110 protein-coding genes and 2 pseudogenes (1 of these 112 running past the window's edge) are annotated in these 115,343 nt (G+C 55.2%); 30 read left to right on the top strand and 82 right to left on the bottom strand.

Annotated elements, in window-relative coordinates; genetic code table 11:
• The 5 genes from KIH86_RS13135 to ilvB form a co-directional block, all read right to left on the bottom strand.
• A protein-coding gene (locus KIH86_RS13135; RefSeq protein WP_223085602.1) for an LPXTG cell wall anchor domain-containing protein crosses the window boundary here: on the bottom strand, positions 1-752 show its beginning. The gene continues 3,145 nt to the left of window position 1, outside the view; only the first 752 of its 3,897 coding nucleotides appear in the window; the start codon lies at positions 750-752; the stop codon falls past the left edge of the window.
• Between the two features lie 251 nt (positions 753-1,003).
• Entirely contained in the window at positions 1,004-2,545 is a 1,542-nt protein-coding gene (locus KIH86_RS13130; protein ID WP_223085603.1) for a 2-isopropylmalate synthase, read from the bottom strand.
• Between the two features lie 147 nt (positions 2,546-2,692).
• Positions 2,693-3,685 (bottom strand): ketol-acid reductoisomerase, encoded by a 993-nt coding sequence (gene ilvC / locus KIH86_RS13125; protein WP_038694425.1) that lies wholly within the window; start codon positions 3,683-3,685, stop codon positions 2,693-2,695.
• Positions 3,686-3,946: 261 nt separating this feature from the next.
• Positions 3,947-4,432: an acetolactate synthase small subunit gene (ilvN, locus tag KIH86_RS13120; protein ID WP_038694424.1), complete on the bottom strand. Its 486-nt coding sequence runs from the start codon at positions 4,430-4,432 to the stop codon at positions 3,947-3,949.
• On the bottom strand, positions 4,429-6,174 hold the full coding sequence (gene ilvB, locus KIH86_RS13115) for a biosynthetic-type acetolactate synthase large subunit (protein WP_223085604.1): 1,746 nt from the start codon (positions 6,172-6,174) through the stop codon (positions 4,429-4,431). The genes ilvN and ilvB overlap by 4 nt, the downstream gene beginning before the upstream one ends.
• Before the next feature lie 537 nt (positions 6,175-6,711).
• On the opposite strand from ilvB, the gene KIH86_RS13110 reads away from it, so the two are divergent.
• Positions 6,712-7,197, top strand: a complete 486-nt coding sequence (locus tag KIH86_RS13110) for a GNAT family N-acetyltransferase (RefSeq protein WP_262416527.1) — start codon at positions 6,712-6,714, stop codon at positions 7,195-7,197.
• A gap of 24 nt (positions 7,198-7,221) precedes the next feature.
• Here KIH86_RS13110 and KIH86_RS13105 read toward each other — a convergent pair whose 3' ends face one another.
• The 5 genes from KIH86_RS13105 to KIH86_RS13085 form a co-directional block, all read right to left on the bottom strand.
• Positions 7,222-7,554 carry a hypothetical protein gene (locus KIH86_RS13105; RefSeq protein ID WP_223085606.1) on the bottom strand — a complete coding sequence of 111 codons (333 nt, stop codon included), beginning with the start codon at positions 7,552-7,554 and terminating at the stop codon, positions 7,222-7,224.
• A 295-nt stretch (positions 7,555-7,849) separates the two neighbouring features.
• On the bottom strand, positions 7,850-8,806 hold the full coding sequence (locus KIH86_RS13100) for an ABC transporter permease (RefSeq protein ID WP_223085607.1): 957 nt from the start codon (positions 8,804-8,806) through the stop codon (positions 7,850-7,852).
• Positions 8,807-9,880: an ABC transporter permease gene (locus tag KIH86_RS13095; protein WP_223085608.1), complete on the bottom strand. Its 1,074-nt coding sequence runs from the start codon at positions 9,878-9,880 to the stop codon at positions 8,807-8,809.
• Complete coding sequence (locus KIH86_RS13090) at positions 9,867-11,411, bottom strand: ABC transporter ATP-binding protein (protein WP_223085609.1); 1,545 nt, start codon at positions 11,409-11,411, stop codon at positions 9,867-9,869. Before KIH86_RS13090 ends, KIH86_RS13095 begins: the two co-directional genes overlap by 14 nt.
• A gap of 226 nt (positions 11,412-11,637) precedes the next feature.
• Positions 11,638-12,726: a BMP family lipoprotein gene (locus KIH86_RS13085; protein ID WP_223085610.1), complete on the bottom strand. Its 1,089-nt coding sequence runs from the start codon at positions 12,724-12,726 to the stop codon at positions 11,638-11,640.
• 305 nt (positions 12,727-13,031) lie between these two features.
• Here KIH86_RS13085 and KIH86_RS13080 point away from each other — a divergent pair, with 305 nt between their 5' ends.
• On the top strand, positions 13,032-13,571 hold the full coding sequence (locus KIH86_RS13080) for an acyl-CoA thioesterase (RefSeq protein ID WP_223085611.1): 540 nt from the start codon (positions 13,032-13,034) through the stop codon (positions 13,569-13,571).
• Positions 13,572-13,728: 157 nt separating this feature from the next.
• Here the strand turns inward: KIH86_RS13080 and rplT are convergent, their stop codons facing one another.
• From rplT to KIH86_RS13060, 4 genes are all read right to left on the bottom strand, one after another.
• Positions 13,729-14,088: a 50S ribosomal protein L20 gene (gene rplT / locus KIH86_RS13075; protein ID WP_038694415.1), complete on the bottom strand. Its 360-nt coding sequence runs from the start codon at positions 14,086-14,088 to the stop codon at positions 13,729-13,731.
• A gap of 164 nt (positions 14,089-14,252) precedes the next feature.
• Complete coding sequence (rpmI, locus tag KIH86_RS13070; protein WP_042205713.1) at positions 14,253-14,453, bottom strand: 50S ribosomal protein L35; 201 nt, start codon at positions 14,451-14,453, stop codon at positions 14,253-14,255.
• Between the two features lie 29 nt (positions 14,454-14,482).
• Positions 14,483-14,980: a translation initiation factor IF-3 gene (gene infC / locus KIH86_RS13065; protein ID WP_223085612.1), complete on the bottom strand. Its 498-nt coding sequence runs from the start codon at positions 14,978-14,980 to the stop codon at positions 14,483-14,485.
• Between the two features lie 301 nt (positions 14,981-15,281).
• Positions 15,282-16,520: a glycosyltransferase family 2 protein gene (locus KIH86_RS13060; RefSeq protein ID WP_223085613.1), complete on the bottom strand. Its 1,239-nt coding sequence runs from the start codon at positions 16,518-16,520 to the stop codon at positions 15,282-15,284.
• A 413-nt stretch (positions 16,521-16,933) separates the two neighbouring features.
• Here KIH86_RS13060 and KIH86_RS13055 point away from each other — a divergent pair, with 413 nt between their 5' ends.
• Together KIH86_RS13055 and KIH86_RS13050 are read left to right on the top strand one after the other, a co-directional pair.
• A complete protein-coding gene (locus KIH86_RS13055; protein ID WP_223085614.1) occupies positions 16,934-17,461 on the top strand; it encodes a phosphatase PAP2 family protein in 528 nt (175 codons plus the stop codon).
• A gap of 103 nt (positions 17,462-17,564) precedes the next feature.
• On the top strand, positions 17,565-18,683 hold the full coding sequence (locus KIH86_RS13050; RefSeq protein WP_223085615.1) for an MGDG synthase family glycosyltransferase: 1,119 nt from the start codon (positions 17,565-17,567) through the stop codon (positions 18,681-18,683).
• Positions 18,684-18,778: 95 nt separating this feature from the next.
• On the opposite strand, the gene trmB is transcribed toward KIH86_RS13050, so the two are convergent.
• Both trmB and KIH86_RS13040 read right to left on the bottom strand, forming a co-directional pair.
• The gene (trmB, locus tag KIH86_RS13045; protein WP_223085616.1) at positions 18,779-19,495 is read right to left on the bottom strand and encodes a tRNA (guanosine(46)-N7)-methyltransferase TrmB; all 717 of its coding nucleotides are present in this window, start codon (positions 19,493-19,495) and stop codon (positions 18,779-18,781) included.
• A gap of 241 nt (positions 19,496-19,736) precedes the next feature.
• Positions 19,737-19,919: a hypothetical protein gene (locus KIH86_RS13040; RefSeq protein ID WP_223085617.1), complete on the bottom strand. Its 183-nt coding sequence runs from the start codon at positions 19,917-19,919 to the stop codon at positions 19,737-19,739.
• Positions 19,920-20,333: 414 nt separating this feature from the next.
• On the opposite strand from KIH86_RS13040, the gene KIH86_RS13035 reads away from it, so the two are divergent.
• From KIH86_RS13035 to KIH86_RS13020, 4 genes are all read left to right on the top strand, one after another.
• A complete protein-coding gene (locus tag KIH86_RS13035) occupies positions 20,334-21,290 on the top strand; it encodes a TIGR01212 family radical SAM protein (protein ID WP_223085618.1) in 957 nt (318 codons plus the stop codon).
• Complete coding sequence (locus tag KIH86_RS13030) at positions 21,290-21,883, top strand: class I SAM-dependent methyltransferase (RefSeq protein WP_223085619.1); 594 nt, start codon at positions 21,290-21,292, stop codon at positions 21,881-21,883. The genes KIH86_RS13035 and KIH86_RS13030 overlap by 1 nt, the downstream gene beginning before the upstream one ends.
• A gap of 167 nt (positions 21,884-22,050) precedes the next feature.
• On the top strand, positions 22,051-23,019 hold the full coding sequence (locus KIH86_RS13025; protein ID WP_223085620.1) for a type I phosphomannose isomerase catalytic subunit: 969 nt from the start codon (positions 22,051-22,053) through the stop codon (positions 23,017-23,019).
• 132 nt (positions 23,020-23,151) lie between these two features.
• Positions 23,152-24,132: an alpha/beta fold hydrolase gene (locus tag KIH86_RS13020; protein WP_235775401.1), complete on the top strand. Its 981-nt coding sequence runs from the start codon at positions 23,152-23,154 to the stop codon at positions 24,130-24,132.
• A gap of 147 nt (positions 24,133-24,279) precedes the next feature.
• Here KIH86_RS13020 and KIH86_RS13015 read toward each other — a convergent pair whose 3' ends face one another.
• Both KIH86_RS13015 and KIH86_RS13010 read right to left on the bottom strand, forming a co-directional pair.
• On the bottom strand, positions 24,280-25,098 hold the full coding sequence (locus tag KIH86_RS13015; RefSeq protein ID WP_223085621.1) for a class I SAM-dependent methyltransferase: 819 nt from the start codon (positions 25,096-25,098) through the stop codon (positions 24,280-24,282).
• 53 nt (positions 25,099-25,151) lie between these two features.
• Positions 25,152-25,406, bottom strand: a complete 255-nt coding sequence (locus KIH86_RS13010; RefSeq protein WP_223085622.1) for a hypothetical protein — start codon at positions 25,404-25,406, stop codon at positions 25,152-25,154.
• Between the two features lie 183 nt (positions 25,407-25,589).
• Between KIH86_RS13010 and KIH86_RS13005 the strand changes: the two genes are divergently transcribed.
• Positions 25,590-26,444, top strand: coding sequence for a class I SAM-dependent methyltransferase (locus tag KIH86_RS13005; protein ID WP_223085623.1), 855 nt, complete (start codon positions 25,590-25,592; stop codon positions 26,442-26,444).
• A gap of 332 nt (positions 26,445-26,776) precedes the next feature.
• Here KIH86_RS13005 and KIH86_RS13000 read toward each other — a convergent pair whose 3' ends face one another.
• The 4 genes from KIH86_RS13000 to recQ form a co-directional block, all read right to left on the bottom strand.
• Positions 26,777-27,370 (bottom strand): nucleotidyltransferase family protein, encoded by a 594-nt coding sequence (locus KIH86_RS13000; protein WP_235775400.1) that lies wholly within the window; start codon positions 27,368-27,370, stop codon positions 26,777-26,779.
• Positions 27,371-27,542: 172 nt separating this feature from the next.
• A complete protein-coding gene (locus KIH86_RS12995; RefSeq protein WP_223085624.1) occupies positions 27,543-28,067 on the bottom strand; it encodes a GNAT family N-acetyltransferase in 525 nt (174 codons plus the stop codon).
• Complete coding sequence (locus tag KIH86_RS12990) at positions 28,064-30,127, bottom strand: B12-binding domain-containing radical SAM protein (RefSeq protein ID WP_223085625.1); 2,064 nt, start codon at positions 30,125-30,127, stop codon at positions 28,064-28,066. The genes KIH86_RS12995 and KIH86_RS12990 overlap by 4 nt, the downstream gene beginning before the upstream one ends.
• 15 nt (positions 30,128-30,142) lie before the next feature.
• Positions 30,143-31,987, bottom strand: a complete 1,845-nt coding sequence (recQ, locus tag KIH86_RS12985) for a DNA helicase RecQ (protein ID WP_223085626.1) — start codon at positions 31,985-31,987, stop codon at positions 30,143-30,145.
• A gap of 174 nt (positions 31,988-32,161) precedes the next feature.
• On the opposite strand from recQ, the gene KIH86_RS12980 reads away from it, so the two are divergent.
• The 6 genes from KIH86_RS12980 (at position 32,162) to KIH86_RS12960 (ending at position 38,668) form a co-directional block, all read left to right on the top strand.
• The gene (locus KIH86_RS12980) at positions 32,162-33,850 is read left to right on the top strand and encodes a spore germination protein (protein WP_223085627.1); all 1,689 of its coding nucleotides are present in this window, start codon (positions 32,162-32,164) and stop codon (positions 33,848-33,850) included.
• On the top strand, positions 33,795-34,889 hold the full coding sequence (locus tag KIH86_RS12975; protein WP_223085628.1) for a GerAB/ArcD/ProY family transporter: 1,095 nt from the start codon (positions 33,795-33,797) through the stop codon (positions 34,887-34,889). Before KIH86_RS12980 ends, KIH86_RS12975 begins: the two co-directional genes overlap by 56 nt.
• Positions 34,886-36,100 (top strand): Ger(x)C family spore germination protein, encoded by a 1,215-nt coding sequence (locus KIH86_RS12970; RefSeq protein ID WP_235775399.1) that lies wholly within the window; start codon positions 34,886-34,888, stop codon positions 36,098-36,100. Before KIH86_RS12975 ends, KIH86_RS12970 begins: the two co-directional genes overlap by 4 nt.
• 39 nt (positions 36,101-36,139) lie before the next feature.
• The gene (locus tag KIH86_RS30115) at positions 36,140-36,328 is read left to right on the top strand and encodes a CLC_0170 family protein (RefSeq protein WP_407672274.1); all 189 of its coding nucleotides are present in this window, start codon (positions 36,140-36,142) and stop codon (positions 36,326-36,328) included.
• Positions 36,329-36,368: 40 nt separating this feature from the next.
• Entirely contained in the window at positions 36,369-36,938 is a 570-nt protein-coding gene (locus KIH86_RS12965; RefSeq protein WP_223085629.1) for a TetR-like C-terminal domain-containing protein, read from the top strand.
• Positions 36,939-37,087: 149 nt separating this feature from the next.
• Complete coding sequence (locus KIH86_RS12960; protein ID WP_223085630.1) at positions 37,088-38,668, top strand: oleate hydratase; 1,581 nt, start codon at positions 37,088-37,090, stop codon at positions 38,666-38,668.
• Between the two features lie 190 nt (positions 38,669-38,858).
• Here the strand turns inward: KIH86_RS12960 and KIH86_RS12955 are convergent, their stop codons facing one another.
• Entirely contained in the window at positions 38,859-39,572 is a 714-nt protein-coding gene (locus tag KIH86_RS12955; RefSeq protein WP_223085631.1) for a DsbA family oxidoreductase, read from the bottom strand.
• Positions 39,573-39,744: 172 nt separating this feature from the next.
• Between KIH86_RS12955 and KIH86_RS12950 the strand changes: the two genes are divergently transcribed.
• A complete protein-coding gene (locus KIH86_RS12950; RefSeq protein ID WP_223085632.1) occupies positions 39,745-40,839 on the top strand; it encodes an FAD:protein FMN transferase in 1,095 nt (364 codons plus the stop codon).
• 108 nt (positions 40,840-40,947) lie between these two features.
• On the opposite strand, the gene KIH86_RS12945 is transcribed toward KIH86_RS12950, so the two are convergent.
• The 10 genes from KIH86_RS12945 to KIH86_RS12900 all read right to left on the bottom strand — a co-directional run bounded on the left by KIH86_RS12945 (position 40,948) and on the right by KIH86_RS12900 (position 49,104).
• On the bottom strand, positions 40,948-41,658 hold the full coding sequence (locus KIH86_RS12945) for an HAD family hydrolase (protein ID WP_235775398.1): 711 nt from the start codon (positions 41,656-41,658) through the stop codon (positions 40,948-40,950).
• 36 nt (positions 41,659-41,694) lie between these two features.
• A complete protein-coding gene (locus KIH86_RS12940) occupies positions 41,695-42,171 on the bottom strand; it encodes a GNAT family N-acetyltransferase (protein ID WP_223085634.1) in 477 nt (158 codons plus the stop codon).
• A 93-nt stretch (positions 42,172-42,264) separates the two neighbouring features.
• Complete coding sequence (locus tag KIH86_RS12935; RefSeq protein ID WP_223085635.1) at positions 42,265-42,795, bottom strand: GNAT family N-acetyltransferase; 531 nt, start codon at positions 42,793-42,795, stop codon at positions 42,265-42,267.
• Between the two features lie 5 nt (positions 42,796-42,800).
• Positions 42,801-43,307, bottom strand: coding sequence for a metallophosphoesterase family protein (locus KIH86_RS12930; RefSeq protein ID WP_223085636.1), 507 nt, complete (start codon positions 43,305-43,307; stop codon positions 42,801-42,803).
• 216 nt (positions 43,308-43,523) lie between these two features.
• Entirely contained in the window at positions 43,524-44,747 is a 1,224-nt protein-coding gene (locus KIH86_RS12925) for a polysaccharide deacetylase family protein (protein ID WP_223085637.1), read from the bottom strand.
• Positions 44,748-44,973: 226 nt separating this feature from the next.
• Positions 44,974-45,987 carry a siderophore ABC transporter substrate-binding protein gene (locus KIH86_RS12920; RefSeq protein ID WP_223085638.1) on the bottom strand — a complete coding sequence of 338 codons (1,014 nt, stop codon included), beginning with the start codon at positions 45,985-45,987 and terminating at the stop codon, positions 44,974-44,976.
• 50 nt (positions 45,988-46,037) lie between these two features.
• The gene (locus KIH86_RS12915; protein ID WP_223085639.1) at positions 46,038-46,793 is read right to left on the bottom strand and encodes an iron ABC transporter ATP-binding protein; all 756 of its coding nucleotides are present in this window, start codon (positions 46,791-46,793) and stop codon (positions 46,038-46,040) included.
• Positions 46,787-47,731: an iron chelate uptake ABC transporter family permease subunit gene (locus KIH86_RS12910; protein WP_316503281.1), complete on the bottom strand. Its 945-nt coding sequence runs from the start codon at positions 47,729-47,731 to the stop codon at positions 46,787-46,789. Before KIH86_RS12910 ends, KIH86_RS12915 begins: the two co-directional genes overlap by 7 nt.
• Positions 47,728-48,684, bottom strand: coding sequence for an ABC transporter permease (locus KIH86_RS12905; protein ID WP_223085640.1), 957 nt, complete (start codon positions 48,682-48,684; stop codon positions 47,728-47,730). Before KIH86_RS12905 ends, KIH86_RS12910 begins: the two co-directional genes overlap by 4 nt.
• Positions 48,685-48,843: 159 nt before the next feature.
• Entirely contained in the window at positions 48,844-49,104 is a 261-nt protein-coding gene (locus KIH86_RS12900) for a YqkE family protein (protein WP_223085641.1), read from the bottom strand.
• 90 nt (positions 49,105-49,194) lie between these two features.
• Here KIH86_RS12900 and KIH86_RS12895 point away from each other — a divergent pair, with 90 nt between their 5' ends.
• Entirely contained in the window at positions 49,195-49,539 is a 345-nt protein-coding gene (locus tag KIH86_RS12895; RefSeq protein ID WP_223085642.1) for a winged helix-turn-helix transcriptional regulator, read from the top strand.
• A gap of 335 nt (positions 49,540-49,874) precedes the next feature.
• On the opposite strand, the gene KIH86_RS12890 is transcribed toward KIH86_RS12895, so the two are convergent.
• Together KIH86_RS12890 and KIH86_RS12885 are read right to left on the bottom strand one after the other, a co-directional pair.
• Positions 49,875-50,378, bottom strand: coding sequence for a GNAT family N-acetyltransferase (locus tag KIH86_RS12890; protein ID WP_223085643.1), 504 nt, complete (start codon positions 50,376-50,378; stop codon positions 49,875-49,877).
• A 226-nt stretch (positions 50,379-50,604) separates the two neighbouring features.
• Positions 50,605-51,453 (bottom strand): SDR family oxidoreductase, encoded by an 849-nt coding sequence (locus KIH86_RS12885; RefSeq protein ID WP_223085644.1) that lies wholly within the window; start codon positions 51,451-51,453, stop codon positions 50,605-50,607.
• A gap of 103 nt (positions 51,454-51,556) precedes the next feature.
• On the opposite strand from KIH86_RS12885, the gene KIH86_RS12880 reads away from it, so the two are divergent.
• Positions 51,557-52,279, top strand: coding sequence for an MBL fold metallo-hydrolase (locus KIH86_RS12880; RefSeq protein ID WP_223085645.1), 723 nt, complete (start codon positions 51,557-51,559; stop codon positions 52,277-52,279).
• A gap of 218 nt (positions 52,280-52,497) precedes the next feature.
• Entirely contained in the window at positions 52,498-53,589 is a 1,092-nt protein-coding gene (locus KIH86_RS12875; RefSeq protein WP_223085646.1) for a M24 family metallopeptidase, read from the top strand.
• A gap of 171 nt (positions 53,590-53,760) precedes the next feature.
• Here the strand turns inward: KIH86_RS12875 and KIH86_RS12870 are convergent, their stop codons facing one another.
• Together KIH86_RS12870 and KIH86_RS12865 are read right to left on the bottom strand one after the other, a co-directional pair.
• Positions 53,761-54,804 carry a cation diffusion facilitator family transporter gene (locus KIH86_RS12870; RefSeq protein ID WP_235775397.1) on the bottom strand — a complete coding sequence of 348 codons (1,044 nt, stop codon included), beginning with the start codon at positions 54,802-54,804 and terminating at the stop codon, positions 53,761-53,763.
• A 63-nt stretch (positions 54,805-54,867) separates the two neighbouring features.
• Positions 54,868-55,593, bottom strand: a complete 726-nt coding sequence (locus tag KIH86_RS12865) for a queuosine precursor transporter (protein ID WP_223085647.1) — start codon at positions 55,591-55,593, stop codon at positions 54,868-54,870.
• Positions 55,594-55,973: 380 nt separating this feature from the next.
• On the opposite strand from KIH86_RS12865, the gene KIH86_RS12860 reads away from it, so the two are divergent.
• Entirely contained in the window at positions 55,974-57,659 is a 1,686-nt protein-coding gene (locus KIH86_RS12860) for a methyl-accepting chemotaxis protein (protein ID WP_223085648.1), read from the top strand.
• Here the strand turns inward: KIH86_RS12860 and KIH86_RS12855 are convergent.
• From KIH86_RS12855 to pdxR, 3 genes are read right to left on the bottom strand one after another with little or no spacing between them, the layout of a single operon-like run.
• Entirely contained in the window at positions 57,649-58,860 is a 1,212-nt protein-coding gene (locus KIH86_RS12855) for a pyridoxal phosphate-dependent aminotransferase (protein WP_223085649.1), read from the bottom strand. The genes KIH86_RS12860 and KIH86_RS12855 overlap by 11 nt on opposite strands.
• Positions 58,850-59,773, bottom strand: coding sequence for a D-alanine--D-alanine ligase (locus tag KIH86_RS12850; protein WP_223085650.1), 924 nt, complete (start codon positions 59,771-59,773; stop codon positions 58,850-58,852). The genes KIH86_RS12855 and KIH86_RS12850 overlap by 11 nt, the downstream gene beginning before the upstream one ends.
• Positions 59,774-59,824: 51 nt before the next feature.
• Entirely contained in the window at positions 59,825-61,303 is a 1,479-nt protein-coding gene (gene pdxR, locus KIH86_RS12845) for a MocR-like pyridoxine biosynthesis transcription factor PdxR (protein ID WP_223085651.1), read from the bottom strand.
• Between the two features lie 177 nt (positions 61,304-61,480).
• Between pdxR and KIH86_RS12840 the strand changes: the two genes are divergently transcribed.
• A complete protein-coding gene (locus KIH86_RS12840; protein WP_223085652.1) occupies positions 61,481-62,488 on the top strand; it encodes a lipoate--protein ligase in 1,008 nt (335 codons plus the stop codon).
• A 115-nt stretch (positions 62,489-62,603) separates the two neighbouring features.
• Here KIH86_RS12840 and KIH86_RS12835 read toward each other — a convergent pair whose 3' ends face one another.
• Positions 62,604-64,064: a carboxylesterase/lipase family protein gene (locus tag KIH86_RS12835; RefSeq protein WP_223085653.1), complete on the bottom strand. Its 1,461-nt coding sequence runs from the start codon at positions 64,062-64,064 to the stop codon at positions 62,604-62,606.
• A 323-nt stretch (positions 64,065-64,387) separates the two neighbouring features.
• A complete protein-coding gene (locus KIH86_RS12830; RefSeq protein WP_223085654.1) occupies positions 64,388-65,101 on the bottom strand; it encodes a metal-dependent hydrolase in 714 nt (237 codons plus the stop codon).
• Between the two features lie 512 nt (positions 65,102-65,613).
• Between KIH86_RS12830 and KIH86_RS12825 the strand changes: the two genes are divergently transcribed.
• Positions 65,614-66,414, top strand: a complete 801-nt coding sequence (locus tag KIH86_RS12825) for a Cof-type HAD-IIB family hydrolase (RefSeq protein WP_223085655.1) — start codon at positions 65,614-65,616, stop codon at positions 66,412-66,414.
• A 122-nt stretch (positions 66,415-66,536) separates the two neighbouring features.
• On the opposite strand, the gene KIH86_RS12820 is transcribed toward KIH86_RS12825, so the two are convergent.
• The 6 genes and pseudogenes from KIH86_RS12820 to KIH86_RS12795 form a co-directional block, all read right to left on the bottom strand.
• Positions 66,537-67,310, bottom strand: coding sequence for a 5'-methylthioadenosine/adenosylhomocysteine nucleosidase (locus tag KIH86_RS12820; protein WP_223085656.1), 774 nt, complete (start codon positions 67,308-67,310; stop codon positions 66,537-66,539).
• Positions 67,311-67,445: 135 nt separating this feature from the next.
• Positions 67,446-68,630 (bottom strand): iron-containing alcohol dehydrogenase family protein, encoded by a 1,185-nt coding sequence (locus KIH86_RS12815; RefSeq protein ID WP_223085657.1) that lies wholly within the window; start codon positions 68,628-68,630, stop codon positions 67,446-67,448.
• A gap of 155 nt (positions 68,631-68,785) precedes the next feature.
• Positions 68,786-69,442, bottom strand: a complete 657-nt coding sequence (locus KIH86_RS12810) for a methionine ABC transporter permease (protein ID WP_223085658.1) — start codon at positions 69,440-69,442, stop codon at positions 68,786-68,788.
• A 284-nt stretch (positions 69,443-69,726) separates the two neighbouring features.
• Positions 69,727-70,740, bottom strand: a pseudogene (locus tag KIH86_RS12805) (methionine ABC transporter ATP-binding protein); the annotation flags it as partial.
• Entirely contained in the window at positions 70,737-71,951 is a 1,215-nt protein-coding gene (locus KIH86_RS12800; protein WP_223085660.1) for an aminotransferase class I/II-fold pyridoxal phosphate-dependent enzyme, read from the bottom strand. The gene KIH86_RS12800 and the pseudogene KIH86_RS12805, both read right to left, overlap by 4 nt.
• 45 nt (positions 71,952-71,996) lie before the next feature.
• Positions 71,997-72,863: a MetQ/NlpA family ABC transporter substrate-binding protein gene (locus tag KIH86_RS12795; protein ID WP_235775396.1), complete on the bottom strand. Its 867-nt coding sequence runs from the start codon at positions 72,861-72,863 to the stop codon at positions 71,997-71,999.
• Positions 72,864-73,058: 195 nt separating this feature from the next.
• On the opposite strand from KIH86_RS12795, the gene KIH86_RS12790 reads away from it, so the two are divergent.
• Positions 73,059-73,517 carry an S-ribosylhomocysteine lyase gene (locus tag KIH86_RS12790; protein WP_223085661.1) on the top strand — a complete coding sequence of 153 codons (459 nt, stop codon included), beginning with the start codon at positions 73,059-73,061 and terminating at the stop codon, positions 73,515-73,517.
• Between the two features lie 18 nt (positions 73,518-73,535).
• Positions 73,536-74,303, top strand: coding sequence for an SDR family NAD(P)-dependent oxidoreductase (locus KIH86_RS12785; protein ID WP_223085662.1), 768 nt, complete (start codon positions 73,536-73,538; stop codon positions 74,301-74,303).
• Positions 74,304-74,474: 171 nt separating this feature from the next.
• Here the strand turns inward: KIH86_RS12785 and KIH86_RS12780 are convergent, their stop codons facing one another.
• Complete coding sequence (locus KIH86_RS12780; protein ID WP_223085663.1) at positions 74,475-75,062, bottom strand: GNAT family N-acetyltransferase; 588 nt, start codon at positions 75,060-75,062, stop codon at positions 74,475-74,477.
• 91 nt (positions 75,063-75,153) lie between these two features.
• Here KIH86_RS12780 and KIH86_RS12775 point away from each other — a divergent pair, with 91 nt between their 5' ends.
• Positions 75,154-75,555, top strand: coding sequence for a MerR family transcriptional regulator (locus KIH86_RS12775; protein WP_223085664.1), 402 nt, complete (start codon positions 75,154-75,156; stop codon positions 75,553-75,555).
• Positions 75,556-75,650: 95 nt separating this feature from the next.
• Positions 75,651-76,595 carry an alpha/beta hydrolase gene (locus KIH86_RS12770; protein WP_223085665.1) on the top strand — a complete coding sequence of 315 codons (945 nt, stop codon included), beginning with the start codon at positions 75,651-75,653 and terminating at the stop codon, positions 76,593-76,595.
• 262 nt (positions 76,596-76,857) lie between these two features.
• Here the strand turns inward: KIH86_RS12770 and KIH86_RS12765 are convergent, their stop codons facing one another.
• From KIH86_RS12765 to cysT, 5 genes are all read right to left on the bottom strand, one after another.
• Positions 76,858-77,631, bottom strand: a complete 774-nt coding sequence (locus KIH86_RS12765) for an MBL fold metallo-hydrolase (protein WP_223085666.1) — start codon at positions 77,629-77,631, stop codon at positions 76,858-76,860.
• Positions 77,632-77,882: 251 nt separating this feature from the next.
• On the bottom strand, positions 77,883-78,938 hold the full coding sequence (locus tag KIH86_RS12760) for a sulfate ABC transporter substrate-binding protein (RefSeq protein WP_223085667.1): 1,056 nt from the start codon (positions 78,936-78,938) through the stop codon (positions 77,883-77,885).
• A gap of 47 nt (positions 78,939-78,985) precedes the next feature.
• Positions 78,986-80,050: a sulfate/molybdate ABC transporter ATP-binding protein gene (locus KIH86_RS12755; protein ID WP_223085668.1), complete on the bottom strand. Its 1,065-nt coding sequence runs from the start codon at positions 80,048-80,050 to the stop codon at positions 78,986-78,988.
• 1 nt (position 80,051) lies between these two features.
• A complete protein-coding gene (locus KIH86_RS12750) occupies positions 80,052-80,849 on the bottom strand; it encodes a sulfate ABC transporter permease subunit (protein ID WP_223085669.1) in 798 nt (265 codons plus the stop codon).
• Positions 80,846-81,661 (bottom strand): sulfate ABC transporter permease subunit CysT, encoded by an 816-nt coding sequence (cysT, locus tag KIH86_RS12745; protein WP_223085670.1) that lies wholly within the window; start codon positions 81,659-81,661, stop codon positions 80,846-80,848. The genes KIH86_RS12750 and cysT overlap by 4 nt, the downstream gene beginning before the upstream one ends.
• A gap of 206 nt (positions 81,662-81,867) precedes the next feature.
• On the opposite strand from cysT, the gene KIH86_RS12740 reads away from it, so the two are divergent.
• Positions 81,868-82,269 carry a secondary thiamine-phosphate synthase enzyme YjbQ gene (locus KIH86_RS12740; RefSeq protein ID WP_223085671.1) on the top strand — a complete coding sequence of 134 codons (402 nt, stop codon included), beginning with the start codon at positions 81,868-81,870 and terminating at the stop codon, positions 82,267-82,269.
• A 159-nt stretch (positions 82,270-82,428) separates the two neighbouring features.
• Here the strand turns inward: KIH86_RS12740 and KIH86_RS12735 are convergent, their stop codons facing one another.
• From KIH86_RS12735 to KIH86_RS12725, 3 genes are all read right to left on the bottom strand, one after another.
• Positions 82,429-83,010, bottom strand: a complete 582-nt coding sequence (locus KIH86_RS12735; RefSeq protein WP_223085672.1) for a TetR/AcrR family transcriptional regulator — start codon at positions 83,008-83,010, stop codon at positions 82,429-82,431.
• A 5-nt stretch (positions 83,011-83,015) separates the two neighbouring features.
• A complete protein-coding gene (locus KIH86_RS12730; protein ID WP_223085673.1) occupies positions 83,016-83,648 on the bottom strand; it encodes a YigZ family protein in 633 nt (210 codons plus the stop codon).
• A gap of 133 nt (positions 83,649-83,781) precedes the next feature.
• Entirely contained in the window at positions 83,782-85,137 is a 1,356-nt protein-coding gene (locus KIH86_RS12725; protein ID WP_223085674.1) for a glucose-6-phosphate isomerase, read from the bottom strand.
• A 343-nt stretch (positions 85,138-85,480) separates the two neighbouring features.
• Between KIH86_RS12725 and KIH86_RS12720 the strand changes: the two genes are divergently transcribed.
• The gene (locus KIH86_RS12720; RefSeq protein WP_223085675.1) at positions 85,481-86,368 is read left to right on the top strand and encodes an NAD(P)-dependent oxidoreductase; all 888 of its coding nucleotides are present in this window, start codon (positions 85,481-85,483) and stop codon (positions 86,366-86,368) included.
• 92 nt (positions 86,369-86,460) lie between these two features.
• A complete protein-coding gene (locus tag KIH86_RS12715; protein WP_223085676.1) occupies positions 86,461-86,649 on the top strand; it encodes a hypothetical protein in 189 nt (62 codons plus the stop codon).
• 214 nt (positions 86,650-86,863) lie between these two features.
• On the opposite strand, the gene ppnP is transcribed toward KIH86_RS12715, so the two are convergent.
• The 16 genes from ppnP to KIH86_RS12635 form a co-directional block, all read right to left on the bottom strand.
• Positions 86,864-87,184, bottom strand: a complete 321-nt coding sequence (gene ppnP, locus KIH86_RS12710) for a pyrimidine/purine nucleoside phosphorylase (protein ID WP_038694366.1) — start codon at positions 87,182-87,184, stop codon at positions 86,864-86,866.
• A gap of 45 nt (positions 87,185-87,229) precedes the next feature.
• Complete coding sequence (gene tkt / locus KIH86_RS12705) at positions 87,230-89,278, bottom strand: transketolase (protein ID WP_223085677.1); 2,049 nt, start codon at positions 89,276-89,278, stop codon at positions 87,230-87,232.
• Between the two features lie 282 nt (positions 89,279-89,560).
• Positions 89,561-93,316, bottom strand: a complete 3,756-nt coding sequence (locus tag KIH86_RS12700) for a hypothetical protein (RefSeq protein ID WP_223110497.1) — start codon at positions 93,314-93,316, stop codon at positions 89,561-89,563.
• 139 nt (positions 93,317-93,455) lie between these two features.
• Positions 93,456-95,717 (bottom strand): hypothetical protein, encoded by a 2,262-nt coding sequence (locus tag KIH86_RS12695; RefSeq protein WP_223085679.1) that lies wholly within the window; start codon positions 95,715-95,717, stop codon positions 93,456-93,458.
• Entirely contained in the window at positions 95,714-96,355 is a 642-nt protein-coding gene (locus tag KIH86_RS12690) for a hypothetical protein (RefSeq protein ID WP_223085680.1), read from the bottom strand. Before KIH86_RS12690 ends, KIH86_RS12695 begins: the two co-directional genes overlap by 4 nt.
• Positions 96,356-96,547: 192 nt before the next feature.
• On the bottom strand, positions 96,548-97,045 hold the full coding sequence (locus KIH86_RS12685) for a hypothetical protein (RefSeq protein WP_223085681.1): 498 nt from the start codon (positions 97,043-97,045) through the stop codon (positions 96,548-96,550).
• A 10-nt stretch (positions 97,046-97,055) separates the two neighbouring features.
• Positions 97,056-97,436 carry a hypothetical protein gene (locus KIH86_RS12680; RefSeq protein WP_223085682.1) on the bottom strand — a complete coding sequence of 127 codons (381 nt, stop codon included), beginning with the start codon at positions 97,434-97,436 and terminating at the stop codon, positions 97,056-97,058.
• A 71-nt stretch (positions 97,437-97,507) separates the two neighbouring features.
• Positions 97,508-97,651 (bottom strand): hypothetical protein, encoded by a 144-nt coding sequence (locus KIH86_RS12675; RefSeq protein ID WP_223085683.1) that lies wholly within the window; start codon positions 97,649-97,651, stop codon positions 97,508-97,510.
• Positions 97,652-97,656: 5 nt separating this feature from the next.
• Positions 97,657-97,863 (bottom strand): hypothetical protein, encoded by a 207-nt coding sequence (locus KIH86_RS12670; protein WP_223085684.1) that lies wholly within the window; start codon positions 97,861-97,863, stop codon positions 97,657-97,659.
• Positions 97,864-97,926: 63 nt separating this feature from the next.
• Complete coding sequence (locus KIH86_RS12665) at positions 97,927-98,796, bottom strand: hypothetical protein (RefSeq protein ID WP_223085685.1); 870 nt, start codon at positions 98,794-98,796, stop codon at positions 97,927-97,929.
• Positions 98,797-98,818: 22 nt separating this feature from the next.
• Positions 98,819-99,874, bottom strand: coding sequence for a hypothetical protein (locus KIH86_RS12660; RefSeq protein WP_223085686.1), 1,056 nt, complete (start codon positions 99,872-99,874; stop codon positions 98,819-98,821).
• Positions 99,875-99,885: 11 nt separating this feature from the next.
• Positions 99,886-101,289 carry an ATPase, T2SS/T4P/T4SS family gene (locus tag KIH86_RS12655; protein WP_223085687.1) on the bottom strand — a complete coding sequence of 468 codons (1,404 nt, stop codon included), beginning with the start codon at positions 101,287-101,289 and terminating at the stop codon, positions 99,886-99,888.
• 77 nt (positions 101,290-101,366) lie between these two features.
• Positions 101,367-102,434 (bottom strand): P-loop NTPase family protein, encoded by a 1,068-nt coding sequence (locus KIH86_RS12650; RefSeq protein ID WP_223085688.1) that lies wholly within the window; start codon positions 102,432-102,434, stop codon positions 101,367-101,369.
• 24 nt (positions 102,435-102,458) lie between these two features.
• The gene (locus KIH86_RS12645; RefSeq protein WP_223110495.1) at positions 102,459-103,142 is read right to left on the bottom strand and encodes a CpaB family protein; all 684 of its coding nucleotides are present in this window, start codon (positions 103,140-103,142) and stop codon (positions 102,459-102,461) included.
• Positions 103,143-103,296: 154 nt separating this feature from the next.
• Entirely contained in the window at positions 103,297-104,196 is a 900-nt protein-coding gene (purU, locus tag KIH86_RS12640) for a formyltetrahydrofolate deformylase (protein WP_223085690.1), read from the bottom strand.
• A gap of 41 nt (positions 104,197-104,237) precedes the next feature.
• Positions 104,238-105,365 carry a deoxyribonuclease IV gene (locus tag KIH86_RS12635; protein ID WP_223085691.1) on the bottom strand — a complete coding sequence of 376 codons (1,128 nt, stop codon included), beginning with the start codon at positions 105,363-105,365 and terminating at the stop codon, positions 104,238-104,240.
• Positions 105,366-105,530: 165 nt separating this feature from the next.
• On the opposite strand from KIH86_RS12635, the gene KIH86_RS12630 reads away from it, so the two are divergent.
• Complete coding sequence (locus tag KIH86_RS12630) at positions 105,531-106,430, top strand: TIGR01777 family oxidoreductase (protein ID WP_223085692.1); 900 nt, start codon at positions 105,531-105,533, stop codon at positions 106,428-106,430.
• A gap of 21 nt (positions 106,431-106,451) precedes the next feature.
• On the opposite strand, the gene KIH86_RS12625 is transcribed toward KIH86_RS12630, so the two are convergent.
• The 9 genes and pseudogenes from KIH86_RS12625 to KIH86_RS12585 form a co-directional block, all read right to left on the bottom strand.
• The gene (locus tag KIH86_RS12625; RefSeq protein WP_223085693.1) at positions 106,452-108,164 is read right to left on the bottom strand and encodes a DUF6382 domain-containing protein; all 1,713 of its coding nucleotides are present in this window, start codon (positions 108,162-108,164) and stop codon (positions 106,452-106,454) included.
• A 40-nt stretch (positions 108,165-108,204) separates the two neighbouring features.
• A complete protein-coding gene (locus KIH86_RS12620; protein WP_223085694.1) occupies positions 108,205-108,714 on the bottom strand; it encodes an A24 family peptidase in 510 nt (169 codons plus the stop codon).
• Between the two features lie 26 nt (positions 108,715-108,740).
• Positions 108,741-109,766, bottom strand: coding sequence for a pilus assembly protein (locus tag KIH86_RS12615; protein ID WP_235775395.1), 1,026 nt, complete (start codon positions 109,764-109,766; stop codon positions 108,741-108,743).
• Positions 109,767-109,783: 17 nt separating this feature from the next.
• Complete coding sequence (locus KIH86_RS12610; RefSeq protein ID WP_223085695.1) at positions 109,784-112,030, bottom strand: coiled-coil domain-containing protein; 2,247 nt, start codon at positions 112,028-112,030, stop codon at positions 109,784-109,786.
• A gap of 126 nt (positions 112,031-112,156) precedes the next feature.
• On the bottom strand, positions 112,157-112,816 hold the full coding sequence (locus tag KIH86_RS12605; protein WP_223085696.1) for a TadE/TadG family type IV pilus assembly protein: 660 nt from the start codon (positions 112,814-112,816) through the stop codon (positions 112,157-112,159).
• Between the two features lie 8 nt (positions 112,817-112,824).
• Positions 112,825-113,010: a Flp1 family type IVb pilin gene (locus KIH86_RS12600; RefSeq protein WP_223085697.1), complete on the bottom strand. Its 186-nt coding sequence runs from the start codon at positions 113,008-113,010 to the stop codon at positions 112,825-112,827.
• Between the two features lie 12 nt (positions 113,011-113,022).
• Positions 113,023-113,895, bottom strand: coding sequence for a type II secretion system F family protein (locus tag KIH86_RS12595; protein ID WP_407672275.1), 873 nt, complete (start codon positions 113,893-113,895; stop codon positions 113,023-113,025).
• A gap of 10 nt (positions 113,896-113,905) precedes the next feature.
• Positions 113,906-114,670, bottom strand: coding sequence for a type II secretion system F family protein (locus KIH86_RS12590; protein ID WP_223086078.1), 765 nt, complete (start codon positions 114,668-114,670; stop codon positions 113,906-113,908).
• Positions 114,671-114,747: 77 nt separating this feature from the next.
• Positions 114,748-115,128 (bottom strand): annotated as a pseudogene (locus KIH86_RS12585) (CpaF family protein); the annotation flags it as partial.
• Positions 115,129-115,343: the final 215 nt, after the last annotated feature.

Genomic DNA, 115,343 nt, shown 5'->3' with positions numbered 1-115,343 from the left:
ACGAGGCTGCCCTGCGAGGCCGTACCGTCAAGATTAACGTTCAGCTCATAGACTTTAACGTCAAGCGGGGTCGTGAGCGTTAGACCGGCAGGAATTTCGTCAGTCACCTGTGCCTGATATACACTGTTCAGTACCTTGTTCACGTCGACCTGCCAATCGATGGCCTTGGCGTTAAATCCGCGGGGCGTCCCGGATTTTTCAATGATTGAGGCGTTCGCCGGCTTGAAGAACAGCGTTACGTTGCAGTTCCCTCCATTGAACGGAAATACGACGGTCTGCTCTGAGGAGCCTACTATAACCTGCTTGTCAAATTCCGTCTTAAGGGTCAGCGTGCCATGAACCGGATCATGCGTTTCCATATAATCGTTGAACGTCATGACCACTTCATGCGTGGCTGCAATGGCCGTAAAGGTGCCGACACTTATCCCCTCAAAGGTCAGCGGTCCTTGAACGTCATTGTACATTTTGAACGCGTCGGGGAGCTTAAATGTGTAGGTGTCCCCGCTTTGATACTTGGGTGTCGAAGGGAGCTCCCAGGTGTAGTCCAATTGAACCTTGGAACCTTGCTCGTACACTGCATCCGTGACTGTGTTTCCGTTCTTGTCATAGACAGCCATGGAGACACTCGTAATGATATTTCGATCTTGATCGATTTGCGCAGCTTCCGCACGCGGCGTCGAGCCAAATCCATAGGCCAACTGGGTGACAAGCAGCAGAAATATCAGAAACTTCGCAATATTCTTTTTACGCATCGGCCTTATGTACCTCCGTTGTTGGTTAGATGGTGGTTTTTGAATGGAATAACCCATGTTGCCCTCCTCTCTCTCCTGTCTACTCTAGCCCATCCATCTAAACAATTTCTGAACAAGTCCTCCGTTCACTGGGAAGCCAGGCCTATTTCTCCGACAAAAAAAGACTGCCGCGCCGCCGGATTCATCCGGTCTTGCGAAGCAGTCCTTGAAAAACACCTTTCCTGAAAACGAAAATACAGGCAGGCTATGAGCTATAGATGAGCGTTCTCGCGCTTCGTATACGTCTTCCGTTTCTCGATCAGCTTGTTCAACGCGTCCAGGTACGCCCGGGCGCTGGCTTCCAGAATATCGGTGCTGAGTCCTCTGCCCGCCGCGGCTACAATGCCCTGGGACAGGATGACATGCACTTCGCCCTGGGCATCCTTGCCCTGGCTGACGGATTTGATGGAGTAGTCGTCCAGCTTGACTTCCTCGCCCGTCGCCTGGTCGATGGCGTTGTAAATGGCGTCTACCGAGCCGTTGCCCTCGGCCACGACGACAATCGGCTCCTCCGGAGGGCCGTTCAGCACCAGCTTCGCCGTAGGCGTCGCCTCATTGCCGTAGGTGACATAGAGTGTACGCAGGCTGAAGACCTCTGGCGTGTCGACCAGCCGTTCTTCCAGCAGCGCCAGAATATCCTCATCGGATACTTCCTTCTTCTTGTCGGCCAAATCCTTGAATTTGGCGAATGCCGCATTCAGTTCGTCTTCCAGCAGCTCATAGCCAAGATCGCTCAGCTTGTCGCGGAACGCATGGCGTCCGGAGTGCTTGCCGAGCACCAGCTTGCTCTCCTTCAGCCCGATCGTCTCCGGCGTCATGATCTCGTACGTCGTCTTCTCTTTCAGCATGCCGTCCTGGTGAATGCCGGACTCATGTGCGAAAGCGTTGGCGCCGACGATCGCCTTGTTCCCTGGCACGACCATGCCGGTCAGCTTGCTGACCAGGCGGCTGGTGCGGGAAATTTCCGACAGCACAAGACCCGTCTTGGCGCCGAAAAATTCGCTCCGCGTCTCAAGGGCCATGGCGATTTCCTCAATCGCGGTATTGCCCGCGCGTTCGCCAATCCCGTTGATCGTGCCCTCGATCTGATCCGCTCCGTTCTGAATGGCCGCCAGTGTGTTGGCCGTCGCCATTCCCAGATCATTGTGGCAGTGCGCGCTGAGCTGCACGCGGTCGATATCGGGAACATTTTCTTTCAGATATTTAAAAATCGCACCATATTCGGAAGGGTTCAGGTAACCAACCGTATCCGGGATATTAACGACGTTCGCGCCTTCACGCACCGCCATCGCAACGACTTCGGCCATGAAATCCAGCTCGGTCCGGCCGGCGTCCTCCAGCGAGAACTCCAGCTTCGAGAAGTATTTCTTGGCATAACGAATCGCAGCCTGGGCCGTCTCCAGCACCTGCGCCTTCTCCATCCGCAGCTTGTGCTGGCGGTGAATCGGCGAAGTTGCAAGGAAGATATGGATGCAGGGGTCCTGAGCGCCCTTCAGCGCTTCGCGGACGGCATCAATATCGCTCTCCCGCGACCTGGAAAGGCCGATAACCGTTACATTCTTGACCGCCCTGGCAACCGCGTCAACCGCGGCCAAGTCGCCCGGCGATGCCGCGGGAAACCCGGCCTCCATCCGGTCGATCCCCAGCTTCTCCAGCTGGTAGGCGATTTCCAGCTTCTCGCGAGTGTTCAGGTTAACGCCGGGGGACTGTTCGCCGTCACGCAGCGTGGTATCGAACACATATATTCTCCGCATGCCGGGCACCTCCTTGTACTCGTAATGTGCAAACGCTCCAAATGCGGCCCGCATTCTCGCGGAGCCGCACCTGAAGATTTACTGCTTATAAATAGAAATAAGATACTATATGAAGATAATTCTCAAGTTAAGCTTATATTGCGCTGCTTATTTCTTGATCCAGGCCATCATTTCGCGAAGCTGTCCGCCGACCACTTCGATCGGATGAGCGGCTTCGTTGCGGCGGGTAGCCGTCAGGAAAGCACGGCCAGACTGGTTCTCCAGGATGAAGTCGCGGGCGAATTTACCCTGCTGGATGTCGCTCAGGACAGCCTTCATCGCCTTCTTCGTTTCATCGGTTACAACGCGCGGTCCGGTTACATAGTCGCCGTATTCAGCCGTATTGCTGATGGAATCGCGCATCTTCGCCATACCACCTTCATAGATCAGGTCGACGATCAGCTTCATTTCATGCAGGCACTCGAAGTAAGCCATTTCCGGAGCGTATCCGGCTTCAACCAGCGTCTCGAAGCCCGCTTTGATCAGGGCGGTTACGCCGCCGCACAGTACGGCTTGTTCGCCGAACAGGTCGGTTTCGGTCTCTTCGCGGAAGGAGGTTTCGATAACTCCGGCGCGGGTACAGCCGATGCCTTTGGCATAAGCGAGGCCAATTGCCTTGGCATTGCCAGTCGCATCCTGCTCGATTGCGATCAAGCCAGGAACGCCGAAGCCTTCTTCATAAGTGCGGCGCACCATATGTCCAGGGGATTTTGGAGCAACCAGCAGCACGTCGGAATCCTTCGGAGCCACGATCTGGCCGAAGTGAACGTTGAAGCCGTGGGAGAACATCAGAGCCGCGCCCTTCTTCAGGTTCGGTTCGATTTCGTTCTTATATACGGCAGCCTGCGTTTCGTCAGGCATCAGAATCTGTACCACATCCGCACGGGATACCGCTTCGGAGACCGGCAGCACCTCAAAGCCGTCGTTCTTCGCAGTCTGGAAGGACTTGCCTTCGCGGAGCCCGATAATGACCTGCAGCCCGCTGTCGCGCAGGTTCTGCGCCTGGGCATGCCCTTGGCTGCCATAACCGATAACCGCGATCGTTTTACCTTTTAATACGCTAAGATCTCCATCCTGCTCGTAATACGTTGTTACTGCCATTGTCAAAATCCTCCTTTTAATTGGAACCCGGATAAAGAGCGGGTGCTTCAGGAGAAGAACCTGTTCATCTCTTCTCCTCAAGATCCCGCTCTTCAACGGGAACCCTGTCGTCAAATTATTATACCTGTATCATACCTTAACTTATAGCGCCAAAAAGCAGTAATCCGTTAAAGCCGTAAATTAAAGGACTTCCGATTATAATCCCGCTTCAGAAGGCTTTCTCCGGGAGCGCGCCCGAAGCCTTCTATATTATACAGTTCTTTATACGTTGCCGCGAATCATGGCCGTAACACCGGTGCGGGACAGCTCCCGGATGCCGTAAGGCTTCAGCAGCTCGATCATTGCATCGATCTTCTGCGTATCCCCGACAACCTGCACCAGCAGGCTGGTGCTGCCGATATCGACGACGGAAGCGCGGAACGTCTCGACAACGCCCATGATTTCCGGCCGTTCGGAAGGATCGGCCTTCACCTTGATCAGCGCAAGCTCGCGTGCGACCATTGGCTTGGAACTGAGATCCACCACCTTGATGACATCGATCAGCTTGTAGAGCTGCTTCTCGATCTGTTCCAGCTGCTCTTCGTCACCCAGTGTGACGATGACCATCCGGGAGAGCCCCGTCTCCTCGGACTGGCCTACCGTAATGCTCTCGATATTGAATCCGCGCCGGCCGAACAGGCCGGACACCCGCTGAAGTACTCCGGGCTGGTCGTTGACCAGCACGGAAATGGTGTTTCTTGCCACTATTCTTCATCCCCCATCAGCATTTGATCGATGGTCGAGCCTTGGGTTACCATCGGGTAGACATTCTCGTCCTTCGAGACGAGGAATTCCACCAGCACCGGTCCCGGCGTATTCATAGCTTCCTGCCAGGCCTCTCTTGCTTCTTCCTTCGTGGTGGCCCGGATTCCCTTAACGCCATATGCCTCGGCGAGTTTCACAAAGTTAGGGCTGCCGGCCAGATCCGTGTAGCTGTAACGCTTCTCGTAAATAAGATTTTGCCACTGACGCACCATGCCAAGCACCTGATTATTGATTACAACGATTTTGATCGGAATATTGTGGATGGCGCAGATCGCCAGCTCCTGGGAACACATCTGCATACCGCCGTCTCCGTTGATCGAAATGACCAGACGGTCCGGCTTGGCAAAATGGGCACCGATGGCCGACGGGAAACCAAAACCCATCGTTCCGAGTCCCCCCGAGGTGATCCAGGATCGCGGCTGGTTGAACTTGTAATACTGCGCGGCCCACATCTGATGCTGGCCGACGTCCGTCGTTATGATCGCTTCGCCTTTGGTTGTGTCATTGATCAGCTCGATAACCCATTGCGGCTTCAGTACATCTTCCGTGTCGTTGTAACGAAGCGGCTTCTCCTGCTTCCACTGGGTGATCTGCTCTCTCCAGGCATCGGCCTTCGAAGCACGGCCCACTTCCGGAATCAGCATTTCAAGCACGGTCTTGACATCGCCGACAATCGGAATGTCCGGCGTCACGTTCTTGCCGATCTCGGCCGGGTCGATGTCGATGTGGACGATCTTGGCATGCGGAGCGAAGCCGTCCAGCTTGCCCGTCACCCGGTCGTCGAACCGGGCGCCGATGTTGATCAGCAGATCGCACTGCTGAATCGCGTTGTTCGCGGTGTAGGTGCCGTGCATGCCCGGCATGCCCATCCATAACTCGTTGCCGCTCGGGAATGCGCCTAAGCCGAGAAGGGTTGTCGTGATCGGAATCTCAGTCCGCTTCACGAATTCATACATGGCCTCATGCGCTCCTGAATAGATGACGCCGCCGCCGGCGATAATGACCGGACGCTCCGCTCCGGAGATGGCGCGAACCAGCTTGTCAAGCTGAAGCTTGTTCGGAACCGTGCGCGGGTTATAGCCCCTCAGGTTCACGTTCTTGGCTGGGGTAAACAGCGTCTTCGTGGCGGATACATCCTTCGGAATATCGATCAGCACCGGGCCTTTGCGTCCGGTGGACGCGATGTGGAAGGCTTCGTGGATAATTCGCGGCAGATCCTCCACGTTGCGAACCAGATAGCTATGCTTCGTAACCGGCATCGTAATGCCGGTAATATCCGCTTCCTGGAACGCATCCGTACCGATCAGGCTGGAGAAGACGTTGCCCGTAATGACCACCAGCGGAACCGAGTCCATATAAGCCGTTGCGATGCCGGTAACCAGGTTCGTTGCACCCGGACCGGAAGTGGCGATACAGACGCCTACCTTGCCGCTCGCTCTGGCGTAGCCGTCCGCCGCATGAATCGCTCCCTGCTCATGCCGGGTCAGCACATGGTTGAAATCCGTAAATCCATAGAGCGCATCGTAAATATACAGAACGGCGCCGCCCGGATATCCGAACACGGTATCGACACCCTCCAGCACCAGGCTGCGGAGCAAGATTTCCGATCCGGTAATCACTTCCGGCGTTTGCCATTTCTCCCGCAGTTCCTCAGTCGACCGTGCTTCCGGTATTTGCGTCATCATTCAGTCATCCTCCTTGCAAATTGTCAGTCTTCTATAACAAACGACGATCGCCATTTTCATCAGGACATTCCGGCACAATACAAAAAGCCTTTCGCCTCCCACTAACCGCATAAGCGTGTGAGGGACGAAAGGCTGAGCTTCCGTGGTACCACCCATTTTTGCAGAGCATCTCGCGATGCAATGCCTTGGCAGGTATGCAAAGACCCATCGATGTTGGCGTTAAGCCGATCTCTGCAACCCGAAATCCGTAACGTGGACCCAAACGATTCTCCCTAATAATTCCGCCCTTGAAGCAAGCGGACCTTTCAGGAGAACAGCTCCGAGGTGAGCTCGTATATAAGGGGTTTTGGCGGTGGTTTCAGCAGTTCCACCCGCTCTCTGGTCAAAAGAGCCCTTAAAACTTCGTCCTCTTCATTGCCGTTGACTATAGTCAATAAAATGTTTAGACACATTATATGATTCCTTACACGGTTAGTCAATCCTTTATTTTGTCGCAGTCCCTGCGGAACCTGGAACCCCCTATCAGACATATGATATATGACCAAAGTGGAAGGGGGGAGCATCGTGATTCGCTACCGCAGACCCAAACAGGATGATGTAACCATCCATCATCTGATTGAGACCGAGCTTGTACCGTTATCGCATTTGTCCGAAAAAGAGTTAAGTCAGATCAAAAAAGAACTCCCGCGCCGTCTCGGGCGGGGAGTCACTCTGGTGGCCAGTTCCGACTATGACAGCAGTCCGCTAGGTTTTGTCCACTTCCTGCTGCACGGGGACCTGCTGTTCATCGATATGCTGGCCGTCGCCGCTCCCGCCAAGCGGAAGCGCTGGGGCAATCTGCTTATGGATCATGCAGAGCGGTTTGCACTATCACGCGGCTGCATTCGTTCCAAGGTTGCCGTCGATATCGGAAATACCGCCGGCCTTTCCTTTTACGAGAAGCTGGGATATTCCATTATGCGCTATTCTCCGCAGAGCATGTGCTATGAGATGGAGAAGCGGTTTTTTCCGCCGGGCTTCTAAGCTTCCTGCGAATAAAGGCTTGGGTCAATAAGGTCTGTATGGGTAAGGACCGACGGAACCGTAGCCCGCTCCATAATTGGGACCGTAACCGTAACCGTGACCGTAAGGCTTAGAGTAGGCAGGGTATCCGGGATAGCCGTAAACATAAGGTGCCGTTCCTATGGCAAGCAGATCGAACAGGACCAGCGGGATCAGTGCTTTGGTTTGCACTTTTTTGCCTTTGCGTGGTTCAAGGATCAGACGATTGCCGGAGACACGGACCAGTCTGCCGGTTACGCTGGTGCCGTCCTTTTTCACCGCTATGATATTTTTGCCCACCAGCTTCATCACCTGCTTCTTGGTCACCCGTTGTGCCATAATATCCCTCCTCTTGACTTGATCAGCATGCTTCCAGCCAAAGCCAACGGAGAGCCTCGTCCTGCTGCCTGACCGCAAAGACTTGACCCCGCTTGTATCACAGGCCGTTATGCTGTGTTCAAGAGCAGTGTATGCCGTCCCACTTCAGAGCGCCTGTTTATCCGCCCAATCGAGATGATGAAATGCAAATGTACCTATGCAAACACAAACAACCGCATACCCCGGAACAGAGCCGGTACATGCGGTTGCAGAGAAGCGTCGCTTTATCTCCGGCTCCTCGCCGAAGACCACAGCGTTACCGTTTGCTTGGATCGTAAGGCTGGCCCAGTGCCTTGGGCGCCGAGGAACGGCCTACTGCGCTGACGAGAACGATAATGGTCAGAACATACGGAATCATGTAGATGAATTCCTGGGGAATATCCTGGGACCATCCGAACAACTGCACATAATTGCGGATCGCCTGCGAGAAGCCGAAGAATACCGCAGCACCGAAAGCGCCAAGCGGGTTCCACTTGCCGAAGATCATCGCGGCGATCGCAATAAAGCCCTGTCCTGAAATGGTGTTATGGGCGAACGTTCCGGTCGTCGTAAGCGTAATGGTCGCACCGCCGATGCCGGCCAGAAGACCGCTGAGCATAACGCCGATGTACCGCATCCGGTTGACCTTGACGCCCAGCGTATCGGCTGCGCTCGGATGCTCGCCTACCGCCCGCAGGCGAAGACCGAACGGCGTCTTGAACAGCACCAGATAAACGACGATTACCAGGATGATGGCCAGATAGGTCGTTGGATAGTTGTTGAATAGTCCGGGACCGATAACCGGAATTTTGGACAGTCCCGGAATGGCATATTTGTCGAAGCCGTTGATCAGCGGGCTTTCGCCTGCTCCTTCAAACAGCAGCTTGACCATATACAGGGTGCTGCCCGCCGCCAGGAAGTTGATGACCGTACCGCTGATCGTCTGGTCCGCCTTGAAGGTAATCGAAGCGACCGCATGAATCAGCGCTCCGATTACACCAACGGCCATAGCGCAGAGCACGCCGATCCAGGGAGCCCAGACGCCAAGGCCGGCGTCCTCGGCGTAGTAGCCGCCGACGGCAGCTGCGAAGGCGCCAAAGGTCATCAGACCTTCAATTCCGATATTGACTACGCCCGAACGTTCAGAGAAGATGCCACCCAGAGAGGCAAATATGAGCGCTGTGGAGAATACGAGCGTCGTATTGAGCATTTGGCCCAGCGTGGTCAGATCCATCTATAACACCTTCTCTTTCTTGCGCTTGAAATAAAACGGCTTGAGCACAAAGCGCACAATACCCTGGGCCGCAATGAAGAAAATAATGGACCCGATCACGATCCGGATAAGCTCCGGCGGCACGTCCGCATTAAAGCTCATGCCCGCCGATCCGTAGGTCAGCATACCGTACAAAATGGCGGCCAGAATGACCCCGAACGGATGCGTCAGACCAAGCAGCGCAACGGCGATGCCGTCAAAGCCGTAGCCTGGCGATGCCGCGAATACGGACTGGTAATGGAACACGCCCAGCACTTCGCCTGCGCCGGCAAGACCCGCGAACACGCCGGCGATGAACATGGCTTTCATGACGTTGCGGCCCACGTTCATGCCCGCATACTCAGCCGCATGCGGGTTGAGACCAACCGCACGCATTTCGTAACCCTGCTTCGTCTTCCAGAGGTAGACGTAGAAGAACACTGCGGCAAGAATCGCAATGACCGTACCCCAGTGCAGACGGGCATTATCAAAGATGGAATTCAGGAAGGTCATGGACATGGATGCCGGAATATCCTCCGAACGGTTCTGTCCCGGAATCAGCAGGAAATTCCGTACGATATAGTTCGCGAAATACAGTCCAATCCAGTTAAGCATGATCGTCGTGATAACTTCATTAATGCCCCGCTTGGCCTTCAGGTAGCCCGCAATACCGGCCCACAGGCCGCCGCCCAGGGCTGCTCCGATGATTGCCAGCGGAACAAGCAGGAATGAAGGCAAGCCGGCGAACTTGATGCCGATGACGGAAGCTACGGTCATGCCAATAAGCACCTGTCCGTCCGCCCCGATGTTGAACATGCCGGAACGGAACGCGAAGGCCACGGACAGACCTGTCAGCATAAGCGGCGTCATCTCGCGGATTGCTTCGCCGAAGTCGTAGGCGCTGCCGAATACGCGTTTGAATAGCGCTCCGTATGCAGCGATCGGATCATAGCCGCCGATCAGCATGACGACGGCTCCGACGAGAAAGCCGAGCACAATCGCCACGAGCGGCACGATGTAGCTGTCGCCGGATAGTATTTTTCTAAGCTTGTTCAACCGTCTTACCTCCCCGCTTCAGGCTGCCCGCCATCATGAGTCCGAGCTCCTGATCATTCGTATCCTTCGGATAAACCTCACCGACAATCTGACCTTCGTAGATGACGGCAATCCGGTCGGAGACATTCATGATTTCATCCAGCTCAAATGAGATGAGCAATACGGCCTTGCCTTGATCCCGTTGGGCCACCAGCTGCTTCTGCACAAATTCGATAGCCCCTACGTCCAGGCCGCGGGTCGGCTGAGCTGCGATCAGCAGCGTAGGCTTCTTGTCTATTTCCCGAGCAATAATCGCTTTCTGCTGGTTACCGCCCGACAATGAGCGCGCCTTGTTCTGAATCGACGGCGTCCGCACGTCAAATGCCTGAACCAGCTCTTCCGCATGCTTATCGATAAGATCGAAATTCATGAATCCGTTACGGTTATATGGATGCTTATAATAGGTTTCCAGAACCATATTCTCGCTTAGGGAGAAGTCGAGTACAAGCCCGTGCTTGTGCCGATCCTCCGGAATATGGGAAACGTTCATCTCCGAAATTTTGCGGGGTGACAGATTCGCGATTTCGCGGCCTTCCACCTGAATGGAGCCCGAATCGATTTTGCGCAGACCGGTGATCGCCTGGATCAGCTCGCTCTGCCCGTTACCGTCGACTCCGGCAATGCCCAGAATCTCTCCCGCCTTGACTTCAAAGCCCAAGTTGTTGAGTACAGAGATGCCTTCCTTGTTCTTGCTGTTCACGCCGTCCAGCTTCAGGATGGTGCCGCCGATCTTCGGCTCCTCCTTGTCGATCTTGAACGAAACGCCGCGGCCGACCATCTTCTCGGCCAGTTCGTTCGGATTCGTCTCCGAGGTCTTGACCGTATCGATCACTTTACCGCGCCGGATGATCGTTACACGGTCAGAAATGGACATGATCTCCTTCAGCTTATGGGTGATCAGAATAATGGACTTGCCTTCGGCGACCAGACGCTTCATGATGGCCATCAGTTCATTGATCTCCTGAGGGGTCAGCACAGCGGTCGGTTCGTCAAATATTAAGATATCCGCGCCGCGGTACAACGTCTTCATGATTTCCACCCGCTGCTGCATACCGACCGAGATATCGTGAATTTTGGCATGCGGATTGACTTGAAGACCGTACAGCTCCGACAGCTTGCGAACCTGATCCGCTGCGGATTTATAGTCGATTTTAAGGCCTTTTTTCGGCTCCATTCCAAGGATGATGTTCTCGGTTACGGTGAACGGCTCCACCAGCTTGAAATGCTGATGCACCATACCGATCCCAAGCTCAATGGCCCGGTTCGGGCTGTCGATGACAACCGGTTTCCCGCCAACTTCAATACTGCCTTCATCAGGCTGATACAGCCCGAATACTATGTTCATCAATGTGGATTTGCCCGCCCCATTCTCGCCTAGAAGAGCGTGAATCTCGCCTTTTTCGAGCGTGAGACTGATGGAGTCGTTGGCGACAATACCGGGAAATCGTTTTGTGATTTGCTTCAACTCTACGACAGGAGCCGCAGCACTCATGGAATCACCCTCATTACAGAATGAAATATACATATGGGCACGGCTGGACACTTCCCTCATGAAGGCCGGCCTTTACCTTTTTACTGCTTGTAAGCAGACGGATGGGCCCGCATCTTAGCCGGGCCCCATGTACCGTATCCGCTGTTTAACTGAGAACAAGGCCAGTTATAGAACCGGCCTTGATCCTCATATTCGAAGTATTCGTTTGGTTGCCGATGGAACAGAATTATTCGCTAGGAACCGTGATCTTGCCGTCGATGATTTGCTGTTTGTAGTCGTCTACTTTAGCCAGGATATCCGCGCTTACGTTAGCTTTGGAAGTATCAGGCAGACCTACGCCGTTGTCTTTCAGACCCAGAACGGTTGTCGAACCGCCTTTGAACGTGCCGTCCATGATTTGCTTGGAAACCGTCTTAACAGCTTCGTCTACGCGCTTAACCATGGAAGTCAGCGTTACGTCATCGCCGAACTCGAGGGATTGGTCTTTGTCGACGCCGATTACCCAAACCTTCGAACCGCCTGCTTTGTTGCGGGATTTCGCTTCGTTGAATACGCCGTTGCCAGTTGCGCCGGCTGCCGGGAAGATGATGTCGTTGCCTGCATCATAAAGCGTTGCTGCAAGGGATTTACCGGTATCAGGCTTGTCGTAAGCACCTGCATAGGTAACTGTTACTTTTGCACTAGGATTAACCGCTGCGACGCCTGCTTTGAAGCCAGCTTCGAAACGTTTGATTACAGGGCTTTCCATACCGCCGATGAAGCCAACCTTGTTACTCTTCGTGGTCAAACCTGCTACCACGCCTACGAGGAACGAGCCTTCGTTCTCGGAGAAGGTAACGGACTCAACGTTAGGAGCGTCAACCACGCTATCAATGATCGCCAGCTTGGCGTCCGGGTTCTCAGTAGCTACTTTCTTCACAGCGTCCCCGAGGTCAAATCCGATGCCCCAAGTCAGGGCATAGCCGTCTTTTACGAACTGGTTCAGGTTCGGTTCATAATCGGCATTGGACTTACTTTGCAGGTATTGAGCTTTAATGCCGCTTTCTTTCTCAAGAGCCTGGAGAGCTTCCCAAGCGGATTGGTTGAACGATTTGTCGTTAACTCCGCCTACGTCGGTAACCATACCGATTTTAATGTTCGAGTTATCTGTTGTTGCTTCGCCGGTTCCTGTATTGGCTGCTGCGTTAGTGCCTGTGTTGGTACCGGTGTCTCCGGACGCGTTGTTTCCCGCGTTGTTATTGTTCTTGCCACAGCCGGCCAGGATGACCGTGAAAGCAAGCAGCATAACAAGAGACAGCTTCATAACTTTTTTCATCGATTGAGATCCCCCTTAGATTTTGGATGTCTTCTATACTCTCATTTGGACATGCCATTGAATCAAATTATAACGGGTAGAATAGGTAAAATCCAGTCACTTAATGACCGAAGGTTAAATAAAATTTGCATTTTTCCTCAAGAAATCGCTTTCTCTAACTCGCTGTGTTAGATAACCATCCAAAGTATGTCAAATATAGTCGAGCAAAATTGCAGCCTTCCATAGACATTATTAATAGTATTGCGCGAATTGGCGAATTCTATTATTATTAAGGCTTATCATTACACGGAAAGGAAGCCGATATCATGAGTGAATCCTCCCAGCCGGCCGTCCCGGCTTCGAAATATTGCAGGGAGTCACGCGTGTTCAAGACGGGAAGAGTCTTCCCGAATGACATTAACAATCATAAAACCCTCTTTGGCGGCAAGCTGATGAGCAACATCGACGAAGTTGCCTCCATCTCGGCTATGCGACACTGCCGCTGCAACGTCGTCACCGCCTCCACCGATTCTGTCGATTTCCTTCTTCCGATCCGTCCAACCGACTCCTTCTGCTTCGAATCCTTTGTCTCCTGGACCGGACGAACCAGCATTGAGGTCTTCGTCAAAGTCATCTCCGAGAATCTATACACCGGAGAGCGCGCTGTGGCGGCAACCGCATTCCTTACCTTCGTGGCAATCGGCCAGGACGGGGCTCCGAGCTCGGTCCCTTCCGTTATTCCGGAAACGGAGGAAGAGAAGCTGATTAGCGATCTCGCCGAGGAACGCGCAAATCTACGCAAGGTGAGACGCGCAGCCAGCAAGAACCTGGCCTCCAAGCTTACTACCACCAAATACTGGGAATGAACTCCCGTCGCAAAACAGCCCCACTTAGTGGGGCTGTTGCTTTGGAACGGGTTCAGCTGCTTTGCAGGTTCCCGCTAACAGGCTGCTTCGCTCACATTAAAAAGCACCGCTCTCCGGAATACCCGGCGCGGTGCTTTTCATTTGTCGGTGTCCTGACTTACGCGTTGATCTTCTCTTTGGCTACGGAAGCCAGGGAGTTGAATGCGTTCAGGTCGTTAACGGCCAGATCGGCCAGCATTTTGCGGTTGATGTCCACGCCGGCCAGCTTCAGGCCATGAACCAGCTTGTTGTAGGACAGTCCGTTCAAGCGTGCTGCAGCGTTGATACGCACGATCCACAGCTTGCGGAAGTTGCGCTTGGTCTGACGACGGTCACGGTATGCATAAACCAGGGATTTGTTGACCTGCTCTTTGGCAGTCTTGAAAATGCGGTGCTTGGAACCGAAGTAACCCTTTGCCAGTTTCAGAACTTTTTTATGTTTGCGACGTACGACGATGCCGCCTTTAACTCTTGCCATTTGAATAAACCTCCCAAATAAATGTAGACATCCATGCGCCGTTCGCGGCGTCATCAGATGATAATATGCCGATTGAAGGTCCTCTCCCCGGGCTTCGCCAAGTTCGAGGCTTTCATAACCTTCCCCCTTCAAGAGGAGGGAACGGTTATTCCGGTAAAGAAATACTATTTCAGGTTAGCCAGGCCTTGCTTCAGGCGTCTTACATCGCCGGGAGCCATTTCAGGGTTGGTTCCCAGTACGCGCTTCGCACGTTTGGATTTGTGGGACAGCAGGTGGTTCTTGTACGCTTTGTAACGCATTACTTTACCGGTTCCAGTGATCTTGAAGCGGCCTTTCAGGCTGCTGTGAGTTTTCATTTTAGGCATTGTGTTTCCTCCTCGGGAATAATGGTTCTTTAAGAAGATTTCGGCGCCAGGATCATGATCATGCTGCGGCCTTCCAACTTGGGCTGGCGTTCCACAACGGAGATTTCGGCCACTTCCGACTTCACGCGCTCCAGAATTTTTTGACCGATATTCGCATGGGTAATTTCGCGTCCGCGGAAGCGGACGGAACATTTCACCTTGTCGCCTTCATTCAGAAATTTGATCACATTGCGGAACTTCGTCTGATAATCATGTTCCTCAATGTTCGCACGGAACCAGACTTCCTTGATGTCCACGATCTTCTGGTTCTTGCGTGCTTCCTTCTCTTTCTTCTGCTGCTCATAGCGGAACTTGCCGTAATCCATGATGCGGCATACCGGCGGCTTCGCTTGCGGTGCAACGTTGACCAGATCCAGATTCAGATCGATAGCCATCTGCAGCGCTTCGCGGATCGGTTTAATCCCGATTTGTTCTCCTTCCGCACCAACCAAACGGACTTCTTTCGCCCGAATTTCATCATTGATCATATGTTCCTTACTGATAACTCTCCACCTCCGGATCTGAATGGTTCTTTCTTTAACAACAGCTTCTTCCATCAAAAAACGGGCTGTCGGCAATACCGACAACCCGTTTGATCAACGTTCATGAATTAACAGCATTCATAAAGCATTGAGATCAAAACCAGCCGGCCAAAGGCCGTTCAGGTGAGAAGCCGGTGCTTCTGCTTGTAATCTCTAAGTTTAGCGCACTTGAACACTATACACTCTTACTCGATTATTGTCAATCTTTAATTCGGATATTGTTCTCACTTCGATCGGGCAGCCAGTCTTAGCCCTGCTTGCTCTGCACTTCCTCAAGCCGGACGACGCGCGTATGCTTGGTGTGGCTCCACTGCTTGTTGTTCTGGGTGAAGAAAGCATAGAACGTAATCGGATACCAAGAGATCAGGTAGATCGGGAACAGCAGCATGTAGAGATACACCTTCTTGAACTTCACTTTCTCCAGCAGCATCGAGATGAAGAAGGTGAAGACATTCGCGCCGATGGCAGCATAGCTGAGCCAGATCGGCAGATGCCCGTACAGATTCGCGATATGCGGGCCTCCGAGCAGCGAGCTGTCGATCCACATGACCGCAGTCATCAGGAACGTCAGCAGCACAATGTATACATTCACGCCATACAGCGCAAGATCAAACTTCGTGAGGCTGCGCTCTTTCACGCTCTGCCACAATAGCGGGAAGAAATAACGGCGTGCGACGGTGAAGTGACCTTGCATCCACCGCAGTCTCTGTCTGGAAGAAGCCTTGAATGTGAGCGGCTTCTCGTCGAATACCTTGGCGTCGTAATTAAATCTGGGATACACGCCCTTGGAAGCGCTCCGCATCGTGAACTCCAGATCCTCGACCAGACTGGTCGCTCCCCAGCCCATTTCCTTCAGCAGATTCGCCTCGAAGCACATGCCTGTACCACCAAGGAAGTTGGCCATCCCGAGATTGTGGCGGGACAGCTGCCACAGCCGGTTGATATACCAGTATGAGATGCCGTACGCGGCTGTAATCCAGGAATCCTCCGGATTCTTCGTATCGATGTAGCCCTGGATGACCTTGGCTCCGGAGCAGAGATCATTGTTCATTTCAATCAGGAAATCCGTGTGTGCCAGGTTGTCGGCGTCGAACATCACGACGGCGTCGTACTGGCGCGGCATGCTCCACAAGTTCTTGAGCATCCATTCGATCGCATACCCTTTGCCCCGCAGATCCGGGTTAACGCGCACGCAGGCGTTCATGCCGTGCTCGCGGACGATCTTCGCCGTATTGTCCGTACAGTTATCGCAGATAACGAATACATCGTACAGTTCTTTCGGGTAGTTAAGCTGCTTGAGATTCTCCATAAGCGCCCCGACGACTTCTTCTTCGTTATGGGCTGCTACCAGCACCGCAAAGGATTTCTGCGGCGGAAAGTGCTCTTTTTTCTTCTTCTTGCGCAATCCGAACAGCGAGAAGCCGAACTGATAGATGGCGATCAGCGCCAAGACGGCCTGGAGCGATACAAAAATTGCGTCTGTCATGTTCCTGTGATGCCCCCTTTTTTAGGTTCAGGTTCTTTTTTTCTCTGAGCCTTGAGTGTGATGAATGACCCTTTTGATACATGCTTGCACAACGAACGAAGAAATCTTCATACGGTCAGCGCTTATCCGTTTTAATTTGTTTTTAAACGTTTAGTGGTATTTTAATTAGCGTGATTTGATTTAACAATCCGCTTGATTTTCTCTGCTACCATAATAAACGTGGAGAAGCCGCTTGAATCATTGTACGGCTTTGGGCACGTCAAGTCAAAACTGTCATTTTTCGCCTGAAATCGAGCTTTTTCTTGAAATCGTCATATTCGAAAAAGTATGATGAGAGTAGTTATAAAGGCTTAAGCGGGTTATCCTAAATCACGCCGGCAAGTCCGGCGGCCGTTACAGCGGAGGGACCGAATATGAGACCTGGAATAACAAAACTGCTTACAGCGGAGCGCCGCCTGTTTCAATGGATTAACGGACGTCTGCACAACCGCTATCTGAATTTTTTACTCTTTTACCTGACTCATCTGGGCGGCGCCACCGCCACGTTAGGCATCAGCCTTCTCGTCTGGGCTATCGCTCCGGAGACACTCAAGCAGCCGGCCCAGCAGGCTCTGACCGCCATTGTGGTCAGTCATCTTCCCGTCGCCGTCGCCAAAAAAATGTATCCGCGAATCCGGCCTTATCTCGCTCTCCCCGGCACGAATACCTTCCGCAATCCGCTGAAGGACCATTCCTTTCCGTCCGGGCACACGACGGCGGTGTTTGCGGCTACCGTACCTTATATAGCCGCATTTCCTCCCCTTGCATTCGTTCTTCTGCCCGCCGCCGTCCTCGTAGGCTTCTCGCGGATTTACCTCGGGCTGCATTATCCGTCCGACGTTGCCGCCGGCGCGATTATCGGAACCTCGGTTGCGGCCGCAGCGGTTGCATGGTGGATCTAAAACCTGATAACGTTAGTTTAATACAGCTTTAACATTGCCAAAATGAAATGGCTCAACGATTTATGCACAATGCTCACAATTGGGAAACAGGTGAATCACACATATGCACAAACAACGAATACTGCTGCTGTCCGAGGGCTTTGGAGCAGGGCATACCCAGGCGGCCTACGCCCTCTCCAGCAGCCTCCGGAGGCTGTCGCCGAACATACAGACCCGGGTTCTTGAGCCGGGCAACTTCCTTAATCCCCGAATCGGACCGCTGATTCTGTCCGCCTACCGCAAGACGGTGTTAACCCGTCCCAAGCTGATGGGGTATGTATACAAGCATCAGAAATCGTTCAATCGTCTTACCACACTTGCCCTACACCGGCTTTTTTATACCCATATGAAAAATATTATTCAGCAGCTGCGCCCGGATGTCATCGTCTGCACCCATTTCATTCCGAGCGCGGTGATTTCCCGTCTGAAGCGGCTGGACCCTTCCTTTAAGATTATTCCGCTCTGTACGGTCATCACCGATTACGATGCGCATGCCACCTGGATCAGCCGGGATGTGGACCGTTACCTGGTCTCAACCCAGGAAGTAAGAACCAAGCTTCTGCTGAAGGGGGTTGCGCCTGGTAAAATCAGGGTGACGGGCATCCCGGTTCATCCCTCATTCTGGGAACATCCCGGGCGCGAAGAAATTCTGCAGCGGTTCGGACTTAAGGACATGCCAACCGTGCTCGTTATGGGCGGAGGCTGGGGGATTATGAACGACCAGGTGGTGAATCATTTTATCGCGGGCTGGCGGGACCGGATTCAGCTGATTTTTTGCACCGGGCGCAACGAGGATCTGCTGGAGGAGATGCGGGAAGACCCGCGCTTTGACCATCCGAATATCTCCCTTATCGGCTTCACGAAGGAAGTCGACAAGCTGATGGAGGTGTCCGACCTCCTGGTGACGAAGCCGGGAGGCATGACCTGCAGCGAAGGGCTGGCCAAGGGCATTCCGATGCTCTTCTATCATCCGCTTCCCGGCCAGGAGGAAGAGAACAGCCGGTATTTCACCGCGCTTGGGCTCGGCGAGCCAATTCTGTCGCTGGAGGTCGTCGCCAAATGGATGGATAAGCTGCTGAGCGACCGGCCCGGATTCCAGGCCAAGCGCAAGGCTCATCTGGCGAGCATCGCGAAATACAATCCGCAGCAGAGCGCCCAGAGCATTCTGGAGATGCTGAAGTAGCGGCAAGCCATTCCCGGATTCTATCTCGGGTACAATGCAAGAGGGCCTCCGGTTCATCCGGGGCCCTCTTGCGCTGTGTTCGTATTCGCTTTCCCTTACATTCTGTATTTGTCGAGTCTTGACGACTTATAGCGTTCAAGCGCCTCGGCCCCGACAATCGCCTCGCAGCGATTAATCTGAATACCTTGTCCGACAAATTTCGTCTCATATTCGGTCATGACATGATCTTCATTAATAATGCCGCCCGTATGCAGATCCAGGGAAATATTCGTCATCTGCAGCCCGAAATCGGCAAAAGAGTTCAGCGAGAACTCGAACAGGCTGCGCGAATCCGTCTTCAGGTGAATCTCGCCAAGCGGGTTCAGCAGCGTCCGGTACTTCTCCAGGAAGCGGGGATGCGTCAGTCTGCGCCGCGCATGCTTCGTCTTGGGCCACGGATCGCTGAAGTTCAGATAAATTCGCTCAAGCTCTCCAGGGGCGAAGACTTCCTCCGCATAATCGATATTGGCCAGCGCCAGCTTCAAATTGGGCGGCGTGGATTCTCCCTCCGTCTCCCATACGCCCCTTGCTTTCTCCGAAGCGCGCCGGATCAGTTCATCATACATGTCGATTCCAATGAAGTTGACCTCCGGGTATCTGTGGCTCATCCTGCTGATGAACTGTCCCTTTCCCATGCCGAATTCGACATAAATCGGGCGGTCATTGCCAAAGACCTTTGACCACTGTCCCTTATATGATCTGGGATCAAGCACAACCAGATCGGTCTGCTCCTCCAGATTCTCTCTGATTCCTTTTCTACCGCGTAAACGCATGCCGACTCCTTTCGCCTTCAGGCCATCCAATCATAACACCATGCAATATTGTGCCTAATTTACCCCAAAAAGTAAAGACAAATGATGGGGGCGCGGAGCCATTCCAAAGGATTCGGGGCATTTGCAGGAAAAAGAAAGAAAAAAGGAATTTCCCAAGACCACACCCGGAAGCCGGGGGGTCTTGCGGAAATTCCTTCTCTGTTGGATTGGAATTGGGGTCCCTATTTCAACAGATTATAGTCTATCTTGCTTCGTTATGAAAATCAAATGTCTTCTCGAAGGCGTTGCGAATCTTCCGCTGGGCTTCGGTCTTGATCTTTGGATTGCCTTTAAATTCCACTCCTGTAAGAGCAAGCGCTTCATCTGGAGTCAGCTGAACATCGATTGGACCTTTGCCTACAGGGTTGACAGTTTGAGAATTCATGTAAATATCACCTCACGGTTATAGTATGGACCGGACGACAGGAGATTATGAATTCAGTTCATTTCAGGGATTTGAATCAATCAATTTCTAATTAAAATATAACACGTCGTGTAAGTAATTTCAAGCGCAATCTATCGGACTGCAGCCCTATTTTTTCAAAAAAATCAGCTGGACAACCGTTCAAAAACCGCTTGGCGGTGCGGATTCGGTCCTTTCATATGAAGCGATTATTTTTTAGGACAACCGCTTAGCATCTTGATGTTACGCTGGCCAGTTTTTTTTGATACAATGGACACGATCATTTATTACTTGCTTGAGCATTTTGCATAAATCCATGAAACAATTTCAAGCCAACAACATCAAGCGTTTATTCAAAGCATGCAAAATGCTGGCTTACAAAAAAAGGAGACATCCATGACTACACTCCAATTTCCTTCCTCCGCGCCGCTGTGGGGAGATAAACGGTTTCACACCTGGAACTACGAAATGCGCGAGATGTTCGGGGAAAAGGTGTTCAAAGTCATGCTGGACGCCGGGTTCACCTGCCCCAACCGGGACGGCACGATCGCCAAGGGCGGCTGCACCTTCTGCAGCGCGCGGGGTTCGGGCGATTTTGCGGGAAGACGCCGCGACGATCTGGTCACCCAGTTCAACAGCGTCCGCGACCGCCAGCATCTGAAATGGCCAAACGCTAAATATATCGGCTACTTTCAGGCCTATACTAACACGTATGCTCCCGTCGAGGAGCTGCGGGAATATTTCGAAGTCATTCTGGAGCAGCCCGGAGTCGTTGGACTGTCCATTGCCACCCGCCCCGACTGTCTGCCCGATGATGTAGTGGACTATCTGGCCGATTTAAACCGCAGAACGTATCTGTGGGTCGAGATGGGGCTTCAGACCATTCATGAGTCCACTTCCGTTCTTATTAATAGGGCGCATGATACGGACTGCTACCGCGAGGCAGTGACCAAGCTTCGCAGTCGGGGCATCCGCGTCTGCACCCATATCATTCATGGCCTCCCGCAAGAGACCCATGAAATGATGCTTGAGACCGTATCCGCTGTCTCGCAAATGGATGTGCAAGGGATTAAAATCCATCTGCTTCATCTGATGCGCAAGACGCCGATGGTCAAGCAATACGAGGCCGGCTTGCTTCGCTTCCTGGAACAGGACGAGTACGTCAAGCTGATCGCCGATTCGCTGGAAATGCTGCCGCCGGACATGATTGTTCATCGGCTGACAGGCGATGCGCCGCGCGACCTGCTGATCGGCCCGATGTGGAGCCTCAAGAAGTGGGAAGTGCTGAATGCCATCGATGACGAACTGGCGCGCAGGGATACCTGGCAGGGCAAGTACTGGAGAAAGCGCTGATGGGATTTCTCTCTGTGCTCAGTTTTGCCCACAAGCTGGTGGAAGAACGCCTCGGCTCAGGAGGCCGCGCCATTGACGGCACGGTAGGAACAGGAGCGGATACCCTGTTCCTGGCCAGAGCGGCGGGACCGAAGGGCGAGGTATACGGCTTCGACATTCAGAGCGAAGCGCTGCGAAGCGCCGAAGAACGCCTGCGGCAGGCCCGGGAGGAAGGAGCCGGACTGGCTCCCTCCACTCTGCTGCTGGAGAGCCACGCCGCCATGAAGGAAGTTCTGCCTTCTTCCTGGGAGGGAAACGTGGACGCCGTGATGTTCAATTTCGGTTATTATCCGGGCGAAGGATCGGACAAGAGCATCATTACGCTGCCGGACAGCTCCGTGGCCGCGCTTGCGGTATCGCTGGACATGCTGCGTCCGGGCGGAATCATCACCGCTGTTCTCTATCCGGGACATCCTGGCGGTGAACTGGAGGCTGCGGCAGTTCAAGACTGGGCCTCCTCCCTGCCTCAGCGATCGGCCGGCGCTATCGTGTACCGCCAGCTGCAGCGGAGCAACGCTCCTTATGTAGTCGCTGTGGAGAAAAAGAAGGGCTGAGCGCCGTGCCGTGAGTCATCTCGGTCCGGCCTGTCAGCTTCCGCATCATACGACTTAACATTTCCCCGTTCAACAAGAGAGGTTCTTGGCTGCTAGACCAGATAGGAGCCTTTCTTTTTGATATACAAAGAACATTTGAAATCCGAAACGGAGAGGAAGAAGAAATCATGACGAAACCTTACCCATTGAAGTTTCAACCTGAATTCAAGGAACGGGTCTGGGGCGGCAGAGCCCTGGAGAATTTCGGTCTCAATCTGCCTGAGGGCCATATCGGCGAAGGCTGGATGATCGCCGACCATCCGAATGGTGTATCATCCGTTGTCAACGGCGAGCTGGCCGGCCTTGGACTGGACCAGATCCGCGAGCGCTTCGGCCGCGAATGGTTCGGCAGCAAAGGCTTCTCTGAAGACGGAGCCCGCTTCCCGCTGCTCATCAAGCTGTTGGACTGCAACGACAATCTGTCCGTCCAGGTTCACCCTACGGACGATTATGAAGGTCTGCCGAAGGGCGAGCTGGGCAAGACTGAAATGTGGTATGTGCTCGACGCGAAGCCGGATGCCAAGATTATCTACGGCCTGAAGGAAGGCGTGAACCGCGACAGCCTGGCTAAATCGCTGGAAGACGGCTCTGTGATGGATCTCCTGCAAGAAGTTCCGGTATCCGCAGGCGACACTTTCTACATTCCGGCCGGTACGGTCCATGCGCTGTGCGCAGGCGTCGTCGTGGCTGAAATCCAGCAGAACTCCGACACTACATACCGGATCTATGATTATAATCGTCCGGGACTGGATGGCAAGCCTCGCGAGCTGCACATCGAGGACTCCCTGAACGTAACGGCTTATGAAGGTGCCGGCGCGACTTCCATGAAGACGGATGGCGCCGTGCCTGGACAGTGGCTTGAGCTGGCCCGCTCTCCATATTTTATCGTGGAAAAAGGCATCGTGAACGGCGAATGGAAGCTTGAGGCCGACAAGGATAGCTTCACCGTGCTTGTCATCTGCGAAGGCAGCGGCCACCTCGTATGGGAAGGCGGCTCCCAGCCGTATGCAGCGGGCGAATGCTACCTGCTTCCGGCAACGCTTGGCTCCTATTCCATCGAAGGACATGCCACGCTGCTTCGCTCATACCTGCCTTAAACCTTAAGGCGGGAGCTTGACCAGGTAAAATCCGAGGTATCCTGAGATTGGATTCGGTCAAGTACTGGGACAAATAATACTCAAGGCAGGGACGCCGGCATCGCCGCCCATGCCTGCACAGGAGGAAGAACCGTGAGGGAGCAGCCCTTTACCATGACGGACCCTGTGGGCGTAGCCGTACATGTGTATGTATGGCTTCCCGATGCAGGCGCCCCTGTCCGGGGAATCGTTCAGATTGCGCATGGCATGTGCGAGACAGCGGCGCGCTACGCTGAAACAGCGGAACGCCTTACCAGGACCGGATATGCCGTATATGCCGGCGATCACCGTGGTCATGGCCTGACCGCCGGCGAAATCACAATGCTCGGCGATGCGGGCCGGGACGGGTTCTACTGGATGGTCCGCAACATGCTTCAGATTGCCGGAATCGCCACACAGCGCCATCCGGGTCTTCCCCTGTTCCTGCTCGGACACAGCATGGGCTCCTTTCTGTCGCAGAAGGTGATGTGCAGCCCCGGAAGCCGGTATTACAGCGGCTTCCTGCTGACCGGAAGCAACGGACCGCGCGGCCTGCTGCGATTCGGAGAATCTCTGGCCAGAGCCCAGGCTGCGCTGTCCGGGGAACTGCATCGGAGCTTCCTGCTGAACACGATCGTGTTCGGCGGCAATAACCGGGCGCTCCCGAAGGCGCGCACCTCCTTCGACTGGCTCAGCAGCGATCCTGAGGAGGTGGACCGCTTCATCTCCGATCCGTTCTGCGGCGCCATCTGCACGACCCGGTTCTTCCGGGACTTCTTCCGGCTGCTGCGGAACATACATGACTCCGCCACACTGAAGGGATTATGCAGGGACAAGCCTGTATACCTGTTCTCCGGAACCGAGGACCCTGTCGGCTTCAATGGAAATGGCGTCCACCGGCTCGCCGGGCTGTACCGGGAGTGCGGCATCACCGATGTCGAATTGAAGCTGTACGAAGGCGGACGTCATGAGGTTCTGCACGAGGTCAACCGTTCACAGGTCATCGGGGACATGCTGGATTGGCTGGCACGGCATCTGCCGAAGGGCCGGGGCTTGCTCCGTGTACCGAATGAAGATGAAGCCGTTCAGGACTGAAGCGAAATGAGAATCGCCTTGTAATATGGCGTTTTCGAAGGCGAGGACGGAAAATGGCATGCGATGCGCCAATACCGGGCTGCCGCATAATGAGTAAAGACAGGTTCCGCTATGGAGCCTGTCTTTTTGTGTTTGGATTATTTTGAATCATGCCCTTCCAACCTGTTCTCCCGGCTTCCGGCCAATGAAGAGTCCATGATTGCTGATTCCGAGAATCGACGGCTCCGAGCAGGTTCTCAGGTGGTACGCCATCCAGAGACCGAATTCCTTCTCGTCCAGCCCGTTCACCCGTTCCTCCAGAATAACGCCGATTCCGTCGGTTCCCGCATGCTCCAGCTTGACTACGCCATGCCGGTCCATCAAATCCTCGATCTCCTGCGGAGAATGAAAATAAGCGTCCGTCCAGAAGCAATCTTCATCCGCCGCGCTGATCCTTCCCTGGTCCAGCAGTCTCTCCATCCAGCTTTCCTTAAGAAACCGACGGTCATTCTGGACCAGATAGGGAAAAATGAAGAATTTATTGACATAAGCCGCCGCCAGGATGCCTCCCGGCTTCAGTACTCGCAAGGCTTCGCTTAGGCATCGATTCTGAAGCGCAGTTTCCGTCAAATGATACAGCGGGCCCAGGCACAATACGGCGTCAAAGCTGCCATCCTCAAAATCAGACAGATCCAGGGCATCCGCTATCCGGGCGCTCATATCCGTATAGCCCCCTGACCGGATTCGATCCGAAATGACCTCCACATGTCGGGGCGTCAAATCGGTCGAGACAACCGCGTTTCCCTTATCCGCGTAATAGAACGAATAAGCGCCCGTTCCGGCGCCAAGGTCCAATAAGGCGTGAGCCGGGATGAGGTAACGATCCAGCAGATGCGTTGTCGTCAAAAACTCCAGTTTACCGGAATGATCCCGTTTCAGCCGGGCGTCTTCATCATATTGTTCATAATAATCAGTTACCGGATTCAAGATTGCACATCCTCTCCATGCTAGAGTCGCGATCCGGGCCGGCGGTCCCGGGCTTATTTGCTTTTGTGGCGTCTCACCCGCTTCGCCTTCCGGCGGCGAATCCGGATCACGCAAACCCGGCTGGCGGTATGATAGACGAGCTTGCCTGGTCCCGCCTCACTCCATTCGGCGGAGACATCCCGCTCCGCGACCGGACGAATCGGCTCGACTTCCTCGATCACTCTCCGGGTTCCCTGCTGATGGAAGGTAAGGACGGAGAACAACATATATTGGTTGGGATACAGCTCTCGCAATTCTTCCCATTTCATTTCGGCCAACTCCCTGCGCGATGCCGGCATCAGACAGGCCGGCGGCCTGCCCGGTCACGGATTTTTGTTGAAGACAGTGTATCACGTTTCCACCAATCTTAATAGGATGAGCCTTGGTGAATGTAAGAACTGACACAGCAGGTAGTATGACTTGCAGGTAAGCTCTGGATAAGGAGGAATCGTATGGAGAAAGAGAATAACGACTTGAGGCAGATTGCGGATTATTATGATGCGGGGGCTGAAGTAGGGCGTCTCCGCAGAGGGATTGGCGTGATCGAATGGGAGCGCAGCAGGGAGATTATTTCGCGCTATTTGCCGAAGGATACCATAACGATCTATGACATTGGGGGCGGAATCGGCGAGTATTCAAGATGGCTGGCGGGGCTTGGTCATGAAGTTCATTTATTCGACCTTTCCTCCGCTTCCGTCGCTTATGCGCAGGATCTCCAGAAGACGGAAAGCTCCCCTCGGCTGGCTTCTATCGAGCAAGCAGACGGGCGAACGATTAACCGTCCCTCCGAAAGCGCCGATATTGTGCTGCTGATGGGACCGCTCTACCATTTACCGGACCGGGAGGAGCGCCTGGCCGCGCTGAAGGAAGCGTTCAGACTGCTGAAGCCCGGCGGAATTTTGCTGGCAGCGTCGATCTCCCGATTCAGTTCCACCCTTTGGGGCCTGTCCGTATACGGTCAAAAAAATGAGGTGCTGGAGGAAGCGTCCTTCCGCTCGATGATCGGACGCGAGCTGGCTGAGGGCCAGCATATCCGGCCAGAGGAATACCCAGGCTTCATTGCCAGAGCTTTCTTCCATCTGCCGGAGGAGATGAGGGAAGAAATCAGGAACGCCGGCTTTGAGGAACCGGAGCTATTTGCGGTCGAAGGGCCGCTCTGGATTGTGCCGGCTCTGGAGGATAAATGGAACGAGCCGGACAGCCGGAAGATGCTGCTGGAGCTGGGTTCCGCGCTTGAGACACAGGAAAATCTGCTCGGCATGAGTCCGCATCTGCTGGCGGCAGCGCGGAAAGGACGGAGCGCTTAGGATGAAACATCTCATACCGGAAGCAAGGCGGAAGGCATAATTGAATATGCAATCCGGATGGCTTCGGCTTCCCGCGTGCGGCCAGCTTAGAGAAGTGGCCCCGGATAACTCAGGATCAGAATGACTCCGGATCAGGGTGACTCAGGAACAGGGTGACTCAGGGCAGGATGGTCCAGGGATAGAGCAACTCAAGATCTGGATAGCTCATGGTAAGTATGACACTGGGTCCGGATGAGTTAGGATCTGGATGTCTCTGGTCCGGATGACTCAGGACAGGATGACTCAGGACCGGGATGACTCAGGATCGGGATGACTCACTGTCCGGCGGCGAGCTAGTCATCCCAGGGCAGAACGACAAGCTCCGGCCAAAGCCTGCTCCATTTCACCGCCTTGGCGAGATAGGCCTCTCTCGTCACGAGCCTCCGGTTCGGCCTGACCGTAAGCGAGAAGAGATCGGCGAGCCCGAAGGGAGCGCATACGCTCCAGCTTCCGTCCGGCTCCAGCCGTGCGCCCAGCGACGAAGCGGGCGTCGGCCAACTGGCGACCACTTCCTCGAGCGAGGTGTAAGGAGCAAGCGGGACACCGAATTTCTCGGGATACCACAGGTGCACGCGGGCCTGATTCTTAACGTCAACCGGAACGGATAGCCCGGCGAAATGCGACCTCGCTGCTCTCACCATCTCATTCTCAGCCTCATAACCGGTATCCGAAGCATCAAAATAAACATAATCGATGTCCGAAATACCGTACAGCGGCGGCCGGCCCGTGAGCCGGTTCCAGACCGTCTGCATCAAACAGCCCGCTCCGATATAATACGGATGCGGGCTAAAGTCCGCCGCATGCCGGAACAGCGGCATTAGGAAAGAACTCTCTTCGAATATACCGCTTAACCGCTCAAGATGCCGGACTTCATTGACTTCATGCATCGCATTTCCCTCCATATTTCCTCGTGGGGACGATCAGGGCAGATTGGGGAGTTTGGGACCGATCGAGCGATTGGCACAGACCCGATCGATTTGCACAGATTGGATGATTAGTGACTATTGGGGCCACTAAAGACCATTGATCCGATCAGGTCAGATTGGAATGGTTGGGAGATCAAAGATCCGATTCGGGCCGCGCGGACGGCGGCTGCAGATCATAACGAAGCAGCTTCTGCATCCCTTTGGCCCCCATACGCCGCAGGCCCGTATCATGGAAGCCGGAGGCCAGATACAGCCGCTCCGCCTTTCCGTTCCGCTCGTTCACGAGCAGCACGATCTCCTCCGTGCCCGGATGATAACGCCCCACATAATCAGGCAGCAGCGCCATGGATGCCCTGCCGTATCCCCGGCCCTGGCTGGCCTCGTCAATCAGGTAAGCCCGCAGCAGCAAGGCGCGGCGGTTCCCGCTGTAGATGTCCCTGATTCCGTCCCATCCGTGGAGGACGAAGAAGCCTACCGGCGCCTCGCCGCAGATCACCACAACCGGGTTCCGGTGATCGTCTTGAAGCGCCGTATCCAGCGTCTCCGCCGGCATGCCGGTGAAGACCTCCTGCTCCTGCGGGAGCGTGAAGGCGAGCAGACCTTCACGATGCTTGGCGCGGTACGGAGTCAGCGCCACCGGCACCACCGGCCCGCTCACGTCGCGCGGGCCTCCGCCCCAGCGCTTCCGCCGCCTTCGGCCTGGCGGAAGCCCATCTTGGCCGCGGCATCGCCGGCCAAGGACTCCAGCGGCAGGCCGTACACGACCGGCCTGCCGTCCTCCTCCTGCTGGTACAGCACCAGCAGGAGCGTGTCCCCGGCGGCCGAAGCCTGCACGCGGCCGCCGTCAGATCCAGCCGCGCCGGTAGCGGCTGGGCCGGTTGCGGCGGGTGCTCCGCCCGCCGCGGGAACGCCGCCGAGGGAAGCCAGCACCTCGGCGAGCGGGAACGGCAGCAGCTCCAGCGCGGCGAACTTCTGCAGCTCGCGCTCGCCCGGCAGCGCGGTCCGGGGTGCAGCCGTTCCCGGAGCTGCGCTCTGCCGGTCCGCCTTGGCTCCAGCCCCCGGTGCCAAGGTCCCCGCCGCAGGGCTGCCCGGGTGCGCAGCCAGAGGCTCCGCTTCTGCGCCTCCGGCCGTTCCCGCCTTGCCGCTGCCCGCCAGCGGCGCGCCAAGCAGCTCCGGCCGCTCGGCGATCAGGCGGAGCCAGCGGCCCCATTCGCCCTTGCCCAAGGCCGGCTCCCACCAGATTTTGCGCGGCTTGTATTTATGGCCGAGCAGATAGTCCAGCTTCATGAGGCCGGTAACGATCTCCATTCCCGGCGTGTTCCGCTGTAGCAGGAAGCCGTAGAGACGGGAGAACAGATCCTCAAGCTGATGGCCGATCCGCTGCCAGCCCTGCTCCTCCCAGTAATTGCCGAACTCCTGGAAGAAATCAAAAGGCGAGTCAAAAACATACCGCAGCAAATACTTGACGGTATGGTCCATCCGGTGGCTGTTCCAATATTTCTCCAGCACATCCTCCAGCCTTTTCAGACGGATAATATCCGAGAACGGCATCACATGGCTGCTCAAAATTTCGTAAGGTGCATGCTCCATATAGACATAATCGTACTTGGCAGCCTGGGCGCGCAGTCCGGTGCCGCGCAGCATTTTAAGAAATCCGAGCTGCAATTCCTCCGGCTCCATGGCGAAGACGTCGTTGAACGTTTTGCGGAAGGTGTCATAATCCTCCATGGGCAGCCCCGCGATGAGATCGAGATGCTGGTCAATATTGCCGCACTCCTTGATCTTCATGACCGTGCGGGACAGCTTGGCAAAATTCTGGCGGCGCTTCACAAGCTCATTCGTCTCATCATTGGTGGACTGCACGCCGATTTCGAAGCGAAAAATGCCGGGAGGCGCGTTCTCCGCCAGAAAATCCAGCACCTCGGGACGCATGATATCTGCGGTAATTTCGAACTGGAAGACGCAGCCGCCGTGATTGTCGATCAGGAAACGGAACATTTCCAGGGCGTAGCTCCGGTTGATGTTGAAGGTCCGGTCCAGGAACTTGATCGTCCTCGCCCCGTTCGAGATCAGGTACAGAATATCCGACTTCACCCGCTCGATATCGTAATAGCGCACGCCCACCTCGACGCTCGACAAGCAGAATTGGCAATTGAAAGGGCAGCCGCGGCTGGTCTCGAAATAGACGATTCTTTTGCTTAAATCCGGAACATCCTCGGGAAAACGGTGCGGACTCGGCAGCGTGTTCAAATCGCTCTTGGGACGCGGCGGATTGACGACTGCTTCCTCTCCTTTACGATAGGCCGCTCCGAATACAAAATGAAAACGCCGTTCATCCCGCAGCTCCTGCAGCAGGTGGTGGAACGTCTCTTCCCCGTCGCCGCAGATAATAAAATCGATTCCCGGCTCCCGGTTCATGAAGTGCAGCGGCTCATACGAGACCTCGGGTCCGCCCAGAATAATCGTGACTTCCGGCATGATTTTCTTGAGCATACCAACCAGCTTCAGCGTCTCCTCGATATTCCAGATGTAGCAGGAGAAGCCGATAACATCCGGAGCTTTCTGGAACAGGTCGGAGACGATATTCAAGGCCGGGTCCTTGATCGTGTATTCCGCCAGGGTGATATCGAATTCATGCCGGCTGTATGCCTTAAGCAGACGGATGGCCAGCGAGGTGTGGATGTACTTGGCGTTCAGTGTGGCGAGAACGATCTTCATGCTGTCAGAACCCCTTTACCCTTCATTGGAATAGGAATCGCTTTGAAAAAACTCCAGAAACGCCTTGCCGTATTTCCGGTATTTAACCTCACCGACACCCTTCACCGACATCATTTCTTCTTCGGTTTGAGGGGCGGCGACGCTCATCTCGCGAAGCGTTGCATCGTTGAAAATAATGTAAGACGGCACATGCTCCCGCCCCGCCAGCTCGCGGCGGATAAGACGCAGCTGCTCGAACACCGTCTCGTTGACGGCCGACGGCGAGTAGTCGCGGGCGCGGCTGCGGTCCCGGGACGAGCCGCCGGTCTTGGAAGCCCGGGCCGCCCGCTGTAACACTTCGCGCTGGCCGCGCAGCACCTCGGCGGCAGGCTGCTGCAGCCGCACTACCGGATACTGGCCTTCGGACAGGGCCAGATAGCCCTCGGAGATCAGCACGTTGACGATTTCCGTAATCTCCTTCTCCGTGCGGCCGGACATGGCGCCATGGGTCGGCAGCTTATCGAAGCCGTATTGCAGCACCTTCTGGCTGCGCGATCCTTTCAATACGGATGCGACAAGCGCGACGCCGAACCGCTCTCTCATCCGGTGGATGCAGGAGAAGATCTTCTGCGCATCAACTGTAATGTCGATCAGCTCCCGGTCATCCGTACAGGAGCTGCAAATGCCGCAGGGCTTGTCTTCATGGGCTTCACCGAAATAATCGAGCATTGCGCTGCGCAGGCAGCGGGTCGTGTAGCAGTAATCGATCATCTGCTGAAGCTTGCGGTAATCATTCGCCTTCCGCTCCGAGTCCTGCGGGTTCTGCTCAATCAGGAATTTCTGGGTCATGATGTCCTGCGCGCTGAAGAGCAGAATGCATTCGCTCGGCTCACCATCGCGGCCCGCACGGCCCGCTTCCTGGACGTAGGCCTCCATATTCTTCGGCATGTTGTAGTGAATGACGAACCGCACATTCGATTTGTCGATCCCCATGCCGAAGGCATTGGTGGCGACCATCACGCGGATGTCGTCGTACAGGAACGCCTCCTGGCTCTCCGCCCGCTCCTCGTCGCTCATTCCGGCATGATAGCGGCCCGCCGCAAAGCCGGCGCTGCGAAGCCGCTGGTACAGATCGTCCACCTCTTTGCGGGTAGCCGCGTACACGATGCCCGGCTCATGACCATGCGCCGCCGCATATTGAAGGACAAAGTCCTTCTTGCTCTCCCCGCGCAGCACGGACATCGCCAGATTGTCCCGGCCAAGTCCCGTGACGAACACGCCGGGGTCCTGCAGCCGAAGCAGCCGGGTCATGTCCTCCATGACCTCGGGTGTCGCGGTCGCCGTGAAAGCCGCGAGGATCGGCCGGTTCGGCAGTTCCTCTACGAACGGCGACACCGCCAGATAGCTGGTGCGGAAGTCGTGGCCCCATTGCGAGACGCAGTGAGCCTCGTCCACCGCGACGCAGGCAAGCGGCAGCTCCGCCATTTCCAGGCGGAACCAGTCCAGCTCCAGCCGCTCGGGGGCGACGTAGAGCAGCTTCAGCTCGCCGCGCCGGGCGGCGCGGATGCGGTCATTAACCTCCTTGCCGCTCAGCGTGCTGTTGATGTAGGCGGCGGGAATGCCCGCCGTAGTGAGCGCATCGACCTGGTCCTTCATCAGGGAGATGAGCGGCGAGACAACGAGCGTCATGCCCGGCAGCAGCATCGCCGGAACCTGATAACAGATCGACTTCCCGCCGCCGGTTGGCATGATGCCAAGTGTATCCCGCCCTTCCAGAAGACTCGCGACAATCTTCTTCTGGCCTTCCCGGAAATCCGGGTAGCCGTAATATTTCTGCAGCACCTGCTGCGCTTGTTCCATCGTTAGTTCCTGCGTATTCATAGGTCATAGACTCCTTACAAGCTTTCTATCTCCAGTGTACCGGACTTTGCAGCGGAGGGGCAACCGCCATAAGGACAAAAAGGGCGATTCCGGGGGCTATCGATTTCAGGAGCGTACATAAAGTGCCCCTATGCGGCGAACAATGAATTTACAAGACCTGCAAGGAGGCAAGGTATGGGAAGCTGGACACAACAATACGAAGCTTATAAAAAGAAGCAGTCCGGCAACCAGGCAGGCCTCCCTGGCTTAAGCGGACCTAAAGGGGACGGCAGCCACGCGGAGACACAACCGATCAGCCCTGTTCTCCAGGACAATCTGGACATGCTGCAATCCTTGCTCGGCGACAATGGGGATTTCGTCATCCGTTCGTTTCAGCTCTTCGGCCGGCATGAGGCGGCGCTGGCGTTCTATTCCTCCATCGTCGACAAAGCCAATCTGCTGGAGCATCTGTTGAAGCCGCTTATGCGCGAGAACTGGCCTGCAGGGCAGGACGAAGACGGCCCAAGTGACCTGATGGAACTGATTTGGAGCCGGGTCACCCAGCTGACCAAGGCTTCTACAATCAAGAGTCTCCCCGAATTGCTGACCGCTGTGTCCCAGGGCTGCGTCGTCCTGCTAGCCGACACAGCCGCTGAGGGACTTGCGTTCGATTTGCGGAGCATCGAGAAGCGCGGAATCGAACAGCCGCAGACCGAGCAGGTAATCCGCGGCGCCCGGGAAGGGTTCATTGAGGACCTGGAGACCAATCTGTCGCTGCTCCGGAGACGTCTGCAGACCGCCGATTTAAAAACGGTCATCAATCCGATCGGCCGGCGGACGGCTTCCCGGGTTGCGCTCTGTTATCTGGACGGAATTGCAAACCCGGGTTTGATCGACGAAGTGATGAAGAGGCTATCCGACATCGACATAGACGGCGTCATTGAATCGGGATATCTGGAACAGTTCATGGAGGAATATCCGCTGTCTCCGTTCCCCCAGATCCAGAATACGGAGCGTCCTGACAAGACAACATCCGCTCTGCTGGAAGGAAGAGCCGCCATCCTCGTGGACGGTTCTCCATTCGCCCTGCTCGTCCCGGCGCTGTTCAACCAGTTTTTCCAGACGGTAGACGATTATTCGGAACGCTTCATCATCGCAGGCCTGATCCGGTTCATCCGTGTAGCTGCCTTGTTCTTCTCCCTGTTCTTCCCATCGCTTTATGTCTCCGTCATTTCGTTCAATCCGGAGCTGATTCCCACGAATTTCGCCGTAGCCATTTCAGGAGGCAGGGCCGGCGTGCCTTTCCCGGCGGTTCTGGAAGTGCTGATCATGGAAATTTCAATGGAGGTGCTGCGGGAGGCAACCATCCGCATGCCGCAGATGGTCGGCGGAGCTCTGTCCATTGTCGGGGTGCTGGTTATTGGCCAAGCCGCCGTTTCGGCCGGATTGTCCAGTCCCATCACCGTAGTCATCGTCGCACTGACCACGGTCGGCTCTTTCGCCACCCCTGCCTATAACGCGGCCATCTCGCTCCGCATGCTGAGGTTCCCGCTTGTCATTCTGGCCGGAACATTCGGGCTGTACGGTGTAATGGTCGGCACTATTATGATTATTAACCATCTGCTGTACCTGGAATCGTTCGGTGTGCCCTACATGACACCGTTCGTCTTCGGCAAATGGCGGGATTTCAAGGATACGGTTATCCGGGCGCCGTTGTGGTGGATTAAGAAACGCCCCAGCTTTCTGAACCCTCCGGACATGACCAAGCTCCGCCAAGGCACAACCAAGCAGATGTGGGACCGAATCTTCAGCCAGAAAGGTGAATGGTATGAGTCACATCCCGCGCCAGATCACGACACTCCGGGCGACGAGCGTCATCATTAGCACGGTAATCGGAGTCAACATCCTCAGCTTCCCCCGATATATGGCCAACGCCGGGGGAAGCGGTGCTCCGCTGGTCGCCATAGGAGGAACCGCTCTCGCCTTTATCGGTCTGCTTCCCTCCGTGCTGCTCTGCCAGCGGTTTCCGAGAGAGAATCTCTTTCTCTTCAGCCGCAGGCTGATCGGCCGGGTCCCGGCGGATCTGCTGACGGCTGTCGTCTGTCTTCTCTTTCTCGTGGTCACTGCTCTGACCGCCCGGCAGTTCGGTGAGGTCGCACTGATCGTGCTGTTCCGGAAGACGCCTATCGAGGCCGTAATTCTTATTCTGCTCCTGCTCTGTCTCTTCGCTTCCCGGAGAGGTGTGATCAAGTTCGCCCAGATTCATTTTTTCTATCTGCCGCTGATTATTCTTCCTTTAGCGGGCATCATTCTTGCCTCTCTCCGCGATATTGATCACCTCAATCTGCTGCCGGTCATAAGCGGGAACGCCCATAGCTTCTTCAAGGGATCAGTGGCTGCCAGCAGCCTGTACCAGAGCTCGTTCATCTTCATTCTCCTGATCCCGTTCATGAAGCGTCCCCGGCGTACCCTTGGCGTCATGTCGGCCGCTGTAGGCACTATCGGTATCCTGTATGCGCTGATTGCCGCATCAGTCGTCGGAATGTTCGGCGCCGAAGAGACAAAGCTGCTGTTCTATCCGACGCTGGAGGCCGCCCGATCTACCAGCATAGGCGGCAATGTGCTGGAGCGGCTGGATGCCCTATTCATCATCATATGGGTATTTTCCGTCTTCACCTCCGCATACAGCACGTTCTATTTGTCTGTCTATTCGCTTCGGACACTGCTATCGCTGCGGGATCAGCGGTCGGCAGGCAGCTTTCTTCTGCCGGTAGTCTTCCTGCTCTCCCTTGTTCCCAAGAACATCTTCGAAACCTACAGCGCCGCCTACAGTATCGCACTTGCCAATCTGTACATCATGATCTACCCTCTTGTTCTTTATGTTGTGGCTGTTGTCCGCAAAAAAAGGGGAACACCGCAATGAGCAGGACCATGTGGAAGCTGGCCGTACCGGGGTTTCTCTTTGTCGTTCTTTCCCTTCTGCTAACCGGGTGCTGGGACGAGCAGAGCATCGAAGAACGCGCTCTGGTGCTTGGACTTGCGATCGATGAGGTACAGGACACGAACACCAAAGCCGAACTGAAGACGACGCATCTCGACAACCAGCCGGGTCAGCATATGCTGCATATCACAGCCCAGATCGCCGTTCCCGGCAGAGTTCCGCTCGGTCCGGGCTCTGAAGGGGGCGGCGACAGCGGGAATCCGGTATGGGTTGTCAGTGCCGACGGCCATTCGCTGGATGACTGCCTCAATAATCTTCAGCAAAAACTGGCCGAGCCCCGGTATCTGATCCATCTTCGGATCATAGTCATCAGCGAGGATTTCGCCCGGCATGGGCTGGATGAGATTAACGATTATCTTCGCCGCAATCCGGAAGTCCGGCGCAGAACGTGGCTGCTCGTTACAGGCCAGAAAGCCGAGAACTTCATGAAGGTCCAGCCTCCTCTGCAGCGCGTGCCTACCCTGTATATTTTGTCGATGATGGACAGAGCCGTCGATAGCGGGAAATTTCCGCAGGATTTCATCGGAGACTTCTGGTCTGCGGAATCCAAATGGGGCCGGGACGGGTTTCTGCCATACGTCTCGATCCGCAACAAAGAGAATATTACCATCGACGGACTGGCCTACTTCAGCAAAGGCAAACTGGCCGGAACGACACAGCCGCTCGACATCGGCGCGTACATGGCTTTTCAGGGGATCGATCCCGGCGGATATTCCGTACTGTTCAAGACGGGTAAATACGGTGATGTGATGAGCCGCACCATTTCCCGGCATTCGAGGAAACGAACCGTGATCCGAAACGGGAAGCCGCATGTGATCTGCGACATCGATCTGGAAGGCGATTTGGACGAGCACTATCACGCAAGCAAGGCGATCAGTACATCGGCCGATCTTCATGCACTCGAGAAGGAATTCGAGCAGGACACGGAACAAATTCTGCGCCTGCTGTTCGAGCAGACCCAACAGGACCGGTCCGATATTTTTGGCATAGGCGAATGCGTAAGGGCGCATCATCAGTCTTACTGGAAGAAGAATGTGCACAGCAAATGGGACTGGGAGGAACTGTATCCGACTGTAAGTGTCGAGTTACGCATCAGACTGACGATACGCAGAGTGGGGCTCAAAGATACGTAAGCCGGCATCCGGTGCCGGCAGGAGGGACGGCTGCTACCCATGTTTCGCATGCTTTTTTTCACATCGGCTATATCCGCATTCTCCGCCCTGATGCTTCTCACAGTGGACAGGGAATACTACAGGGTTAACGGCATGGCCCGGGAGCACAAAGCCTCCGCCATCCTCTCCTGGATTCAAATTGGTGCATGCCTAGTCTTCCTTCTCTTGGTGTGGGTTCTTCACTATTGAGCATCCGCTGCGTTATGATGGGGCAGAGAGGTGGATGAATATGCCAAATTCCCTTTTGACCAAAAAAGCGCTGGCCGAATGTCTGAAGAAAAGAATGGAGCATACCCCGCTGAGCAAAATAACCGTCAAGCAAATAACAGACGATTGCGGGGTCAACCGCCAAACGTTCTATTACCATTTTCACGATCTGTTCGAGCTGCTCGGCTGGATTTACAAGAAGGAGGCTGTTGGCAGCATCTCCGCTTACCGAAGCTATGATACCTGGACCGACGGGTTCTGCCGGATCTTTCAGTATATTCAGAATAACCGTGCATTCTGCTGCAATACGCTGGAATCGCTCGGCCGGAATCACCTGGATGCCTATCTGTACGCCGTGACGAATGAACTCATTATGGGTGTGATCGACGAGTTGGCCGCGAATACGAACGTCAGCATGCAGGACAAGCAGTTTATCGCCAATTTCTATACGCTCGCTTTTAGCGGACTCGTTATTAAATGGATGAGGGATGGCATGATGGAGAACCCGCAGGCTATGATCGAACGGCTGAGCATTCTGCTTGAGGGGCAGTTCCTAACAGCGCTGAGCAAGTATGAGCATCCGTCGTTCTGAATGTCAGCCTATGTCGAAAAGTTAGACAGTTTATCTTATATGACTAAAAACCGGACATTTCGGCTGGATTGACGATACCTTTTGAAAACGCTTCGCATTAGACTCGAAGACAGATAGTCCAATACATTTATTTGTGGAGGAGATTGTCTATGAGACAGGAATATGAAGGCAGACAGGTTTATCTGGTTGGCGGCGGAATCGCATCACTTGCGGCTGCCGCTTTTCTCGTTCGGGATTGCGATTTTCCGGGAAGCGGCATTCATGTCATCGAAGAGCTGCACATTCTTGGAGGAAGCAACGACGGTGCAGGCAGTGAGGAACATGGCTATGTCATTCGCGGCGGACGGATGCTCAACGACGAGACTTACGAAAATCTGTGGGATTTGCTAAGCTCCATCCCTTCGCTTAATCATCCGGAAATATCGGTCCGCGAGGAGATCACCTCCTTCGATAACGCCAACCCTACGCATTCCAGAGCCAGACTGGTGAACGCTGCTGGAGAAATCGTCAACTCATCTTCGATGGGCTTCGATATGGCCGACCGGCTTGCCATGGGCAAGCTTATCCTGACCCCTGAGGACAAAATGGGCACAGCCCGCATTAACGACTGGTTCGCGCCCCATTTCTTCGAGACGAATTTCTGGTACATGTGGGCGACGACCTTCGCCTTCCAGCCTTGGCACAGCGCGGTCGAGCTGAAACGGTATATGATCCGCTTTATGCATGAATTCCCGAGAATTCACACCCTCGAAGGAGTTACACGGACGCCTTACAACCAATATGACTCCGTCATTTTGCCGCTTAAAAAATATCTGGAGAAGCAATCTGTCGATTTCTCCCTTAAATGCACCGTGACCGATCTTGATTTCAAGGAGGGCGAAGGCATTACCGTAACGGGCATGCATGTGCTGAAAGGAGACGTCAAGGACAGAATTGCCGTCGGGGACAGAGACCTCGTTATCGTGACGAACGGCTCCATGACCGAAAGCTCCAGTCTGGGCTCCATGACTGCCCCTCCCGTCCTGAACGGCAAGGGAAGCTCATGGGAGCTGTGGGACCGCCTCGCTGCGAAGAAACCTGCGCTGGGTAATCCCTCTCCGTTCGATGACCACATCGACGGCTCCAAGTGGGAGTCATTTACCGTGACGTTCAGCGACTCGGTCTTCTTCGACCTAATGGAGAAATTCTCGGGGAACCGCGCGGGAACGGGCGCTCTCGTCACGTTCAAGGATTCGTCCTGGCTGATGTCCATCGTGCTGGCCTATCAGCCTCATTTCCGCAATCAGCCGGAGCATGTGCGGGTATTTTGGGGCTACGGCCTCAATGTCGATAAAGAAGGCGACTTCGTGAAGAAGAAAATGTCAGAGTGTACCGGAGAAGAGATTATGACCGAGCTGATCGGACATCTGCATTTCGAGCAGCATCGCGACGCTATCATGGCGACTGCGAACTGCATTCCGTGCATGATGCCTTTCATCACCTCGCAGTTCATGCCAAGGGCGTTGGGCGACCGGCCTAAGGTTGTACCGGACGGCTCGACGAATCTCGCGATGGTGGGCCAATTCTGCGAAATTCCGGAGGATGTTGTGTTCACCGAGGAATACTCGGTGCGCGCCGCAAGAATCGCAGTCTATAAGCTGCTGGGAATCAACAAGCCGGTGGCGCCGGTTCACCATTACCAGTACGATGTGCGGACGCTCGTGTCGAGTCTGGCTACCTCCCTGCACTGACTCCCGCTGCAGTCCGCCTCATTCTTCCGCAAGTATGGACAGCCAAAAGCCTTCCCCGGATGGGAGAAGGCTTTTGGCTTCTTATGATGAGGCTCCATCGGGGCGAACTGCAGCATGTGCGGAGGTCTTTAGGCCCTTGCACGCCCTTGATCACCCTTGATCGCCCATTAGCAGAGGCCTTCTCTGCGGGTTACACGCTGCAGGAGCCATCCGCACAGCCGTCGCCGCTGTTCTGGGGCGAACCGATGACGCGAAGCTCCGGCTGCTTCTGCTCTTCGGACCACACCGTTTCCAGTACCTCGGTGAATACCGGTCCGGGCTGGGCGCCGGAGATCGCATATTTATTGTTGAAGACGAAGAAGGGCACACCGGTGACGCCAAGCCCGGCCGCCTTGCCGATATCAGCCTGGACGTCCTCCGCGTACGCGTCAGACTCCAGCAGTGACGCTGTCTCGGCTTCCTCCAGGCCAATTTCGGCGGCCAGCGACGCCAGCACCCCATGGTCGCCCAGGTTCACACCGTCAGTGAAGTAAGCCTTCAGCAGCCGCTCCGTCATTGGGGTTGCCAGACCGCGTGCTGCCGCCAAATGGCTCAGACGGTGGGCGTCAAATGTATTGGTGGGCTTAATCGAGTCGAATTGGAAATCAAGGCCCGCGCCCGACGCTTGCTCCGCAAGCTGTGCGTTCATCGTCTTGGCCTGATCGTAGGACATGCCGTATTTGTCCGCAAGCACCTGGTGGATGTCCCGGCTCTCGCTAACAGGCGCATTCGGATCAAGCTCGAAGCTCCGGTACACCACTTCCACACTGCCTTGTCCTTCGAACTGGCTGAGCGCATGCTCCAGCTTTCTTTTGCCAATATAGCAAAATGGACAGGCAAAATCGGACCATACTTCTATTTTCATCTCATTATCCTCCTTCAGAGCCAAGCTACTGGTTACCTAGTGATTATTACTTACAATTATATAGTAAACGCCCTTCAAAGACAAATTTTTAAGGAAACTATTACCCCTTTCGCCTTCTCTGGGTTATGATAAGAATGATGTGATCAAGAATCTTATGTATGGATGGTGGGATATGTTCAAGAACAAAAAATCAGCTCTGCTCCTGGCCGTGCTTGTTATCGTAATCGCAGCGGGCGTCGGAACATGGCTGTTTGTAAGCAGTAAGGACAAAAAGACAGCGGCAACAACCCCGGCCACAGGAGAGACCAAATCGCTCTCGCAGCAGTTTTACATTTACGATACCGTGGTCAACATCAAGATCTTCGGCGACAAGGTATCCCAGCAAAATATGGACGATATCCAGGCTATCCTGGAACGTATGGATATGGAGTTCAGCCGGACCAGAAAAGGCGGTGAAGTATACCGCATCAACGAAGCTGCCGGCAAGTCTGCCGTGCAGGTATCGGATGAAACGATGGACGCCGTGAAGAAATCCGTTGAATACGCCAAGGAAATGGACGGGCTGTTCGACCCGACCATCGGCCCGCTGGTCGACTTGTGGAACATCGGCAACGGCGGCGATCATGTTCCGCCCCAGGCCGAGATCGACAAGGCCAAGGCTTTGACCAACTACAAGGACGTGATCATCGACGAGCAGGCGAAGACAGTCAAGCTCGCCAAGGAAGGCATGGTTCTTGACCTCGGCGGGATCGGCAAAGGCTATGCCGCCGACATGATCGCCGAATATCTGAAGAAGCAAGGGCTGAACAGCGCTATGATCAATCTGGGCGGCAGCAGCATTATCGGGCTTGGCAACAAGCCGAATGGAACGCAGTGGAACATCGGTCTGCAGGACCCGGACCAGAGCCGCGGCACACAGCTTGGCACGATCCAGATCAGCGACGAGGTTATCGACGCCTCCGGTGTATATGAGCGCTTCTTCATGCAGGACGGCGTCCGGTATCACCATATCCTTGACCCCCGGACCGGATTTCCGGCCCAGAACGGCCTGAAGAGCCTGACCATCATGAGCCCGAACGCGACCGACGCGGACGCCCTGTCAACCGGCGTGTTCCTGATGGGACTGGATGACGGACTCAAATTCCTGGAGTCTCTCCCGGAGAAGGTTGAAGGGTTCTTCATTACTGACGATAACAAGATTTATGCGACGCCGGGCATCAAGAAACGGCTCGTGCTGACCGACCCTACGTACAGCTTCGGCAACTGACAGGCGAAGCCCTTCGTTATTGTTGAAAGTTAAGCGGCCCGGCAAATATGCCGGGCCGCTTTTTTTCATCATGCGCGAGGTCTCTCTGGTGGTTGCAGCTCTGGTATTTTAGAACAGCGAAAGCTCCGCGAACTCCCGGTAATTCCGGAACACATGAGTCGGGACATGCCCCGTTCCCGGTTCCCGTCCGCGCGGATTGTACCAGCATACCTTCCAGCCCGCATCCAGCGCGCCGACGACGTCGTTATGCCAGGTATCTCCGATGTACAGGCTGTTCTCCGGCGCCGTTCCCGTCTTCCGGTTGACATGAGCGAAGATTTCCGGATCGGGCTTCGCAATGCCGACAGCGTCGGAAATAAAGATTCGCTCTTGCGGGATAAGCTTGTCCACGCCAAGCCCGCGGATTTTACCCATCTGGTGATCTGCCGGTCCGTTCGTGATGATGCCCACGACATCTCCCCGCTCAATGAACCGTGTGAGCTGCGCAAGTACGCCTTCGATCATTTCGATGCTGTACTGGCGTCCGATGTACGCCTCCTGCACTCGACTAGCCTGTTCCCGGGTCAGGGAGATGCCGAATTCCTCAAACGCAAGCTCCAGCCTGCGGACCCTTGTCTCCTCAAGGCCAAGCTCCCCGTTCAAATATTTCGGCCATAGCAGATCGCTGTGATGCCTTACCCGGTGAAACAGCTCCGCCATGTCGGGTCTTACTCCGTCCAGATTCAGCACCTCTTTCGCCGCGTCCCGGAACGGAACGAGATGATCGTACAGCGTATCGTCCAGGTCAAAGAACACAGCACGCTTACCGTTACTCTCCACTTTCATTCTCCTTATCCTTATCCTGAAAATGCCTCTTTAGAAAAAAAGCTGATAGCAGTCAAACTCGTCATCTTTGACATAACCGTTCTTCACGTACAGTCTCTGCGCGGCAATATTGTCCGGGTGCGTCTCAAGCGTCAGTCCTTTGCTGCCTGTTTCAAGCGCGTAGCGCCGGACTTCCTCCAGCAGCAGGGTGCCTGCGCCCGTTCCCCGCGCTTCCTCCATGATGAACAGATCGTTCAAGATCCACAGCCGCTCCATCGTAAGGGAAGAGAAGGACGGATACAGCTGCGCAAAGCCCACTGCTTCCCGTCTGTTCTCTCCGTTGTCCTCCGCATCTTCCCGCATTGCCAGAAAGATGACCGATTCCTTCAGGCGCAGCCGCTCCTCCAGAAATCCCCGCTCTTTCTCTGGCTCGGACGTCTTCCCGTAATAAGTCCGGTACGAATCGAACAGCGGAACGATCCATTCCAGATCCTTCAGCTCCGCCTTCACCGCCGTGTACAATCCCATGCCGATAACGCTCCCCTCGCAAATCTCATTCTATCGTCATTTTAGATTTGCGGATGTCTTTCGAACATGGAGTAATCGGCACAACATTTGGACTTATCCGAGCCGGGAGGAAGGCTGCGCCGCGGCCAGATCGATCCAGTAGCGGCAGTACCGGTTCTCCAGCTCGGCCAGTCTGCCGCCGTTCTTCTCGATTACCCGCCGCGAGCCAAGGTTGTCCTCATTGCATGTGAGGAGCGCCCGGGAGATGCCGATTGCGGCAGCCTGCTCCAGCAGCTCTGCAAGCAGCGCCGAGCCGTAGCCTTTTCTTCGCTCTGAAGGCCGGATGCAGTAGCCGATATGTCCGCCGGTCACGCGGAGGGAGCTTGTCAGCCTGTGGCGGAGCTTGCCGTAGCCGACAGGAAGCTGCCCATCGTAAAGCACATACAGCGTCTGGGGCGGATGGCCCGGCGGCAGGCCGATTCCGGCGGCATAATTCCGGAGCACCGGCAGCAGCTCCACAAACCTCGGGTAACCGGAGGTGTACAGTGTATTGACGAAGCCGTTCTCGCCTGGCCCGATTTCACGGGCCATGGCGTAGAGGTCTCTGCCCTCCTGGAGCTCAAGCTCCCGCAGCCGAAGAGGCATTGCTCTCACCCCTTCGATTCGTAAAACACATGGCGCGCCTCAATGTTCCCGTCTTCAATATCCATCAGACCGAAGGAATACAGCTTCTCCCGCCGCTTGTCCGTCGGCGAGCCGGGATTGAACAGCAGCAGCCCGTTCTCCCGGCGCAGCAGCGGCTGATGGGAATGTCCGAACAGAATGCAGTCCAGCTCCTCGCCGGCAAATGCCTTCAGCGCATTGCCGTCCGTGCCTTTACCCGAATAAGGCGCATGCCCGTGGATCATTCCGATGCGGGCACCCGCCAGCGTCAGGATCTTCCGCTCTCCAAAACGCTCCACAATTTCACGGCCGTCGTTGTTCCCCGCGATCCCTTCAACCGGGGCAATTCGGGCCAACTCATCCACGATCTCCAGATCGACCCAGTCGCCGAGGTGCAGAATCAGCTCGACTCCCGCCAGTCCCTCCGTCAGCGCCTTCGGCAGCTTCTTCGCCATCCGCGTCATATGCGTATCCGATACGACTCCTACTTTCATTCTGGTCAGCTCCCCCGTTTAGAATGGTTCCTGCTGTTTCCTGATTGTACGACGAATGGCGGCGCAGGTCCACCAGGAAGGCCTCAGACCACCGCGCCCGGAGAAGGCGGAGACGGGGGGAGCGGGCAGCCGCAAATGTCTGCCCATCACAAATGCCTGTGATCCGCACGGGTGTCTGCGATCCTTATATAGCTTGCATCCGAGGCTGCACCGCTGTCACACATGCCCGGCTTTGGAGGCAGCCACCGCGCTGCCCGCCCTGCCGCCTGCCTGAAGCGACGGCGTCAGCCGGACTGTCCCGCTGGAGCGGTCATAGTCCATCGCAATATGCAGCGACTGGCAAATGTCGTCTAGCGGAACGAGCAGATTGCCCTGCTTGTATTCCGGCGCCACCTGGTTCGGCGCGTCCTGCCCGTTGACCAGCAGTTCGTGCTTCGGTACGAAGCGGAGAATCCGGCCGATCGTCTGCAAGGGGGTGCGCAGATTGCTTCCGGCGTTGATACGGTCCGCATTCAGATCGCCTCTCTGCGCCAGTCCTTCCTTCACCGTGAAGGTCAGCGGAATGCCGACCGATGATGCCGCCTGCAGCACCCGGTCATTATTGGCGCCATAAGGAAAAGCAAGCGCCGAATCGGTGTTGCCAAGCTCCTGCTTCAGTCTCAGCTCCGCCCTGCCAAGATCCCCTTCCACTCTCCGGTAATACTCTTCGTTCGTCTCGTTCCGGTTCTCATCGTTAATGTAGAGCTGTGCCGCGAGAGCCGGCCGCTTGTCGCCATCGGCATCTATCACATCATAGTAGTGGAGGTTGTAGGTATGGTTGTAGAAGCTCATGCCCGCTTTCTTCATCTCCCGCATCTGCGTCCAGGTCAGCTTGGGCAGACCTCCCTTGCCGGGATTATCGACGTCAGAGACAATCACAAAATTCACAGCCGTGTAACCGTATTGCCTCAGAATCGGATATGCCAGCTTGTAGAAGCTCTCATAGCCGTCGTCAAATGTAAGAAGCACGGCATTATCCGGCACTTTCTCCCCGTCCAGCATGAATTTCCGGTACTGTTCCATTGTAATAACATGATAGCCTTCCTGCTTCAGCAGCTCCATTTGTTCAGCGAACCGGTTAACCGAGAGAATGGAGGGTAGAATCGGTTTCGTAGACAGATGATGGTACATGAGAACAGCTACCTTGTCCCGGTAGTAGACCCCTTTAGGCAGAACCGGCGCCGGTTCCCAACCAATCTTGACGCCAAGCAGCCGTTCCGCGACGTTCTTCGGCACCATCAGCTTGTGCCCTTTGTAATCATGGGGTCCCGAATACGGAATGACCCGGCTTCCCATGACAAAATCGACGGATTGGTCCCCCCGCTTGAAGCCGTAATGAACCGTCAGGATGGCGGCCACGGTAAATGCGATTGCAATAATCCCTATTTTTCTTATGTTCATGATGAACTCTCCTTGCCAAATGTGCTGCCTCTAAAATGGCGACATGTTTATATTATTCCCACGACACCCCCGATTTCGTAACAACTTTTTAATTTTTGGCAGAAAAAAAAGAAAAAAGCAAAACGCAGCGAAGCTGTCCCGGATTCTGCGTCTTCCGGATAACAAGAAAAACTGCCCGGCACTAACCGGACAGTTCGCATTTTCGCCTATTAACACAGTTCTTTCTCTATTCCAGTACGGTCTGCGTTTCCTTGATCATTTCGCCGACCGAGATGAGCCCGCCGCCGGACAAATACCAGTAATTCGGGTCCAGATATACAATCTTTCCGTTCTTATACGCATTCGTATTCTGAACCAGTTCGTTCTCGACCGTCTCCTTGGCCGGAGAAGATTCGCCGTTCTCGCTCTTGACGACAGCTCCCCGGTCCACGACAAACAGATAATCCGGATTGCGCTCAGCCACATACTCGAAGTTAACGCTCTGGCCGTGAGTCGAAACCTCAATGTTGGAGTCCGCCGGCGTATAGCCGAAGACATCATGGATCAGGCCGAATCTCGACCCCGATCCGTAGGCGCTGATTTTACCCTCATTCGCGAGAATGACTAGGGCTTTCTTTCCGTCCTGCGCTGCACGGTCATGGAGATCCTGCACCGATTTATCGATCGCCGTCAGCTCGCTGTCGGCCTCCGCCTCCTTGCCGAAGATTTCGGCGAGTCTCTTCGTGTTCTCCTTGAAAGACTCCATGTACTTTGTATTGTCAACCGCGACGTACAGGGTCGGCGCAATCTTGCTCAGCTCGACGTATGCCTCCTGCTGCCGTCCCGAGATGATGATGAGCTCCGGTGAAAGGCTGTTGATTTTCTCAAAATCGGGCTCCTGCAAACTTCCGACATTCTCGTATTTGGCATCTTCGTATTTGGACAGGTAGGCCGGGATGTTCGCTTTAGGCAGCGCCTTGATTTCCACACCCAGCTTGTCCAAGGTATCCAGAGCGCCGAAGTCGAATACCACCACATTCTTCGGATTCTTCTTGACTGTAACTTCTCCCAGCGCGTGCGTGTAAGTCAGTTCAGCTGGCTCTGCGCTCGCTTGAGGCGAGTCTGCTGCACCAGTCGATGAATTACCGCTGTTACCCGAAGATTCACTTGCAGTGTTGCCTGCCCCGTTATTGCCTCCGCAGGCGGATAGAATCAATGTAAGTACCATAACCATTGCCAATGCCCATTTGTTCTTCCTCATTTTCCAACCTCTCCTTTATAGATGATATATAATTCTTGATAGTATCCCGATTAAAAATACACCCCGATCCGTCTTCCCCCGATATTCTCGATCGGAATGTCCATGCCGTACACCTCGCCAAGCACCTCGGTACTGATAATTTCCTCCGGCGTTCCCTGCCTGATGACCCGGCCATTCCTGAACGCAATAATATAATCCGAGTAGCAGGAGGCAAAATTAATATCATGAATGACGAGAATAATCGTCTTGCCCCGTTCGTCGGCTAATCTGCGCAGCACCTTCATAATCTGCACCGAGTGCTTCATATCCAGATTATTGAGCGGCTCGTCGAGGAGGATATAGTCGGTGTCCTGAGCCATTACCATGGCGATATGGGCTCTCTGGCGCTGGCCTCCGCTGAGCTGGTCGAGATATTTATGCTGCATGTCATCAAGCTCCATATAGGATATCGCTTCCTCCACATGGACCCAGTCCTTCGCATTCAGCCTGCCCTGCGAGTAGGGGAAGCGTCCAAAGGACACCAGCTCTCTGACGGTAAGCCGCACGCCGATCTGGTTCGACTGCTTCAGGACCGACAGCTTGCGCGCCAGGTCGGAGCTTTTGCAGCTGCCGATTTCCTGCCCGTCGATCCATATCTCTCCGCCGTCCCGCCCGGTCAGCCGGCTGATCATGGAGAGCAGCGTGCTTTTGCCGGCGCCGTTGGGGCCGATGAAAGAGGTGATTTGCCCCTTGGCTGCCGACAGCGACACATGATCCACGACAAGAGTCCCGCCATATCGTTTGCATAAATCCTTTACGACTACCATGCTTTATTCTCCTTTAGGAGCAGCCAGACGAAATATACGCCTCCCGCGAAGTTGATCATGACGCTGATCGTCGTGCTGAACGCGAATACCCGCTCCACCAGCAGCTGTCCGCCCGCAAGGGCGATAATGCTTAACAGCACCGCAGCAGGAAGCAGCAGGGCATGCCGGTAGGTCCGCATCAGCTGATAGGCGATGTTCGCCACGAGCAGTCCGAGAAAAGTAATGGGGCCAACCAGCGCCGTGGATACCGAAACGAAGACGGATACGAGGATCAGCAAGCCTTTAACCGTCCTTTCGTAGGGAATGCCGAGATTAATGGCCTCTTCCCTTCCGAGCGAAAGCACATCCAGAACCTTCAGATACCGGATAAGAAACAGAAAGGCGACCAATAGCGCCGCTGCCGACAACGCAAGCAGCTCCGCGTTCACATTGTTGAAGCTGGCGAACATCTTGCTCTGCAGGGCCAGGAACTCATCCGGGGAAATCATAACCTCCATAAAAGATGAGGCGCTCTGGAACATGGTGCCCATAATGAGTCCGACCAGTAGCAGGAAGTACAGATTGGAGCCTTCCCTGCGGAACATGAGCTTGTACAGCACCCCGGAGAACAGGATCATGGCCGCTGTAGTGAACAGAAAATTCAGATTCTTGTTCATAAAGGTCAGGTTGGTGGAACCCAGCGCATAGATGCCGGCAGTCTGGATCACCATGTACAGCGAATCCAGACCGAGAATGCTCGGGGTCAGAATCCGGTTATGCGTGATGCTCTGGAAGATCACCGTCGACAGCGCAATCGCGGAGCCGGTCAGAACAATCGCCGCCAGCTTGCGCCCTCTGCTGGGCAGCACGTAATCCCAATTTCCTCCGGCGTGAATGGTCATGAAGATCAGCACCAGAACAAGGGCTGCGGCGGACAGCGCCGTAAGCTTGAGCCTCACGCCGCCACCCCCTTTCTGCTTCGCAGCAGTAAATAGATAAAGAGTCCGCTGCCGATAACCCCTACCGTCAAGCTGATGGATACTTCGTAGGGATAGATCACGATCCTCCCCAGAATATCGCAGAACAGCAGGAATACGGCTCCCAGCAGTGCGGTATGCGCCAGACTTTTTTTCAGATGATCGCCTATGTACAGTGATACGATGTTCGGGACAACAAGACCGAGGAACGGAATCATGCCCGCCGTAAGGAGAACCACGGAAGAGGTCAGGGCGACGATGACCAGCCCGATATTGACCACAGCTTTGTAATTCAATCCGAGATTGACCGCGAAATCCTCTCCCATCCCGGCTACGGTGAACCGGTTGGCGAATGCATAAGCCAGCAGCAGAAGCGGAACGCTGATGTAGATCAGCTCATAGTTTCCTTTCAGCACGGACGAGAAATCGCCCATCATCCAGGAGGAAATATTCTGGACCAGGTCGTTCTTGTAGGCAAAGAAAGTGGTGACCGAGCCTACAATGTTGCCGAACATCAGCCCGACGAGCGGGATGAACACGCTGTCCTTATACTTGATCCTCTCCAGAATCCGCATGAACAGAAAGGTTCCCAGCAGCGAGAATACGAACGCAACCAGCAGCTTCTGCATCGCGCTGGCTCCGCTGAAGAACATGAGGGCCACCATAATGCCGAATTTGGCGGAGTCCATCGTACCGGCTGTCGTAGGCGAGACGAATTTGTTCCGGGACAGCTGCTGCATAATAAGTCCCGCGATGCTCATGCTCATGCCCGCCACAATGAGAGCCATGAGCCGGGGAATGCGGCTGACCATCAGCACTTGACGCTGGGAGTCGGTCAGACTGAACAGATCAAGCGGCGAAATATCCTTGATCCCGATGAACAGCGATCCGGCGGAGAACAGCAGCAAAAGGGCGGCCAAATGCCAGAGTTTCATTTTCTCCTCTCCAATTGATAATGATTTTCATTCGCATTATTTTAAATTTAATCGTAATTCCACTTCTCTGTCAACCTATTCATGCAAAAAACACAATAAAAAAACACTCTTTCGAGTGTTTTTTGCATGAATTATCGCCAAAATCTGCATAAACCCAGGTTATTTATAGTTGCGCCAGTTCGGATCGCTGTTCTCCAGCAGATGGGAAAAGTCATTATCCAGCCGTTTCTGCTCCGCCTTCCGCACTTCCTCGGCAGCCTTGCGCTCCGCTTCCTTGCGGCTTACTTCCTCATGCTTCAGCTCGTCAGCCTGCGCCTTCAGCTTGTTCAGCACTTCGCTGCTGAGCAGATCCTTCAGCGTAGGCTGCGCGTCTGCCTTCGGCGCACGCGGAGCGGGCGGGGTGTTCTTCTTCTTGGCCATTCTTATATATCTCCTTCCGTCTCTCTTTATTTCAAATTTGTTTTAGTGGTTTGTTTTTTCGTTTATAATAGTGTGCAAGAGGTGAGAATCATGAAGCAGACTTCCCTGTGTCCCCGGCTGCAAAAAAGCATGGATATCATCGGCAAACGATGGACCGGCCTGATCATTTACCAGCTTCTGCAAGGGCCGCAGCGCTTCGGTGAAATTGAAGCTGCTCTGCCTCTTAGCGGAAGACTCCTGTCCGAAAGACTGAAGGACCTTGAGCAGGAAGGCATCGTCCTCCGGAAAGTATTTCCCGAAACACCGGTGCGCATTGAGTATTCGCTAACGGATAAAGGTCTGGCGCTGGAATCCGTCATCCGCGACCTGGAGCACTGGTCGCATGATTGGATCGAAGCGGATTCGGTCTGTCGCGAGAAGCCGGACCGCTCCTGACCAAGCCCTCCTGTTCAGGCCGGTTAAAGCGGCCGGACATCCATCACCTACCCATAAACCCGGGAGGGGAGCGGCACTTGCCGCTTCCCTATTTTGTCTGCCTGTTTCCCGGATGCCAGCCGCATCCCGGCACGTCCTGCATTCCACTGGTACATGAGGGCGAAGTTGCTGCATCATTCACGGTGTCAGGACGGAGATCGGGACTGCCATCGGCCTGGCCTGGGCTTTTACTTTTACCCAGAATAGACCGATTTTATCTGGACAGCGTCATCTGAGTCCGCTTAGGAGCAGAGTCTCATCCTGTGATTGGACTCGGTCAAAGTACGGGTGTTCCGTCAGACTTTCCGGCCCACTATGACAAGATCGCGCAGCACCCCGTCCATATCCGCCACCTCGGGCAGCACACCCCAGCGCTCAAAGCCGAACTTCTCCAGCAGCCCCAAACTCGGCGCGTTGTGCCCGAATACAAAACCCACCAGATTCTGAAGCTTCAGCCGGCCGCATTCCTCAATCGCCCGCTTGATCAGCAGGCTGCCGGCTCCCGTTCCCCTAAATTTCTCGCTTACATATATGCTGAGTTCAGCTGTGCCGTTATAGGCCGGGCGGCCGTAGAACGACTGGAAGCTCAGCCAGGCGGCGATGCCGCCGTCCGCTCTCAATACCCACAGCGGACGGTGGCCGCTGCTGTGCTCGTGAAACCAGGACAGCCGGTCCTGAACGGTGACCGGCTCCAGATCAGCCGTTACCATCCGTCCCGCTACTGTGGAGTTGTAAATCTCTACGATCTCATGCAGGTCGCATTGCACGGCATCCTCGATCCTGCTGTTCTGCCAATTCATGTCTTCATCCTCCATCGGGCTGCCGGACCACTTTTTGACAAACGTCCGGCCGCGGCGTTACTCTAGGGCTAGCGGAGGTACATGCTGTATGTACCCGCATCCTGATCATTCAAACGTAATTCATATGTCCGGTCAAGTCAATTCGGAAACGGAGATTCCCTTCGGGACGAAACCCTTCTGGACGGAACTCGTTGAGGAAGCTCTCCCGCCGGCCGTAAGAACCCGCTCAGTCTTCGGCCAGCCCGACCGCGCGGAGGCTGAACTCCCAGAGCCGCCCGGCTTCTTCCCGGCTCTCCGCCCTTGGCGTCAGCTCCTTGATCTTCCGGCGGTAGAAGTACCGCCCCGTCGTTCCGGCAAGCTCCGGATCGGTCGCCAAGTACACGGCGGTGTCCGCCCCCTGTTCCGGCGTCAGGAAGAAATGCGAGAGCAGCTTCATGGCGCCCTTGCCGAAGCCCGTGTCCCGGTTCACCCCAAGGCTCGTGCCAACGGCCCCGGGATGCAGGCTGTTCACGGTCACCCGGGTTCCCTTCAGCCGCTCGGCCAGCTCTCTGGCGAACAAAATATTCGCCAGTTTGGACCGGCCATAGGCTTTGGCCGGGTTAAAGCCTATGGACAGCGTCGGGTCGTCCAGATGGAGGGCTCCGATCTTGTACGCGCCGGATGCCACGATGACGATTCTTCCCTGTTCTGCGGCCTTTATTGGCTCCAACAGCAGATGGGTCAGCAGAAAGTGGCCCAGATGGTTCACGCCGAAGTCCTGCTCGAAGCCGTCTTCGGTCAGCTGCCGTTTGACCGCAACCACGCCGGCATTGTTAATCAGAATATCCAGCACCGGATATTTCGCCTTGAATTCCGCTGCGAAACCGCGGATGCTTGCCAGCGAGCCGAGATCGCAGAGCATAAGCTCAAGCTTGTTGCTGCCGCTGCGCTGCGAAGCCTCTGCTATTGCGGCTTCACCGCGCCGGCGGTTCCGGCAGACCATCACGACCCGGATTCCTCTTCGGGCCAGCTCGACGGTTGTGGCAAGTCCCATGCCGGCGTTGGCTCCGGTGACGATAGCGATTTGTTCGCGCATGTCGCTCCTCCTTTTCTTCCCATCGTACACCAAATGGACTGTATGGGGGAATCGGCACATTTTTATTGAAAGGAAGTGAATCGGGAGCATTCTCCCGAACCGGATGAAGCTTACCCCATCCATTTATGCGCTTAACGTTCCCATGCTGTCCCCCATTATGGGGCCGACCCGAATCTTCCCTTCGCTGCTGGCTGATGAAGACGGGCTGACGCTTGTCGATACTGGCATGTTAGGCCAGTTCGGCTCCCTGAAGGATGCAGTTGAAGAAGAGGGGCTGCAGCTGTCCGACATCAAAAGGGTGATCATCACTCACCAGGACATCGACCATATGGGCAACCTGCTGGAGCTGACGAACCTGATTCCAGAGCTCGAACTGCTGGCGCACCCTGGAGATATCCCTTATCTGACCGGCGATCTGCCGTTCATCAAGTTCACGCGGGAGCGGATTGAAACAATGCCCGGCCCGGCCAAGGACATGGCTCTGCATTTCCTGGAGAGCCTGCCCGGCATCGGGGGCTTCACTGTTCTGGAGGACGGAGATAAGCTTCCATGGGGCGGCGGCCTTGAGGTCATTCATACGCCGGGCCATACTCCCGGCCATATTTGCCTGTATTCGGCCAAAGAGCAGCTCCTGCTCGCGGCCGACGAGCTGCGCGTCGTGGACGGCAAGCTGGTCGGCCCCGCCGAAGCGGCGACCCCGGATATGCCGCTTGCTCTCCTCAGCCTCCGCAAGCTGAAGGGCCTGCCGGTCTCCCGCGTGCTCTGCTACCACGGCGGCCTCTACGAGGGCAGTCCCCAGCCGCTGATCGACGAGCTGGCGCCATAACGGCGATTGATCAAGATGGAATAAATACAGCGTAATCGGCGGCCGAAGGAACCGGCCAAAGCTTACGCTGTTTTTTTATAAGATAGTCAGCGTTTCCGCCGACTCCCGTCGCTCATGCATCTACAGCGGCTCGCCGGCCGTGCGTCTCTCCGCACAATGGACTATAATAGTCTCATTGCCATCAGGGCTATCGAGAATTCGAAGGGAGAGCAACATCAATGAGTGAATTGCTGAAACATCTGGAACGGGAAATTGCCGCAGAGGGAATGGACGCCCTGCTTGTGACCGATCCGAAGCATGTCTACTATCTGACCGGATTCGCCAGCAATCCGCATGAACGGTTTCTGGGACTTCTCCTGGAGCGGGGCGAGGAGCCGGTACTGATCGTCCCGGCGCTCGACGCCGAATCCGCGCGCGCAGCCTCGTCGGTTCAGACCATCGTCACCCACACCGATACCGACAATCCCTACAAGCTGCTGAACCAGCAGCTTAAGGGCAAGCCCGGCAAGCTCGGCATCGAGAAGGAGCAGATGTCGCTCGCGCGCTTCGAGCTGCTGGCAGAAGAAGTGCCGGCAGCAAGCGTTGCCGACATTGGACCCATCCTGCGCCGGATGCGTGCGATCAAGTCTCCCGCCGAGATCGACCGGATGGTCCACGCGGCCGAGCTGGTCGAAGAAGTGCTTCGCCAGGGACTAACTCGCGTGAAAGAAGGCGTCAGCGAGATTGAACTTGTGGCGGAGCTGGATTACCTGATGAAGAAGCTCGGCGCTTCGGGGCCGTCCTTCGATACCATGGTGCTGTCCGGCCCGAATACCGCCCTGCCGCACGGCGTTCCCGGCAGCCGGAAGATCGTACCCGGCGATCTCGTCATGTTCGATCTTGGCGTATTCGCGAACAGCTATGCGTCGGACATCACCCGGACATTTGCGTTCGGAGCAGAGCCTGGCGCCGAGCTGAAGACCATTTATGAAACCGTGCTGGCCGCGAACGAAGCCGGCATCGCCGCCGCCAAGGCCGGAGCCTCTTACGGCTCGGTCGATCAGGCCGCCCGGGCTGTCATCGAAGAAGCCGGCTACGGCGAATATTTCGTTCACCGCGTGGGCCACGGGCTGGGCATGGATACGCATGAGTATCCGTCGCTGCACGGGCTGAACGAAGATATTATGGAAGCCGGCAACGTCTTTACGGTAGAGCCCGGCATCTATGTTCCGGGGCTTGGAGGCGTCCGGATCGAGGACGATATCCTCGTAACCGGGACCGGCGCCCGCACGCTGACGAGCTTCCCCAAAGCCTGGACGGTTCTGGGATAGAACCGAACCGGCAGAGCCGGATTAAGGATCGCTCATCAGTATTATCCGGGTAGGTCATCAGAGTATAATCTGGGTAGGTTCATCAGTATTATCCGGCACGAAAGAAGGCATCTCCCCTGCCCGGGAGATGCCTTCTTTACGTTTGATTGATTTTAATGAACATGGATTGAATTACACAATGTCATCGGGAGAAAGACCGCAGATATAGGCTTCCGTCTCCATCTGAATCGTCGCATGCCCGATGTTGAACCGTTCATGCAGCTCCTTCGCGATCTTCCGGAGCATACCGTCCTGCCCGGCTCTGTCATTCACCACGAGGTGGGCTGTCAAGGCAGCTTCCGTCGTGCTCATTCCCCAAATATGCAGGTCATGCACCCCCAGCACGCCGGGGAGCGAGCCCAGGTAGGCCTTGACCGCTGCGGCGTCGATGCTTCCCGGAACAGTGTCCAGCGCCAAATCGACCGACTCCACAAGGAGTCTCCATGTGCCGATAAAAATGACGACTGCAACGATAAGGCTGCTCAAAGGATCGATCCACAGCCAGCCGGTATAGGAAATGAGAATCCCCGCAATTACGACGCCTACGGATACAAACGCGTCCGCAGCCATATGCAGAAAGGCGCCGCGGATATTGAGATCCCCTTTGCGTCCGGACATGAACAGAATAGCGGTTGCCGCGTTAACGGCAATGCCGACGGCGGCTACCCAAATCACTGTCTGCCCCGTTACGGGCGCCGGATCACGGAAGCGCCCCACGGCTTCCCAGACGATCACGCCTATAGCGACAAGCAGGAACAGCGCGTTCAGGAGCGCCGCCAGAACCGAGAATCTGCGGTAACCGTAAGTGCGGCGCTCCGTCGGAATTCTCCGCGCCAGCAGGCTTGCGGCCCATGCGAGGACAAGAGCGAGCACATCGCTCAAATTATGTCCCGCGTCCGCGAGCAGCGCAAGCGAATGGCCGATTATCCCGTAAGCCGCCTCAAGCAGCACGAAGACCGTGTTGAGCGCGATGCCGATCAGGAATGCCCGATTATAGTCGGCTGGCCCGTGATGATGGCTGTGACCATGACCCGTATGATGGTGATCCATATGCTCAAGACCGGGCTGCCTGTGATACGTTGGATCGTCATGCGTTGAATCGTCATGATCCTTCTGCGAATGATCTTGCAGATGACCGCGTGCATGTTCGTGTCCATGATGGTGCGAATGCCCCATCCCGCTCCCTCCCGTTTCTTTTGGCTTAATGGATACAACGATTCCGGCACCCTGCCGGCGGCTCTATAGAGATCGCTCCCGGTTCCGGCCGTTCCCACTCTCGGACTCTTCCTCCGGGAAACGGAAGCTCCGGGCGATGTAGAGGACGGGCGTTCCGGCGGCCGTCAGCAGAAATTTGACCAGATAGGTCGTGAACAAAATTTCAAACCATACTTCCCAGTTGTACAGTCCTGCAAAAGCGATCGTGCAGAAGATCAGCGTATCGACGAACGAGCTGAACATGGTGCTGCCGTTCGAACGGATCCATAGCTGGCTTGGCGTTTCAAAGAACTTACGTATCCACGTATACAGCCGTACATCGAGCAGCTGGCTGACGAAATAGGCGCTAAGGCTGCCAAGCGCAAGCCGCGGAAGCAGACCGAACAGGGTCTCCATCGACGATTGGGCCATATCACCGGCCTGAGGCTTGAATACGAGAACCATCTGCATGATTACCGTCGTCATTATCAAGGTAAAGAAACCGAACCAGACCGCCTTTTGCGCCTCGGCCCGTCCGTATTTCTCATTCAATAGATCACTTGTCATATACAGCGTCACGTACATCGTGTTGCCGAGCGTCATGACGATATCGAACGGCATCGCAATCGTCTTGGCGACTTGAATGTTGGCGATTACGGTGGCTACCCCGATCCAGGCGTACATTCCTTTTTTACCGAACAACCGGTAGCAGAGCAGAAAAAATGCAAAGTTAACCAGAACGAATAAAATGCCCCAAATCAAGTTAAACATGCTTGTCTCCCTTACCTTCTATTTTTGCATGTTCCACTCTAACATATCCTCTCTAACGAGACCAGACGTTACTCTATATATTAAGATGAATTTTAACTTATTTTCCCTGAAATATGATTAGTTTCTGAAAAAAAGATAGATTTGCGAAAAAAATCGTAATAAACCGTGAATTACTGAAAAAATATACCTGACATCGCCCATAATCTACCTATTCAACCGCAGGTTAATTTAATAAAATAGTAGGCAGTACCCGTAATCCATGTCTTTGTACCAGGTTGTAAGTTAGGCCATGTGAACTAACCCGGGAAGCAAGGTCCCGCTGTTAAGCCGAACGCGCCGGCGGATATGGGAAATTATACATATTAAAGGAGAGAACCGCCATGTTTCGGATCATGCATACCATTGGCCGAAAATTTATGCTGTTGCTGCTCGCTGCCCTGTTGTTCACTTCGCTGCTGCTAAGTGTCAGTTTCTACTTTATATCGAAGAACACCATCGACAACTATGTCGTTCCCCAAATCGACAAGCTGCTCACCTCGGCCTCCCAGGATATTTACAAGTCGCTGAACTCGACAAATGCCCAACAGGCCCGCAGCAATGACGAAGCGTCTTCGACCGTTGCGTTCTATTTCAAGGACAAGCGGCAGCAGCACAATGTGGAGACGATCTTTCTGGCGGAGGTTAATGACGGCAAAGCGACCGTGCTGAGCGCGGATCACGGCTCGGAACTTAAGCGGAAGGAAGAGCTTGAGCTTACTCCGGAGCTGGCTGATGCGGCCAAGGGAAAAAGCACCCTCAGCGGCATCTACTCCGACAGCCACGGCGTACACAAGACGGCTTATGTCGGCATTCCCGGCAGCAGTCTCGTCGTCGGCGTAAGCTCTGATATGACGTTTGTGCAGGATAAGATGAAGAGTATTTTCTGGACCAGCGCAGGAATCACACTGCTGGCAGTAGCTCTCGGCATGGGCGCGTCGTACTTCCTGAGCCGCCGCATTACGAAGCCGATCACCCGGCTGGCTGCATACAGCGACCGGCTGGCCGAAGGAGACTTCACCGAGGAGCTGACATTTCAGAGCAAGGATGAAATCGGCCGGCTGGCCGACAGCTTCCGGATGATGTCCGGGCGGCTGAAGCTCTTGATCGGCCAGGTGCTGGACACGGCCGGCACCGTTATGGCAGGCACCAAGGAATTGAAGGACGGGGTGGACAGCATTCGTGAGCAATCCGATCAGTCCAGCCTGTTCGTTGAGGAAATTGGCCAGGGAAGCCGCCAGATGACGGTAAGCGCTGCGGATAACGCGCGCGCTATGGAGGAAATCAGCCAGGGCATCACTCACATCGCCTCTGCGGCCGGGGAAGTGTCGGAACAGATTGTCGAAGCCTCGGACCGGGCCGTCAGCGGCAATCAGACCGCCCAGCAGGCGGTAGACCAGATGCACCAGGTCGGACGTGCATCCGCGGAATCACTGGAGCAGATTCGCCAGATGGACGAACGCTCGCAGCGGATCGGGGATGTCGTGCAGAGCATTGCGGAGATTACGAAGCAGATCCAGATGCTGTCCCTCAATGCGTCCATCGAAGCGGCTCGCGCAGGCGAGCATGGACGGGGCTTCGCGGTCGTGGCCGGGGAGGTCCGGAAGCTCGCCGAACAATCGAAGGAAGCGACGGAGCAGATCGGCCAGTTCCTGATCGGTCTGCGCGAGGAGATGCAGCGCTCCGTCAGCAGCATGAACGCGGTGAATGCCGAGGTCTCATCCGGTCTCGGCCGGGTCGAGGAAGCGGGCAACGCCTTCAATCATCTGTCCGTCCTCATTCAGAGCATCAACCAGAGCATCCAGTCCGTCTCGGCTGCGACCCAGCAAATTACCGCCGGTACGGAAGAGGTTACCGCCTCCGTGGAGGAGACAGCCCGAATCACCTCCAAATCGCAGGAGGGTGCGGAGCATCTGTCCGACAATTACCAGACTCTGCGGAAACAGATGACAGAGAATGCCGGCACGGTCGAGCGTCTGTACCAGCAGATGCTGCAGATGCAGGAAGCCGTTCGCCAGTTCAAGATCTGATATCCGCCGTAGTCCCGGCCATCACCGGTTCACGGGACAGATTATCCATGAACCGGGATATCCGCTCCAGCGCTTCTCTCAGCGTCCTGGAGGAAGCGGCATAGGAGCAGCGGACATGCTCCTCGCCGCCGGGCCCGAAGGCGGTTCCCGGAACGACTGCAACGCCGGCTTCACGCAGCAGCCGCTGTGCGAACACCTCGGCGTTCAGTCCTGTGCCGGCCACCGAAGGGAAGGCGTAGAACGCACCCTCCGGAAGGCGACATGGCAGTCCGAGTCTGTTCAAACCCTGAATAAATTCATCCCGCCGCCTGTGAAAGGCGGCTTTTCTTATGTCCTTGTCGCCCAGACCAGCCCGCAGCGAATGCAGGGCGGCGAGCTGGCCCGGCGCCGGAGCGCACATGGCCGTATACTGGTGAATCCTCAGCATAGGTGCCGACAAGTCTGCCCCTGAGCAGACATAGCCTACCCGCCAGCCGGTCATGGCAAAGGCCTTGGAGAAGCCGCTGACCACAATCGTCCGCTCTTTCATGCCCGGCAGCTCGGCGATGCTGGCATGCCGGCTTCCGTAGGTCAGCTCGGCGTATACTTCGTCCGAAATGAGAATCAGGTCATGGGCCTTCACAAGCTCCGCAACAGGCTGCCAGTCCTCCAGCGTCATGACGGCTCCCGTCGGATTGTTCGGATAATTCACGACAAGCGCACGGGTTCGCGGCGTGATAGCGCGGCGGAGTGCATCCGCGGTCAGCTTGAATCCTTCCTCCACCCGCGTCATAGCAGGAACTGTCTTCCCGCCGCACAGGGATACCATGGGCGCGTAGGCCACATAGCCCGGAGCCGGGATAATCACTTCGTCCCCCGGCGTAATTACGGTTCGCAGCGCAAGATCCAGACCCTCGCTGCTTCCCGCCGTCACAATGATTTCATCCTCCGGGTTATAGGAGAGTCCCAAGCCGGAGGTCAGGTAATCAGCCAGCTCGCGCCGCAGCTCCGGAAGTCCGCGATTGGAGGTATAGCCGCTTTCGCCCCGGCCCAGAGCGGCGAAGACGGCGTCGCGTACATGATCGGGAACCTTGAAATCAGGCTCTCCGACTCCAAGCGAAATGACATCCGGACGATCCGCAACCTGGTCGAAGAACGCGCGGATGCCTGAGGGCGGCAGCTCCCGGACGAGGGGATTGATCCGCAACTGTTCAACTGACATGCTGCGGTACCCCTCTTTCCTTCAGCGAGAGCGAGATGATGGTCTCCAGCAGACCGCTGAATGTCATTCCGGCGGCCTTCGCGCTCTTGGGCAGCAGGCTGGCTGAGGTCATGCCCGGCAGCGTGTTAACCTCGAGCACATAGGGAACCCCGTTCGAGACAATGACGTCGACTCTGGCGTAGACGCCGCATTTCAAGGCGCGCCAGCAGGCCAGCGCCGTCTCCTTCACCCGGCTCTCAAGCTCCGGAGGCAAATCGGCCACCTCTTCCAGCGCTCCGCCCGCGCTGTACTTCGCGTTATAGTCAAACCACTCCGCATGGTTCGGGACAATACGAAGGATCGGAAGAACCTCGCCGTCCAGAATGGAGCAGGTCAGCTCCATGCCCTTGACGAACGCCTCCAGCATCACGGGCTGCTCCTGGCGGAACGCTTCGGTGACGGCGGGATACAGTTCTTCTAGCTCCTTCACCTTGGACATGCCGATGCTGGAGCCGCCGGAAGACGGCTTGACAATCAGCGGGAAGCCGAGCTTCGAAGCGGCCTCGGCGCTATATTCGCCGGAGTTCTCCAGACACAGCCAGTCGGCGGTCGGAATGCCGGAGGAACGGAGCAGCCGCTTCGTCATATCCTTATCCATGCAGATGGCGCTGGACAGCACACCGCTGCCGCTGTACGGGATGCCGAGCGTCTCGAGCACGGCCTGAACGGTTCCGTCCTCGCCGAATTCGCCGTGCAGCGCGAGCAGCGCGAAATCCAGGCCGCGGACCTGATCCGCAAGATTCTCTCTCCGGTCCACGACTACCGGAACCGCCTCGTACTTGGCCTGCTCCAGCCCTCTCAGCATTTCCGCTCCTGTCTTCAGTGAGACTCCCCGCTCCGACGATGTTCCTCCCATAATAACGCCAACCTTCATGGTTCCCGCATCCTTTCCCTCTGTTGTTATTGTCCGTTGATTGTTCTCTATTCAGGGCTGACGGTTCTTAAGCAGCCGTTTCGCCTCTTCGCCGATGACGGAGATGCCCCGGCGGATATTCTCGTCGCTTACCCGGGAGAAGCCCAGGCGCAGCGTGTTCTGCCCGCCACCGTCCGTGAAGAACGAATCGCCCGGCGTGAAGATCACGCCCCGCTGCTGGCAGGCCGCCAGCAGCTCCCGCGTATTCATTCCCTGCTCAAAGGTCATAAACAGATGCAGCCCTCCGTCTCCCGACAGAGAGGAGAACGGCACCTTCTCCCGGCAGCACGCCAGCGTCAGCTCATATTTCCGCTTGTATTCGGCGCGGGCGCGGCGGAGATATTTTTCCAGATTGCCATTATGCAAATATTGATAGAGCAGCGACTGGTCCAGCGTCGAGGTATGAATGCTTCTGGCCCGCTTCACGCTCTCCAGTACGCCGATCAGCCGCCGGTCGCCGAGCACCCACCCCACACGCAGTCCCGGAAACAGCACCTTCGAGAAGCTTCCGATATAGACGACTCCGCCCTCCGCTGAACCAAGCGCCGCCAGCGGCGCCACATGCGAACCCGAGTACCGCAGCTCTTCATTGAAGCCGTCCTCAATGACGGGAATGCCCCGGCGGTTCATCAGCTCCATCAACTCCAGCCTTTTGCGGAGCGACATGACGGTTCCGGTCGGATTGTGGTAGGAAGGCACGAGGTAGGCCAGATCGTAATCCCCCTCATCCAGCGCTTTCTTCAGCTCATCCAGATTCAGGCCGTCCTCTTCCATCGGAACGCCGCGAATCTGAAAGCCGTGCAGCTTCAGGTTCTTGATCGCGGTGTTATGGGTCGGATTCTCGCACAGCACCCTGCCGCTCACCTTCTTGACGGCCGAGAGCACGAGATCGAAGCCCTCGGTGAAGCCGCTTGTGATCAGCATATCCTGATTCCGCGTATCCACGCCCTTGCGGGCCATATAATCCAGCAAATAATCAATCAGGGGCTTGTAGCCCTTGGCGTAGCCGTAATTCAGGAGCACATGGCCTTCCATCGACATCCGGTCGAGAAAAGCGCGCTTCACACTGTCCAGGTCGAACAGCTTCTCGTCCGGCGCGATGCTCGTGAACGAAATGGTGCCTTTAGACGCGCGGATGCCGCGCTTCATCAGATCAAGCTCCTCGGCCATCAGGGCGTAGCCGCTGATGCGATCCTCCCAGCCGAGCCTGCTGGCGGCATCCGGCACCTCGCCGCCGAGCCCGCTCTGCGGCTTGACCTGGGCGGCGAAGCTGCCTTTGCCCTGGACGGTGTAGGCGAAGCCGTCCGCCTCAAGCTCGGCGTAAGCGGCGATGACTGTGCCCCGCCCGACGCCGAGCAGCGATGCCAGCTCCCGTGTGGCGGGCAGCCGCTGATCCGCCTGGATCGCGCCCTGGACGATCAGACGCTTCATATAATCCTTGATCTGGAGGTAGACCGGACGGCCCTCAGCCAGCTTGAAATCGTTGAACATCCTTCTCTCTCCTTCTTCCTTATCATGTCACATTCCCGCCCCCGGCAAAAGAACCGCGCAAGGGCCGTTTTTGGCGTATTGCGGTATGGATGGGTTGTCCGTGGCTTTTTTGTGAAAAAGCAGACTTTGGTTTACAATTATAGCTGTATTCAAAGTGCTGAAGCGGAGGAATGAATCATGCTCTTTATCGACAACGCGGGGATCACGGACGCCTCCATCAATCTGGCGATTGAGGAATACGTACTGAAGCATCTCCCCATGGATGACAGCTACCTGCTGTTCTATATTAACAGTCCATCCATCATTATCGGCAAGCATCAAAATACGATCGAAGAGATCAACCAGGAATATGTCAAAGACCACAATATCCAGGTCGTCCGGCGGCTGTCCGGCGGCGGCGCGGTCTATCACGATCTCGGCAATCTCAACTTCAGCTTCCTGACCAAAGACGACGGCGAATCATTCCATAACTTCCTGAAATTCACCCAGCCGGTCATCGATTATTTGAGAAGCATGGGGGTAAACGCAGAGCTGAGCGGACGCAACGATCTTCAAGTCGGTGAGCAGAAAATCTCCGGCAACGCCCAGTTCGCCACCAAAGGGCGCATGTTCAGCCACGGCACCCTGATGTTCAATTCGGATCTCGACGAGGTGCATAACTCCCTGAAGGCCAATCCGGCCAAATTCAAATCCAAGAGCACGAAATCGGTCCGCAGCCGGGTCGCCAACATCAAGGACCTGCTTGGAACCGAGATGACGATCGAGGAATTCCGCGCCGGGCTGCTGCGTTCCATCTTCAGCATGGACCCTTCAGAAGTTCCGCAGTACAAGCTGACCGACGAGGATTGGAGCAAGATCCGCCAAATCTCCGAGGAGCGCTACCGGAACTGGGACTGGAATTACGGCCAGTCGCCGATGAGCAACGTCAAGCATGCGGTGAAATTCCCCGGCGGCATCGTCGATATCCGGATGGACATCAAGGATGCGCGGATCGAGGATATCAAGATTTATGGAGACTTCTTCGGCGTGGGCGATGTGGCTGACGTGGAGAACGCACTGCGCGGCAAGCGCTATGAAGAGACAGAGGTCCGGGAAGCGCTGGCTCCGCTGGATCTGAAGCATTACTTCGGACGCATCGAGCCGGAGGATGTTATCGGCCTGATTTTTCTGGAAGAGTCGGAGTAAGCATCGCTTCCGGGCGGTTAGATCATCGGGACATAATCTTGGTTGAAAAATAAAGGAGAGAGCCGGCTGCGCCGGTCCTCTCCTTTTTTGGGGTTTGCGCCGCTGCGCCTGAAGCTCAAATGCCCAGCACAAGACGCTTGTCCGCGTCAGGGTCCTTGACCATGAGAGTGTGGTCGCCAAAAATCATCGTCGCACGCTCCCCGCTCTCGTAGGTCGGCCATTCCCCCGGATCGCCCGGCGGTCGGCCGTGTGCAAAAGCGATCCATGCCTCCTGCATCTGCTTAGACAGCGTGAACGCAGATGGCGGAATCTGAAGCCCCGCCTGCTGCAGGAAGGGCAGCGTGCCGAACACGAACGGAATCTCGGCGGCATGGACCGCCTTGCGGAGCAGCGGATGGGACGGCAGCGTCCAATCGAACCGGTACATCCAGACCGGAGCATGTCCGCTTTGGCCAATGGCGAATTCGAGCGCACCTCGCCAGAAATAGAGGTCGGTCATCAGCTCCGCCCGGCCCTCGAAATCGGTGGCGTAGCGCGAGATGAACGGCTTCACGCTGTGGCCGCCGTTTAGCAGCTCCATGGCGCTTGCGATCACCTCATCCGGCACACTCGGTGAATCCGGCCGGAAGAAGAGCGCGCCCTCGTCCCGGTTCGTGCCGATCAGCAGCGGAATTCCCGCCGCTGCGCCGCTGCGGACCGCTTCGATCGGCGGCACGGGCAGCGTCGCCGGATCGATGACCGGCTGGAACGGCATGCCCATGCCACCCATCCGCCGCTTCATGCGCTCGCCCGCCTCGATCAATTCGACGGCGGGCATCGCCCGGAGCCGTGTGGCCTCTTGCGGCGGGAGGCCGAGCTCGTCCAGCAGCCCGGCGCAGACGGTGCGGGCCTGCTCAGCGCTCAGCGCCTGCGACGCGCCGCTCTCCATAATGGCCCGGGCGAACAGGCCCGTGGCGCCGGGCATCGCCAGCAGCGCCGCGATGCTCATGCTGCCGGCCGACTCGCCGAAGATGGTCACGCTTGCGGGATCTCCTCCGAAAGCGGCGATATTGCCCTGCACCCAGCGCAGGGCCGCCATCTGGTCAAGCAGGCCCGCATTGGGCACGAAGTCTTCGTGCATGGAATGCAGATGAAGGAAGCCCAGCGGGCCAAGCCGGTAATTCAGGGTCACGACCACGACCCGGCCCCGGGCGGCAAGCGCGGTCCCGTCGTAGGCCGGGATGCTGCCCGAGCCGGTCTCGAAGGCCCCGCCGTGAATCCAGACCATGACGGGAAGCGCTTCTTCTCCGGCATCTTCCGGCGTCCATACATTCAAATACAGACAGTCCTCGGACATGCCTGCACCGCCGTCGGCTTCGCCGAACACTCCGCCGGTTCCGCCGCCCGGCTGCGGACAGAAGGGGCCAAAGCGCATGGCGTCCCTAATCCCTTCCCAAGGTTCGGGCTCCGCCGGGGCCCGGAATCTCAAATCTCCGACAGGAGGGCTGGCGTAGGGAATGCCCTTAAAGGCTCTTACCCCATTAGACGTTATGCCCTGCAGTCTGCCGTATGCGGTCTCAACGATTGGTTGCGGCATGGTTTCTTTCTCTCCTTTTTCGCTCCTTTTCTCGTCCTCCTGAAGGCACTTCCTCCTTTTTACATTTTACCATTCTTGCCTCCAAACCAAACACGCCAGCCCTTCCTCCCGGAGAAACCGTTTCTTCAACTCTTCCTTCTTCCTTCTTCCTTCCTCCTCCCCTTCGCTCCTGCTGTTCTACGCTCTGCTGCATTTAGCCGGTAATTGCCGCCCCTCCGTCTATCGCCGCCGCTATAGAAAACGAAGCATCCGGGAATGGAATATCGCCCGGATGCTTCGCGCCTGAATGACTATTCGATTGTCCTGCGGGTTGTGCATCCGGTCTACCGGGTCAGCACAAACGTATAAGTGACCGCTGCCAGCGTCAGCGTGACAAAGATTGCCTCCAGCGCTCCGCCCTTCTTCGTTCCGGTGCTCATCAGCTTGAGCCGGAGCTTCCATTCCAGCGGCGGGAGCGGCGTAATGCCCCGCTGGGTCAGCGAATCGGCCAGCAGATGCAGACCGTATGACAGACCTCCGGCGACCCACAGATTATCTCCGCCCCCGATCATCCGTCCCGCAAAATACAGCAGCGCCGTCCAGCCGGCGAGCCCGTACAGCGTATGGGTCAGTCCCCGATGGGGAACGACTGCGGCGATGACCAGAATGCAGCCGGCAATCGCGTTCCAGGGATCAAGCGCATTTCCATACGCGATGAGCGTTACGGCGAGCAGCAGCATGACCAGCTGGCGCAGTCTGCGTCCCGGCAGGAACGCGACGCTGGCGACCAATAGTGCCATTACGAGATTCCAGGGATACGGCGATATCCCGGCCATATACCAATAGATGGCTCCCGCAATGAGCGCCAGCTGAAGGATGCGCAGCAGAAATGTCGGAATCGCCTTGCGCACGAGCAGCGAATTCGGCTCGTCGATATCAGGCAGCAGGGAGCTTAAGACCGTTACGGCGACGGCGGGTACTCCGATGTGCAGGCCAGCCAGCTGCATGGCCGACAGGGTTAGCCCGGTACTGATCACCAGGTGGGATTTGCCCATCATTGCCTTGTTCCTGCTCCTTTCGGGCCAATCCTTACATATGAGAACAAATGTACGGCTATCGCAGTATACCAAGGCGCGCTGCATTTGTCCAGCCTGTTCCTTCAGCCTGTTTCCTTAATCCGGGCGAAGCCGGAAGAACCATGTCCTGCCTTGTCGGCGTGGCGGTTTTGGGATACAATTTGGTCAGCTTGCCCCGGCTGCCGGACCGCATTACGCGCTGGCTATGAAGGGGGCGGAGCCTGCCGTTCCGCCCTGAGGCTCCGGCTCACGCCATGCCTCCAGGCCATCTGAGAGACCCCGGCTACACCACAAGCTCTCAAGCCGCCTTGGAGCCTAGCTCACGCCACGCTAGAGGGCCCCCGGCTCACGCCACAAGCTCTCAGGCAGCGCTGAGAGTGAGAGACTTCGATCGACGCCACGTCACCCGGTCCGCCCTTATGGACACCGGCTCACGCCCCAGGTTCCCGGTCCGGCAGCAGCAGAGACAGATATAACGAGAAGGAGAGAACCGAATGTATAAACTGATTGCCATCGATATCGACGATACACTGATCAATGACGACAAGGAAGTAACCCCCGCCACCCAGAAGGCGCTGGAAGCCGCTGTAACCGCCGGTGTTGTCGTGACGCTCGCTACAGGACGCGCCTACGCTTCCGCCCAGGCGATCGCCCGCCAAACCGGACTCAACGTGCCGATCATCACGTATCAAGGTGCGCTGGTCAAAAATCTGCTGGACGAAAAGGTACTGTACGAGCGCTATGTGCCGCAGGATGCCGTCCGCAAGCTGTTTGAATACTGCATTGAGCATAACCTTCACCTGCAGACCTACATCGACGACAAGCTCTATTCCCGCGAGGAGAACCAGAAGCTTATCGATTATGCAGCCCTGAACAAGACTCAATACTATATCGAGCCCGATTGGAAAAAGCTGCTGGATTACCAGACGCCCAAGCTGCTCATTATCGATGATCCCGATTTCCTGGATGAGCTTGCGCCCAAGCTTCACGAGCTGCTGGGCGAAGCGGTCCATATTACGAAATCGAAGCCGCATTTTCTCGAAATCATGCATAAGGAAGGAACAAAAGGGCTGGCGCTGGAGTTCCTGGCCGATTATTTTAAATGCGACCTGTCTCAGACGATCGCCGTCGGCGACTCCTGGAACGACCATGAAATGCTTGAAACGGCCGGCCTCGGCGTAGCCATGGCGAACGCTATTCCGGCGTTGAAAGAAATTGCGAACTACGTGACGGCCAGCAACAACGAAGACGGCGTCAAGCAGGTTATCGATAAATTTATTTTGCAGACTAGCTGATCCAGCCTATAGTCCGGTCAAACACGAAGGAGCGCGGAACCGCAATAAGCGATTTCCGCGCTCCTTCGTGTTTTGCTTTCACTGGCCATACTCCTCCCGACTTGAAGCCGGGCCTCGGTTCTTCAGCTCGTGACCTCGCCGGACACCCGCTTGTCGTCTTCAAGCGGTACACCGGCATCAGCATCTACGCCGACATCCGGCAAGCCCCCGCTTATTAGTTCCAGCGCGAACCTGGCCGAATTCAGCGCTGCCAGCTCCAGATTGCCCTCGAACAGCTCTCCGGCTCCGCCGCCTGCGATATCCGATACCGACCGAACCGCGAGAAAAGGAAGCCGGAACCAATAGGCAGCTTGGGCGATCGCCGCGCTTTCCATATCCGTGACCAGCGACTCCGGAAACCGGGTTCGTATGAGGTCGGCGGCATCCCGGTTTCCGATAAAGGAATCGGCGGTTGTGATGAGACCGGACACAACCCTTAGATCCGGCTGAGCAGCCGCCAGCCGCAGAGCCGCCGCCACAAGCTGTTCAGACGCCTTGTATCGCGCAGGCATACGCGGCACCTGCCCGTATTCGTAACGGGAGAACGCCGTCGCATCCACGTCACTGTATGCGTGTTCCGTACCCACTACAACGTCGCCGATCCGAAGGCCGTCTCCGATGCCTCCTGCCGAGCCGATATTCACAATCAGCTCGGGCTGCCAGCGCTCGATCAGCAGCGCGGCGGTCAGCGCCGCGTTGACTTTGCCGACTCCGCTTCGGAGCAGCACAACCTCCCGGCCTGCAAGCGTTCCGCTGTAAAATGTTCCACCGGCAGCTTCAGTCAAGCTCGTTACCTCTATCCGGCTGCGCAGCCACGCAATCTCTTCTTCCATCGCTCCGATAATCGCGATTCCCATCGTTCTCTCCTTCTTCGATGCTTGCTGACCGGCCTTTTACGGTCCGTAGGCACCGGCGGCCGGATCATCCGGGCGCAGCAAAATGGATTGCATTTTTATGTCCTTATTCCCTTATTTCCTTGGCTCACTTTGGAATTAACGGCTCCCCGCGCTTGCCTGCTTCTGCTCCGGTACAGAGTTCCGGATGGGTCCAGGCTGTCCAGGCTGACTACCGGCACCGGCTTTGGCCCGCAGATCAGCCACCACAGCCTCAAGCTCCTCCATCGCATCCGCCACCAGCTCCGCGTCGAAATGTCCCGGCATCCGGTGGATGGATGCGCCAGGCTCGGTGGCACGGACTCCCACAGCCAACTGTTCGGCCCTGCTAAGCCCGCCAAGTCCCATATCTTCCAGCGAAGCAGGCAAGCCTACCTCAGCATAGAAGGGCAGCAGCGAAGCAATTTCGTCCCGCTTGCCTTCCAGAAGCAATTGCAGCACCACGCCGTAAGCCACCTTGCTGCCGTGCAGCAGATCATGCGTCTGCGGCAGAACGGTCAGGCCGTCGTGAATGGAATGGGCCGCTGCGGTGCGGCCGTATTCTTCTCCGAATCCGCCCACCAGTCCGGCGGTGAGGAAGATGGTCTCCACAACCCGGACAAACGCCTCATTCAGCGTTCCGGCTTCCTGCGCAGCCAGGGCCTCCGCAGCGAACGCAAGCAGATTGTCGCGGCATCTGCGCGCGGCATAATGAGCGATGGCGATTTCTTCGGTGACGCTCGGCAGATGGGCGATAATCGCATCGGCTTCATACCATTTGGCCAGTGTATCGCCGATTCCGGCTGCCAGTAGCTCCTTCGGCGATTCCAGGAGAACAAGCGGCTCCACCAGCACGAGCGCATTGCTGTTCGGATACACATCGTATCCCACTGCTGTACCCGAAGCGTCATACATGACGCTTAATGAGGACCAGGGCGAGCAGGTCGCTGCCAGTGTCGGCAAAATAATAACGGGTATGCGCAGCAGCGCGGCGGTCGCTTTGGCCGAATCGCTAACTTTGCCTCCGCCCACGGCGATAAGGGCCTGGAGTCCAAGCTCCGTCACCTTCGAAGCAATGGCATCCCGTTCGGAGTAGGTGCATTCACCGCCGTACCGATAATACTCAAGCCGTGCGGAGTTAACAGCCGGAAAATAAGGAGCGGCCGCCTCCCAAGAGCGCCCGCCATGCACGACGAGCGCAGAGTCGATGCCCCGGCGCTCCAAATGATCCTGCAAATCCCCCCAGACTCCCTGTCCGCACACAAACTCCTGCGGAGCCGCACGAACAATCACTTTAGGTTCCAACGCTTTTGCCTCCTTTTCCAATCCAAATCCTTGAGCTATGGCACGGGCCCGCCACCCTACCTATATCTTGCCGATCTGCACTGCTCTCTGCCCTACTCTATCTGCACTACTCTCTCTGCATCACTCTCTCTGCACTGCTCGCCCTGCCTTACCCGCTATTCCCGGCGCGCTTTGCGGGACAGAAGATTCCCCGCCGACTGAATTCCTTGAACAAATAGAATCAGTATGGCGACCGTAACCAAAATAACAAAGGTGTCAAACCGTTGGTAGCCGTAGGAAATGGCAAGATCCCCGATTCCGCCGCCTCCGACCGTTCCCGCCATCGCCGTCGCGCCGATCAGGCCGATCGTAGCGGTAGTCATCGTCAGAATCAGGGAACCGAACGCTTCGGGCAGCAGAAAATGCCGGATGACCTGAAACGTCGTCGCCCCCATCGCCTCCGCCGCCTCCATAATGCCAGGGCTGACCTCCAGCAGGGAGTTCTCGACAAGCCGGCCGATATAAGGCGCCACATACACGACCAAAGGTACGATGGCGGCGCTGGTTCCAATTGATGTATGGACCAACATACGGGTGAACGGGATAATGGCGACGAGCAAAATGATAAAAGGTAGAGACCGGACGACGTTAATCAGCGGATTGAGAATCGAGTAGACGAACCGGTTCTGCTTGATCCCGCCTGGACGGGTTAGCACCAGCAGGATGCCGATCGGGATGCCGAGCAGCGCGCCGAAGAATAATGAGACCCCTACCATGACCACCGTCTCGCGCAGCGCCTGAAACAGCTGATCCGCTGTAATAATCGTGTTCATAGAATCGATACCTCCTTAGCGGCAGTATGGTCGGCGGATTCGTCATCTGCGGCATCCTTCGGAGCCGCCTGACCGCTGCCTGCAGACTTCTTGATAACGCGGTCGCGAGCATTCAGCCCCTCGCCTTCATGCTCTTTCAAGCCGGATTCTTCATGAATACCGGCGGTTCGATCAAGGCTTGCGGCATGCAGCCCGTCTCTGTCCTTCACCAATTCTGCCGATTCTCCGGTCAGGCCCACGGCTTCGCTCTCCCGACCGGCTTCCCGAGTGTTCGTGCCGTCATGCAGCTCCCGGACCTCCACTCCCCGGGCCTTCAGAAATTCCAAGGCTTCGGCTATCTCACGCTGTCCGCCTGTCACCTTCAGGATCATCGTTCCCAGCGTCGTATTCTGAATCTCATTCATGTTCGCGAACAAAATGTTGATGCCGACGCCGTATGTGCGAACCAGGCTGTCCACAATCGGTTCCGAGGCGTTGCCGCCAACGAATTTCAGCTTGAACAGCCTTCCTCCGCCCCCTCCTGGCTCCAGCGTCCGCAGTACACTGTCCGGTATGGAGGTCTGAATAACCGTCCGTACGAAGTTCTGCGTTGTAGGATGGCCGGGATTTCCGAACACCTCAAGCACCTCACCCTGCTCGATGATCTCCCCCTGCTCCATCACGGCAACCTTGTTGCAAATTTGCTGAATGACACCCATTTCATGCGTAATGATCAGAATGGTGATCGAGTACGCTTCATTGATTTTTTGGAGCAATTCAAGAATCGAACGCGTCGTCTGCGGGTCCAGCGCCGAAGTGGCCTCATCGCATAGCAGAATCGAAGGGTTGCTGGCCAGCGCCCGGGCGATGCCTACCCGCTGCTTCTGTCCGCCCGACAGCTCTTTCGGATAGCTGTTCGCTTTATCGGCCAGTCCGATGAAGGAGAGCAGCTCGTTCACACGCTCGCGGATCTCATGCTTGTTCCGTTTCAGAAGCACAAGCGGGATTGCGATATTGTCGTACACGGTCTTGGACTCCAGCAGATTAAAATGCTGAAAGATCATGCCGATCTTCTTCTTCTCTGCGCGAAGCTGGGCCGGCGAGAGCTGATCCAGCGCCTGCCCTCCAACAAGCACGCGACCTTTGGTTGGACGCTCCAAATAATTCACCATCCGGAGCAGGGTGCTTTTACCGGCTCCGCTGTATCCGATGACGCCGAAAATATCGCCTTTCTCGACCTTTAGAGATACTCCTTTCAGCGCCTGGATCGTCCGGCCCTTGCGGGTGAACGTCTTGTGTATATCCTGCAGCTCGATCATCCCCGAAGCCCCCCTTCATTCAGCGCGATAGCAGTATCGCCAAAAATCCCCGTCCGGCCAATCCGTCGAACCGCTTCAGCGATCCGATCCTCTTCGCTTACAAGTCCAACCCGTACATAAGCGTCACCCAGCGTACCGAATCCCTCTCCCGGAGCGACCGCTACATGGGCTTCCTCCAGCAGCCAGTCGGCGAATTCCCGGGAACGGCGTCCTTCCGGCAGCTTCAGCCAGGCAAAGAAGGTGCCCTTGGGAGCCGCAACTTCCCAGCCGATGTCCCGCAGTCCGGAGACGAGCACATCCCTCCTCCGTTCGTACTTGGCCGTAAGCTCCCGCACCTGATCCTGCGGTCCAAGCAGCGCCGAGGCGGCAGCGTCCTGCACCGCGCCGAAGACCGTGCTGTACGCATGGGTATGATACAGTCTGAGCGCACTGATCACCGAAGCGTTTCCGACCGCGAAGCCGAAGCGCCACCCCGCCATATTGTAGGTTTTGGAGAGCGTATAGATTTCCACACCGTATTCCTTCGCTCCCGGAATCTGCAGCAGACTGATTGGTTTATGTCCGTCAAACCCGAGCGAGCCGTATGCGAAGTCATTCACAACGGGAAAATGATATTCGGCAGCCAGCTCAAGATTTTGCTCGAAGAATTCCCGCGTTGCCACCGCTCCGGTGGGATTGTTCGGATAATTTAACAGCAGCAGCCGGACCCGTCTCAGAATGTCAGGGGACACCTCCCGGTAATCCGGGAGGAAGCCGCTGCGCTCTTCAACCGGAACCGCATGCACCTCAGCCCCGGTCATTGCCGCCGCCGCATAATATGGCGGGTACGCCGGATTGGCTGTCAGCAGAACATCGCCTTGACCCAGGAGAGTGTGCGCAATCCCCATAATTCCGGTGCTGGACCCGTGAAAGACCGCGATCTCCTTGTCCGGGTCCAGCTCCACACCGTATTCCCGGTAATAGAACTCGGCGACAGCGCGAAGCGTATCCGGCTTGCCGTAAAAGGGGGGATAGCCGTGATTCTCCGGCTTGTCGGCCGCATCCTTCAGGCTGCGGACGATCGCTTCCGGAGTCGGTCCGTCGGGATTGCCGGTTGATAAATCAATGACGTCGATTCCCCTGGTCCGGTAATCCGCAACTTTTTCCTTAAGAGCCCGGAAATAATGCTCCGGCAGCCGTCCAATGACGGCGGAAGGTTGAAAATTCGCCATTACAAACGCGCCTCCACCTCAATATTGATCCGCTGGCTACTCTTCCTATTCGTTGAAATAAGCCGGCAGATGATAGCCCTCGTATTCGGGATTCGTTTTGATGTAATCCTTGAACTCCTGGGAATGATAGCCGTCGATGATATCCTTTACAAACTGCTTGTCTTTGTTCTTGCTGTCGACTGCCACGATATTCGTGAACGGATCGGTCATATTCTCAAGCTTAAGCGCCGTAGTGAGCTTGATGTTGTTCGCGATGGCGAAATTCCCCTGGATGGCGGCATAGTCGACGTCCTGAAGCGCCTGCGGCCCCTGCGCCGGCTCCGTCGGCACAAATTTGATGTTGTGCGGGTTGGAAGTGACATCGTTAATGGAAGTTTGCAGCGGATCAATATTATCCTTCAGCGTGATCCAGCCAACCTCTTTCAGAATCGTCAGCGCCCGGAGCATATTGACCGGCTCGTTGGGGAGATTGACCTGCGCGCCGTCCGGGATTTCGTCCAGACTCTGGTGCTTCTTGGAATACAGGCCCATTGGAGGAGTCGGAACCTGTACCACCCCTACCAAATCGATTTTTTCCCGCTTGTTGATCGATTCCAGATAGAGCGTGTGCTGAAAGACATTGGCGTCAATCTCTCCGTTCGCTACAGCCACATTCGGCTGGATACCATCGGTGAACTCTTTATATGTAATTTCATAGCCTTTCTTCTCCAAATAAGGAGCAACGCCCTTTTTGAACTGATCGCTGTAAGGTCCCGGGTTGAAGCTGATCCTCAGTGTTTTGGTCTCTTGTTTCCCGTCTGCGGAATTCGAGGAACCCGCGTCGGAATTGGAACCGCAGCCGGACAGCACCACAACGGCGGTCATAGCAGCCAGCAGCAGCGGCGTCCACAGCAATTTGTTTCTTCTCTTCATCTCTAATCTCCCCTTAACCTATTATTTTTGTCGGAATTAATTGGTTTATATCATATTACGCCTATTAATACCTGTCAATAAGCATGTTAACTAATTTTTATTTATCTTATCGGTAATATATGAATTTTGTGTTTACAAGAAAATCCGAGTGTGATACTTTGAATAAAACCATCATGTCTTGAAAGGATGAAACACATGGCACAAGTTGAAAGCTTTCAGTTGGACCATACCAAAGTTATCGCTCCTTATGTCAGAATTGCCGGAACCGAACGGAACGGCAAAGGCGGCATTGTACAAAAATACGATCTGCGACTGCTGCAGCCCAATGCCGACGCGGTGCCGACAGCAGCCCTCCATACGCTTGAGCATCTTCTCGCTACCTATTTGCGCGACGAGCTTCCGGGTATTATCGATATTTCTCCGATGGGCTGCCGCACCGGCTTCTACCTGATCATCTGGGACGAGCATTCTCCATCAGATGTCGCCGCGGCGCTGACGAAAGTGCTCCACAAAGTGCTCGAAACGGAGACTGTGCCGGCGGTAAGCCCGCTGGAATGCGGAAATTACAAGGACCACTCCCTATTCGGAGCCAAAGAATACGCGAAGCTTGTCCTTGAGTCCGGCATTAGCGACGATCCCTTTGTCCGAAAATAAAAGGAGCGCGGGAACGGTATGCTGACTATCGATCTGACCGGCAAAACGCTGGTTGTAACCGGCGGATTATCCGGAATCGGCAAGGGCGTCGCGGATCTGTTCCTCGAAGCCGGAGCCAATGTCGTCATCGGAGATATCGCGCAAGCCGGAGAGGCCCGGCTAGGCGACCGTCTTGCCGCCATCAGCTGCGATGTATCCAAGGCGAATGACGCGGTGCGCTTGATTTCTTTTGCCGTAGAGACCTTTGGCCAAATCGACTATGTTGTGAACAACACCGGAATCTCCGCCATGGATTACGCGGTACATATTAAAGAGGCCGACTGGGACCGGATGATGGATGTCAACGCCAAGGGCACCTATCTGGTGTCTCAGGCGGGAGCCGCGCAAATGCTGCGGCAGGGAACCGGGGGCAGAATCATCAATATCTCCTCCCAGGCCGGCAAGAACGGTTACCGCTGCATGGGAGGATATGTGGCTTCCAAGCATGCCGTTCTGGGTTTCACCAAGGTCATGGCATTGGAGCTGGCGAAGGAACAGATTCTGGTCAACGCGGTCTGCCCGGGCATTGTGGAGACGGATATGAAGCGGCGAGAGCGCGTGGATGGCGCGCAGCTTCGGGGTATGACGCCCGAAGACATACTGGCCGAGGACTGCTCGCAGGTTCCGCTTGGCCGGACAGCCCAGCCGGAGGACGTCGCCCGCGTCGTGCTGTTTCTGGCCAGCCCGCTGGCCTCCTACATGACGGGACAGGCGATCAATGTTACTGGCGGCATGACGATGCACTAGTATAAAAAAGCGGGAATGCGCCTTGCGCGCACACCCGCTTATTTGCGTTTAATATATTTCCGGGGGAAATGTCCCGCAAGGCGGTTGCCAGCAGGCGCTTCATCCTGCTCATCTTGCTTCTTTCATCTTCATCCCGCTTCATTCTTCTATCGCCAATCAAAGCCGCCTCCGTTAAAACTCGGAGCCTCTGACCTTCGCATAAATCCGGGTGCCCTCCAGCTCCCCGCTCTCTCCCCTCCGGCTATTCCGCAGCACCGCCTCCAGCTTGAAACCCGCCCGCTCGGCGACGGCCGCGCTTCTTGCATTCCGGTCGCTGCAGCGGATTTCAATCCGGTTCGCCTCAAGCTCCGTTATGGCAAAATCCGAAATTCCGTTCACGGCCTCCGTTACATAGCCTTGTCCCGCGCAAGATGTCCTGATCCAATAGCCGATCTCGAAGCTGCGGATATCCCAGTCAATCCGGTGCAGGCCGCTGCAGCCGATGAATTGTCCCGTTTCCTTGTGATAAATGCGCATATGCAGCTCGGTCCGGTCGAGAAAATGCAGCCGGGACTGACGGGTAAATACCTCGGATTCATCCAGAGTCGGCGCCTTCCGGGCAAAAGGCAGCCAGGGCCGCAACTCCTCCTGGCTTTCCAGGATCGCTTCATTGATGGCGCCGCCATCGCCCCAGCGCGGAGCGCGGATGACAAGCCGCTCCGTCTCGAAGCTCTCGGGAAAAGACAGTAAAATCGGGTTAAGGCGATGATTTCCGTTCATCGGCAATCCTCTCCATCTTTTGGGATTTATCGGCATTGAGCCTTGGCCTATACTTGAGTTAGAGTAATGAGGACGGGGGTGATACTGATATATGACGACCTATACGCGAGGGGAGCTTGCCAAACGAAGCGGGCTGCATGCCGAGACGCTGCGCTACTATGAGCAGCAGGGGTTGATTCCGCCTCCAGGGCGCACCGCCACCGGCTATCGGCTGTACACCGAGGATGTGCTGATCCGGCTTGCGTTCATCGGCAACGCCAAGCAGTGCGGCTTCACGATCAAGGAAATCCGCAAGGCGCTCGGCAAATCGCAGGACCAGGGAATCCGTCTTGAAGACTTCACGGCGCTGATCGACAGGAAAATGGAAGCGCTGCTCCGCGAGATCGAACTTAAGGAGCAGACCCGCCAAAATTTGGCCGGGCTTAAACAGCTTCTTACCGCAGAGCAGATCCATCCGGACATCCAGACGGTCAAATCCATTCTTCGTATGTAGAATACTCAGGTATTCCGTAGAGATATTCCGCTTGACCTTGTTTCTTGCTACAGGCTTTAGAATGAAGCCATCCCAGGTCAAGGAGGAATCTTCAAATGGAAACTACTGATCCCCAAATGCTTGAAGCGATTAAAGAAGCCTTAAGACAAAACACCCGGTTGGCAGGCCATGACCATATCCAGGTCCGTGAGGCGCTGGACCGTGAAGCCGACCGGCGCCCCCCGCTGCCCGGCCTTCAATTCCAGGAGGCCGTCATCTTGCACATGCGCGGCGAATGGGTAAGCTGCGGCGAGCCTGATCCCGCCCTGGCCGGCAAAGCCGTGCTGTACCTGCACGGCGGAGGCTTCACGGCGGGAAGCTGCGCCTTCTACCGCGAGCTGGCGGGCCGCCTCGCGGAAGCTGCCGGAGTCCGGGTGCTCGTCCCGGAATACCGGCTCGCCCCCGAGCATCCTTACCCGGCGGCCAATGACGATGCCCTGGCCGCCTACCGCTGGCTGCTCGGGTCCGGGTATTCGCCGGGCGACATCGTGCTCGGCGGCGATTCTGTGGGGGCAAGCCTGGTCCTGATGACGCTGCTTGCCCTCCGGGATGCCGGCAAGGACATGCCGGCCGGAGCCTTTCTGGTCTCGCCGCATGCGGATCTGGTCTATCTGGACGGCGGGTCCTTCGTTACCCGCCGCGAATGCGACCCGACAGGCAGCCTGGAGACCAGCAAGCGTATCCTGCTGGATTACCTGCAGGACTTGCATGGAGAGATCCCGGCCATCCTCTCGCCGCTGCGGATGGACCTCGCCGGCCTGCCTCCCCTGCTGATCCAGGCCGGCGGCCAGGAAGTGCTGCTGGACGACGCGCTCCGGCTCGCCGCCAAAGCGGAGGCAGCCGGCGTGAAGGTCCAGCTGGAGGTGTATGAGCCGATGTGGAGCGTCTTTCATCTGTTCGCTTACCTGATCCCGGAAGCCAGAGAAGCCATCGCGGCCATCGGCCGACATGCGGCCGCATGCCTGGGCGCCGGTTCAGCACGGCCCGTTGGCAACGAGTAAGCGCGATTTAAGCCAGCCGAATTAAAGGCTTCAGCTGGATGATTCCGCACCGGCAGATTGTATTGAGCGCTGGACTCGGCTATTCAGTTATTCAGCTATTCCGCTATTCAACTGCATGATTCGCTTTCATCCAATCGGCTAGCATTCTCGCCACGGGATGGAAGCTGGATTCCGCTTGGGCAGTCATATGCCGGTATATGCCAGCGCTTAACGTGGCTGCGGGCCAGATCGCCTCGGCTATTGCACCCGCTGGCTGTAAGTATCAGCGGCCCAGCTTTACTCTCAGTCCTGTCCGTGCAAGCTCCACCCGCTCAGGCAGCACATAGGCCTTCCGCAGATCGACGTCATGCGACATATGCGTGTAGTACGTCCGGCCCGGCTTGATGTCCTGCAGAAGCTCTGCAGCCTCGGTCATATCGTAGACGGAACGGGTCGACAGCTCGGCTTCCTCATGATAGAAGCTCGTGCCCAGCACCAACAGATCCGCATCCCGCATGAGCCGGGTTTCTTCTTCTCCAAGAGAGATCGAGTCCGGGCAATACACCCAGGCATAGTCCTCCTTCTCCAGCCGGAACGCATAGGAGTAGCCGTTCTTGCCATGGTTGACGCGCCAGGAGGAGATTTGCCAGCCGTCCAGTGTTATACCGCCGTCCATGGGGATGATGTCAAGCTGGTTGCCGAGCCACGGATACTGCCGCAGTATGACCGGAATAACCTCGGCGGGCGTGTACAGCTCGCCTTTGATTCCGGTCCACCGGCAGGCATCGGCCCATTCCGGCAGCCCGCCGATATGGTCAAAGTGGCCGTGGGTAATCAGCAGCCTGCGCATCAAGCGAATGCCCAGAGCCTCCATCTGCCGCCGCCAGTCCGGTCCGCAGTCGATCACCAGGAAATCGTCCTTCCCTTCGATCATGACGGAGGAGCGCAGCCGCGCGTTGATCCCGCCCGCTCTCGCTTCCTCGCACACCTCACACCCGCAGTACACTCTGGGCGTGCCCATCGCGTCGCCCGTACCCAAAAACACCAATGTATCCATAACGTTCTCTCCCTTCTATATGCCGTACTGTCGTTTCTCTCTAATCGCCTTAGAACACTCGTCCCCTATTATAGAACAGGGAAGCGCTATCACCCTAATGCCGATTTTGATTGTGAAATTTCGAATGTAAAAACAGGCAATGCAAAAAGGCCGCCTTCTTCCGAAGACGGCCTGCTCTTAATTCGGATGAGTTGCTCGAAAGACGGAAGTCGGGACCAGCGCGAAACCCGAGCCCACGTCCGGCGCCGCGCTTATATACCCGCAAGCACCTGATACCAGACTCCCTTTTTCGAGTAGAGGGTACTTCTTACCTCGTTCCAGCCGCCCAGATAGTTAATATCGAATAATCCTTCCGGAACCGGGAAGCGGCTTTCATTTTCCTTATATACATTCTGGTCCACAGGACGGAAGCCGTGCTTGGCGAATACCTCCTGCGCCTCCGGCGTCATCAGGAAATTGACGAACGCCTCGGCAGCGGCCCGCGTTCCATGCTTGTCGACATACTTGTCTACGACAGCCGCCGGGTTCTCGATCAGAATGGTATTCTTTGGAATGACGACATCGTACTTCACGCCTTGGGCGATCCGCGCCAGCAGCTCATTCTCGTAAGTGACGATAACGTCGCCCACGCCGTATTCAAAAGCTGCCATAGAGGCGCGTCCGCTCTTGTCGAGCGACTCTATATTGGCATGAACGCTCGCCAGGAACGCTTTGGCCGCCGCAGGGTCTTTAGCCCCTTCCTTCTCCTCGGACTGTTTCAAACCGGCGCCGTAGATGGCATTGATATCCCACTGCGCGCCTCCGGAGGTCTTCGGATTAGGGTACAGCACCTTGATTCCCGGCTTCGCCAAGTCGGTAAAACCCTTGATCCCTTTCGGATTTCCCGCACGGGTACCGAGCACAACGATTGATCGCGTCACCATGCCATCCGCGCCGCGATCCTTCCAATTGTCCTTGACCAGCCCCGCCTTGACGAGCTTGTCGACATCGCCTTCCATGGCAAGCAGCGTTACATCCGCTTCGAACCCGCCGACAATCGCCCGTGCCTGCGTTCCGGAGGCCTCATACGATTGCTGGAATGAAATCGACTGTCCGGTTTCCGCTTTCCATTTCTCCGCGAACAGCGGCAGAATATCCGCCATCGCATCCTTCGCTACGCTATAAGCGCCGATGACCAGGGTCACATCGCTTTTTGGTGCCGTATCCGCCGCCGCATCATTGCCGCCCCCGCATCCGGAGAGCGTCAGCGCCAGCAGCAGGACGGCAAGCCAGGCGTGCAGTTGTCTGCTCCTACTCCTAAGCTTCATTTCCTAGCCCCATTCCTTAATAAATGCGCAGTGTCCAGCTTCCTGTATTAAATGTAGACCGGCATCGGGTCGGTCTTCAGGCTGTTCTCCTGAATCCAGCTGCGCTCGTCATTGAACAGGTAAGCGCGGTGCACGAGCACGGCGATTTCCTGGCCCACTTCCAGCGTCTCCTTCTCAAGCGACCGGTAGGTCACCAGCTTGTGGCCGTTCACTTCCACCTCGACAAGCCATTCGCTACCCCGGAACTGCAGATGCTTGACGATCCCTTTTTCCGTAGCGGAAGCCACTTTGAACTCATGAAGCTGTCCGATCTCGATATACTCGGGACGGATCAAGGCTTTGTTCGGCTGTCCGCCCTCCGCCTGCTTGAAGCCCTTCAGCTCGGCGGCATTCTCAATCAGCGTCGATTCCCCGATAAAGGTTGCCACGAACGTTGTCTTCGGTTCCTTATAAATGTCCCAAGGCGTGCCCTTCTGCTCCAGACGGCCCTGGTTAATGATCATAATCTCGTCCGCCACCTCAATGGCCTCATCCTGGTCATGTGTTACAAAAATAGAGGTGATCCCGACACGCTCGATCAGCTCCCGCAGCCAGGAACGAAGCTCCTGGCGAATCTTCGCGTCGATCGCGGCGAACGGTTCATCGAGCAGGAGCAGCTGAGGCTCCGGCGCGAGCGCCCGGGCGAACGCCACCCGCTGGCGCTGCCCGCCGGACAGCTGCTGCGGATACCGCTTCTCAAAGCCTTTGAGACCGGTCAGCTCGACCAGCTCCATGACCCGGTCGCGGATAACGCCCTTGTTCGCTTTTTTCACCTTAAGTCCGAAAGCGATGTTATCGTATACCGTCATATGCTTGAACAGCGCATAGTTCTGGAACACAAAGCCGATCCCGCGCTCCTGCGGCGGAAGATTATTTACGACTTGTCCGTGGAAGACGATCTCGCCGGAATCAGGCGACTCAAGTCCCGCCAGCATCCGGAGAATGGACGTTTTGCCGCCGCCGCTCGGGCCGAGCAGGCCAATCAAATGTCCTTTTGTAATTTCGAAGCTGACATCCTTCACCGCATGAAAATCTCCAAAATGCTTGTTCAGACCGCGTACTTCCACATGCATGTCAATGCACTTCCTTTCTTTTCTTGCTCCATTCCATGAGCAGCAGGAGTCCTACCGAAAAAGCGGCTAATATCAGCGCGACGCCGCCCGCCGCCGTTACATTGAAATTCTCCACATCCTGATAGACCAGCGTCGTCGCTGTCTGGGTCTTGTTCATGATGCTGCCCGACACGACCAGCACGGCGCCGAATTCCCCGAGCGAGCGGGCCACTGTCAAGATGACACCGTAGAATACCGCCCACTGGATCGAAGGCCAGGTGACCTTCCAGAAGGTCGTCCAGCCGTAAGCGCCCAGTGTAGAGGCTGCTTCCTCCTGCTGTCCGCCAATTTCCTGGAGGACCGGCATGACCTCCCTGACCATCAGCGGGAATGTGACGAACAGCGTGGCGATCACCATGCCGGGAAAGGCATAGACGATTTGGAAGCCGATTTTCTCAAAAAGAACGCCAAGCGCGCTGTCCGGCCCCAGCAGCAGCACGATCATCAGACCGCCGATAACGGGAGATACCGCATACGGCAGGTCCACCACACTGTTGAGCAGGCTCTTCAGCCGGGGTCCAAGCCAATTGGCCCGGACCAGATACAGCGCCGTCATGACGCCGAACAGCGTATTCAGCACGGTTACGGCGATTACAACGAGCGCGGTCATGAGCAGCGCGTGCAGCGCTTCCGGCCTCGTCAACGCATCCCGAAAGCCGGACAGGCCGCCGCTGAAGGCGTTCGAGATCATTTTACCCAATGGAGCCGCAATTAGAAGAAAGAACACCACATACGTAAGTCCGATCCATAATCTTCTCATGCCCGTCTCCCCCTCATCTGTACCACATTGATCAGCCACAGGATCAGGAAGGACAAGGTCAGCAGAATGACGGATACGGCCGCGGCGCCGGTAGGATTGTCGCTCTCCACCTCGCCGTAAATGAACACGGACGATACGAGTGTACGCCCCGGAATATTGCCCGCCACCAGAACGACGGCTCCGAATTCGGCCAATGCTCTGGAGAACGCCAGCATCCCGCCCCCGACCATACCGGGCAGCATGGATGGAAGGATAACTTGCCGGAACACCCGGCTTCCCGAAGCGCCCATCGTGTAAGCTGCTTCTTCCTCCGAGGGATCAAGCTCCTCCAGCAATGGCTGCACCGCGCGAATGACGAACGGGAAAGTAACGAACACCATGGCAATGACGATCGCCGGCCGGTGAAAGACGATTTCAAAACCCAGCTTATCGGCGATGCCGCCGATCAGGCTCCCAGGTCCGAGCAGGAGCAGGATCATCAAGCCGCCTACTGCTGTCGGCAGAGCGAACGGCAGATCGACCAGGCTGTTCAGCAGCGATCTCCCCGGAAATTTATAGCGCACCAGCACCCAGGCGATCATCGTGCCGAGCGCGATGTTAATAACGGTGGCCGCAAGCGCGAGCAGCAGCGTCAGAATCACCGATTTCCAGGCGATCGGATCGGAGATGCTCTCCATAAAATTGGCGAAGCCCAGTGAGAACGAGTTGTAATAGACGCCAAGTATCGGCAGCACGATCAATACGACGAAATAGAGCAGGATGGTTGATCTGAATCCCCAGGTCCATCCTTTGTGTCTTAGCAGCGAATTCACGGGCAAAGTTCCTCCTACCTCCGGTTGACGGGTCGGCATATAAAAAAGCAAAACGTCAATATATAATTCCTATTAACATACTGGGTTTAATAATTAATTTATACTTTACCACCCTACTCTTGCTACCGTCAATTACTTTCAATTCTTTTTGCGTTAAAATAAATTTGGAACTGATCAAAACCCAATTATGAAAGGGGCGCCCTCCTATGCTGCAAACCTTCGAAATCTCAACGAGCAAACGGGATGAGCTGCGGGATATTACGAGAGAAGTTATGTCTTATGTTAGAAAAAGCGGGGTCCGCGAAGGGTTAGCGCTAGTCTACTGTCCCCACACGACTGCCGGAATCGCCATCAATGAGAATGCCGACCCTGACGTCAAACATGATTGTCTGATGCTGCTGGACGAGGTGTTTCCTTGGGAGCATCCCAAGTACCGGCATGCGGAAGGCAATACGGCCTCGCATCTCAAGTCGATTATGGCTGGCCCTTCGCAGCATCTCATCATACATGAAGGAGAGCTGCTGCTGGGACGCTGGCAGGGCATCTACTTCTGCGAGTTCGACGGCCCGAGACGGCGCCAGTTTATGGTGAAGATTATGGAAGGTTGAAGAGCGGTCAAGCGAAAGAGCGCCCTTCCCGGCAGGGAAAGGCGCCCGCTGTCTCTAGGTCATGATCGTCCGAAGCTCTAATCCGACTTTCGCGCTTTTAAGGATGAAAGAACTGCCTAATTACCAATTCACAGCCCTAAAGCACAAAAGCATAGCGAATTACAAATTCCGGCACAGCACCTTCACATGGGACACGGCTTCCGTCTTCACATCTTCGAAATTGATTTTATCCTGGATGTAGTAGGAGATGAATCCATGCGCGGATAGGTACAAGGTCAAAGGCACGCTCTGCCAGTCTTCCGGCACATAGCCTTCTTCCTTCAGATGCCGACGCACCATGCTGGAGAACAAGTCAAAACACTTCCCTTGTTCCGCTCGACAATAAGCCAATAGCTCTTCATCACGGATCATGAACATGATTTCATACTGGTACGGATGATCGATGCCGAACTGGATAAACTCCAGAAGCAGCTGCTCCACCTTGCTAACACCCGGTTCAGGCGCTCTGTTCATCGCATCGCCCAGCAGCGCAGCAATATGATTGAAGTCCTCTACGACAATCGCATAGAACAGCTCCGCTTTTTCCTTGAAATGATAATAGAGTGATCCGTGGCTGTATCCCAAATGCTGACCTATACTGCGCATGGAGATGGCCCGATATCCCTTGGTAATGAATAGGTGCCTTGCCGCCTCCAAAATGCGTTCTCTCGACAACTCCTGCTCCACTGCTCTTCTAGCCATATTATTTAATCTCCTTCGCTAAAATAAATCCGCCTGCCTTCCGTGACCATTGCCTGTCCCTGTGTCAAATCCGTCATCCATGCCATAAAAGCATCCGCCTCTGCATTTTTGGGGAGGCATAACAGTTTCACCTTGTCGGTAAATTCCGTATCTCCCGTTATATATCCGCGGCTGCGCAGCTCGTTCTCGACCTTGCCCAGCCAGGTATACTCGATTTCCACAAACACCTCGCGGCGCAACACCCGGGTGATAACCTCTCCGGCCTCCAGCGCAAGCACGGCTCTGTCCGTATAAGCCCGGATCAGCCCGCCCGCTCCCAGCATAATGCCTCCGAAGTAGCGTGTCACAACGATCGCCACATTCTTCACGCCCTGGTTCCGGATGACCTCCAGAATCGGCTTCCCTGCCGTTCCGCTCGGCTCGCCGTCGTCCGACTGCTTCTGAATCTCGTCACGTTCGCCGATCATATAGGCCGAGCAGTTATGCGTGGCGTTCCAATGCTTCTTCTTGATGTCTTCGATAAACATAACCGCTTCTTCTTCGCTCTCGACCGGCATGACGTGTCCGATAAAACGCGATTTGCGGATGACGACTTCCTTTGATCCCGAGGTCCGTACCGTCCGGTATTCTTCCAGCATCCTTCATTCATTCCTTGTATGCGTTGATGATTTCATGATATGGGAAGAGCAGCCCTGGTAATGGATACCCTATGGACTGCTCTCCAGTGAATTGCGCCTTTGGTTCAGTTGATGTTCGTGTGAAACGGCAATACTACTCGGAAAGTCTGGCTTCCAGCTCGGCTTTCTCCTTCTCGTAGCCCGGTTTGCCGAGCAGTGCGAACATGTTCTTCTTGTATGCTTCTACGCCCGGCTGGTCGAACGGGTTGACGCCAAGCAGGTATCCGCTGATACCGCAGGCTTTTTCAAAGAAGTATACGAGGTATCCGAAGCTGTACGGCGTCTGGTCCGGAATGGTAACCACGAGGTTCGGAACCTGTCCGTCCGTGTGGGCCAGCAGCGTGCCCTGGAATGCCTTCTTGTTGACGAAATCAACCGTCTGGCCCGCCAGGAAGTTCAGTCCGTCCAGATCATCCGGATCGCTCTCGATGGTGATATGCTCTCTGACCTGATCCACCTGGATAACCGTCTCAAAAATATTGCGGTTGCCTTCCTGGATAAATTGGCCCATGGAGTGCAGATCGGTCGAGAAATCGACGGAGGAAGGATAGATGCCCTTGAAGTCCTTGCCTTCGCTCTCACCGAACAGCTGTTTCCACCACTCCGATACATAGTGCAGGGATGGTTCGTAGTTGACGAGAATTTCAGTGGTCTTGCCTTTGCGGTACAAAGCGTTGCGAACAGCTGCGTATTGATAGCTCAGGTTCGTCGCCACGTCCGGATTGTTGAACTCGTCGGCTGCGGCTGCGGCTCCTGCCATAATTTCTTCGATGCTGATGCCCGCTGCGGCGATCGGCAGAAGTCCCACGGCTGTCAGTACGGAATAACGTCCGCCTACATCGTCCGGAATGACGAATGTTTCATAGCCTTCTTCAGTGGCAAGCGTCTTGAGTGCGCCTCTTGCCTTATCGGTAGTTGCATAAATGCGTTTACGCGCTTCTTCCTTGCCATATTTCTTCTCAAGCGCTGCGCGGAAGATACGGAAGGCGATCGCCGGCTCGGTTGTGGTACCGGACTTCGAAATAACGTTAACGGAGAAATCCTTGCCTTCGATCAGCTGGAGAAGGTGAGTCACGTACGTCGAGCTGATGTTGTTGCCTGCGAAGTAGATTTCCGGGGTCTTGCGCTTGGATTTATCCAGGTTATTGTAGAAGGAATGAGTCAGTGATTCGATCGCTGCGCGGGCTCCCAGATAAGAGCCGCCGATGCCGATAACGATCAGCACGTCGGAATCGCCTTGAATCTTCTTGGCGGCCGCCTGGATGCGGGCGAATTCTTCTTTGTCATACGTCTGGGGAAGATCGATCCATCCGGTGTAATCGGAGCCTGTTCCCGTCTTGCTATGTAACTGCTCATGAGCCAACTTGATCGGTGCTGCAAAATAATCAATCTCGTGCTGGTTAACGAAAGTCAGCGCATTGCTGTAGTCGAAGCTAATCTTCTTGGACATCGGTTAGGTTACCCTCCTGGTTCTCTTTCGATTTGACACGAATGTAACAACTTGATAATAGGATACTTTAATTTCACGGGGCTGGCAAGGTACTTGGGCACAGGACAGAGTATCAATTTGGACCAGACAACAGCCCGCATGGAAGGATTCCTTCCAGCAATTCCGGACCCCGCAGCGCTGGAACGTCCTCCCTTGCCATGCTAAACTAGAGAGGAATAGGCTGGAAATCCGGGAAATACGGCTGTTTTCTGTAGAGAACGCGATTGTTCGTCCCGGATACTCTTCCACCGACTCGTTACCTGCCCTACCCGGTTGTTAAAAATTAGCAAAGGTGTGAAACTTCATGAAACAAATCGCTTTTATCGGACTCGGAACGATGGGGGCGCCTATGGCCTCCAACCTGCTGCGGGCGGGATTTCAGGTAACGGTGTACAACCGCACGGCATCCAAATGTGAGCCGCTGGTCGCCGAAGGCGCAGCCTCTGCCTCCACTCCAAGTGAAGCGGCGGAAGGCAAGGATGTTGTTATTACGATGGTGAGCAACGATGATTCCATCCGCGAGGTATTCTACGGAACGGACGGACTGGTCGACACGCTCCGGCCCGGAACGGTGATCATCGATTCCAGCACCATCTCTCCCGGACTTGTCAAGGAAGTCGCCGCCGCCGTCAGCGCCAAGGGCGGGCATTTCCTCGATGCGCCGGTTACCGGCAGCAAGCCCGGCGCCGTCGACGGGACGCTCGTCTTCATGGTAGGCGGCAGCGCCGATATTATTGAAGCGAACCGCGACGTATTCGACGCCATGGGACGGCTGCTGCTGCATATGGGCGAGAACGGAAGCGGCGCGGCGGCGAAGCTGGCGCATAATGCGATGGTTGGCATTCACAACATCGCGCTGGCCGAAGGCTTCTCCATCGCCGTGAAATCCGGCGTGCCGGCGGACAAGTTCCTGGAGCTGATCCAGAACGGTTCTGCGGGAAGCAAGCAGGTCGAACTCAAAGGCCGCAAAATCATCGACGGCGACTTCAGCAACCAGTTCGCCCTTGGACTTATGCTGAAGGATCTCAAGCTCGCCTCCCAGCTTGGCGGAGCGAACGGCGTGCCGACTCCCGCTCTTGAGCTCGTCAAGAGCCTGTTCCAGGCCGGCTACAACAGCGGCAGCGGTGACGAAGACCTGTCCGCCGTGGTCAAGACCTACGAGGCTTGGATCGGCCGTAAGATCGGCGAGTAACACAGGTCAGCCGTGAAACGTGAGAAGGGCGGGACGACGAACCGTATGCGGTTCAGCCCGCGAATCGGACTGTGGACAGGGTGCGGACCGGATTGCGAATGGTACGCGAGTCAGCGCGCGACTCGGACCGCGGACCCGAGCGGGCGAACCATACCGCGAGTCAGCCCACGAACCGGTCGGTGGACCAGACGGAAGCCCAGACGGTTGCCGTGGATGTCGCTGGCCCCAGCCCCTCTCGCCATATTACCTGGAACTGCCGGACGCGGAATGAATACCGCTAGCCGGCAGTTTTTTTATCTCAGCATCGCCTCTCTGCTACCATCCAATGTCTCTCTTCAAAACGTGCCCCGGGTTTATATTGCCCCAATTTCTCCGCGAAACACCGGTTCCTTTTCCATAGTATAGAAGGTAAAAAATGCAGCAAGAGCGTCCGCCTCATTCAGGCTGTTGGACACTATTGCTGCAATCGGTAGTGCGATTCAGGCTTGTCTGATTTTACAGGTTCTTCGGATAGGAGCAGCAGTAGTCAGTTACCGTGAAGATCTCAAGCGAGAACTTGGAATTGCCGGGAACATGGAAAGTCTCCGTTCCGTCGATATCCAGCCAGCTGTCTGCGCCGGGCAGCAGCACCTTCAGCTTGCCGGACAGAATCTCCATCGTCTCCGGTCCTTCGGTACCGAACTCATATACGCCCGGAAGCATGATGCCGAGTGTAACTTTGAGGCCATCCTCCAAAGTCACCGCACGGCTGGTTACTTTTCCATCGTAATAAATATTGGCTTGCTTCTGAACGGTTGCGTTGTTGAACTGACTCATGCTTCTCTTGTCCCCCTTGGCTTCGCTGATGTGATCTTTACTATATTACAGCAAAGCTTTCACGCGGGAAACAACATTTTCTACGGTGAAGCCGTATTCCTTGATTACTGTGTCCCCAGGAGCCGAAGCGCCAAAAGTCGTGATGCCGAGAATGTCGCCTTGATCGCCGGTATAACGCTCCCAGCCAAAGGTCTGCGCCATTTCGATCGCAAGGCGGGCTTTGACATCCGGCAGAATGACGGAATCGCGGTATGCCTTATCCTGCTTCTCGAACAGATCCCAGCTCGGCAGGCTGATGACGCGAACGTCGATGCCTTGCTCGGCCAGTGCGGCTTGGGCTTTCACAGCCAGTTGAACCTCGGAGCCGGTTGCAATCAGCTGAGCCTGCGGCTTGCCCTTGGCTTCGGATACGACATATCCACCGCGCTTGATGTTCTCGCGAACGCCTTCCACCGTTCCTGGGAGGATCGGCAGGTTCTGGCGGGTAAGCACCAGAGCTACCGGGTTCGACTTGTTCTCCATGGCATAAGCCCATGCAGCGGAGGTCTCGTTGGCGTCAGCCGGACGGATGACCGTAAGACCCGGAATAATGCGCAGGGAAGCCAGCTGTTCGATCGGTTCATGCGTAGGACCGTCTTCGCCGACGGCGATGCTGTCATGCGTAAGCACATACGTAACCGGCAGCTTCATGATCGCGGCCAGACGAACAGCCGGACGCAGGTAATCCGTGAAGACGAAGAACGTGCCGCCGAACACCTTCAGGCCGGAATGCAGCGCGATGCCGTTCATGGCAGCTGCCATGCCGAATTCACGCACGCCGAAGTAAATATTGCGGCCGTCGTATGATTCCGGCGTGAACGAAGTCAATCCGTTCAGATGCGTCATCGTGGAGCTCTCCAGGTCGGCGGAGCCGCCGAACAGCTGCGGAACGCCTTCGGTCAGGCCGTTCAGCGCGTTGCCGGAAGCCACACGGGTGGACACGGCCTTGTCTTCTGCTGTAAAGAACGGAAGCTTGGCGTCCCATCCTTCTTTCAGATCACCGTTCTGCACAGTTTCGAACTGGGCTGCAAGCTCCGGATAAGCCTGCTTGTAAGCCGCGAATTTCTCATCCCAGGCTTTATTAGCGGCGATGCCTTTTTCCTTCACTTCGGCAAAATGGGCGCGCACTTCATCCGGAACATAGAAGTCTTCTTCGTATACCCATTTGTAGAATTCCTTGGTCAGCTTCGCTTCTTCGGCGCCGAGCGGGGAACCGTGAGTACCGCCGTGGCCGCCCTTACCCTGCTTGTTCGGGCTACCGTAGCCGATAATCGTCTTCACTTCGATCAGGGTCGGCTTGTCCGTAACAGCCTGGCCTTCAGCGATGGCCTTGCTGATCGCCGGCAGATCATTGCCGTCTTCCACTCGCAGCACTTGCCAGCCATAGGCTTCAAAGCGCTGAGCCACATTCTCGGAGAATGCCAGGTTCAGCTTGCCGTCGAGGGAGATGTCGTTCGAATCGTACAGCACAACCAATTTGCCAAGCTTCAGGTGACCCGCCAAAGATGCAGCTTCGGAGGAAATACCCTCCATCAGGTCGCCGTCGCCGCAGATTGCGTAAGTATAGTGATCGATCACATTATATTGATCTTTATTGTACGTAGCGCCAAGCTGCGCTTCCGCGATCGCCATGCCGACTGCCATGGCAATGCCCTGGCCAAGCGGTCCGGTGGTAGCGTCAACGCCTGCGGTGTGGCCGAACTCGGGGTGACCCGGAGTCAAGCTTCCCCATTGGCGGAACTGCTTCAATTCTTCCATCGGAAGATCATATCCGCTGAGATGCAGCAGGCTGTACAGCAGCATAGAGCCGTGTCCGGCCGACAGAACGAACCGGTCGCGGTTCACCCAGGTCGGATGGTCCGGATTATGGGTCATCGTCTTCGCAAAAAGCTGATAGCCCATCGGCGCGGAGCCCATTGGCATACCCGGATGGCCGGACTTGGCTTTCTCGATTGCATCGATAGCAAGCGTACGGATCGTCGTAATCGACAGATTGTCGATCGTGGAGTTCTCGTCTTTCTGGATCGCTTGCTCTTTTGCCTGTTGTTCAGTCATTCAATTAATCCTCCTCTGGAACTCAAGAATGTCATTTTGACTATTATTGTATCACTAATGTGGAAGCATTACCATTGTTTTTGCGAACCTATGGTCCAACCATTCAAGTTTCGCCAGTTTGACGGGCGGATTATACAATTTTTTCAGTCAGAAAAAACGAGCATCTGCACAAGACTGAACCCCTTACAGAATCAAGCGCGGCATAGGTCCGGTCCTTGCATACTCTTTGAAAGGAAAGGACGGCCTCATTATTTTTTAAATAAGAAGCAGTCCATATTTTACTTACTTTATCCGGTGACTTCTATAATAATCATCCCAATTCCCCAAAATATTGACCGTTACCTTATCCGTCTTCGTCTGATATTCATTTGTAGCAGTAAAGGTAAATGTGATGGGGCCATCCGGGAGATACTGGAACGATTCATCGTACAGTGAACCATTCCATAGCTTCTTATCTTCATCGACCGGTGAGAGCTGCGTTGTCAAACCGCCGGGTATAGTAACCTCAATGGTATCCGGAAGTCCGGTCGCATCCGCCACCAGTACAAACTTCTCTCCCGCCCAAAAAACAGTGTAAGGCCGCGGGATTTCCGGATTGCCGGTCTGTTTCAGATTATTATTCTGCCGGTTTATATTCCAATCCGATGTATGCTTAACCCCGCCTTTTACGCTCAGTAGATTAACCAGCATATATTTGCGCGGTGAAGTGGCGCTGCCGAAGCCCTCGCTTTCCAGTCCATCGTGAACCGTGACCTCGACTGCGTACTTCCGATTCTCCTCCAGCGCGCCAGCCGGAACCTTCCATTGAGTAGCTGTAGAGATTTGTTCCCCCGAGTCCACCAGTAATGCACTCGATACAGCATCGTAAATTTTAACCTGGAAACGCTGCTGCTCATCCCCGTCCGGATCGGAATAGCTCCATTTGATGATCGGAGTCAGCGTACTGGAGATGGTCGGCTTGGACACGGTATCGCTTGTCGGGAAGGTCAAGTTAACTGCCGGCAGTCGGTTCACCACGGTCAAAGCATGAGTAATCTCACGAAACAGGCCCAGAGAATCCGTCACCACCTGGCGGTACGTGAAGGTGCCGTTGCTCGTGAACTGCTTGCTGAAGTCGGCGGCTGCACTTACAAGCCCCTCGGAACTGCCGCTCTTTTTCAAAAAATATTGATACGACAGCGTGTCGCCCTTAGCTTCATCATCGTCATACGCCGTGCTCTCAATCTGCAGAACATCCGTCCGGTAAATGGGAACCTTCGTAGCGTCCTTCCCTGTATCAGTGATCAGGGTGAACCCTGGAACGGGCGGGTTGTCGATAATGAACGCTTTCTCGTTGGAGATTTCGGACCAATTGTTCTTGGAATACGCCCTGCCGACCACAGAATAGAACAGGAACCGTTCCAGGGATTGATTGGGCATCTGGTACTGCCGGATAGATCCGGTGCTGTCATCGTTCTCAATCGTTTTAGCTAAGAGGCTGTCCTTGGTGTAGAACTCCAGCCGGTATTTCTCCTGCGGATCTCCGTCCGGATCGGAGTAATTCCATTTGATCAATGGGTCCCCTTCCTTCTCCGCATCAGTGATCGTTGGATTGGATCGGAGGCCAGCCGGCGAGGTCAGCGTCATGGCTGGAGGCTGATTCTCGGCTACCGTTACTTTCAGCGAAGCAATATTCGACTTGTCTCCAATCTGGTCTACAGCCCAATGTTCGAGTGTATAGACGCCGGGTTGATCATAGGTCAGACTGACATTCGGCGAATTTTTCATGGAAATCTGCCCATCCGTGTCTGTTATCCGCCAGTAGTATTTCAAGATGGGCTGGTCAGCGATGTCTTCATCCTGATCGTTTGATGCATAAGTATAGGTGTTATATTGGGTAGCTGTGTCCGATCCTACAATTGCTGCTGTTGGCTTATGGTTCTTTACCTCAAAGGTTTTTGTAGCGTTCCCACTTAATTGACCGTCAGACGCTGTCAGACGTACTTCCCATCCGTCAGAGATGGTTTTTTTCGGGTCAAGACTATACCAATTGATCATATTCTGAACGCTTATGGTAGGATTGCGGCTGTTTCCTGCATAATAATAACCGCTATTATCAACACGCGTATTCCAAGCATAGGTCAATGAATCTCCGTCCTCATCCGGATCAGGTGTATTATTCTCAAAGGCAATTACAGTATCCCGGTATACTTCGCCTGGCATGTTAAAAGCCGGATTCGGAGGATGATTCATAACGGTAACAGTCTGGCTATAGGGCAAGGACCATAATCCCCGGTTGTCACGGACCTGAAGAGAAACCTGGAAGTTGCCTATGCCATAGGCGGCTATATTCGGAGGAACAGCCGGGCCTCCACTGTAACTCCATACTTGCGGTCCGCCTTCTTTGGAAACCGTCCACTGATAGATATCAAGCGGATCGTTGTCAGGATCGAATGATTTGTCCGTAGTCACCGTAGCTTTACGGTAAGAAACCGGGTTTGGATTAACGGTAAACATGGCTACCGGAGCCAAATTACCCGCTGACGCTCCCACCGTTCGCACACACCAATCGCTCCACACGCCAAGGTTGTTGTCTCCATCTATATCCCGGACCCGAAGCCGGATGGTGTATAAATCTGTAGTAGACAGCGTTCCACTGGGAAGTCCCTCTGTCCAGAGCTCGTCTTCGCCCTTCTTATATTGCCACTGCCAATCGATCAGTCCTTTATCCGCTCTTGACGTATGGTCCAGATCATAAGAGCTGTCCGCCACCTGCAGAGTTCCGTTCACTTGTTTAGCTGAGAAAAGAGCGATAGGCTTCCGATGGACCTGAAATCGCATCTGGGTCAAATTATCCCGAGACCACATCCGGAATTCGTCGAATCGATCATCGCTTTTCGGCGTGTCCCGCGGCTGATAGGTCGCGATATATAAACCTGGAAGCGGGAAAGATGTGTACGGAGTAGTACGCCACAATCCGGAACCTGAAATTAGACCCTCACCGCTGTCAAAAAAGGCAGCATCATGGTCATAGCGGTAACGCTCCGCGTACTTGATATCCCCCTCCGTATCTGTGTAAGTCGTCGCATTCTGGATAGGAGAATCAACTAAGACAAAGATATTCCGCTTGAGCCTTTGCCTGACCTTGACGGTGACAGAAGCGGAAGCCGCGGCGTTGCTCGGATCTACTGCCTTAACCCAAACGGTATAATCACCAGGAGGAATAGAGTCCTGAATGATATCCAAGGGTATCGAGAATGGCTTGGTTCCCCCTGCTTGCGGCACCTTGATGCTCTTATACCAGACATTCGGAATTTCAGCTGTCACCGTTAAGTCATTGTTATCCGGGTCCTGGACTACGCCCTCGATGTTCAAGCTGTTCATACCTGGATCATTCAACAACATTTGATCGCTTGGAGTGCTGATCGAGAGGGTCGGAGCGCTGTTCACAACTAAATCAATGGTGAAATCACGCGACACTGTGAAATTTTGCGCTGTATTTAGATTATCATCATAAGTATCTGTAATTGAAGTTCTCCACCTCATTTTGGTAGGTGGATTAGGCATAGGGGAAGGAACGTAGGAGGGACCCCAAAACTCCATTGCATCTTTGTATGCCTTATCGTAATTATCATAAGCCTGATTCTCAGAAACTGCTCCATCGCTGTTGCTGACGTCTACGAATGAATCAACACTGTAACTCCTCCAGGCCGTTCCGCTTACCACATCATTAACCAGACGCTGATAAGTCCACCTTGTTTGGTCCCAGTCTACCAGACCGTACTGATTAGGTGCATCATCTTGAATCGACATTTGCGAAAAGACATAAAGTCCCGGCAAAATGGTATGGTACGATTCACTGACATTAGCGTTGGTATGCTTAACGACATGATAACGGGTCGGCTGTACCTTATACGTAATATTCTTCGTGATTTTATTGTACTGGATGTTGGTTATGACCGTTTCCGGAATATCGACCGACATATCACCCGCTACATAAAAAGTCAGAATATGCTTTGAATCCGTCCAGGCTGGAATATGAACATCCGCATAATTCACGATGTCTGTATTTAGAGCTTCAGCTGTATGATCGTTCGTAAAAAACGCAGGAAAACTCACAGACAGCAAAATCAGCACAAGTAAGGCGGATATCGTTCTTTTTATAGTTATCGAAGCTTTCATCTTACCCGTCCTTTCTCTACCAAGCCCAGTCGCCTTCAGGCGCCCGGTTTTTTACCGTTACAATTCTCTCATTAGCTGACATACTCGATGAATCAGTAAACCTTCGATCTGCCGATGTAATAAAATCATCTATGGTTGGCTGCCCGAATTTTTCATAGACGGTATGCCGGATCTCATATCGGCCGATTTCATTTACCGTCAAATCCAACCGATCGGCGTTCTCATTGCTGAAGCTCACCCAGGATTCATCCTCAAAGCTGCCGTCATTATCGGAGTCATACCGGTATTCCCAAAGCCGCTGATCGATGAAATCATTGTCGGGAGAGAACGACATATCGTCCAAAGCAATTTTGGCTTTATTCCCGTCTGCCGGATCACGATAAACCGTGCTTGGCATGAAAAAATAAACTGTGGGTGCTTCGTCAGGAACAATCTCAAAGGTGACTTCATTGGTGTCGCTGTATCCCAGGACATTCTCTACATAAATCGTCGCTTTATAAATGCCTGGCTTCTTGAAAAGCACATCCTTCAATCCAACCCCAATCAAGGCTCCGGAATACTTGATATCTGCATTTGTTCCTCCGGAGACGGCCGAAATGGTGATCCGGGTCTTTGAACCATCCAGAGGGTAATGAGTCGGACTTGTGCTCGTATTGGCCAGCGTGACCTTACGATTTTGTTTTTTGGTTCCCCTGACCTCTAGCGCTGCTTCCGGAAGCGGCTCAATAACTTTTACAAATCCCCCATCTTGCGCAGTCATAAAGTCATTATCTACAACCGTCAGCCCTACCGTTTGATCACCGAGCTTGCTTGAAAGATACCAGTATTTCGTCATAGATTTGGTTGGGTCAGACGTGCCCGCCGGATTAGCCCCAGGGGCGTCGAATAAGTAGGTTATAATCGTGCCATCCGGATCGTAAGAAGCTCCACCGCTTGCGGTCCACTCCTCCCCGGCTTTCACGACTGGAGGAACAATGAGCCTGGCAACCGGGGGTCTTCCTGTAGGCGTAGATGGCGTATCAGTAGTCGGAGGTGGAAACGTAACAGTAGAATGATCCTTGTACAACTCCACCGTTGCTGAAAGCTTTTGCTCCAAAGAAGAGACGCTGCCGGACTTGGTAATGACTGCCCTGCTGAAACGGACAACCACTGTCAAATCATATAGGCGATGATAAGGGTCTGTTGTGACATCAGTAGCCGGAATACTGAAGCTAAAGGTCTTACTGCTGTTCAATGTTTTTGAATAATCTTTTTGAATCTGAAGACTGCTATCTTTGCCATGCTCCTTCGCATAAAACACCCATTCCTCGATGTTAGAAGAATTTGTATACTGCATAAGCTCACCCCGAAGGGATAATTGAACCGGTACATTCGAGTTCTCGAACTTCGCCGGGTTGGGATTGGGTTTAAGCACAGAAACCGTACCGACCAAGGTCACATCGTCCGGAAGGGCAGTATCGAAGCTGACATTACCGCTGTAATTGTAGGTAGTTACTTTGGCGTCGGCGTAGTAGTGGTAGGTGAAGGGAAGAATATACCTTCTTCCTACAACCCACGGCCCTACAGCTACGGATTCAGGAACAGCTTCAGAACGATACATATGACTACCTGGAGCTGTGTACGAAATAATAAATTGACTATTTCTCACATTTACGGTTGCATCTGATGGAGGATAAAAGTTGTTTATCCGGATCGTGCTTTGGATAATGTTAGTATTGTCTATGACCTCATATGCACATCCGTTGTACCATTTAATATAGTCCATTGAAACATCTGAACGAGTTACTACCCCTGGTGTCTGGTGCAAATCATACGGTAATGATGCCCCTGATCCTCTAATAATTGTGTAGTCATTAGTGTTTCTGTCAATATTGAATTTGTTGATCTGCCAGCGAACACCATCTGAGTATCGCCATATAGAATTACCAGGATTCGTCTCATAATCAACTCCATATGAACCACGATAACCTTCAACATTTTGAATAGTTTTAATTTGCTCATTTCCTCTCAGCGTGAGCTTAATTTTTCCATTTTCTAAACTCAGACCTACAATCGAATTAGAGCCGTTATATTTTAAAGTTCCACTTTTTACTGAAGCAGCGCTCACTCCCGAAGGCAAGTCTAATAAAAATGTCTTCTGAGCGTTAGCCGATCCAGTCAATTGTTGATTTGGTAAGGAAACTGACTTTGAGAGAGTGTCTGCTGCATATGCCGAACTGGAGAAGTTCGGCACGATGCAGAGCAAGCAAAGGAATACTATCAAGAATCTCTTTTTCATCTAGCGGTTCCTTCTTTTGGCCGATCTACAATGAACTTTTCTGAAAAAGCTCCATTAAAAAATATCCGGATAGCCAGGTAATTGAACTTACCTTCATAAACAAATCCTTGATAAGTCGATAACTTTTCTCCTGGATTTAATTTGAAATCCCACAGGGCAGAAGTATTATTTTTTTTGTCTGCCAGAAAAAAGGGCATTGCTAGGCCAAGAGCGCCGGAGTCTCTCACGTTTAGAAACCATTTACTGGACACATCGTTTGCATTTTGCTGTACAACCTTCTTGCTGTTATTCGCAATCGTAATCTTCGTCCAGACAAAGTATTTCGGATTCCGGAAGTAATCGCTGTTCTTGGAGTATCCATACTTGTTTCGGATCGCCTTGGCTTCGGCAGAATCAATATCGTAGATCATGATCTTGTGAAGCGTGTAGCTTAGCCCGCCCGCCGCAACAGTAACCGGAAAGCTCACATTTTTCTTCAACCCATACTTCGCCAAATTATCCGTCATCACCGGCGCCGCTGTTGCTGCCGCAGCAACCTTAGAAGCAGGCCGCTCTGCGGCCACTGCCGGAATTCCCCCCGCCACTACCTGTGTGAGCAGCAGAAACGCCACGCTTGCTTTTAACATCATTTTTTTCATATTCAACCTCTCCCTTAATATGATTTATGTACATTTGCGCATATGTATCGGCAAAACTCCCGCAGTCTTTCTATGCGGGGATGCTTGCCGATGCACTGAAAGCGCAGGCGGGCGGCTTGAGGTGTTCATACCAAGAGCGATAGTTGCTTCGCCGCCGCTGCCTTTCATAATTAGAATGAACCCTGTGATTCTTCATTTATCAGGCTTGTACTCCTGAACCGCCGGTACCTGGATATCATCCTGAAGCTTGGCGCGGGCGAGCAGCACGGGGTGCCTGGTTTTAATTACGGCAATCACCGACGGTCCCTGGAGATACTTCGTGATCCCAAAGCGGCTGTCTTCGTACAAAAACGGGAACGATCTGCCGGAGGCATCATCAATCACCTCGAAATCCACAATCTCCACTTTGGAACTTAACCGGCTGCCCGCAAGGGGAGTGAGACTGTCATCCAGCCCCAAATTCGCCTTAAGCGCCTCCCTGAACGAAGCTTCCGCTTCGTGCAGATCGATCACGAGCCGTCCATCAGCCAATGCGGCCTCATCCAACTGCTGCGCGGCATCATGGACCGCCATGTTGTTGGCGCTTTTGAGCAGCTCCCGGTCAATGTCCCACTCCTGATTTTGTACCTGAAAAAACCAGCTATACATAAAGATCAGCAGCACAAACGCCAGCTTGATTATATAGTCCATAGGGCTCCCCTTAATCCAGATACTCGCTCATAATCGAGCTGTGCCCATAGTAATAGGACGATTGCGCATTTCCGGAAAAATTGTAAGGAAACAAGGAAATCCGCGGCGCTCTAATATAAACGTCAAGTCTGGAGCTTCGGTCCTGGACCGCTTCCGTACTGCTTGAAATCCCGATCGACGATTCCGTGAAGCCCAAAGCCTTAAGGTTATTCATCACTTCGCTTCGCATGCTCGCGGTTATCATTCCTTCAGTTGCGGCTTTCTGCGCAAGGTACGAAGTATTGGCCTTAATCTGAAGATCCAGCAAATAGTCGATATACGTCATCATCGGCTGCAGCACAATAAACAGCACCAGCCACATGAATAATGCCCGCAGAACCGTGTCCTTCATCGCCTGCAGATTCTACCCCTTTCCCTCTGTTAGCAGAAAACTCTCTCGTCTCCCGGCCCGTTTGCAGCTAATCAATAGCTCTCAACCTGCTTCGTATGGGCGATAACATCATCCTGACCGCTCCCGATCATGCCTGTGGCAAAGGAAATGAAAATGCCGGCAATCACAAAACCGATAGCAAGAAACATGGCGACGGAAATCGAATCATTCTTCATGGCGCTTACGCCTCCCCCGTTGTGACCGGGTTCGACAGTATATCTGTATGAGGAATTGGCATGTACAGACTGGCGGCTGGCACGGCGGGACGGTTGTCGTCCGCGTCGTCGATGACGTCCCGTACAAGTGGAATCAGCACGGCGATAACGATGGCGACACACAGAAATCCGATGGCAATAAACAAACCGGCAGAAATAGCATCTTTTTTCATTGTTAAAAACTCCCTTTTCATTTTATTTTTTTAAAGCCTGATTGAATATGACAAAATTGCATTTCATTGAAACAGGCGAACTTCATTGAAATTCCCCTTTATGAGCATGATGTACTGCATGGCCAGCGTGACGATCATCAAAAAGGTGGCAATCGACGGGATCACGTTAATAACGGTAGCAACATCACCAATGATGGACCACTTCCGAAGGTATTGGTCGCTGGAAATCTGGGCGATAATGTTTCCCTGTTCCTTCAAATAAGACGCCGCCTCCAGATCGTCATCCATCCCTTCCGTCGCCAGCAGAATCGAGCGGATATCCCCGATAAACGGATGCCCTTCCGGAAACCTTTTGCAGAACCATTCAATCGCCCGTTCCGGCCCTTCGTCCACCGCTCGCTCGGATAATTCGTACAGATCATGGCGGATGTGAACGAAGTGGCCGGCAGCCTCCGCGCAAAATATCCCGAACTGCGAGTACCCTCTCTTGCGCAGCCGGTTATTCTCATAAAGCCGCAGGAAGGAGATCAGTTCGCCGTCTTTCCGGATAACGGAACGCTGATGGAGCCATGCGAGCACCCAGCCTAACGGCAAAAACCGGGCAGGGCTGGTCAGGATAAGAATCAGTACGCCAATCAGTAAATCCCACCAACTAAAAGGAACACCCCGGATATAGCTCCCTAGCGTTTGCGCGAGCACATACAGAAGCGCCGCCGAATAGCGAAGCAGCGTTACTTTTCTTGCAGAAATCATCAAGCCGCTGTCATAGAGCAGCTGAGCCAGCTTCCCCTGATTCAAACGTTCTCCAAGCCCCTCCCATCTGTGACGAAGGCGGAGCATGTACCGTTCCTGCTGCTCCGTCGAGCTCACGAAGATCAGAACCGCCAAATAAATTATGCCGATTACGGCCGCAAGCATAAAAAATCGGTCCATCTGCTATCCCCTCATCCCATCCTCAATGATAATCAAGCTTCGGTCTGGACAACGCGCTGCCAATCACGAACGAAAGGAACAGCCCCGCCAGAATCACCATCATAAAAGTCAGCCCCGGCTTCGTCTCAAACTGAAGGTGAAAGTACACCGCAGGCTTCAGCATATAAATAAAGGTTCCCAGCGAGAAAAACAGAACAATCAGATTTCCATAAAGCCCAAGGCTGATGGCATCCCGGCTGTTCGCCTTTACGGCCAAAATGGCCTCGCGCTGCCGTTCCATGGAGCGGGTCAGCGTCAACAGCGAATTTTTCAGATAGAAGCCTCCTTCTTTCTCCGAATAGAGCAGATCCGATACGAACTCAACGGCAAACGTCGTTCCGATCGCCGCCGAGAATCGCCGGGTTTCATCCAGCAGCTCCATCTCCGTACTGTAGCCCGCAAAAGCGGAGGAAAGCACTCTCAGCGGCGATGCCAGCACATTGTCGATCTCCAGGGCGTCGGCGGTATTGCTCAGAAGCGCGTCGACCGGCAGATGCGTGTATTTGGCGGCGATTTTAACGACATCCAGCAAATGATAGCTTCCACTTACCTTGTTGTGGGCAGAGACATACCGTAGACGCAGATAAGGCACCGATCCGGCCAAAGCAGCAAAAAAAAGAGGCATCTTCCACCACTCCCCCTCCGGCCCGTTCTCATCAAAGGTCATGCCTTCCATAAAAGGGTTATGAAAAACAAAATGGCCCGGCAGCTCATGAAAAGTAAGAGAGCCACATATAAAGACAGCTAACGTCAACACTGCAGATTGAATAAGAAATCCGTATACCGCGGTTCCCGGTTCATAATTCCGCTTCGCCATGTAGAGAAGACGATCCAGATGATTGTAAAAAGGAAGCCGCCATTGCCTTCCGTTTCGTCCATAACGATTACGCGAAGCGGATTTTTTGAGACTCAGCCGATAGTGGAAGCTGTTCACTGCCTCCCGGATTCCCTGTCCGGCAAGCTGCCTCACCAGCATCCAAATCCCAAGAGCTGCCAGAAGATGCAGTGCGAACCGCAAGAGGCCCATTAGTCCTTCCATTTCCGTTCCTCCTACTCGTTCAGCACGATTTTCGATTTCAGGCTTTCCCGGATCGGGCTGCTCATCGGCATTCCTGCTGCCAGCTTCCGCAGCTCGTTCCGCAGCACGGCCTCCGCATCCGGATTTTTTCGCCGCATTTTGGCCACAAGTCCTTCGGTAAGTTCAGCGTTATAGGTCCATCCCCCGGCTTCACCGCTCCACCGCATCAAATCATTCGCAAATACCGAATTATGTGATTCATCGAAAAAGACCTCGGAAATACGGGACAGCCGCTTCCTCCCCTCTCCCACACTCTCCAAAATAAACACAAGCTCGCAGGCTTTCAGCGCGGACACCAGATGTCCCTTCAGACTGCCGCCAATCCGGGTGGATACGGCAAAAGCACCTTGATAAGGAATGTCCTCCGAATCGACAGTGTGGAATGTGCCGGTGATGCCGTCATACCCCTTCTCCCCGCTCCACAGATAAAACTCCCATTCGTTGAACCGCATTTCGGTCATGTACAGCAGATTAGGGTCATGGCGGAGCGATTCGATGCCGACCTCCATCAATTCCTCATTGGCGGCCTGGATTGGAATTATCCGATGCCCCTTGATCTGGTGAGGCAGCGTCGATTCCGGGTGCTTCTCGATCATCACTACACCCATGCAGGAATCTGAGCCAAGCAGCTGCTCGCCGACAAGCGTGTTGGCGAAGGTGGTTTTGCCGGAGCCGACCGAGCCGGCGATAATGGTATTTCGGAACGTCATCGCCAGCGAACGAATCATAGGTACAGCTTCGGACGGAATGCAACCCGTTCCCGCCTGATCGTCCAGGTTCAGGTATTCCACAACCTGACGGCGGACGGAGATGGTGGTGAAGCCCTCCCACACCCGCGGCGCCACCCAGATAGCCAGACGAATGAAGCGGCCGGGCCAGAGCGGATCATCCATTTTTAATTCAACGGAAGGGTTGTCCTTATTCAGCTTCTTGTTCGGATCGCTCTTCAAAAGTGAACGCTTCAGCTGCTCCACCCGATCGAGCGATGGCATCTCATAAGGATACGGCACGAATTTACCCTTCACGTTGTAAAAAATCTGCCGGCCTATAATCTGCAGTCCCGTCGACTCGCTGTAAGCCCTGTCCGTAAACCACCGGTAGGCCGGGCCAAAGCCTTTCCATTCATGAAACAGCGCTTCGGCGGCGGTATCATAGGCTTCCGGCACACTGCCGGTGAAGGGATGGGTGCGCAGATACTTCTCAATCTCGTTCATGAAAAAGCCGACTGCTTGCGGATCGCCGGTCAGCGCCTTGGCATTAAGCTCAAAATAAGCCTCATCCTCGCGTTCCAGGCCCGCGTTCATCTCCTGCTTCATCCGGTTAAGAAACGAGGGGAAGTCCTCCTTGCCGGGCTTTCTGCTCCGAAGAATGCTCATCTTCAGGGAAAAGACAGCCTCTCTACATTCATCATCTCTTTGAGTGCTGCAAAGGGATGGATTCGCTTCGTGCAGAGTCATCGATAAATCCCTTTCTTTCGCACCTCGGGAGCAAAGCCGAAGGAAGACAGCATGACCCGGACCTTCTCATCGGCTTGGGCAAGCTCTTTTTTGCCAAGGGGTAGCCGGCCGGAAGATACCTGAGCGTATTGCGGGAGCTCCAGGAGCAGCTCGGCTCCGAACCGGAGCGCCAAACTCTTGGGAGAAACAGCTTCACCTTGGCCGGAGCGGTTCACCACAAATTTGAAGTCTTCCGGCTCAAGGTCCATATGTCCCGCCAGCTCAAGCAATGCCTCCACCCGGGATTCATGTCGGGGATGAGCGACGAGAAGATGCAGCGCCGACTTGCGCATCCCGGTGTACCAGGCGGCGCTCTCCGGAATCGCCCCCAAGTCCGCGATGACAATGTCGGCATGCTCCGATGCGCGGGCCAGAAGATACTCCATCTCACTCTCCCGGTAATCCTGAGCGCCCAGGTAATCGCAGTTGCCCGGCAAATACGTATAGCCATCCTGAACAATCCACTGTCCGAAATCCTCAGCACTCAGCCGGCTGCCGCTCAGCTTGGAACGGATACGATCCAGGCTGATAGCCGGTTTTCTGTCATAACCTGGATCATAGACATTCATGCCCAGCAGCAGAACCCGCCGGCCCGCCGCAGCCATTCGGCCTGCCAGCATCCCCGCCACACTGGTACAGCCGACGCCCGGACCGGAACCGAGCACGGCAATCACATTGCTCCGGTCATCCTGATCCTCCATCAGAACGAGTCGGATTTTCTCAACAACGGCCGAGCCGTTCGAACGGGGAGGAAGGAAATGAATACCGAGTTCCTGACAGGTCATGTGCACGCTTCTCGCACCTCGGGCTCCCCGCTCGGTATAGACGTACAGAATCGTCCACCCGGGATACTGGCCCCGAAACTCCCGCAGTTGCAGTCCCCCCACCTCGCTGTTTGTTATGATCAGCATATTGTCTGCGCCTTGAGCCGAATCGGGAAAAACATTCTGCATGACCACCTGGTAGCCCGATTGGCGGATTTCGTTCACGGTAAGCTGGTCCAATCCTACACTGAATATTTTCATCGTCTATAGCACCTCCAGTCCTTTCTATTCCACCCGAACAATCCAGAGCTTGAAGCCGCGCTCCAGGTATCCCTTCAGCATTTCGCCTTCGCTCTTCTTCAGCTTGAGCTCGGGAGCCGCCACCTTGCCGGTTGAGGTCACCCGGTTGTTGTCATTGCCCTGCTCGGTGTCGCGGACATCGTTGTTGTCCTCCGTCCGGACATAATTGACGGTAATCCCGGTCAGCACCGCTTCCCCGGGCGGCAACGCCGCTTCAGAGTTCTCCTGGGCTCCAGTGTGGAGAAGCTGGTTGTCCCTCCGGTTGTCGCTCCCCTGAACGACATATATATCCACCTTGTCCCGGCTCCGCAAGGAACCATTGACAGCGTAGATCACATCCTTCGGAACCGGGAAAATGCCCTCATCGCTTCGCGGCTCCAAATCGCTTAAATCGACCAGTTCTCCCGTCAAAATGCTTCCGTCCGTCAGGCTGACGTTGGTTATTTTCCGTTCCACCTGTTTAAGGCTGGTTACAGCTCCTGCGGGAACATCCTTCGTCTGAACCGAATCGAGATAGAGTTCGGCGGGTGTAAGCTCGTGATTTTTGGGAAGCACACCTCCTCCGTTCACCCTGACCTTAACTACTGATTCCGACAGAATATAGGGCTTGAAATAGAGATCATAGCCCAGCAATCCCCCGAATCCGATGACCAGAATAAGTGAAGCCAATACATAATTTCGCTTTATCAAATGACTGCGCGGGGCCGACAAGCAGTTCGCCTCCTTTAAATTCCTGTCTGATGGACATACAAAAACACACTTTGGCATAGAGCGCCAAAGTGTGGGTAAAATGCTTTTTTACCGAAAAGCCGATATGAAAATGTCAGTTAAAGACAACCGTCTTGTTCTCATGGACGAGGATTCGGTCCTCGATATGCCATTTCACTGCGCGCGCCAGCACGACGCGTTCAATGGTCCGCCCGATCCGCTTCAGCTCGCTGACATCATGCCGATGGCTGACCCGCTGCACGTCCTGCTCAATGATCGGTCCGCCGTCCAGCTCTTCCGTTACATAGTGGGCCGTCGCGCCGATGATTTTAACACCGCGCTTGTACGCCTGCGCATACGGATTGCCGCCAATAAAAGCCGGGAGGAAGGAATGGTGGATGTTGATGATCCGGTTCCGGTAATGTGTAATGAACGACGGTGAAATAATCTGCATATACCGGGCCAGAATGATGACGTCGATATCATCGCCAACGACCTCAAGCTGCCGGCGCTCCGCTTCCGCCTTCGTATCCACCGTAACGGGGATATGATGATAAGGAATACCGAACGACTCGACATACTCCCGCATATCGGGGTGATTGCTTACCACAAGCGCAATGTCGGCGTCCAGATCGCCCGCCTGCCACTGCCAGAGCAGTTCCACAAGGCAATGATCCTCTTTGGATACGAAGATCGCCAGTCTTTTCTTGTGGCTTACATGAAATACCTGCCAGTCCATTTCGAAGCTCTCCGCAATTTCGCCGAACTCCGCTTTAAGGGCCTCCATCCGGGACTCCAGCTCGGGCAGATCAAATTCGATTCGCATAAAGAACATTCCGCCGGATGGGTCCATTGTATACTGGTCTGACTGCACGATGTTCGCTCCATGCTCATGCAGAAAACGCGATACCGCCGCAACGATCCCTGGTCCGTCCGGACAGGAGATCAGCATCCGCGCACGACTGGGATGCAGCTCCCCCGAAGCAGATTGTTCTCTTTTGACATGCAATTCCATGAATTTCGTTCCTTCCTCTCGTCGTCTGTCCGGTCTTATGTTTAGGCGCCTACCAGCACCTGCTTGCCCGCAAGCCAGGCGATCAGCCGCTGGTTCACTGCTTCCTCGCTTAAGCCTGAGAACAATCCCGCCCCCATTATTTGATCATACAAGCGTTCAAGCGGTTCCCGCGGGTCCGCCTTGCGGGCCTTGGCATCGCTCTTGAGCAGTTCCCAGACATTCAGCACAAACGAGCGGGAATCCACGTCCTGCTTGGCAAAAAACGCATGCAGCTCTTCGACCTGGTTCAAAAACTCGCTGCCGAAGCGCTCCTGCACATTGCCTCTCAGCAGCGCGATTTCAGCTTCGTACATCGGCCGCTGAGTCTTGGCGTCTTTGCCGATCCACGGTGTCTCCAGAATGAAGGGAAGGCCCGCCAATCTTTCGTGATGCACCACGCGGTTGATGGTATCGAATCCGATCCACCCCGAACCAATCGGGGTATGGCGGTCTTTGTGGCTGCCGCGCGGATTCTTGCTGTCATTGATATGCACGACGCCGATCCGCTTAAGTCCGACGATCTGATCGAACTGCTCCAGCACACCGTCCAGATCGTTCACGATATCATAGCCTGCATCATGGATGTGGCAGGTATCAAGGCAGATGGAGAGACGCTCGTTATGCGTGACCTTGTCCATAATCGCCGCAATCTCTTCAAAGCTGCGCCCCATCTCCGTACCCTTGCCGGCCATCGTTTCAAGCGCGATATGCACCTCGGTCTCATGTGTACCGTCCAGCACCTCATTCAGACCGTCGGCGATCCGCTGAATCCCGTATTCCGGGTCCTTGTCGGTATATGCGCCTGGATGAAGCACAATATGCTTGACGCCGAGAGCATGCGTCCGGTGAATCTCCTGCTGGAGAAAATCAACGGCAAGCTGGTACGTATGATTCTTATAGGAAGCCAGGTTAATAATGTAGGGAGCATGGACAACGATCTCTTCCACACCGTTCTCCCTCATCACTGCATGGCCTTCCTCGATGTAGAGTTCTTCGATCGGCTTGCGGCGCGTATTTTGCGGAGCGCCGGTATATATCATGAAGGAGCTCGATCCGTATTCATTGGCTTCATTGGCGGCAGTGAGCAGCCCTTTGTCTGCACAAGACACATGGGAACCGATTTTTAGCATGCCTGTTTTCCCTCGCTTCTTCGAAATTATGCTTTATTTTATCGTGATTGGGACAATAAATCCAGGCAATGCTGCAGAACGGTCCGTATCTTCGCAAACCGCAGAGTGATACGCTATACTTTATTAAGCGGGTTATCCCATACACAGGCAAGGAGGCTCGAAGCAATGAAGGCAATTATATGCGGCGGAACCGGCTTTATCGGCACCGCACTGACCGCTTATTGGCTGCAGGCCGGACATGAAGTAATCATTGTCGGCCGCCGGGTTCCTGCCGATGCTATGTCTCACTCCCGGCTTCAGTACCGTACCTGGGAGGAACTTCATGCAGATCCAGGAACTGCAGAGGGCTCCGCTGTACTGGTCAATCTCGCCGGAGCATCGCTCAGCCAGCGCTGGAGCAGAAGCGGCAAAGAACGGATTCTGAACTCCAGAATCGAGACGGTAGCCGCCGCCTCGCAGCTGATCGGCCGACTGAACGTCAAACCTAAAGCCGTCATTCAAGCTTCTGCGGTCGCGATCTACGGCACTTCACTGACAGATACCTTCGATGAGTCCTCGCCTCCGCGCGTCATGGATTTCCCTTCCAGTGTCGTACAAGCCTGGGAGGAAGCCGCGGATCGCGCTTACCCCGATATTCGGCTCGTCAAGCTTCGGACCGGATTGGTGCTAGGCAGCAAAGGCGGAGCATTCCCCAGAATGAAGCTCCCCTACACGCTCGGCTTCGGAGGCCGAATTGGCAGCGGACGGCAGTGGATGTCCTGGATTCATCTCTCCGATATGGTAGCCCTGATCGACTTCTGCGCTGCTGCCCCGGAACTGGCAGGCCCGGTCAACGCTGTAGCTCCGCAGCCGGTAACGAACGATCAGTTCGGTGCTGCAATCGGCTCCGTATACCGTCGACCTCACTGGTTCCCTCTGCCCTCTTGGGCGCTTAAGGCAGCGCTTGGCGAGCTCTCGGAAATCCTGCTGCTCGGGCAGCGCGCGCTTCCCGCCAAACTGCTGGAGCACGGCTTTGTCTTCGGTTTCCCCGAGCTTCACCGCGCCCTGAAGCAGTTAAAGGACTGACTCGCAACTCTGACTTGCAGTCTAATGCTGTCTGAAAGTATAGCTTCCATTAATAATAGTGAACGTATCACCGTCGGCTAAGGGATATTCCTTATAGGGAACCATCGCCTCTCCCCGAAACCGGGTGCCGTTGCGTGAGTCCAGATCCTTCAGCACATAGCCTCCTCCGCTGCGAAACACCTCGGCATGGACTCTGGAGGCTCCTTCCGACAGCTCCACATACTGGGCAACCTCCTGAGAGCGCCCGATGATAAAGCTTGTACGGTTCAGCTCGATCTTCTCGCTGCGCTCGCCTCCTTCCTCTCTCCGTTCAAGATAAGGCTGCATCGCCTTGGGCTGTCCTCTCTGCTTGGCCTCATCCTTATCCTGAGCCAAGAGCATGGTGGCTGGACCCGATTCGCCATAATGCGGCTTGGCCGCTGCTTCCGCAAGAGGGGCGCCCTCCCACATCCGCTCAACCCGCAAGGAATCCTTCATTGCAACCGGCCGTGGCTGCGGCTGTGGCAGAGACTGTCCTCTGCCGCTGGAGAAGTTTCCGAAACCAATGCTTTCGAAATAGGACACTTTTGTACTATCCCGCGAACCGGGCAAACCCTCAGCTTCATCTTCCACTTCCGAGTGACCCCGGGTTCGTGTCTTGCTTCCGGGCCAAACTGCTGCCCATTTTCCGAGCCAGGTTAATCCGCAGACTGCAATCAGCAGAATGCTCACGGCACCGCAGACCAGCAGCCCCGATCCTCTGGGTTGGTCAAGGTATAGAAACTTCCACAGCAGAGCGTCCAGCAGAACGCTTCCCAGCATTACATAGGTTCTCACCGGAGACTCTTTATTGGCATCGCCAACCGCCTTCTCTTCATCCGCCTCTTCTTTCGTCTCCTCTGTCGCCTCGTTCACATTGCGTCCAGCCTTACCGACTGTCCCTACAGGTCCCCAGGATTTGAGCCATTCCTCCACCGGAGGCAAGCTTCGGCCTGAAGCCGGCTTGTTCGCCACGGCTGCCTCGGGCGCGCCTTGTGCATCAGCTTGATCACGGGAGGAGAGGCGGACTCTGTTCACGGGTTCTTGCTCCCGAAAGAGACGTTCAACCGACGCCCCCTCCGCTTTCAGCTGGAGAGCAGAAGCATAGTCCGCATGCTGGCCGCCCTTACCTTTCTCTTCACTCTCCATGAACAATGCGGACAACAGCTCCTTACAGCCGTTTACCGAGAAATCTTCCTCTCCGCAGTAATGAAGAAGCCGCTGCAGACCGTCGCCGCTGAGCTCGGTGATATGGGGCATCAACACAAGAACTAGCCCCTTAAGGCTATCCCCTAAAGAACGGCCCGGCTCCTCCATCTGAAGAGGAACATAGGTCAGGAACACCTTCCCTCTCGGCAGCGACCCTTCTACAAAAATATAATCCTCATGCAGTGCATAACGTTCCGGTGACAGCATGTGCAGACGTCCCTCTTCGACTCCCTGCATGATCTGGAGCAGTAGTCCATATAGCCCGCACAGCGTCAGCCTCGTTCCCTTCAGAAGATGCGACAGCAGTTTTTTTCCGGAGACATGATATTCCAGCGTTACATACATGTCGATCTCTTTGATAAAGAGACGCAGATGATGAGAAATATCAAGCGTTGTGAGCATCCGGCTCGGGACCGGAAGAATGCGGGATGCCGGAATCTCTTCCTGAACTCCCAGCACCATTCTCGTACCTTCATGCCGGGTGAAATCCCGGGTTAATCCAAACAAGATCGCTCTCCTCCTTTCCATTATCGGCTCATTGTTCCGGTCAGTAGGTCAGGAACACGGCGACGGACGCAGGGATGACGGCCAGCATAAAAGGAAAGCGAAGCGGATCACTGTCCATGACCTTCAGGCTCATCCACCTTGGCACGTAAAGGAACCCTTGCAGCAGACGCCATATTCCGCGCAACCTTTGGAAGCTCTCCCGCCTTTTCAGTACAAGGAACCAGCCGATCACCGCCGCGAACAAGAGAGAGAAGAGGATCACCTGGACGGTAAACGCCGCGCCGGTCCACGCTCCGATTCCCGCAAACAGCTTGACATCGCCGGCTCCGACAGCTCCGGCCATATGCATCAGCAGCAGTGGCAGAAAGCCTACCGCTGTACCGACAGCCGAGAACATCACCCCCTTCCAGCCGCCGCCCGCTCCCTGGATCACGAAACCGGCGAGCACGGCAGATCCCGAAATCCAGTTTGGTATTTTCATGGTCAGCACATCGGTCAGGAAAGCCGCCACCAAAAAGGGCAGACAGCCCCAAAAAGCCCAATCGTCCATTTCCCGCTCCTTTCTTTTGCTGTTTTTCAGTTGTTAGCCGCAACATAGAATTGTCCCTCCGCTCTTCGCCCATCTTCCGTTTCAACGACAAAGGTTGGCGTTGAACCCGGCGTCGTCCGTCCTCCGACCGTCCATTCCCAGGTAATATAACCATCGGCATCAGCCTGCTTCCAGCCCAGGAATTTCGCGGTGCTTCTGCCGCTCTGATAATAGATCGTCAAATTGACCGATTCATTCGGTTTGACCTGGATGCGGATCATCCCTTTATGCCAGGGAATCGCGGGGTTCGGCTTCTCCAGAATGGAAATGCTGCCGGCCTCTTCCCCTTCACCCTCTGAGCCTTCTCCGCCGCCTTCTGTCTCCCCGATCCAAGCCCTTTCCACAGCCGAAGCTTCAAGCACGATGCTGCGCCCGATAAAAGGAACCTTCATCGGCAGCTCATAGCTGACCTCTATCCCGAAGTATGGCTCCGACTTCCCGTCAAGCTTGGGAATCGTTACATTGGACACATGAATCCGGTCATAATCCAGTATTCCGGAGGACAGGTACGGCTTCAGCAGCGGCTTGATAGCCGAGTCCAGCACAGCTTCGGACGCCTCCGCCTGGAGCTCCTGCAGCGGACCTTCACCACTGTTTGCCGCCGACCTCACCCACTCGCCCAGCGGGGAGGGCAGCTCCGAGGCGTACCGGTCTGCCCATTCTCCCACCGAAATTCTCGGAATGGTCCAACCCTTCGAGGAGGATTCGCCGGAACTCGCGGCGCCAGCGGAATTGCCAGCTCCAGATTCGGCGTTCCCAGACCCTGAGGCAGCGCCCGAATCGCTTGATTCCTCCAGATGCTGAACCGCGAGAGCGGCGGGATACATATGCGAGGCCACCTCCTTTACCGTGTCGGATACCGTCCCCTGAAGGGCGGTAGAGAACAGCGTCATCTGCACAATAAAGATCAGGAATAGTACAAACAGGAGAAAAAAAGGCATGACCATGGCCGCCTCGACAACCATGCTTCCTTCATTTTCCTTCAGGCCTCTTCCCTCGCATCTGTCAGTCACCGACTCCCCCCCTCCTGTCAGTAAGCAAATTGAGCTTTCACGGTTTTATAGTACAATCTGTCTTCCATTTCTCCGGGAACCGCACCCGAGTAAGACAACAGCTCCATAATGCCGGGAAGAAACCAGAGACGCATGCCCAGTCGAACCTCCGCCGATACCGCAGTGCTTCTCTCGGCGGGATTGATCCCGGTATTCAGCCGGATCAGCGCCAGCATACGGGACAGCTCGGCGTCTCCTGATCCATGCAGTACCATGAACAGCCTTAAGTAATCGCAATAGGTCAGATTAGCCTGTATGTAGGCCGATAACGGTGCTTCCCCATTGGTGCACAGCAGCGCCATGTCCTTAATGGCCTCTGTCAAGCCATACAGCAGGGCGGCAGCGACAACGAGCAGCGGATTACCGAGACCCGCTTTCTCTACGAATCCCTCCATGGTCCGCACCGCCAATCGCACCGTGAAAATTTCGCTGTATGCAGCCGCGACATTCAGCCCCGGCTTATCCAGGCCGTACAAAATGTACTCAAGTTCCTGATTGTGCGGACCCAGTTGTTCCACTACCCTTTGTCCGATTTCATCTGCGGACCCTGAGGTCAAACCTTTTAACTGCGAGATATCGAACGCGGGAAAGCACTGAGCCGCATACTCCGTTTGAAACAGTCTATCCCTTGAAGCAAGAAGGACATCGCCTAGCGATTCAAACAGATGATCCATCATACCCATCGCCGCCGCTCCTTCCTGAAACGGTTCATCTTCCTGATCCCGGCCTGACGTATTTTGATCCAGTGTCTGATTATAAGCCAGGCTCTCCTCGTAATACCGGTTCAGTTCACCAAACTGTTCGGATACCTCCCCCGCTGCGGAGTTCAACGAACGGAGACTCTGGATAATCCCCCTGACATCTGCGAGCTTGCCCTGCGCTTCCCTCTCTGCGGCTTTTCGCTCTCCATCAGAGCCCCGATGTCTCTCGACTTGCGCTCTCTCCCCTTCAATAACGGTTCCGCCGCTTCCGTAATCCCTGACATATTGACTCAGGGTTCCGGCTGCCCCGGTTACCATGGCTTTTTGGGCTCCGGAGCTGTCCGACAACCCCATCTGCGCGGGATTGATGCCACCCGAAAGACCCGATGCCTGCGAATAAGCTTCATGGGCTCTCTGCTGCTGTTCCTGTATCCGGCTCTCCAAGTCGCCAAATTCGATCTGATCCATCAGCAGCTGCTCTGCTTGCTCCCGGATACGGGGAGTGGCAGCTTCGTTCCCCGTATCCGGAATATCCCAGGAATCAGCGGAGGAATAGCCGCTTGAGCCTGGAGATTCTACGGACTTCCGGATCTTCTCCCGCATCTCTTCATTAAGGGATTCTGCTTCTTTCAAGGCATCCTCCGCCTGCCGGGCGAGTTCATCCTGATTGGTCCGCCATGCCGCCAGCGCAGAGTCCAGTCGGGACAGCATATTGGCGGACTGAGCAAGATAAGAGGCTATCTCATCGGTGTGACTGGGCAATTCACCCGGTTCCCGGTCTCTGTCCTCCCGGCTCTTTCGGACGTAGTCGCCGTATTGGGCGACGATGTCACCCGCGCTGGAGATATGTCCGATCGATTCATCGGTAATGGCTCCCGAAACCGGAGACATTGTAAGCTCAAGCGCAGACCTGGCGCTCTCGGCAGCTTGGCGCCGTAGATCCAGCATCTTGTCGAGCGCGGCCTCACGCCGGTCATACAAAGGCTCAAGCCCAGCATACAGGTCCATGGTCTTTGAAGCTTCATTCATAGCCCCCGACAAGCCCTTGAATTTTCCGGCAAGCTCCAGCGCAAAATCGACAGGCGCTTTAAACTTCATCTCTTCGTTGATCTGATGACGGAATACCTCGTAACTTCCCAGTGTGCTCCCCCATTCCAGCTCCGAAGAATCATAGCCCAAAGCCACAAGGTTGAAGCCGTCGCTGCGGCCGCTCTTCTGAACCGAACCGGCAAGGGTCCGGGAGAACAGTTCATCTCCATTGCTTGATCCAAAGGCGAACAGTCCGTATCGGCTGCGCAGCTCCGTATCGTATGCCGACATCAAGGATCGGACCCCTGCCCTGACCAGCCGCTCGCTTTGAACACTGGCAGCCGTCATCCGTGAATAATCGATCAGCACGGCGGAGAACAGAAATACAAAAGCCAATACCATGATTAAAAATACCGAAACCGAGCCTTCGCTTCCGCGTCCCGGAGGAATGCCTCTCTTGAAAAGACGGCGTAAGCGGCAAGCTGTTCTTCTCATCGTTACAATTCCTTTCCTGACCGGACTCCCTGCCTCAATCTGCATCTTGGCCCTTCAGCCTGATCCCAAGCCTTTGTCGGTCTTCATTTCTTATCCGGCTCTGGACTATTTACCCGAATGTCGGCCCTACTTCTTGCCCAGCTTCTTCACCATCTCCGATGCGTCGTCCCGCTTCATGCCGCTCTCGCCGGAGGCTCCGCGAAACTTGGCGTCATAGTAACGCATCAAGTCCACGGTACGGATAAACTCGACAGGCTCAACTATAAGCGATCTGGAATCAGCTTCCGGCTGCGCTCCGTCGGATAGCACCCCGTCGATCACGGGAAGCCGCAGCATTTTCGACAGCCGGGTGCTTACCGCTCTACCGGAAATGCTGTAGCTGTAGTTCATCTCGCCGGTCATTTCACCGGGAATCCGGGCAGTGGCATTTCCCAGCTTGACTTCGGGAAGACTGCCGTCTCCTGCTGCCGGGGGGAGGGTAATCCCAGCCGCATTCTCGCTCGATCCGAGTCCGAACAGGCTGCTCAGCAGACGGTCATCCCCAATCCGCCAATAGAGTGAATCAAATTCTCCGGCGGGAGCAGCTCCATCCCGGGCCTTGTGGCTGTTATCCCAATTAAAAGCCGCCTGCTCCGAAGCATTGGCCGCTACCTGCAGAAGCATAGATTTCTGATAGGCATACAGGCAAAAGAACAGCAGCAGCATCGTGATGCACAGAATAATCGGCAGCACCATGGACGCCTCGAGCGTGAAGCTTCCCTCGTCGCTTCGCAGTCTGCACCGCATAGCGGCGATTAATCGAAGACCTTCCGGCTCTTCTCGCCGGCGATCTCGATCAAGTTCTCCACAACTTCCTGGATTTTATCTTTGAACAGCAGCACGACGGCAATCAGCACGGCGATGATCATAATCATTTCAAGCGTTCCCAGACCTTCTTCATCCCGCCAGAAGCTCTTGCCCTTCTCCACAAACGTCTGCATAGATTCATCCTCCTACATATTCATCATCATAAAAGCCGGCGTTCCCACCAGAACAATAACAATCAGAAAAATTACAACCATCGGAAACACAAGCTTCGAGGACGCCTGCTCGCCTCTCGTCCGGCTGACCGCCTTGCGCTTCTCCCACAGCAGCCGGGACAGATCCCTCAGCGCCAGTGCGAATTCACCTCCACCCCTGCGCATATTCAGCAGCACAGTCGTCGCGAAGAGCGAGACCTCCGGCACCGCGCAGCGCTTGCTGAAATTCTCGAACGCCTGCTGGAACGAGTAGCCTCCGTTCCATTCCGCCGTCATCACCGCAAGCTCCCGATACAGCGGATTCGCATCATTACTCCGGGTGTCCAGGCAGCGAAGAATGGCCCGCTGCACCGTCTCGCCCGCACCAACCAGCAGCACAATACCGTTCAGCAGCTCCGGAAGCTCCATCATCATGAGCTGCTCGCGCACTTTGACCTTCTTGTGAAGATCAGCCGCAAGAGCAGCAGGCAGCCCAGCCGCAAGCGTCAACCCAAGCACAAGAAGTCCCGTTTCCCCACTGAGTGCCGCCAAAGCGCAGCCGCCAAGCGAGAGGAGCCATGCATAGGCCAGCATTTCGGCCATGAACAGAAGCGTTAGCTCCGGGCTGTGCCGCTGTCCGTACAGGCGCTGAATCGAACGCTGGAGCCGAAAGACAAAAGCCGGAAACCTCGCGGCGACGTTCAGCCGTTCCAGAAGCAAGAGGAACGGCTCCGAAACCTGCTGCAGCTTCATGCCTTCGGCCGGCAGCCTTCGAAGCGCCGCATAGCGGCTGCCGCTTGCCAATCGGAGCATCAGCCAGGCCGCTAGCCATAAGACCGCCGCAACTCCGCAGGTCCATCTCAGAATGATCACTCCTTTACAGCGGAATATTCATGATCTTGCCGATCCAGAGAAAGCACAGACCGAGTCCGGCCAGCGCAATTGTCGAGATGATCATGCCTGCGCCGGTGTACATCGGCTGCAAATAATCCGCAGCGCTCATGTTCATGAAGAGCAGCATAATGAGCGGAGACGCCAGCAGCGCTTTGGCTTCAAACCGTTTCTGGGATATGCTGACGGCGATCTCCTGCTGGATATCCAGCTTCTCACCGATAATGCCCGAGGTGCGCCGTACAATCTCCACCAGATCCCCGCCCGTCCGCTTGGACACGGAGAAGACGTCGGCGAAACGCCTTATATCCTCCATGTCCGCCCTGCGGCTGAAGTCATGAAGCGCCTCTTCGATGGGCTGTCCGTATTCAAGCCTTGCGCAAATGATCTCCAGCTCGGCAATCATGTCGCTTCCCCCTTCCGGGTCAAGCATGCGCAAGTCCTGTATGGCCTCCCGGAAAGCATTCTCTACCGATCTCCCCGCCGACAGCGAGGACGAAAGCGAGAACAGCGTCTGCTTGAACTGGAGATTCAGCGCGGAACGCCTCCGCTTGAGCCGGTAATCCCGCCAGATCCGCGGAGCCCGCAGCCCCCCGGCCGAAACCAGCAGCGCAAGAGCCAAGTGGTGATAGAACAAATAACCGACGCCGAACAGGAGCAGACTGCCTGTGAGAACCGCGAGCCCTTGCTCTCTCCGGCTGGAAACGTATACGGTATAGTCTGTCAGCCCTTGGGCTTGGGTAGACGACATGCTGCCAGCAGCGCCTTCCCTTAACCGGGACGAAGATGGCACACCTCTTGCAGAGGCTCTGTTCTTCAACAATCCGCTCATCCGATTCTCACCCCTGTTGCTTTGAAACGATTCAGCGGGTTATCCCGGACTCCCGCCATCTCAAGCTTCGCGGTGTTCTTCAAGGGATTTCCGCAGGGGGCGAGCGTGCCTTTGATCCGGCCTTTGTACTCCCCGAGTTCACGGAACTCGAACAGGGGATTCAACTGCACTTCACCCTCTGACATTCCGGTGACCTCGCAAATCTCCACAACTCTTCTCGTCCGGTCCCGAAAGCGGGCCAAGTGAATGATGATGTCAATCGCCGACCCGATCTGCTGCCTGACGACCTGAACCGGAAGCTCCGCGCCGCTCAGCACCATCGTCTCCAGCCGGCTGAGCATGTCGCGGGCGCTATTCGAATGGCCGGAGGACAAGCTCCTATATAGGGTATTGTGGTAAAGATAAAAGGGTCTCCCTCGAGGGGAGACCCTTTTATTGATATGAACAATATAAAAGATTTTTAGGCAGATATACTTTTATCAGCTTCTGACTCACTTGTAGCATTATTGTTTATCAAATTCTCTATTTTGGTTAGCCGCTCTTCCATTTCATCATCATTATTTTTTCCATCAATATTAATGGCCTTTTTAGC

The sequence above is a fragment of the Paenibacillus sinensis genome (genome assembly GCF_019904155.1).
Lineage (GTDB): Bacteria > Bacillota > Bacilli > Paenibacillales > Paenibacillaceae > Paenibacillus_AQ > Paenibacillus_AQ sinensis.
This window is presented reverse-complemented; position numbering and strand designations above follow the sequence as displayed.

Bases quoted from the DNA above. Each gene is read 5' to 3' on its own strand.
- KIH86_RS13130 (WP_223085603.1), bottom strand. From the start codon at position 2,545: ATGCGGAGAATATATGTGTTCGATACCACGCTGCGTGACGGCGAACAG.
- ilvC (WP_038694425.1), bottom strand. From the start codon at position 3,685: ATGGCAGTAACAACGTATTACGAGCAGGATGGAGATCTTAGCGTATTA.
- ilvB (WP_223085604.1), bottom strand. From the start codon at position 6,174: ATGATGACGCAAATACCGGAAGCACGGTCGACTGAGGAACTGCGGGAG.
- KIH86_RS13110 (WP_262416527.1), top strand. From the start codon at position 6,712: ATGACCAAAGTGGAAGGGGGGAGCATCGTGATTCGCTACCGCAGACCC.
- KIH86_RS13105 (WP_223085606.1), bottom strand. From the start codon at position 7,554: ATGGCACAACGGGTGACCAAGAAGCAGGTGATGAAGCTGGTGGGCAAA.
- KIH86_RS13100 (WP_223085607.1), bottom strand. From the start codon at position 8,806: ATGGATCTGACCACGCTGGGCCAAATGCTCAATACGACGCTCGTATTC.
- KIH86_RS13090 (WP_223085609.1), bottom strand. From the start codon at position 11,411: ATGAGTGCTGCGGCTCCTGTCGTAGAGTTGAAGCAAATCACAAAACGA.
- KIH86_RS13085 (WP_223085610.1), bottom strand. From the start codon at position 12,726: ATGAAAAAAGTTATGAAGCTGTCTCTTGTTATGCTGCTTGCTTTCACG.
- KIH86_RS13080 (WP_223085611.1), top strand. From the start codon at position 13,032: ATGAGTGAATCCTCCCAGCCGGCCGTCCCGGCTTCGAAATATTGCAGG.
- rplT (WP_038694415.1), bottom strand. From the start codon at position 14,088: ATGGCAAGAGTTAAAGGCGGCATCGTCGTACGTCGCAAACATAAAAAA.
- rpmI (WP_042205713.1), bottom strand. From the start codon at position 14,453: ATGCCTAAAATGAAAACTCACAGCAGCCTGAAAGGCCGCTTCAAGATC.
- infC (WP_223085612.1), bottom strand. From the start codon at position 14,980: ATGATCAATGATGAAATTCGGGCGAAAGAAGTCCGTTTGGTTGGTGCG.
- KIH86_RS13060 (WP_223085613.1), bottom strand. From the start codon at position 16,520: ATGACAGACGCAATTTTTGTATCGCTCCAGGCCGTCTTGGCGCTGATC.
- KIH86_RS13055 (WP_223085614.1), top strand. From the start codon at position 16,934: ATGAGACCTGGAATAACAAAACTGCTTACAGCGGAGCGCCGCCTGTTT.
- KIH86_RS13050 (WP_223085615.1), top strand. From the start codon at position 17,565: ATGCACAAACAACGAATACTGCTGCTGTCCGAGGGCTTTGGAGCAGGG.
- trmB (WP_223085616.1), bottom strand. From the start codon at position 19,495: ATGCGTTTACGCGGTAGAAAAGGAATCAGAGAGAATCTGGAGGAGCAG.
- KIH86_RS13040 (WP_223085617.1), bottom strand. From the start codon at position 19,919: ATGAATTCTCAAACTGTCAACCCTGTAGGCAAAGGTCCAATCGATGTT.
- KIH86_RS13035 (WP_223085618.1), top strand. From the start codon at position 20,334: ATGACTACACTCCAATTTCCTTCCTCCGCGCCGCTGTGGGGAGATAAA.
- KIH86_RS13030 (WP_223085619.1), top strand. From the start codon at position 21,290: ATGGGATTTCTCTCTGTGCTCAGTTTTGCCCACAAGCTGGTGGAAGAA.
- KIH86_RS13025 (WP_223085620.1), top strand. From the start codon at position 22,051: ATGACGAAACCTTACCCATTGAAGTTTCAACCTGAATTCAAGGAACGG.
- KIH86_RS13010 (WP_223085622.1), bottom strand. From the start codon at position 25,406: ATGAAATGGGAAGAATTGCGAGAGCTGTATCCCAACCAATATATGTTG.
- KIH86_RS13005 (WP_223085623.1), top strand. From the start codon at position 25,590: ATGGAGAAAGAGAATAACGACTTGAGGCAGATTGCGGATTATTATGAT.
- KIH86_RS13000 (WP_235775400.1), bottom strand. From the start codon at position 27,370: ATGCATGAAGTCAATGAAGTCCGGCATCTTGAGCGGTTAAGCGGTATA.
- KIH86_RS12990 (WP_223085625.1), bottom strand. From the start codon at position 30,127: ATGAAGATCGTTCTCGCCACACTGAACGCCAAGTACATCCACACCTCG.
- recQ (WP_223085626.1), bottom strand. From the start codon at position 31,987: ATGAATACGCAGGAACTAACGATGGAACAAGCGCAGCAGGTGCTGCAG.
- KIH86_RS12980 (WP_223085627.1), top strand. From the start codon at position 32,162: ATGGGAAGCTGGACACAACAATACGAAGCTTATAAAAAGAAGCAGTCC.
- KIH86_RS12975 (WP_223085628.1), top strand. From the start codon at position 33,795: ATGAGTCACATCCCGCGCCAGATCACGACACTCCGGGCGACGAGCGTC.
- KIH86_RS12970 (WP_235775399.1), top strand. From the start codon at position 34,886: ATGAGCAGGACCATGTGGAAGCTGGCCGTACCGGGGTTTCTCTTTGTC.
- KIH86_RS30115 (WP_407672274.1), top strand. From the start codon at position 36,140: ATGTTTCGCATGCTTTTTTTCACATCGGCTATATCCGCATTCTCCGCC.
- KIH86_RS12965 (WP_223085629.1), top strand. From the start codon at position 36,369: ATGCCAAATTCCCTTTTGACCAAAAAAGCGCTGGCCGAATGTCTGAAG.
- KIH86_RS12960 (WP_223085630.1), top strand. From the start codon at position 37,088: ATGAGACAGGAATATGAAGGCAGACAGGTTTATCTGGTTGGCGGCGGA.
- KIH86_RS12955 (WP_223085631.1), bottom strand. From the start codon at position 39,572: ATGAAAATAGAAGTATGGTCCGATTTTGCCTGTCCATTTTGCTATATT.
- KIH86_RS12950 (WP_223085632.1), top strand. From the start codon at position 39,745: ATGTTCAAGAACAAAAAATCAGCTCTGCTCCTGGCCGTGCTTGTTATC.
- KIH86_RS12940 (WP_223085634.1), bottom strand. From the start codon at position 42,171: ATGGGATTGTACACGGCGGTGAAGGCGGAGCTGAAGGATCTGGAATGG.
- KIH86_RS12935 (WP_223085635.1), bottom strand. From the start codon at position 42,795: ATGCCTCTTCGGCTGCGGGAGCTTGAGCTCCAGGAGGGCAGAGACCTC.
- KIH86_RS12930 (WP_223085636.1), bottom strand. From the start codon at position 43,307: ATGAAAGTAGGAGTCGTATCGGATACGCATATGACGCGGATGGCGAAG.
- KIH86_RS12925 (WP_223085637.1), bottom strand. From the start codon at position 44,747: ATGAACATAAGAAAAATAGGGATTATTGCAATCGCATTTACCGTGGCC.
- KIH86_RS12920 (WP_223085638.1), bottom strand. From the start codon at position 45,987: ATGAGGAAGAACAAATGGGCATTGGCAATGGTTATGGTACTTACATTG.
- KIH86_RS12915 (WP_223085639.1), bottom strand. From the start codon at position 46,793: ATGGTAGTCGTAAAGGATTTATGCAAACGATATGGCGGGACTCTTGTC.
- KIH86_RS12905 (WP_223085640.1), bottom strand. From the start codon at position 48,684: ATGAAACTCTGGCATTTGGCCGCCCTTTTGCTGCTGTTCTCCGCCGGA.
- KIH86_RS12900 (WP_223085641.1), bottom strand. From the start codon at position 49,104: ATGGCCAAGAAGAAGAACACCCCGCCCGCTCCGCGTGCGCCGAAGGCA.
- KIH86_RS12895 (WP_223085642.1), top strand. From the start codon at position 49,195: ATGAAGCAGACTTCCCTGTGTCCCCGGCTGCAAAAAAGCATGGATATC.
- KIH86_RS12890 (WP_223085643.1), bottom strand. From the start codon at position 50,378: ATGAATTGGCAGAACAGCAGGATCGAGGATGCCGTGCAATGCGACCTG.
- KIH86_RS12885 (WP_223085644.1), bottom strand. From the start codon at position 51,453: ATGCGCGAACAAATCGCTATCGTCACCGGAGCCAACGCCGGCATGGGA.
- KIH86_RS12880 (WP_223085645.1), top strand. From the start codon at position 51,557: ATGAAGCTTACCCCATCCATTTATGCGCTTAACGTTCCCATGCTGTCC.
- KIH86_RS12875 (WP_223085646.1), top strand. From the start codon at position 52,498: ATGAGTGAATTGCTGAAACATCTGGAACGGGAAATTGCCGCAGAGGGA.
- KIH86_RS12870 (WP_235775397.1), bottom strand. From the start codon at position 54,804: ATGGGGCATTCGCACCATCATGGACACGAACATGCACGCGGTCATCTG.
- KIH86_RS12865 (WP_223085647.1), bottom strand. From the start codon at position 55,593: ATGTTTAACTTGATTTGGGGCATTTTATTCGTTCTGGTTAACTTTGCA.
- KIH86_RS12860 (WP_223085648.1), top strand. From the start codon at position 55,974: ATGTTTCGGATCATGCATACCATTGGCCGAAAATTTATGCTGTTGCTG.
- KIH86_RS12855 (WP_223085649.1), bottom strand. From the start codon at position 58,860: ATGTCAGTTGAACAGTTGCGGATCAATCCCCTCGTCCGGGAGCTGCCG.
- KIH86_RS12850 (WP_223085650.1), bottom strand. From the start codon at position 59,773: ATGAAGGTTGGCGTTATTATGGGAGGAACATCGTCGGAGCGGGGAGTC.
- pdxR (WP_223085651.1), bottom strand. From the start codon at position 61,303: ATGTTCAACGATTTCAAGCTGGCTGAGGGCCGTCCGGTCTACCTCCAG.
- KIH86_RS12840 (WP_223085652.1), top strand. From the start codon at position 61,481: ATGCTCTTTATCGACAACGCGGGGATCACGGACGCCTCCATCAATCTG.
- KIH86_RS12835 (WP_223085653.1), bottom strand. From the start codon at position 64,064: ATGCCGCAACCAATCGTTGAGACCGCATACGGCAGACTGCAGGGCATA.
- KIH86_RS12830 (WP_223085654.1), bottom strand. From the start codon at position 65,101: ATGATGGGCAAATCCCACCTGGTGATCAGTACCGGGCTAACCCTGTCG.
- KIH86_RS12825 (WP_223085655.1), top strand. From the start codon at position 65,614: ATGTATAAACTGATTGCCATCGATATCGACGATACACTGATCAATGAC.
- KIH86_RS12820 (WP_223085656.1), bottom strand. From the start codon at position 67,310: ATGGGAATCGCGATTATCGGAGCGATGGAAGAAGAGATTGCGTGGCTG.
- KIH86_RS12810 (WP_223085658.1), bottom strand. From the start codon at position 69,442: ATGAACACGATTATTACAGCGGATCAGCTGTTTCAGGCGCTGCGCGAG.
- KIH86_RS12800 (WP_223085660.1), bottom strand. From the start codon at position 71,951: ATGGCGAATTTTCAACCTTCCGCCGTCATTGGACGGCTGCCGGAGCAT.
- KIH86_RS12795 (WP_235775396.1), bottom strand. From the start codon at position 72,863: ATGAAGAGAAGAAACAAATTGCTGTGGACGCCGCTGCTGCTGGCTGCT.
- KIH86_RS12790 (WP_223085661.1), top strand. From the start codon at position 73,059: ATGGCACAAGTTGAAAGCTTTCAGTTGGACCATACCAAAGTTATCGCT.
- KIH86_RS12785 (WP_223085662.1), top strand. From the start codon at position 73,536: ATGCTGACTATCGATCTGACCGGCAAAACGCTGGTTGTAACCGGCGGA.
- KIH86_RS12780 (WP_223085663.1), bottom strand. From the start codon at position 75,062: ATGAACGGAAATCATCGCCTTAACCCGATTTTACTGTCTTTTCCCGAG.
- KIH86_RS12775 (WP_223085664.1), top strand. From the start codon at position 75,154: ATGACGACCTATACGCGAGGGGAGCTTGCCAAACGAAGCGGGCTGCAT.
- KIH86_RS12770 (WP_223085665.1), top strand. From the start codon at position 75,651: ATGGAAACTACTGATCCCCAAATGCTTGAAGCGATTAAAGAAGCCTTA.
- KIH86_RS12765 (WP_223085666.1), bottom strand. From the start codon at position 77,631: ATGGATACATTGGTGTTTTTGGGTACGGGCGACGCGATGGGCACGCCC.
- KIH86_RS12760 (WP_223085667.1), bottom strand. From the start codon at position 78,938: ATGAAGCTTAGGAGTAGGAGCAGACAACTGCACGCCTGGCTTGCCGTC.
- KIH86_RS12755 (WP_223085668.1), bottom strand. From the start codon at position 80,050: ATGCATGTGGAAGTACGCGGTCTGAACAAGCATTTTGGAGATTTTCAT.
- KIH86_RS12750 (WP_223085669.1), bottom strand. From the start codon at position 80,849: ATGAGAAGATTATGGATCGGACTTACGTATGTGGTGTTCTTTCTTCTA.
- KIH86_RS12740 (WP_223085671.1), top strand. From the start codon at position 81,868: ATGCTGCAAACCTTCGAAATCTCAACGAGCAAACGGGATGAGCTGCGG.
- KIH86_RS12735 (WP_223085672.1), bottom strand. From the start codon at position 83,010: ATGGCTAGAAGAGCAGTGGAGCAGGAGTTGTCGAGAGAACGCATTTTG.
- KIH86_RS12730 (WP_223085673.1), bottom strand. From the start codon at position 83,648: ATGCTGGAAGAATACCGGACGGTACGGACCTCGGGATCAAAGGAAGTC.
- KIH86_RS12725 (WP_223085674.1), bottom strand. From the start codon at position 85,137: ATGTCCAAGAAGATTAGCTTCGACTACAGCAATGCGCTGACTTTCGTT.
- KIH86_RS12720 (WP_223085675.1), top strand. From the start codon at position 85,481: ATGAAACAAATCGCTTTTATCGGACTCGGAACGATGGGGGCGCCTATG.
- ppnP (WP_038694366.1), bottom strand. From the start codon at position 87,184: ATGAGTCAGTTCAACAACGCAACCGTTCAGAAGCAAGCCAATATTTAT.
- tkt (WP_223085677.1), bottom strand. From the start codon at position 89,278: ATGACTGAACAACAGGCAAAAGAGCAAGCGATCCAGAAAGACGAGAAC.
- KIH86_RS12695 (WP_223085679.1), bottom strand. From the start codon at position 95,717: ATGAAAAAGAGATTCTTGATAGTATTCCTTTGCTTGCTCTGCATCGTG.
- KIH86_RS12690 (WP_223085680.1), bottom strand. From the start codon at position 96,355: ATGAAAAAAATGATGTTAAAAGCAAGCGTGGCGTTTCTGCTGCTCACA.
- KIH86_RS12685 (WP_223085681.1), bottom strand. From the start codon at position 97,045: ATGGACTATATAATCAAGCTGGCGTTTGTGCTGCTGATCTTTATGTAT.
- KIH86_RS12680 (WP_223085682.1), bottom strand. From the start codon at position 97,436: ATGAAGGACACGGTTCTGCGGGCATTATTCATGTGGCTGGTGCTGTTT.
- KIH86_RS12675 (WP_223085683.1), bottom strand. From the start codon at position 97,651: ATGAAGAATGATTCGATTTCCGTCGCCATGTTTCTTGCTATCGGTTTT.
- KIH86_RS12670 (WP_223085684.1), bottom strand. From the start codon at position 97,863: ATGAAAAAAGATGCTATTTCTGCCGGTTTGTTTATTGCCATCGGATTT.
- KIH86_RS12665 (WP_223085685.1), bottom strand. From the start codon at position 98,796: ATGGACCGATTTTTTATGCTTGCGGCCGTAATCGGCATAATTTATTTG.
- KIH86_RS12660 (WP_223085686.1), bottom strand. From the start codon at position 99,874: ATGGAAGGACTAATGGGCCTCTTGCGGTTCGCACTGCATCTTCTGGCA.
- KIH86_RS12655 (WP_223085687.1), bottom strand. From the start codon at position 101,289: ATGAGCATTCTTCGGAGCAGAAAGCCCGGCAAGGAGGACTTCCCCTCG.
- KIH86_RS12650 (WP_223085688.1), bottom strand. From the start codon at position 102,434: ATGAAAATATTCAGTGTAGGATTGGACCAGCTTACCGTGAACGAAATC.
- purU (WP_223085690.1), bottom strand. From the start codon at position 104,196: ATGGAATTGCATGTCAAAAGAGAACAATCTGCTTCGGGGGAGCTGCAT.
- KIH86_RS12635 (WP_223085691.1), bottom strand. From the start codon at position 105,365: ATGCTAAAAATCGGTTCCCATGTGTCTTGTGCAGACAAAGGGCTGCTC.
- KIH86_RS12630 (WP_223085692.1), top strand. From the start codon at position 105,531: ATGAAGGCAATTATATGCGGCGGAACCGGCTTTATCGGCACCGCACTG.
- KIH86_RS12620 (WP_223085694.1), bottom strand. From the start codon at position 108,714: ATGGACGATTGGGCTTTTTGGGGCTGTCTGCCCTTTTTGGTGGCGGCT.
- KIH86_RS12610 (WP_223085695.1), bottom strand. From the start codon at position 112,030: ATGAGAAGAACAGCTTGCCGCTTACGCCGTCTTTTCAAGAGAGGCATT.
- KIH86_RS12605 (WP_223085696.1), bottom strand. From the start codon at position 112,816: ATGCGGTGCAGACTGCGAAGCGACGAGGGAAGCTTCACGCTCGAGGCG.
- KIH86_RS12600 (WP_223085697.1), bottom strand. From the start codon at position 113,010: ATGCAGACGTTTGTGGAGAAGGGCAAGAGCTTCTGGCGGGATGAAGAA.
- KIH86_RS12590 (WP_223086078.1), bottom strand. From the start codon at position 114,670: ATGTCGTCTACCCAAGCCCAAGGGCTGACAGACTATACCGTATACGTT.